At 53.8% G+C, this 115,343-nt stretch carries 90 protein-coding genes, 1 tRNA gene and 1 riboswitch (2 of these 92 cut by a window edge); of the genes, 49 read left to right on the forward strand and 42 right to left on the reverse strand.

The annotated features are described in order from the left end of the window. The 3 genes from bioB to ACFPMF_RS10530 form a co-directional block, all read right to left on the reverse strand. A protein-coding gene (gene bioB / locus ACFPMF_RS10520; protein WP_379844170.1) for a biotin synthase BioB crosses the window boundary here: on the reverse strand, positions 1 to 628 show its 5' portion. 374 nt of this gene lie to the left of the window's left edge; 628 of the gene's 1,002 nt are visible here — the first part of the coding sequence; the start codon lies at positions 626 to 628; its stop codon lies beyond the left edge, outside the window. Between the two features lie 94 nt (positions 629 to 722). After that, positions 723 to 2,003 (reverse strand): hypothetical protein, encoded by a 1,281-nt coding sequence (locus ACFPMF_RS10525; RefSeq protein WP_379844172.1) that lies wholly within the window; start codon positions 2,001 to 2,003, stop codon positions 723 to 725. 12 nt (positions 2,004 to 2,015) lie between these two features. Then, on the reverse strand, positions 2,016 to 3,329 hold the full coding sequence (locus tag ACFPMF_RS10530) for a hypothetical protein (RefSeq protein ID WP_379844175.1): 1,314 nt from the start codon (positions 3,327 to 3,329) through the stop codon (positions 2,016 to 2,018). Positions 3,330 to 3,468: 139 nt separating this feature from the next. Next, positions 3,469 to 3,670: riboswitch (cobalamin riboswitch) on the forward strand. Between the two features lie 152 nt (positions 3,671 to 3,822). Between ACFPMF_RS10530 and metE the strand changes: the two genes are divergently transcribed. The 3 genes from metE to ACFPMF_RS10545 are packed head-to-tail and all read left to right on the forward strand — an operon-like array spanning position 3,823 to position 6,850. Beyond that, on the forward strand, positions 3,823 to 6,150 hold the full coding sequence (gene metE / locus ACFPMF_RS10535) for a 5-methyltetrahydropteroyltriglutamate--homocysteine S-methyltransferase (RefSeq protein ID WP_379844177.1): 2,328 nt from the start codon (positions 3,823 to 3,825) through the stop codon (positions 6,148 to 6,150). 47 nt (positions 6,151 to 6,197) lie between these two features. After that, entirely contained in the window at positions 6,198 to 6,443 is a 246-nt protein-coding gene (locus ACFPMF_RS10540) for a cysteine-rich CWC family protein (RefSeq protein ID WP_379844181.1), read from the forward strand. A gap of 20 nt (positions 6,444 to 6,463) precedes the next feature. Beyond that, positions 6,464 to 6,850, forward strand: a complete 387-nt coding sequence (locus tag ACFPMF_RS10545) for an acyl-CoA thioesterase (RefSeq protein ID WP_379844184.1) — start codon at positions 6,464 to 6,466, stop codon at positions 6,848 to 6,850. A gap of 342 nt (positions 6,851 to 7,192) precedes the next feature. Here the strand turns inward: ACFPMF_RS10545 and ACFPMF_RS10550 are convergent, their stop codons facing one another. The 11 genes from ACFPMF_RS10550 to ACFPMF_RS10600 all read right to left on the reverse strand — a co-directional run bounded on the left by ACFPMF_RS10550 (position 7,193) and on the right by ACFPMF_RS10600 (position 20,162). Next, on the reverse strand, positions 7,193 to 9,127 hold the full coding sequence (locus tag ACFPMF_RS10550) for a pyrroloquinoline quinone-dependent dehydrogenase (RefSeq protein ID WP_379844187.1): 1,935 nt from the start codon (positions 9,125 to 9,127) through the stop codon (positions 7,193 to 7,195). 25 nt (positions 9,128 to 9,152) lie between these two features. After that, positions 9,153 to 10,343 (reverse strand): acyltransferase family protein, encoded by a 1,191-nt coding sequence (locus tag ACFPMF_RS10555; protein WP_379844190.1) that lies wholly within the window; start codon positions 10,341 to 10,343, stop codon positions 9,153 to 9,155. Between the two features lie 75 nt (positions 10,344 to 10,418). Then, on the reverse strand, positions 10,419 to 11,609 hold the full coding sequence (locus ACFPMF_RS10560) for a helix-turn-helix transcriptional regulator (protein WP_379844192.1): 1,191 nt from the start codon (positions 11,607 to 11,609) through the stop codon (positions 10,419 to 10,421). A gap of 91 nt (positions 11,610 to 11,700) precedes the next feature. Next, positions 11,701 to 13,464, reverse strand: coding sequence for a signal peptide peptidase SppA (sppA, locus tag ACFPMF_RS10565; protein ID WP_379844195.1), 1,764 nt, complete (start codon positions 13,462 to 13,464; stop codon positions 11,701 to 11,703). A 232-nt stretch (positions 13,465 to 13,696) separates the two neighbouring features. Beyond that, on the reverse strand, positions 13,697 to 14,317 hold the full coding sequence (locus ACFPMF_RS10570) for an inorganic pyrophosphatase (RefSeq protein ID WP_379844198.1): 621 nt from the start codon (positions 14,315 to 14,317) through the stop codon (positions 13,697 to 13,699). Positions 14,318 to 14,455: 138 nt separating this feature from the next. After that, positions 14,456 to 15,424, reverse strand: a complete 969-nt coding sequence (locus tag ACFPMF_RS10575; protein ID WP_379844201.1) for a glycosyltransferase family 2 protein — start codon at positions 15,422 to 15,424, stop codon at positions 14,456 to 14,458. An 82-nt stretch (positions 15,425 to 15,506) separates the two neighbouring features. Further along, positions 15,507 to 16,205 (reverse strand): tRNA1(Val) (adenine(37)-N6)-methyltransferase, encoded by a 699-nt coding sequence (locus ACFPMF_RS10580; protein WP_379844204.1) that lies wholly within the window; start codon positions 16,203 to 16,205, stop codon positions 15,507 to 15,509. A gap of 104 nt (positions 16,206 to 16,309) precedes the next feature. Continuing rightward, entirely contained in the window at positions 16,310 to 16,942 is a 633-nt protein-coding gene (locus ACFPMF_RS10585) for a ribonuclease H1 domain-containing protein (RefSeq protein ID WP_379844207.1), read from the reverse strand. Positions 16,943 to 17,547: 605 nt separating this feature from the next. Next, positions 17,548 to 17,739 (reverse strand): hypothetical protein, encoded by a 192-nt coding sequence (locus ACFPMF_RS10590; protein WP_379844210.1) that lies wholly within the window; start codon positions 17,737 to 17,739, stop codon positions 17,548 to 17,550. 243 nt (positions 17,740 to 17,982) lie between these two features. Further along, a complete protein-coding gene (murA, locus tag ACFPMF_RS10595) occupies positions 17,983 to 19,290 on the reverse strand; it encodes a UDP-N-acetylglucosamine 1-carboxyvinyltransferase (protein WP_379844213.1) in 1,308 nt (435 codons plus the stop codon). An 89-nt stretch (positions 19,291 to 19,379) separates the two neighbouring features. Further along, positions 19,380 to 20,162 carry a DUF4290 domain-containing protein gene (locus ACFPMF_RS10600; RefSeq protein WP_379844216.1) on the reverse strand — a complete coding sequence of 261 codons (783 nt, stop codon included), beginning with the start codon at positions 20,160 to 20,162 and terminating at the stop codon, positions 19,380 to 19,382. A gap of 118 nt (positions 20,163 to 20,280) precedes the next feature. Between ACFPMF_RS10600 and ACFPMF_RS10605 the strand changes: the two genes are divergently transcribed. Together ACFPMF_RS10605 and ACFPMF_RS10610 are read left to right on the forward strand one after the other, a co-directional pair. Continuing rightward, the gene (locus ACFPMF_RS10605) at positions 20,281 to 21,657 is read left to right on the forward strand and encodes an MATE family efflux transporter (protein WP_379844219.1); all 1,377 of its coding nucleotides are present in this window, start codon (positions 20,281 to 20,283) and stop codon (positions 21,655 to 21,657) included. A gap of 18 nt (positions 21,658 to 21,675) precedes the next feature. Continuing rightward, a complete protein-coding gene (locus tag ACFPMF_RS10610) occupies positions 21,676 to 22,161 on the forward strand; it encodes a DUF1648 domain-containing protein (protein ID WP_379844222.1) in 486 nt (161 codons plus the stop codon). An 8-nt stretch (positions 22,162 to 22,169) separates the two neighbouring features. On the opposite strand, the gene ACFPMF_RS10615 is transcribed toward ACFPMF_RS10610, so the two are convergent. Continuing rightward, a complete protein-coding gene (locus tag ACFPMF_RS10615; RefSeq protein WP_379844224.1) occupies positions 22,170 to 22,352 on the reverse strand; it encodes a hypothetical protein in 183 nt (60 codons plus the stop codon). 163 nt (positions 22,353 to 22,515) lie between these two features. Here ACFPMF_RS10615 and ACFPMF_RS10620 point away from each other — a divergent pair, with 163 nt between their 5' ends. Continuing rightward, a complete protein-coding gene (locus ACFPMF_RS10620; protein ID WP_379844226.1) occupies positions 22,516 to 25,608 on the forward strand; it encodes an FAD-binding and (Fe-S)-binding domain-containing protein in 3,093 nt (1,030 codons plus the stop codon). 14 nt (positions 25,609 to 25,622) lie between these two features. On the opposite strand, the gene ACFPMF_RS10625 is transcribed toward ACFPMF_RS10620, so the two are convergent. Beyond that, positions 25,623 to 26,504 (reverse strand): hypothetical protein, encoded by an 882-nt coding sequence (locus ACFPMF_RS10625; RefSeq protein WP_379844229.1) that lies wholly within the window; start codon positions 26,502 to 26,504, stop codon positions 25,623 to 25,625. 81 nt (positions 26,505 to 26,585) lie between these two features. Here ACFPMF_RS10625 and ACFPMF_RS10630 point away from each other — a divergent pair, with 81 nt between their 5' ends. Together ACFPMF_RS10630 and ACFPMF_RS10635 are read left to right on the forward strand one after the other, a co-directional pair. Beyond that, entirely contained in the window at positions 26,586 to 28,175 is a 1,590-nt protein-coding gene (locus tag ACFPMF_RS10630; protein ID WP_379844231.1) for an McrB family protein, read from the forward strand. A gap of 40 nt (positions 28,176 to 28,215) precedes the next feature. After that, the gene (locus ACFPMF_RS10635) at positions 28,216 to 29,247 is read left to right on the forward strand and encodes a galactitol-1-phosphate 5-dehydrogenase (RefSeq protein WP_379844233.1); all 1,032 of its coding nucleotides are present in this window, start codon (positions 28,216 to 28,218) and stop codon (positions 29,245 to 29,247) included. An 81-nt stretch (positions 29,248 to 29,328) separates the two neighbouring features. On the opposite strand, the gene ACFPMF_RS10640 is transcribed toward ACFPMF_RS10635, so the two are convergent. From ACFPMF_RS10640 to ACFPMF_RS10650, 3 genes are read right to left on the reverse strand one after another with little or no spacing between them, the layout of a single operon-like run. Continuing rightward, positions 29,329 to 29,745, reverse strand: coding sequence for a hypothetical protein (locus ACFPMF_RS10640; RefSeq protein ID WP_379844235.1), 417 nt, complete (start codon positions 29,743 to 29,745; stop codon positions 29,329 to 29,331). Positions 29,746 to 29,776: 31 nt separating this feature from the next. Then, on the reverse strand, positions 29,777 to 30,199 hold the full coding sequence (locus ACFPMF_RS10645) for a hypothetical protein (protein WP_379844238.1): 423 nt from the start codon (positions 30,197 to 30,199) through the stop codon (positions 29,777 to 29,779). Positions 30,200 to 30,213: 14 nt separating this feature from the next. Next, complete coding sequence (locus ACFPMF_RS10650; RefSeq protein WP_379844241.1) at positions 30,214 to 30,642, reverse strand: hypothetical protein; 429 nt, start codon at positions 30,640 to 30,642, stop codon at positions 30,214 to 30,216. Positions 30,643 to 30,806: 164 nt separating this feature from the next. Between ACFPMF_RS10650 and ACFPMF_RS10655 the strand changes: the two genes are divergently transcribed. Together ACFPMF_RS10655 and ACFPMF_RS10660 are read left to right on the forward strand one after the other, a co-directional pair. After that, complete coding sequence (locus ACFPMF_RS10655) at positions 30,807 to 31,889, forward strand: Gfo/Idh/MocA family protein (RefSeq protein ID WP_379844243.1); 1,083 nt, start codon at positions 30,807 to 30,809, stop codon at positions 31,887 to 31,889. A 54-nt stretch (positions 31,890 to 31,943) separates the two neighbouring features. Beyond that, positions 31,944 to 32,825, forward strand: a complete 882-nt coding sequence (locus tag ACFPMF_RS10660; RefSeq protein ID WP_379844246.1) for an META domain-containing protein — start codon at positions 31,944 to 31,946, stop codon at positions 32,823 to 32,825. A gap of 167 nt (positions 32,826 to 32,992) precedes the next feature. Here the strand turns inward: ACFPMF_RS10660 and ACFPMF_RS10665 are convergent, their stop codons facing one another. Together ACFPMF_RS10665 and ACFPMF_RS10670 are read right to left on the reverse strand one after the other, a co-directional pair. Beyond that, positions 32,993 to 33,574 (reverse strand): hypothetical protein, encoded by a 582-nt coding sequence (locus ACFPMF_RS10665; protein WP_379844249.1) that lies wholly within the window; start codon positions 33,572 to 33,574, stop codon positions 32,993 to 32,995. A gap of 13 nt (positions 33,575 to 33,587) precedes the next feature. Beyond that, positions 33,588 to 34,583 (reverse strand): hypothetical protein, encoded by a 996-nt coding sequence (locus tag ACFPMF_RS10670; protein WP_379844251.1) that lies wholly within the window; start codon positions 34,581 to 34,583, stop codon positions 33,588 to 33,590. Between the two features lie 322 nt (positions 34,584 to 34,905). Between ACFPMF_RS10670 and ACFPMF_RS10675 the strand changes: the two genes are divergently transcribed. From ACFPMF_RS10675 to ACFPMF_RS10700, 6 genes are all read left to right on the forward strand, one after another. Then, positions 34,906 to 36,162 carry an McrC family protein gene (locus tag ACFPMF_RS10675; protein WP_379844254.1) on the forward strand — a complete coding sequence of 419 codons (1,257 nt, stop codon included), beginning with the start codon at positions 34,906 to 34,908 and terminating at the stop codon, positions 36,160 to 36,162. Positions 36,163 to 36,284: 122 nt separating this feature from the next. Further along, entirely contained in the window at positions 36,285 to 37,604 is a 1,320-nt protein-coding gene (locus ACFPMF_RS10680) for a gluconate:H+ symporter (protein ID WP_379844257.1), read from the forward strand. 229 nt (positions 37,605 to 37,833) lie between these two features. After that, positions 37,834 to 38,301 carry a RidA family protein gene (locus ACFPMF_RS10685; RefSeq protein ID WP_379844591.1) on the forward strand — a complete coding sequence of 156 codons (468 nt, stop codon included), beginning with the start codon at positions 37,834 to 37,836 and terminating at the stop codon, positions 38,299 to 38,301. 98 nt (positions 38,302 to 38,399) lie between these two features. Further along, entirely contained in the window at positions 38,400 to 39,509 is a 1,110-nt protein-coding gene (locus tag ACFPMF_RS10690; protein ID WP_379844260.1) for a D-TA family PLP-dependent enzyme, read from the forward strand. Between the two features lie 31 nt (positions 39,510 to 39,540). Then, positions 39,541 to 40,209 (forward strand): SGNH/GDSL hydrolase family protein, encoded by a 669-nt coding sequence (locus tag ACFPMF_RS10695; protein ID WP_379844263.1) that lies wholly within the window; start codon positions 39,541 to 39,543, stop codon positions 40,207 to 40,209. 94 nt (positions 40,210 to 40,303) lie between these two features. After that, the gene (locus ACFPMF_RS10700; RefSeq protein WP_379844266.1) at positions 40,304 to 40,705 is read left to right on the forward strand and encodes a hypothetical protein; all 402 of its coding nucleotides are present in this window, start codon (positions 40,304 to 40,306) and stop codon (positions 40,703 to 40,705) included. Between the two features lie 244 nt (positions 40,706 to 40,949). On the opposite strand, the gene ACFPMF_RS10705 is transcribed toward ACFPMF_RS10700, so the two are convergent. Then, entirely contained in the window at positions 40,950 to 41,312 is a 363-nt protein-coding gene (locus ACFPMF_RS10705; RefSeq protein ID WP_379844269.1) for a hypothetical protein, read from the reverse strand. 605 nt (positions 41,313 to 41,917) lie between these two features. On the opposite strand from ACFPMF_RS10705, the gene ACFPMF_RS10710 reads away from it, so the two are divergent. The 13 genes from ACFPMF_RS10710 to ACFPMF_RS10770 all read left to right on the forward strand — a co-directional run bounded on the left by ACFPMF_RS10710 (position 41,918) and on the right by ACFPMF_RS10770 (position 60,758). Next, positions 41,918 to 44,977, forward strand: a complete 3,060-nt coding sequence (locus ACFPMF_RS10710; protein WP_379844272.1) for a SusC/RagA family TonB-linked outer membrane protein — start codon at positions 41,918 to 41,920, stop codon at positions 44,975 to 44,977. A 23-nt stretch (positions 44,978 to 45,000) separates the two neighbouring features. Beyond that, the gene (locus ACFPMF_RS10715) at positions 45,001 to 46,470 is read left to right on the forward strand and encodes a RagB/SusD family nutrient uptake outer membrane protein (protein WP_379844275.1); all 1,470 of its coding nucleotides are present in this window, start codon (positions 45,001 to 45,003) and stop codon (positions 46,468 to 46,470) included. A gap of 150 nt (positions 46,471 to 46,620) precedes the next feature. Next, positions 46,621 to 47,469 carry an IclR family transcriptional regulator gene (locus ACFPMF_RS10720; protein ID WP_379844278.1) on the forward strand — a complete coding sequence of 283 codons (849 nt, stop codon included), beginning with the start codon at positions 46,621 to 46,623 and terminating at the stop codon, positions 47,467 to 47,469. Positions 47,470 to 47,484: 15 nt separating this feature from the next. Further along, a complete protein-coding gene (locus ACFPMF_RS10725) occupies positions 47,485 to 48,213 on the forward strand; it encodes an SDR family oxidoreductase (RefSeq protein ID WP_379844281.1) in 729 nt (242 codons plus the stop codon). Continuing rightward, positions 48,213 to 49,664: an FAD-dependent oxidoreductase gene (locus tag ACFPMF_RS10730; protein ID WP_379844284.1), complete on the forward strand. Its 1,452-nt coding sequence runs from the start codon at positions 48,213 to 48,215 to the stop codon at positions 49,662 to 49,664. Before ACFPMF_RS10725 ends, ACFPMF_RS10730 begins: the two co-directional genes overlap by 1 nt. Further along, positions 49,657 to 51,216 carry an SLC5 family protein gene (locus tag ACFPMF_RS10735; RefSeq protein WP_379844286.1) on the forward strand — a complete coding sequence of 520 codons (1,560 nt, stop codon included), beginning with the start codon at positions 49,657 to 49,659 and terminating at the stop codon, positions 51,214 to 51,216. The genes ACFPMF_RS10730 and ACFPMF_RS10735 overlap by 8 nt, the downstream gene beginning before the upstream one ends. Positions 51,217 to 51,290: 74 nt before the next feature. Beyond that, positions 51,291 to 52,091 (forward strand): sugar phosphate isomerase/epimerase family protein, encoded by an 801-nt coding sequence (locus tag ACFPMF_RS10740; RefSeq protein ID WP_379844289.1) that lies wholly within the window; start codon positions 51,291 to 51,293, stop codon positions 52,089 to 52,091. A 74-nt stretch (positions 52,092 to 52,165) separates the two neighbouring features. Further along, positions 52,166 to 53,917 carry a right-handed parallel beta-helix repeat-containing protein gene (locus ACFPMF_RS10745; protein WP_379844292.1) on the forward strand — a complete coding sequence of 584 codons (1,752 nt, stop codon included), beginning with the start codon at positions 52,166 to 52,168 and terminating at the stop codon, positions 53,915 to 53,917. Between the two features lie 69 nt (positions 53,918 to 53,986). Further along, a complete protein-coding gene (locus ACFPMF_RS10750) occupies positions 53,987 to 55,681 on the forward strand; it encodes a glycerol-3-phosphate dehydrogenase/oxidase (RefSeq protein WP_379844294.1) in 1,695 nt (564 codons plus the stop codon). Position 55,682: 1 nt separating this feature from the next. Continuing rightward, positions 55,683 to 56,543 carry a class I fructose-bisphosphate aldolase gene (locus ACFPMF_RS10755; RefSeq protein WP_379844297.1) on the forward strand — a complete coding sequence of 287 codons (861 nt, stop codon included), beginning with the start codon at positions 55,683 to 55,685 and terminating at the stop codon, positions 56,541 to 56,543. Continuing rightward, on the forward strand, positions 56,540 to 58,030 hold the full coding sequence (locus tag ACFPMF_RS10760) for a CoA-acylating methylmalonate-semialdehyde dehydrogenase (RefSeq protein ID WP_379844300.1): 1,491 nt from the start codon (positions 56,540 to 56,542) through the stop codon (positions 58,028 to 58,030). The genes ACFPMF_RS10755 and ACFPMF_RS10760 overlap by 4 nt, the downstream gene beginning before the upstream one ends. Before the next feature lie 2 nt (positions 58,031 to 58,032). Next, complete coding sequence (locus tag ACFPMF_RS10765; protein ID WP_379844304.1) at positions 58,033 to 59,193, forward strand: iron-containing alcohol dehydrogenase; 1,161 nt, start codon at positions 58,033 to 58,035, stop codon at positions 59,191 to 59,193. Positions 59,194 to 59,219: 26 nt separating this feature from the next. Then, positions 59,220 to 60,758, forward strand: a complete 1,539-nt coding sequence (locus tag ACFPMF_RS10770; RefSeq protein ID WP_379844307.1) for an FGGY-family carbohydrate kinase — start codon at positions 59,220 to 59,222, stop codon at positions 60,756 to 60,758. A gap of 45 nt (positions 60,759 to 60,803) precedes the next feature. Here the strand turns inward: ACFPMF_RS10770 and ACFPMF_RS10775 are convergent, their stop codons facing one another. Then, complete coding sequence (locus ACFPMF_RS10775) at positions 60,804 to 61,697, reverse strand: diacylglycerol/lipid kinase family protein (RefSeq protein WP_379844309.1); 894 nt, start codon at positions 61,695 to 61,697, stop codon at positions 60,804 to 60,806. A 151-nt stretch (positions 61,698 to 61,848) separates the two neighbouring features. Between ACFPMF_RS10775 and ACFPMF_RS10780 the strand changes: the two genes are divergently transcribed. Further along, the gene (locus ACFPMF_RS10780; RefSeq protein WP_379844311.1) at positions 61,849 to 62,910 is read left to right on the forward strand and encodes an App1 family protein; all 1,062 of its coding nucleotides are present in this window, start codon (positions 61,849 to 61,851) and stop codon (positions 62,908 to 62,910) included. Positions 62,911 to 62,962: 52 nt separating this feature from the next. On the opposite strand, the gene ACFPMF_RS10785 is transcribed toward ACFPMF_RS10780, so the two are convergent. Together ACFPMF_RS10785 and ACFPMF_RS10790 are read right to left on the reverse strand one after the other, a co-directional pair. Continuing rightward, entirely contained in the window at positions 62,963 to 64,996 is a 2,034-nt protein-coding gene (locus ACFPMF_RS10785; protein WP_379844314.1) for a PAS domain S-box protein, read from the reverse strand. Between the two features lie 431 nt (positions 64,997 to 65,427). After that, a tRNA-Asp gene (locus ACFPMF_RS10790) sits at positions 65,428 to 65,501 on the reverse strand. 96 nt (positions 65,502 to 65,597) lie between these two features. On the opposite strand from ACFPMF_RS10790, the gene ACFPMF_RS10795 reads away from it, so the two are divergent. From ACFPMF_RS10795 to ACFPMF_RS10810, 4 genes are all read left to right on the forward strand, one after another. Beyond that, positions 65,598 to 66,119, forward strand: coding sequence for a DinB family protein (locus tag ACFPMF_RS10795; protein ID WP_379844317.1), 522 nt, complete (start codon positions 65,598 to 65,600; stop codon positions 66,117 to 66,119). Positions 66,120 to 66,174: 55 nt separating this feature from the next. Then, positions 66,175 to 67,272, forward strand: a complete 1,098-nt coding sequence (locus ACFPMF_RS10800) for a Nif3-like dinuclear metal center hexameric protein (protein ID WP_379844320.1) — start codon at positions 66,175 to 66,177, stop codon at positions 67,270 to 67,272. A gap of 18 nt (positions 67,273 to 67,290) precedes the next feature. Next, positions 67,291 to 68,040: a zinc ribbon domain-containing protein gene (locus ACFPMF_RS10805; RefSeq protein WP_379844323.1), complete on the forward strand. Its 750-nt coding sequence runs from the start codon at positions 67,291 to 67,293 to the stop codon at positions 68,038 to 68,040. Positions 68,041 to 68,130: 90 nt separating this feature from the next. Beyond that, positions 68,131 to 69,624 carry a tetratricopeptide repeat protein gene (locus tag ACFPMF_RS10810; RefSeq protein WP_379844325.1) on the forward strand — a complete coding sequence of 498 codons (1,494 nt, stop codon included), beginning with the start codon at positions 68,131 to 68,133 and terminating at the stop codon, positions 69,622 to 69,624. Here ACFPMF_RS10810 and ACFPMF_RS10815 read toward each other — a convergent pair. The 3 genes from ACFPMF_RS10815 to ACFPMF_RS10825 all read right to left on the reverse strand — a co-directional run bounded on the left by ACFPMF_RS10815 (position 69,602) and on the right by ACFPMF_RS10825 (position 72,319). Continuing rightward, positions 69,602 to 70,333: a LytR/AlgR family response regulator transcription factor gene (locus ACFPMF_RS10815; protein WP_379844328.1), complete on the reverse strand. Its 732-nt coding sequence runs from the start codon at positions 70,331 to 70,333 to the stop codon at positions 69,602 to 69,604. The genes ACFPMF_RS10810 and ACFPMF_RS10815 overlap by 23 nt on opposite strands. A gap of 112 nt (positions 70,334 to 70,445) precedes the next feature. Continuing rightward, complete coding sequence (locus tag ACFPMF_RS10820; protein WP_379844331.1) at positions 70,446 to 71,513, reverse strand: sensor histidine kinase; 1,068 nt, start codon at positions 71,511 to 71,513, stop codon at positions 70,446 to 70,448. Between the two features lie 167 nt (positions 71,514 to 71,680). Beyond that, positions 71,681 to 72,319: a histidine phosphatase family protein gene (locus ACFPMF_RS10825; RefSeq protein WP_379844334.1), complete on the reverse strand. Its 639-nt coding sequence runs from the start codon at positions 72,317 to 72,319 to the stop codon at positions 71,681 to 71,683. Between the two features lie 161 nt (positions 72,320 to 72,480). Between ACFPMF_RS10825 and ACFPMF_RS10830 the strand changes: the two genes are divergently transcribed. Both ACFPMF_RS10830 and ACFPMF_RS10835 read left to right on the forward strand, forming a co-directional pair. Then, a complete protein-coding gene (locus ACFPMF_RS10830) occupies positions 72,481 to 72,900 on the forward strand; it encodes a hotdog fold thioesterase (protein ID WP_379844337.1) in 420 nt (139 codons plus the stop codon). A gap of 146 nt (positions 72,901 to 73,046) precedes the next feature. Beyond that, on the forward strand, positions 73,047 to 73,514 hold the full coding sequence (locus ACFPMF_RS10835) for a response regulator (protein WP_379844340.1): 468 nt from the start codon (positions 73,047 to 73,049) through the stop codon (positions 73,512 to 73,514). Positions 73,515 to 73,664: 150 nt separating this feature from the next. Here the strand turns inward: ACFPMF_RS10835 and ACFPMF_RS10840 are convergent, their stop codons facing one another. The 3 genes from ACFPMF_RS10840 to ACFPMF_RS10850 all read right to left on the reverse strand — a co-directional run bounded on the left by ACFPMF_RS10840 (position 73,665) and on the right by ACFPMF_RS10850 (position 76,641). Then, positions 73,665 to 74,543 carry a DUF808 domain-containing protein gene (locus ACFPMF_RS10840; RefSeq protein WP_379844343.1) on the reverse strand — a complete coding sequence of 293 codons (879 nt, stop codon included), beginning with the start codon at positions 74,541 to 74,543 and terminating at the stop codon, positions 73,665 to 73,667. 285 nt (positions 74,544 to 74,828) lie between these two features. Then, a complete protein-coding gene (locus ACFPMF_RS10845) occupies positions 74,829 to 75,872 on the reverse strand; it encodes a sensor histidine kinase (RefSeq protein WP_379844346.1) in 1,044 nt (347 codons plus the stop codon). 1 nt (position 75,873) lies between these two features. Beyond that, a complete protein-coding gene (locus ACFPMF_RS10850; protein ID WP_379844349.1) occupies positions 75,874 to 76,641 on the reverse strand; it encodes a LytR/AlgR family response regulator transcription factor in 768 nt (255 codons plus the stop codon). Positions 76,642 to 76,897: 256 nt separating this feature from the next. Between ACFPMF_RS10850 and ACFPMF_RS10855 the strand changes: the two genes are divergently transcribed. Beyond that, a complete protein-coding gene (locus ACFPMF_RS10855; protein WP_379844352.1) occupies positions 76,898 to 78,112 on the forward strand; it encodes an isochorismate synthase in 1,215 nt (404 codons plus the stop codon). Between the two features lie 55 nt (positions 78,113 to 78,167). On the opposite strand, the gene ACFPMF_RS10860 is transcribed toward ACFPMF_RS10855, so the two are convergent. From ACFPMF_RS10860 to ACFPMF_RS10880, 5 genes are all read right to left on the reverse strand, one after another. After that, entirely contained in the window at positions 78,168 to 78,320 is a 153-nt protein-coding gene (locus ACFPMF_RS10860; RefSeq protein ID WP_379844355.1) for a hypothetical protein, read from the reverse strand. Between the two features lie 62 nt (positions 78,321 to 78,382). After that, positions 78,383 to 78,604 (reverse strand): hypothetical protein, encoded by a 222-nt coding sequence (locus ACFPMF_RS10865; RefSeq protein ID WP_379844358.1) that lies wholly within the window; start codon positions 78,602 to 78,604, stop codon positions 78,383 to 78,385. Between the two features lie 393 nt (positions 78,605 to 78,997). Further along, positions 78,998 to 80,395, reverse strand: coding sequence for an efflux transporter outer membrane subunit (locus ACFPMF_RS10870; RefSeq protein ID WP_379844360.1), 1,398 nt, complete (start codon positions 80,393 to 80,395; stop codon positions 78,998 to 79,000). 165 nt (positions 80,396 to 80,560) lie between these two features. Further along, positions 80,561 to 80,770, reverse strand: coding sequence for a hypothetical protein (locus ACFPMF_RS10875; protein ID WP_379844362.1), 210 nt, complete (start codon positions 80,768 to 80,770; stop codon positions 80,561 to 80,563). Positions 80,771 to 80,945: 175 nt separating this feature from the next. Beyond that, positions 80,946 to 85,592, reverse strand: coding sequence for a translocation/assembly module TamB domain-containing protein (locus tag ACFPMF_RS10880; RefSeq protein WP_379844364.1), 4,647 nt, complete (start codon positions 85,590 to 85,592; stop codon positions 80,946 to 80,948). 150 nt (positions 85,593 to 85,742) lie between these two features. On the opposite strand from ACFPMF_RS10880, the gene tsaD reads away from it, so the two are divergent. The 8 genes from tsaD to ACFPMF_RS10920 all read left to right on the forward strand — a co-directional run bounded on the left by tsaD (position 85,743) and on the right by ACFPMF_RS10920 (position 97,861). After that, on the forward strand, positions 85,743 to 86,738 hold the full coding sequence (tsaD, locus tag ACFPMF_RS10885; RefSeq protein WP_379844366.1) for a tRNA (adenosine(37)-N6)-threonylcarbamoyltransferase complex transferase subunit TsaD: 996 nt from the start codon (positions 85,743 to 85,745) through the stop codon (positions 86,736 to 86,738). A gap of 42 nt (positions 86,739 to 86,780) precedes the next feature. Then, complete coding sequence (locus ACFPMF_RS10890) at positions 86,781 to 87,617, forward strand: MOSC domain-containing protein (RefSeq protein WP_379844369.1); 837 nt, start codon at positions 86,781 to 86,783, stop codon at positions 87,615 to 87,617. A 214-nt stretch (positions 87,618 to 87,831) separates the two neighbouring features. Further along, entirely contained in the window at positions 87,832 to 88,512 is a 681-nt protein-coding gene (locus tag ACFPMF_RS10895; RefSeq protein ID WP_379844371.1) for an RNA polymerase sigma-70 factor, read from the forward strand. Between the two features lie 18 nt (positions 88,513 to 88,530). Beyond that, on the forward strand, positions 88,531 to 89,553 hold the full coding sequence (locus ACFPMF_RS10900) for a FecR family protein (RefSeq protein ID WP_379844374.1): 1,023 nt from the start codon (positions 88,531 to 88,533) through the stop codon (positions 89,551 to 89,553). Beyond that, entirely contained in the window at positions 89,550 to 93,029 is a 3,480-nt protein-coding gene (locus tag ACFPMF_RS10905; protein WP_379844377.1) for a SusC/RagA family TonB-linked outer membrane protein, read from the forward strand. Before ACFPMF_RS10900 ends, ACFPMF_RS10905 begins: the two co-directional genes overlap by 4 nt. Before the next feature lie 86 nt (positions 93,030 to 93,115). Continuing rightward, positions 93,116 to 94,546, forward strand: coding sequence for a RagB/SusD family nutrient uptake outer membrane protein (locus tag ACFPMF_RS10910; RefSeq protein WP_379844380.1), 1,431 nt, complete (start codon positions 93,116 to 93,118; stop codon positions 94,544 to 94,546). A gap of 251 nt (positions 94,547 to 94,797) precedes the next feature. Beyond that, positions 94,798 to 96,504, forward strand: coding sequence for an FAD-dependent oxidoreductase (locus tag ACFPMF_RS10915; RefSeq protein ID WP_379844383.1), 1,707 nt, complete (start codon positions 94,798 to 94,800; stop codon positions 96,502 to 96,504). A gap of 64 nt (positions 96,505 to 96,568) precedes the next feature. Beyond that, positions 96,569 to 97,861, forward strand: a complete 1,293-nt coding sequence (locus ACFPMF_RS10920) for a hypothetical protein (protein ID WP_379844386.1) — start codon at positions 96,569 to 96,571, stop codon at positions 97,859 to 97,861. A gap of 57 nt (positions 97,862 to 97,918) precedes the next feature. On the opposite strand, the gene ACFPMF_RS10925 is transcribed toward ACFPMF_RS10920, so the two are convergent. From ACFPMF_RS10925 to ACFPMF_RS10945, 5 genes are all read right to left on the reverse strand, one after another. Continuing rightward, positions 97,919 to 98,731, reverse strand: coding sequence for an endonuclease/exonuclease/phosphatase family protein (locus ACFPMF_RS10925; RefSeq protein WP_379844389.1), 813 nt, complete (start codon positions 98,729 to 98,731; stop codon positions 97,919 to 97,921). Positions 98,732 to 98,844: 113 nt separating this feature from the next. Continuing rightward, on the reverse strand, positions 98,845 to 100,575 hold the full coding sequence (locus ACFPMF_RS10930; RefSeq protein ID WP_379844392.1) for a RagB/SusD family nutrient uptake outer membrane protein: 1,731 nt from the start codon (positions 100,573 to 100,575) through the stop codon (positions 98,845 to 98,847). A 23-nt stretch (positions 100,576 to 100,598) separates the two neighbouring features. Then, positions 100,599 to 104,201, reverse strand: coding sequence for a TonB-dependent receptor (locus tag ACFPMF_RS10935; protein WP_379844394.1), 3,603 nt, complete (start codon positions 104,199 to 104,201; stop codon positions 100,599 to 100,601). Between the two features lie 192 nt (positions 104,202 to 104,393). Then, the gene (locus ACFPMF_RS10940) at positions 104,394 to 105,431 is read right to left on the reverse strand and encodes a FecR family protein (protein WP_379844397.1); all 1,038 of its coding nucleotides are present in this window, start codon (positions 105,429 to 105,431) and stop codon (positions 104,394 to 104,396) included. A gap of 135 nt (positions 105,432 to 105,566) precedes the next feature. Beyond that, positions 105,567 to 106,151, reverse strand: a complete 585-nt coding sequence (locus ACFPMF_RS10945; RefSeq protein ID WP_379844400.1) for an RNA polymerase sigma-70 factor — start codon at positions 106,149 to 106,151, stop codon at positions 105,567 to 105,569. A gap of 382 nt (positions 106,152 to 106,533) precedes the next feature. Between ACFPMF_RS10945 and ACFPMF_RS10950 the strand changes: the two genes are divergently transcribed. The 4 genes from ACFPMF_RS10950 to ACFPMF_RS10965 all read left to right on the forward strand — a co-directional run bounded on the left by ACFPMF_RS10950 (position 106,534) and on the right by ACFPMF_RS10965 (position 114,514). Next, a complete protein-coding gene (locus ACFPMF_RS10950; protein ID WP_379844403.1) occupies positions 106,534 to 107,388 on the forward strand; it encodes a hypothetical protein in 855 nt (284 codons plus the stop codon). Positions 107,389 to 107,491: 103 nt separating this feature from the next. Further along, a complete protein-coding gene (locus tag ACFPMF_RS10955; RefSeq protein ID WP_379844406.1) occupies positions 107,492 to 109,249 on the forward strand; it encodes a phospho-sugar mutase in 1,758 nt (585 codons plus the stop codon). A gap of 216 nt (positions 109,250 to 109,465) precedes the next feature. After that, positions 109,466 to 112,699 carry a SusC/RagA family TonB-linked outer membrane protein gene (locus ACFPMF_RS10960; RefSeq protein WP_379844409.1) on the forward strand — a complete coding sequence of 1,078 codons (3,234 nt, stop codon included), beginning with the start codon at positions 109,466 to 109,468 and terminating at the stop codon, positions 112,697 to 112,699. A 90-nt stretch (positions 112,700 to 112,789) separates the two neighbouring features. After that, positions 112,790 to 114,514 carry a RagB/SusD family nutrient uptake outer membrane protein gene (locus tag ACFPMF_RS10965; RefSeq protein WP_379844412.1) on the forward strand — a complete coding sequence of 575 codons (1,725 nt, stop codon included), beginning with the start codon at positions 112,790 to 112,792 and terminating at the stop codon, positions 114,512 to 114,514. Between the two features lie 111 nt (positions 114,515 to 114,625). Here the strand turns inward: ACFPMF_RS10965 and ACFPMF_RS10970 are convergent, their stop codons facing one another. After that, a protein-coding gene (locus ACFPMF_RS10970; RefSeq protein WP_379844415.1) for an oxidoreductase crosses the window boundary here: on the reverse strand, positions 114,626 to 115,343 show its 3' portion. The gene runs 314 nt beyond the window's last position; only the last 718 of its 1,032 coding nucleotides appear in the window; its start codon lies off the right edge, out of view — the gene reads right to left on this strand; its stop codon occupies positions 114,626 to 114,628.

The following is a 115,343-nucleotide window of genomic DNA, read 5'->3' on the forward strand; positions in this document are numbered from 1 at the left end:
TGTGCAGCATCCCGATCCGGTCCTGGTGCGATTCGCCCATGCCGATAATGCCGCCGGAACAAACCGAAATACCGGCCTGCCGAACGTTACCGAGCGTATCCAGCCGGTCGTCGTAGGTACGGGTCGAAATAATGTCGCCGTAGTATTCCTCGCTAGTGTCGAGGTTATGGTTATAGGCGTACAAACCGGCCTCTTTCAGCTTTTCGGCCTGGCTTTCGGTCAGCATTCCCAGTGTACAGCAAACTTCCATGCCCAGTTGGTTGACGCCTTTCACCATTTCCAGCACCTTGTCGAAATCGCGGTTGTCGCGCACTTCGCGCCAGGCGGCTCCCATGCAAAACCGGGTGCTGCCTGATTCTTTGGCCCGGTGAGCCGCCGTCAGAACCTCGCTAACCTCCATCAATTTGTGCACCTTCACGTTGGTGTGATACCGGGCGGCCTGCGGGCAATACGCACAGTCTTCGGGACAGCCTCCGGTTTTGACCGAGAGCAGCGTGCAAACCTGCACTTCCTGCGGGTCGTGGTGCTGGCGGTGAACAGTGGCCGCGCGGTAAATAAGATCCAGAACGGGGGAGTTATAAATGTCAGCGATTTCGGCGCGAGTCCAGTCAGTGCGAACGTCAGTCATATCAGTCGATCTATAGCGTAAATTCAGCGTAATAACGTCAAAGATAGGGCGCGAAGCAGATTGGCGCAAACACAAAACCGCATCCGCGCAAGTTTTACGGAACGGAATCCGTCCGTTGGGTTTGCCACGCAGCCGGTGCTTTGAGTTGTTTCTGCGCCTGTACGACCAGATACAGCAAATACCCCACAATGAAAATCTCCACGCTGTATTCGAGTAGGTAAACCGGCTGGCTCAGGATTTCGCCGGGCGTTTTGTAGTACGGCTGTCCGATTCGCCACCAGAGCGAGGGGTGAACGGAAGCCGCGATATTGAACAACAGGAGCCCGAAGATGGCTTTCGGGTTTCGGAAATCCACCATCTGAAAGACGAGCGGGAGCATGAATAAATAGGCATAATTGGCGATAGCGTTTTTCTGAACCACCGTCATGATGCTGAAGGTTGCGGTGTAGAACAGCGGAAAATACGTCCGGTAATCGTGTGGCCCGCGCAGCCTCAGCGCCTGAAAACCGACGAGCAGGCAGATCACCAGGCCCACGTACGTCCAGATCGGCCAGTTGGGATCGATGAACCCGGACGTCCAGGGGTGCAGCAGCGACGCCCAGTTGGGCGCTTTCAGGTATTGCCCCTCATCCATCGGTTGTTGAATAAACAGAAACCCGGTTTTGACATACAGAAAGATAAGCGCCGGAACACCCGGGGTGGCCAGCCCGGCCAGAAACCGGAGGGGCTGCCGGATCAGCAGGAAAAACGGAAGAATGATCAGGATAAAAACCGCCTTGGTCGACAGAATTCCGAGGGCCAGCCACAAACCGCAACGGTAGTCGCTGCCGTCGTCTTTCAGGGCCATGATGGCCAGCAGCGCAAAAATCCAGAGGGCCACGTCTTCCTGTCCGCTCAAAACCGCCATCACAAACGGCAACGGGAGAAGGTAGTACAGCAAGGCTCTGAGCAGCCGTTCTTCCCGGGAAAACCGGCTCTGGTAGGCCCGGCACGTCAGCCAGACCGCCAGCAGTTCCACCAGTGTCAGGAAGAGAACAAGGGCTTTGGTACTGTTCCACACCAACAGCGGAATGGCCATCCAGAAACCGTACAGCGGTGCATACGGGTTGTATACATCCCGGTAAGGAATGCCCGGCATCTTGGCGGAAACACCGATGGGGTAGTAATAGTTGGCGACGTCGGACTGGGGTAAAAAATTGAAAATGAGATAGATGGAAACAAAAGGGATAAGTCGCAGGAGTGTCCAGAAAATCAGGAGCCAGGGCCAGTTGTGCTGCGCCAGCAACGATTCGGCCGTCCGGCGGTTTCGCCAGCACAGAATAAATAAAAGGCTGAAGACGAAGGCTATCGCAGTTTTGGAATAAACGATGAACATAACGCCCCCGAATCAGGATAAGGAAGAACGGCCTGTTGACAACGTAGACGCATAGGAACGGCTGGTGGCCCGGTCCATCGTTTTGATATGGGTGAACGTCTTCCAGACCAGCGCCAGCAACAAACCTACTTCCACCACCTGCACGAGATAATCCAGTAGAGAGACACCGGAAGCAAAGACACTGTGCCAGTCGTCGTAATTTTTCATATCCAGGTAGATGACCCAGATAATCGGCTGAACAACCAGCAGGAAATTGAGCGCAATGAGTTGCAAGGCAAAGGACCGGTCACGAACCTGCAACAGTTCGAACAAGACCACGATCATGTAAATGTACAGGTAAAAACCGGGGGCGCTGGGTTGCAGCAGCATGAAAATGCCGAAGGTCAGGATGAAAAGCGAGGGGAAAAGCCGCTCGTAGCCCAGGTGTTTGTACCGAATGGCCGCAACGGAAGCCAGCGCCATCGTCATGAGCAGACTGATCGAATTCAACTGCGTCAGTGTCACCAGGTTGTAAATGCCGCTCAGGAAAGGGCGGGTCACGCTGACGATATTGGGCGTCATGTGGTAACCCGAGTGTTGCAGCGGCATCAGAAACGCGTCGCCCATCAGCAGGTACAGAATCACGATGGTAGGGATGCCGACCAGGGCCAGCCCCAGTACGTATTTGACTTTGTTGTCGACCAGAAAGAAAACCGGAATCAGAATCACGATAATCATGCTTTTGATGACGACCATCGACAGCCCCCAGATCACCCCAATCCACAGGCTGCCCTGCGTGCGTTTGGCGTAGGCAAACGTAATCAGCCCGACGCCCCAGAACCAGACGTCTTCTTCGCTGCTCAGGACCATCGCGACAAACGTCATCGGCAGCAGGAAATACAGAACCGCCATCAGCAGGGCGTCCGGATGTTTGGATTGGTAATACCGCCAGGTGGCCCAGACGATGGCCAGTTCGAAAATCGCCATGAAGGGAATCAGCACCCGGGCGTTGTTCCAGAGGTAGAGGGGCAAACTGATCAGGTAGCCAAAGAGCGGAGCGTGATAGGACAGAAAATCCCGGTAAACCATGCCACCGTTAAAGGCGCCCAGGGCTTTCTTATAGAAAAACTCGGTATCGCTGCGGGGGTCAAAATCCATGATCAGGTAAACGATAATGAACGGGATGATCCGCAGCGCGATGAAAGAACCCCACAACGCCAGCCCGGGCCGGGGATTGAATAGTTTTCGGAACGGTTCGGGGAAGCGGATCAGGAGCCAGCAGGCGAGGGAGAGGAGCAGCGAAATGGCTACCTTGACAATGGAAACACTATCCTCAAAAAATAGCATGTACGTGGTGGATGTTATAAGTTGAGGTAAAGTTCGTGAATACCGCTTTAGCTACCAAATTTACCGAATGCCTGCCGGACTCAAAAGACTTTTGCTTTTCCCACCGGTTTGCCGTTAGTTTGCACCGTTGTTCTTTGTTTTCCGTCAAATACGCTAACGGTTTCCTCAGGAGTGCTGGGGAATGAAAAAGGAATCGTGTGAGAATCACGAGCAGACGTTGCTACTGTCAGTGACCAACGAAAAGGGTTTGCCCTCGATGTCCATTGGTCCGCGAAAGCGGGCTGAGAAGGACGGCAGATACCGTCACAAGCCAGGAGACTTGCCTTAGCGAATTGATCAGGCCCACACGCATCCGGGTTCCATCAAACTTGACTTCCTCTTTTTCCGGCCTTTGGAAAGGCCGGGTGTGGTGGGTCATGGGGTTGGTTTTCGCTGCGTGCGGGTACAGGGAGTTCGGCAAAGAATTCTGTACCATTATTAACCAACTCACAAAATGGTCGCACACAATCTTGGCTATCCACGAATCGGTAGCTACCGCGAACTCAAAAAGGCCAGTGAATCATACTGGGCCGGAAAAATTTCTCATGATGACTTGCTGGAAGCCGGTCAGCGCATCCGACGCGACAATTGGCTCACCCAGCAACAAGCCGGAATCGAGTTGATTCCGTGCAACGATTTCTCGTTTTACGACCAGATGCTCGACTGGTCGCTGACGGTCGATGCCATTCCGGAGCGGTTTCGGCCGCTGGCGGAAACACTGCCTGCCACCGAACTGGATCTGTATTTTGCCATGGCGCGGGGCTACCAGAAAGATGGTCTGGACCTCATTGCGATGGAGATGACCAAGTGGTTCGACACCAACTACCACTACATCGTGCCGGAGTTTCGCAAAAATCAGTCGTTTTCGCTCCGCTCCGAAAAACTCTTCGCGGAATTTGACGAAGCCAAAGCCGTCCTGGGCGCAATCCCCAAACCGGTTTTGCCCGGGCCGGTTACCTACCTGCTGCTGGGCAAGGAAAAGGAAGCCGGTTTCCACCGGCTGGAGTTACTCGATCGGTTATTACCGGTATACGAACAGATTCTGAGCCGGTTGCAGAAGCAGGGTGCCGAATGGATTCAACTGGACGAACCGGGTCTGGTGTTGAATGCCGACGAACGCGAACAGGTGGCCTACGCGACGGCCTACCGGTTTTTGCGCGAGCGGTTTCCGAAGCTGAAGTTTCTGGTGGCGTCGTATTTCGAATGTTTCGGCGAAAATCTTCCGCTGGCAGTGCAATTGCCGGTGGATGCGCTACACATCGATCTGGTACGCTGCCCGAATCAACTGGACGACCTCCTGAAAACGGATTTTGTCCACCGCAAAACCGTGTTGTCGCTGGGCGTGGTCGATGGCCGAAATGTCTGGATCAACGACCTGAACCGTTCGCTGGGTCTTATTCAGAAAGCAACCGCTGCGCTGGGCGAAAACCGGGTGTGGGTCGCTCCCTCGTGTTCGCTGCTGCACACGCCCTGCGATCTGGATGCGGAAACGACCACCAGCGGTTTAACGCCCGGCATCAAACAATGGCTGGCGTTTGCCAAACAAAAACTGGCCGAGGTTATCAAACTAGTGACAATAGCGGCTCAGCCCACTAGCGATCAGGCGCAATCCTGGCTGTGCGAAAACGAAACCCGGCTGACCGCCCGCCGGCAATCGGCCTTGATCAATCGCCCGGAGGTTCAAAACCGGGTGCGCCAATTGACCGACAGGGATACATACCGAAATAGTGCTTTCGCCCAGCGTCAGGCGTTGCAACATCAGCGCCTGACGCTGCCGCTTTTTCCGACAACCACGATCGGTTCGTTTCCGCAAACGGAAGACGTTCGGATCAACCGGGCGAAGTTCAGAAAAGGGGAGAAGACGCTGGCGCAGTACGAAGCCTTTATTCAGAAAGAAACCGAAAAAGCCATTCGCTGGCAGGAAGGAATCGGGCTGGATGTGCTCGTTCACGGCGAATTTGAGCGTAACGACATGGTCGAATATTTCGGCGAACTGCTTGGCGGTTTTGCGTTCAGCCAGAACGGCTGGGTACAAAGCTACGGCTCGCGCTGTGTCAAACCACCCATTATTTACGGCGACATCTACCGGCCCAAAGCCATGACCGTTCGCTGGGCAGAGTATGCGCAATCGCTGACCCAAAAACCGGTGAAGGGCATGCTGACCGGCCCGGTGACGATTCTGCAATGGTCGTTCGTTCGCGATGACCAGTCGCGCCGGGATACCTGTCTACAAATTGCACTTGCCATTCGGGACGAAGTGGTTGATCTGGAAAAAGCCGGGATTGGCATCATTCAGATCGACGAACCGGCCCTTCGGGAAGGTCTGCCGCTGCGCCGTGAAAACCGGCCCGCGTACCTGGATTGGGCGGTAAAAGCGTTCCGGGTATCGGCCTCGGGCGTGCGCGACGAGACGCAGATTCACACCCACATGTGTTATTCGGAATTCAACGATATTATTCAGCCCATTGCTGACCTGGACGCCGACGTGATCACGATCGAGACCTCCCGTTCGCAGATGGAATTGCTGGATGCTTTTGGGCAATTCAATTATCCGAACGAAATTGGCCCCGGCGTCTACGACATTCACAGCCCGCGCGTGCCCACTTCTGCGGAAATGGTGGCCTTGTTGAACAAAGCCGCCGATGTGTTGCCGGTTCGGAACCTTTGGGTCAATCCCGACTGCGGTTTGAAAACCCGGCATTGGCTCGAGACCGAACAGGCGCTGAAAAACATGGTGCAGGCGGCCCAAACCGCCCGGCATCAGGTGGTTGAGAACGTATAAGTGGTCATTCCGGCCGGCTTCGGCTGGCCGGAATTTGTTATTGCGGTATGGAAACACAAGCTTCTAAACACGAAACCGTCGGTTGTCCGCGCTGCGGAGTGGTTTTTGAATGCAAGGTTGGCAGCATCAACCTCTGCCAGTGCGTGGCGGTTCCGCTGACCGACGAGCAGCGGAATTACGTCCGTTCGCAGTTCAGTACCTGCCTGTGTACCCGGTGTTTGCAGGAAATCCGAACGGAATACAACCGGAAAGAGCACGAAAAAAAGCTGGACACTTTCCGGAATGCCCATTGAAAGTCTCTTAACGTCAGCGCATGAATTCACTCGAAGAAAAGATCAAACAGGCCGAAACCCGCGTTTTCAAGGCGGTTTTTCCGAATACGACCAATCATTACGACACCCTGTTCGGCGGAACGGCCATGCAGTTCATGGACGAAATCGCGTTCATCACCGCCACCCGGTTTACCCGCAAACGGGTGGTAACGGTTTCGTCGGATACAATCAATTTCAACAAACCCATTCCGTCCGGATCCATCATCGAACTGGTGGGTAGCGTGGTGCATATTGGCAACACGAGTCTCAAAATTGACGTTGAAATTTACGTGGAAGAAATGTACCGCGACCACCGCGAGCGGGCCGTGCACGGGTCGTTTACTTTCGTCGCCATCGACGAGCACAAAAACCCGGTGAAGGTGCTCTGACTACCGCCCGGTGCCCGAACCTTTCCCTACACCAAAACCGTCCCTTCTTAAACCTGCAAAAACAAGCAGGCAGCAGAAAACCGGGCCAGCTACCCATTCGGTTTTCGGGATTTTCAGGAAGGTACTCCCGAAAAACAGAACACCCGGCCATTCCGATACAAATCGAAACAACCGGGCGTGTTCTAGCAGAACCTCATGACGCGAGCCGGTAACATCAGCGGTTCCCCTGGCGCTTCGTTATCATAGGTAGGTCGAGCCAAAGGCTTCTGTGACAGATATACGAACGAGCGGGTCAAATGGTTGCGTAAGGAGGGAAAATTTTTACCAAGGCCGTTAAAGCCCTCAGGGTAGTTCATACGCCACCACATAATCACCCAGTTTGGTGCCTAATTTACCGTGTCCCCCGGCGGAAATAACGACGTACTGTTTGCCCTTCACCTGGTAGGTCATGGGTGTGGCCTGCCCCCCGGCCGGCAGCGGTACTTCCCACTGCAAACTGCCGTCACCGGTTTTGAACGCCCGAAAATGACCATCGACCGAACCCGCCACGAAAACCAGTCCGCCCGCCGTGGCAATAGCCCCCCCGAGGTTCAGGGCGCCCCACTGCCGGGCTTGCGGATACTTCCCCGGATCGTACATGAAGCCCAGCGGGACCTCCCACGCCAGCGTCCCTTTTTTCAGATCGATGGCGGCCAGCGTTCCCCAGGGCGGGGGTGTCTGCATGCTGATTCCCTGTTCGTTTTTGGTAAACAGATAACTCCGTTTGAGCACATAGGGCGTTCCGGCCTGAAAACCGGTTTCCGACCGCAGCAATTCCTGGTCGTCTTTAACCGCCACCGCCAGTCCTTCGCGGGGCAGTAACCGGATCACCGCAGCAATTCGGTTGACATTGGCAATGAGAAAGCCCGACTCGGGATCGTAACACATCCCGCTCCAGTTCATGCCGCCGACGTTGCTCGGCGCGATGATCGACCCCTGCAAGGACGGTGGCGTAAAAATTCCGTTGTACTGCAGGCCCGAAATCCGCTTCTGGGCACTGGCTTTTTCTTCAGTCGTAGCACCCCAGGCTTCCACCTTGTGTAAGCCCAGCGCCGGGAGCGAAACCGGAAACGGTTGGGTCGGATACGCTTCTTCGCCCGGTACGTTTGAGGCCGGTACCCGACGCTCTTCTACCGGCAGCAACGGGACGCCGGTTTCGCGGTGGAGAATGAAAACGTGTCCCATTTTGGTGCCCACCGCCACCGCCGGAACCGGTTTTCCGTTTTGGTTGAACATGAACAACAGCGGCTGCGCGGCATTGTCATAATCCCACAAATCGTGGTGGACCGTCTGAAAACTCCAGACGACTTTGCCCGTAGATGCCCGGATGGCAACGATAGAACTGGCGTAGAGATTCTGGCCCAGGCGTTCACCGCCGTAGTAATCGGGACTGGGCGAGGTGGTGGGAATAAAAACCAGATCGCGTTCGGCGTCGGCCGACAGGACCGACCAGGCGTTGGCGGCCCCGGTTTGGGTGGCACTGGAACCTTTCCAGGTGTTGGCCCCCGGATCTTTTTCGGAACGCGGAATCGGGTCCCAACTCCAGCGCAGTTTTCCGGTCAGGGCATCGTATGCCCGAACGACGCCCCGATCGTAATTGAACCGCTGGTTGTCGCCCATCGACGACCCGACCACGACGGTGTTGCCGATGATGGCGGGCGGGGACGTCACGCTGATGTTACCGACGCCCTGCCGCAGATCGACCATGCCCGCTTTTCCGAAGGAAGCAATCGGTTGGCCGGTTTTGGCATCCAGGGCAATCAGCCGGCCGTCGAGCGTGGGAACAAAAACCCGTTTGGGCGTATTGGCGTTGGTTTTATCGGTGGGAGCGGGCCAGATGGAAACACCCCGCGAGGTAACTTCCGACAAATCCTGCCGGAGATAGACCTCGGGATTATAGTCCCACTTTTTTGTGCCGGTGGCGGCATCGATGGCAAAAACCCGGGTCGTCGGAGTGGTGAAAAAAAGCGTGCCATCGACCATCAGCGGAGTGGCTTCGAAGGCGGCTTTTTCGGCGGCATCGGTGCCCTTGTAGTGTTCGAGTTCGCCGGTGCGAAACGTCCAGGCAACGCGCAGTTGTTTAACGTTTTCGGCGTTGATTTGCTTCAGGGGCGAAAATCGCATGCCACCGGCGTCGTTGCCGTAGGCCGGCCATTCCTGAGGTTGGGTGGTCTGGGCCGGGGCCATTACCGGGCAAAAACAGAGTAAAACCGTAATCCAGGATACGAGGTATTTCATAGTTGCTGAGGTTGAATGATTCCGTTTATTTTAAGCCAAATAAAAACCGGGTTATGTTGAAAGGACGAATCAGAAACCAGTAGATCGTCGCGCAAACCGCCAGCGCGGAGAGACTAATCAACGCAAAGCCGTCGTAGATTCCGAATCGATTGGATTGCAGCACATAGAAGCCAATGACAATAAGGGCCGTCTGGTGCAGAATGTAGAAGGGATAAACGGCTTCGGTCAGGTAGGGCAGAATCGGGCGATTGATATTCAGATACCGAAAACCGTAGGCAACCGACGTCAGGACCGAAAACCAGGTCAGGCAGTCGGCGTTGAGGTGAAACGGAACGGTCCACACTCCCTGGTTTTCCAGTTCGGGATGACGGTTCAGGTAGGCACGGGAGCCGTACAGAAAAAGGGTGCAAAGCAGGGTTCCAAACAGAAAAATTCGGCGTTGATCGGTCAGAAGCTGCGCAAACCGGGGGCGGCTGACCAGCACGTAACCAAACCAGAACAAAAGCAGGTTAAAGACGAAATACGCCCAGTCGTTTACCAGCGCGTGGGTGTCGTTCGGGAAAAAAGGACGCAGGAGCAACTGGCTGAGAATGATGAGACCAACGAGCGTCATGGCCCCGCCCGGTTGGGTAATCAGGCGTTCCAGCCGATCGGCCAGCCGCTGGCCTGCGGGTGATTTGAGAAAGCGAAAAACCGGGATACTCAGCAGCGAGTACAGGAACAAATACAGTACAAACCACAGGTGGTGCCAGCTGAACGCGCCCCCTTTGCCGCCATCCTGATAAGGTTCAAAGCTCCAAACGTTGGGATAAAACGCCACGTAACTTCCCGAAAACCGCCCCCGGAACAGCCATTCGAAGTAAATCTGGGGGGGCACGATCACAAACATACCAAACACGAGGGGTACAAAAAGCCGTTTGAACCGTTCCTTCGCGTAGTCACCGGTTGTTTTTCGGCGCAGGGCATAAAACGTTCCGGCCCCGGAGATGAAAAAAAGGAGTGGCATCCGCCAGCGGTGCAGCCAGCGCATGATATCTTCAAACAGCGGGCTGGTTGCCTGACTCTGAATGTGCCAGCCCCAACTGACGTAAATCATGCCGGTATGATAAAACAACAGGATGAGGATGGCAAAAACCCGCAGCCAGTCGAGGTCGTAGCGACGAGTTGCCGTATGGGTTTGCGAAGTAAATGCCGTTGGTACCGGAATGGGTTGCATGGCGTTTTCGTTTGGGATGGGACAAAGATGGCTGCCCAGGGCGTTGAAAAAGCCATTTTCCGATCATCAAGAAGTTCACGCCGAACGGGACGAAGTCGCCGTGGCCCGGAATTGGGCCGGAGTTTGCCTCGTCAGTCGCTTAAATGCCGTGTGGAACGCCGAACTCGAATTGTAGCCGACCCGTTCGGCAATCTCGTCGATTTTCAGGTTGGCCGTGGCCGAGTCCTGCAAGAGTTGCTGGGCTTCCCGTACGCGGTAGGTTGCCAGTAAATCGAAAAAACTTTGCTCCAGCCGGTCGTTCAGGAGCTGGGAGAGGTGGTGGGGGGACGTGTTAAGCCGCTGGGCGAGTTTGGGTAAGGAAAGATCGCTTTCGAGGTACGGTTTTTCTTCCGCCAGAAGCCGGTTTAATTTGGTGAGCAGATTTTCCTCAATTTCCTCTGATAAGGAAGACCGTTCGTACTTTTTTCGGGTATCGACCGGAGGTTCCGGTTGCGGTTCGGGTTTTTCCCCGAAAAAGTCAGAACCGCGCATGACCAGGAAGCTGGTCGTGTAAATGGTCACGGTAATGTAGCAGGCAAGAATGTAATCGCCTAAATCTTCGTAGAACTGCGTTTTAACAAGGGTCCCAAAAACCGGGAAGGCCAGATTTAACAGAACCAGGTTGCGAACCTGTTGCAGATCCGGTCTGGCCTTTCCCCAAAACGAATGGTGCTGTTGGCGGAACGTTTGGCGGATGGCAATGAACGCTAAAACCGCATACGCCAGGCAACTCAGCAGCGTCATTTCACTGACCAGACCGCGCAAACTGGTAAAATCGTCTTCGATATAATTGACCTTGGGAACAAGGTCCAGTTCCGGATGATACGCACTGATGTAAGAATTGTATTTAAACTCGGCAGACTGGTATAACCAGGTAAACGAGTTGATCAGCCAGACCAGGGCGGGTAGCAGGTGCCATCGCCAGTGGGTTGGGAGTCGTTTGTGCAAGCGGGCAAAAACGAAAAAATAGAAAAGCGGCCCCAGGGTAAAGTTAATCGGCTCGGAAAGGTCGACCAGCCAGAGCACCTGAAACATGTAATTCGTATAACACAGGAAAATCTCACCAATGATGGCCGAGAGTCCCAGCATAAACCAGCCGAGGCATCGATTGGTCAGGTTACGTCCTCTCGATCCGGTCAGGAAAAAAATGCCCAGAAACAGACCCTGAGCAATTCCCAGCAGAATGATCAGGGCAAACAGATCGAGATGAACGGGCAGTGTTTTCATAAACCGCATGAATGCGTGGCTAAGATACAAAAAGACCTGCAAGGTTTTGAAATCCTGCAGGTCTCGTACGCACGGGCCGACCGTGGGGTTGTTATTTGATGTCCAGCCCGAACGGCAGACGGGCCTGAGCACCTTCCATGTGTTTCAGCATTTTAAGGTATTTGACGTAGGGAGCCAGATCACCCAGTTTAGCCTGAAGCTGTTCTTCTTCATTGCCGGTAAACGATTTGAACAGTTCTTCAACCGCGTTTTTCTTCTCCGGCGTATACCGCACCCGGTAATCACCCGGTTTCAGGTTGGCGGCTTTAGCGGCCAGTTCAACGGCTTTGTCCAAACCGCCCAGTTCATCGACCAGCCCGTTGGCTTTGGCCTGCACACCCGACCAGACGCGGCCCGACGCCAGGGCTTTCAGGCTGTCGATCGGAATTTTACGACCCTGTGCCGCTTTGGAGGTGAAAATTTCGTAGCCCCGGTTCACGCTCTGCTGAAGCACATTCTTTTCGAAAGGCGTCATTTCACGCGTGAACGACGGAAAATCGGCGTGGGTGTTGGTCACCACGCGGTCGTAGGTAATGCCCAGTTTGTCTTTGAAGAACCCTTCGGTGTTGAACAACATGCCGAAAATCCCGATCGAACCCGTGATGGTGTTGGGTTCGGCCACAATTTTGCGGGCCCCCATCGCCAGGTAATAACCGCCCGAAGCCGCGTAGTCCGACATAGACGCCACCACCGGTTTGACTTTGTTGGCCAGCACCACTTCGCGCCACATCACATCCGACGCCAGCGCACTGCCCCCCGGCGAATTGACCCGGATCACGATGGCCTTCACTTTCTCGTCCAGCCGGGCTTTGCGGATTTGCTCGGCCACGCGGTCCGACGCAATGTTGTCATCGTCTTTGCCGGAAACAATTTCACCGTCGGTGACAATGACGGCCACCCGGTTTTTGATGTTCCCTTCTTCGACGTATTTCTTGGCGTTTTCGTACTTGCCGAGGGTAATAAAGTCGATTTTTTTCTTCTCGTCAATTTTCAACGACTTCCGGATATCGGCTTCGACTTCATCGTAATAAGCGGCTTTGGTAACCAGTTTGGCCTTGACCGCATCGTTAGCGGTTTGGATGGTCAGGTCATCGGCCAGTTTTTTCAGTTCCGGAACCGACAGGCCCCGGCTTTGCGCCACATTGGCCAGAAAGTGATTATTCAGGGAATTCAGGAAGGAGGTCGTCTGGACTTTGTTAGCCTCGCTCATGTCTTCCCGGATAAACGGTTCGACGGCGCTTTTAAATTCGCCCACCCGGAAAATTTCGGGCTTGATGCCCAGCTTGTCGAAGGTGCCTTTGAAGAACGTATATTCGGCATCCAGCCCGTTCCACTCCAGCGCCCCGGCGGGGTTCAGGTAAATCGTGTTGGCAACCGACGCAATGTAATAGCCTTTCTCGGTCATCACTTCGCCGTAGGCAACCACGAATTTCTTCGATTTCTTAAAGTCGATCAAGGCGTTGCGGATTTCTTCCAGGGAGGCCCAGCCGGTTTGCGGATATTCGGTCTGGATGTAAACGCCTTTGATGTTCGGATCGAGTTTGGCGTTGGCGAGCGCCTGTTTGAGGTCGATCAAGCCAATCACGTCGCCGGAGGAATTGAACGGACCAAAACCGCCGAAGGGGTTGTCGACGCCAATTTCCCGGATAGGACTGTTTAAATTGAGTTTCAGGACCGATTTTTCTTTCACCGAAACTTCGTCACCGGATGCGGCTGAAAACGCGGAACCAATGGCCAGCATCAGCAAAAAAGCGACGAACGTGAAAGCGAATAACCCGACGATGGTGGCAAAAACGTATTTAAAAAACTGACGCATGTTTGGTGTCGGCAAGCGACGGTTGACAAATGAAAATGAAAGTTGGGGTAAGGCGAATGAAAGTTACAAATTCATACAGTACTATGAACAAAAATAAAAAGGAGACGGCTCCCCATCTCCCGGTTTTGTGTTGAATGTGTGTATTTGAGGAGGAGTGGAAAAAAGCGAGGAAGGGAGGAGCGGATTCGGTGCCTGCCTACGCGTCTCCGCTCCTTTGTGTCTCCTCCGAAAGTTACTTGGCCCAGTTCCGAACGAGCATCCAGTAGTCTTCTACCGAACGCCGGATGACTTCGTGGGCCTCCTCCCGACCGTAGACGTTGACGATTTCGCAGGTCATCGGTTCGCCCGGTAAGTTTTTGTACGTCAGGAAGTAGTGTTTGAGCCGCTGAACCACGCTATCGGGCAGCTGGCTGAGGTCTTCGTAGCCTTTATACATGCCATCGCCTTTCAGAACGGCAATAATTTTGTCGTCGGCTTCGCCTTTGTCGAGCAGTCGAAAACCGCCGATGGGAATGGCCTGCAGGATGATGTTTCCGTGCGTAATGGCGTGTTCGCTCAGCACGCAGATATCGATGGGGTCACCGTCGCCTTTTTCGATTTCCCGGCCTGACCGTTCGCGGGCCAGCGACGCAACCTGCTCGTCGCAATACGTCATCGGAATAAAACCGTACAGGGCCGGAACGATGTTGGAATATTTCTGAGGCCGGTCAATTTTCAGGTACCCGGTGTCTTTGTCCACTTCATATTTCACCGTATCGGTGGGTACAATTTCAATGAAAGCCGTCACCTGCTGCGGTGCGTTTTCGCCAATGGGAATCCCGTGCCAGGGATGTGCTTTAAACTGATTGTTCATACTTAATTCGGGTAAATCGGTTGGTCGCTGAATGGATTTGATGATTGAAAGGGTAGTCGTTAAATGGTTGGATGATTGAAACGGTTCAATGGGTAAGGATTATACGTGACATGGATCTTGTTGTATGATCAGTGGTTTCTAAAACCCGGTTTTTTCAGCGATGAGGTAATCACCATTTTTCTGACTCGATTGCCGGACAAGCATTTCGCCCAAAAAACCGGCCAAAAATAACTGAACGCCCAGAATAATAGCGACTAAAGCCAGAAAAAACAGCGGGTTGTCGGTTACGTTCCGGTACCGCAACTGGTTGGCAATGTTGTACAGTTTCTCGCCGATGAGGTACATGGTGATCAGGGTTCCGACGAAGAACGAGAGCGTGCCAAAGGTGCCAAAAAGGTGCATCGGTCGCCGGCTGAATTTCTGGACAAAAGCAATCACCAGCAAATCCAGAAACCCGTTGATAAACCGGTCGAGCCCGAATTTTGTACTGCCGTACTTGCGGGCCTGGTGCTTCACCACTTTTTCACCAATCCTGGTAAAACCGTTCCATTTAGCCACAATCGGCAGATTCCGGTGCATTTCGCCGTACAGATGCATCGACTTGACCACGGGCTGGCGGTAGGCTTTAATGCCCGAATTGAAGTCATGCAGCTGAACGCCCGATACCCAGCGCGATACCGCATTGAAAAGCTTGGTCGGCAGGGTTTTCGTCAGGGGGTCGTAGCGTTTCTGCTTCCAGCCCGACACCAGATCGTATCCTTCGGCGGTAATCAGGCGGTAAAGTTCCGGGATTTCGTCCGGGCTGTCCTGCAAATCCGCGTCCAGCGTAATGACGACCGCACCGCGCGCGGCCTGAAACCCGGTTTGCAGAGCTGCCGTTTTGCCGTAATTCCGGGTAAACCGGACGCCCCGCACGTTCGGATTTCTTTCGGCCAGTCGGGTAATGACCGACCAAGACTGGTCGGTACTGCCGTCGTCGATGAACAATAGTTCGTACGTATACCCCTGTTCCGTCATCACGCGCACGAGCCAGTCGTGCAATTCGGGCAATGACTCGTCTTCGTTATAAAGCGGGATGACGACGGAAAGTTGAAGTTTATCAGTCATGTAGATAGCCTCCGTTGAGACAGACTTTGTGGCGTATCAACAAGGTTGCTTCACAAAGAATAGTGCAAAGGTCGGAAGGATTTTAGAAAATCAGATAAAAAGCTTGCAATAACTGACGGAATGCCTCGGTGTACGTCTTTCCGTCCAATTCAAAAATGGATAATTCATGCGTTTCGACGGCCTCCGGCACCCTGCGTACAAAGCCGGTCAGGGTCCGAAAAACCGGTTTTCGGTCGTGATGCCGCAGCTCGAGCTGATGATACGGATGCAGGCCCTGCTGTTTGGCAATTCCGGTCAGTCGATTCATTTCAAAGGGTGGTAACAAAGCCCAGAACCAACCCTCGGGTTTCAGCAGACGCCGGACACTTTCCAGCAAGTCGTCAAACGGCAGGGCGTCGTTATGCAGCGCCCGGTTTACCGCCGAATCGGGCGACCGCAGGTGGTTCGTATAAAACGGCGGATTGGAAAGAATCCCATCGTACGGTTCTGCCGCGTAAGCCTGAATGGGCGTATGAAAAACCCGGATCCGATTCGCAAACGGACTATCGTTCACATTTTCAACGGCTTGCCGAAAAGCCTCTTCGTCAATTTCCACCGCATCGACCCGGGCCGTCGGATTTCGCTGGGCGGCCATGAGGGCAAGCAGGCCCGTTCCGGTACCGATGTCCAGCATGCGCCCGCCCGAACCGACTTCCGCATAGGCACCCAGAACGCATGAATCCGTGCAGACCTTCATGGCGGTCCGGTTTTGCTGAATCGTAAATTGCTTGAAGCGAAACATAGGGAATGAAAAGTGAAAAATTAAAAGTTAAAAATCGGGTTAAGGTTGTCTGTCTGAATGGTAGAAAGACCGACTACTTTTAATTCTTAACTTTTAATTTTTAATTACTTCCGTCCGAAGTCGGCGGGGTTTTCGCCCCAGTGTTCGGTTTCCCATTTCAGGATTTTATTGTAGTAGGTGTTGGTTTTCAGCCAGTTCTCGGCCCGGTCGATGAGTTCGAACAACTGGGCGTTGCGTGGTGTTTCTGCCAGTTTGGTGTTGGCGGTTTTTTTCTGGACCCAGCTAATGGCTGTTCGCGAATCGGAATAAATGGGCAGATCGCTATTGCGTTGTTTCAGCCAGGCCAGCGCGTGCACAATGGCCAGAAACTCCCCGATGTTGTTGGTGCCATCGGGAAATGGCCCCTGGCAGAACAGCAATTGTTTGGTGGAGGCATGAACGCCTTGGTATTCCATGTCACCGGTGGCTGTGTTCCAGGCGGCATCGACCGCAATGCTGTCTGCAATCGGTTTTCCCACGAACAATTTCGGCCCTTTGCCGGCTGGTTCCTGCCCTTTGCCCTGCAAATGAATGTGCGGTTTTTCGCCCAGTGCCTTTTCGGCAACGGTACGGCTTTCAAAGGATTTGTACAAAGCACCGGGAAAATTCTGGATCTGCTCCTGGCAGGCTTCCCAGGTGTCGTAGACCCCTTTTTGCCGCCCTTTCCAGACTACATAATATTTAGGCGTTTTTGCCATTATAACACGCTTCTATTCAGGGCAAAGATACTTGAGAAAGAGCGCGAACGACGACTTTTTGCGGGAAAATTGCAGCAGGAGAGCTGTAAAGCCGTAAAAATTTCATGAATTAGAAAGATAGTTATAGTATGATTTTCAATTAGTTTGGCAAAAAATAAAGTTTTTTTCAACAATCACGCAACCAAATTTGTAAACAAAACGTATCTCTAGGAGTTTTGTGGTAGGGTAACCCACACCAACTAAGGAAATTGATGACCGTTCTTCTTTATTTAATCATTGGTCTGGCCGTAATTTATCTGCTGGTCTTACTTGGAATAGTACTAAATACCCAAAAAAGCTGCGTCTGCCATCATTGCCGAACCGCCATGCATTTGGAACGGACCAATCGACCGTTCTACGTCCGTCGTCTTTACAATTATCTACCCCTCAAGTTTTTTCGCTGCCGCCGTTGTTTTCGTAGGTTTTATTTGCACAAAGACACGCCCGATTCCGAACCGGAAACGATGAAGGGCGCTGAACCGAAACCCAAGATTTCCTACACCTGAAGGCAACACCGACCCGGTCGCCGTTGAGCGGGCAATTTCACAAACCGTAAAAAAAGCCGGTTATAAAATTGGATTTTCGGCCAGCTGGCCCCGAATCAACCGAAGTTTGCGGTTTAGCTCACGCAATTCGCGCTGATACTTCTGGTACGTAACCGGATCGCTGGTTTTAAGCGCGTCGTTATGGCTGTAATGCAGCAGGAGAGCGTTCCGGCGGGCGCTCAGCCGTTCATAGAGTTCAGTGGTAAGATTCATCGATCTGTTGTTTAGGGAATAAGTGGAAAAGGATATGCCGCGTATCCTTTTAGTAACTAAAACGCTCGTTTTTGTAAAAATTATCTGCCGCTCATCAAAAAAATAGGGCGTTTATCAAAAAATAAAACCCCAAATGGGTGATAAACAGGAACTACGCGGTTTTTGAATGCGCTGTCTGACAATAAAAAACCGCTCGCAACGGGAGCGGTTTTTGGTAAAATATACTGCGTTTTCGGTTACCCCCTACAAACGTTCAATTTTGGCGCCAATAGCGTTCAGCCGGCCGTCGATATTCTGGTAGCCCCGGTCAATTTGTTCGATGTTGTCGATGATGCTGTCGCCTTTGGCCGAAAGCGCGGCAATCAGCAGGGCCACCCCGGCCCGAATATCCGGTGACGACATCCGAATGCCCCGCAGTTGCTGCTGGCGATTAAGCCCGATGACCGTGGCCCGGTGCGGATCGCACAGGATCATCTGAGCACCCATTTCGATCAGTTTGTCGACGAAAAACAACCGGCTTTCAAACATCTTCTGGTGGACGAGCAGCGTTCCCTGCGCCTGAATGGCCGTCACCAGAACGATGCTGAGCAAGTCCGGGGTAAAACCGGGCCAGGGCGCATCGGCGACGGTCATCATACCGCCATCCATAAACGCTTCGATCTGGTAGTGTTCCTGCGCCGGAACGTAAATGTCGTCTCCGCGAAACTCCATCTGGATGCCGAGCCGCCTGAAGATGTCGGGAATGATGCCCAACTGCGGAATCTGGCAGTCTTTAATCGTAATTTCCGACTGGGTCATGGCCGCCAGACCAATGAACGACCCGATTTCAATCATGTCGGGCAACATGGTGTGTTCGGTTCCGCCCAGTTTTTCGACGCCTTCGATGGTGAGCAGGTTCGACGCAATACCGCTGATTTTGGCACCCATACGGTTGAGCATGGCGCAGAGCTGCTGCAAATAGGGTTCGCAGGCGGCATTGTAAATGGTGGTTTTGCCTTCCGCCAGCACGGCGGCCATCACGATGTTGGCGGTTCCGGTAACGGACGCTTCGTCGAGCAGCATGTAGGTGCCTTTCAGGTGGCTCGCATCGACATTGTACATCCCGCTTTTGTTCGCATCGTAATTGAACGTAGCGCCCAGTTTTTCGAAACCCAGAAAGTGGGTATCCATCCGGCGACGGCCAATTTTGTCACCGCCGGGCTGCGGAATCCGGCCGGTTTTGAAACGGCCCAGCATCGGCCCGAGCAACATGACTGACCCCCGGAGAGCCGCCGCTTTTTCGCGGTATTCGGGCGTGTCGAGCACCTCAATATGGACCTGATCCGCCTGAAAACGGTAGGAGGATTCGGATAAACGTTCGACGTTAACACCCAGATCGGCCAGTAATTCAATGAGTTTATTGACGTCGCGGATGTTTGGAATGTTGTGGATAGTTACGGGTTGGTCCGTCAGTAAAACCGCACAAAGAATCTGAAGCGCTTCGTTTTTTGCGCCTTGCGGACGGATTTCACCTTTCAAATGCTGATCACCGGCAATTCGGAATGAAGCCATAAATGGAGTTAAAAGTTAAGAGGTAAGAGTTAAGACGGGTCAACCAACGAATGCGTTGGCCAACTCTTCATTCTTCACTCTTAACTCTGTTAACGTCGTTTGCGATTGTTGGGATTATTGCCGCGGAAGCGATCGTTGCGGTGTCCATCGCGGTTGTCGCGACCCGATCCGCCGTCGCGGTGGCCGCGCGATCCCTGATTTTGGTAGAAATTATTATTCTGGCGATTGCCGGAAGTTTCGTTGCGGCTGTACGAGGGACCGTCGTGCCGACCATACGAAGGGCCTTCGTTGCGGCTGTGGGATTGGTTGCCGGGATTGCGACGGGGGGGCTGGTCACCCGTCCGTTCGCGGGGAGTTGCCTCAACAAAACCGTTAGTCCGAATCGAGTCGATGTCGGCCCGGAGTTTGCCGTTCGCCATCTCATCCAGGTTTTGCAGAATCGTCTCGTCTTCCACGGCTTCCTTGTTCCAGGTGGAGTAGAAGGTCTTCATCAGCCGCGCCATATACGACACGAACGCCAGCCGTTCTTCCGGGTCTTCCAGCGAGATAGCTTTGGCAATCAGTAAGTTAATATTCTGGCCGTAGTGTTTGTAGCGCAAACCGTGGGTATTATACGGTACGGGTTGCGGTTTTTTACCCAGGACCTCGGCTGTCGGGGGCGGATACGGGCTGTCCACGTCCAGCTTAAATTCCGACATAATATACAGGTCGTCCCAGAGTTTATTGTAATAGTCCTGATTATCCCGCATGTTGGGATGGATTTGCCGCATCAGTTCTACCAGAATGTGCGCGTAGCGGGTGCGCTTTTCGCGGTCGTCGATAGTCTGTAGATGTTCGACTAATTTTTGGATGTTGCTGCCGTACTCTTTCAATCGATTGGGCGTCTATAAGGTGTTTTGACAAAAGTAACAAAAAAGTCTTGCACTCGCATGAATCCTTGACGGACCGATTTACCGGAACAAGCTGTAAAAAGTTGCTGTTGGGAACGATATGAAGAAGTGGTACCAGATTTATAAACCGGAGTTGAGCGATACGCTCCGGCTGAGTATTCCGATTGTGATTGCCCAACTGGGCGTGGTATTGATGGGCGTTACGGACAACCTGTTCGTCGGGCGATTGCTGGGCGCGGTTCCGCTGGCGGGGGCCGGTTTGTCGGTTTCGCTGGCGTTTCTGGTTTCGAGCATTGGAGTCGGAGGGCTGTCGGTGGGGGCCGCGCTGGTGTCGCAGGCCCGGGGCCGAAACGATGCCGCCGAAGTAAACCGCCTGTTTCGGGCCGGTTTGTACGTGGCCCTGCTGCTGGGCCTGGTCATTGCGTTGGCAGGCGTGGTGGTGGCGTATTTTTTTGGCCTTTTCGGGCAAACGGCGGAGGTGACGGAAATCGGCCGGAATTTTATGATCTTTCTGAGCGTTTCCAACATTCCGCTTTTTCTGTTTGTAGCCGCCCGGCAGTTGTGCGATGGCCTTTCGTTCCCGCGCGTCGCCATGTCGATTACTTTATCGGCCCTGCTGCTGAACGCCCTGTTTAATTACCTGCTGATCAAAGGGGTTGGTCCATTCCCCGAAATGGGTGTCTATGGGTCGGCGATGGCAACCCTGCTGTCGCGGATTTTCATGGCGGCTACCCTGATCATTTATATTCTGAATTCGGAGCGCTTCCGGCCCTATTTTCAGCCGGCTTTCCGATCGCTGGCGGTCGGCCAGCACGTTCGCCGGATTTTACGGCTGGGGTTACCGGGCGGTTTTACATTTTTCTTTGAAGTGGCGACGTTTTCGCTGGCCGCGATGATGGCCGGATGGCTGGGAGCGGACCAACTGGCGGCTCACCAGATTGCCATCAATCTGGCCTCCACCACCTACATGATGGCCACGGGCATTTCGGCTGCGGGCGCGATCCGGGTCGGCAATGCGTTCGGACGGTCGAGCCAGCGGGCGGTGCGTCGGGCGGGCGTGGCGGCTTTGGTGCTGGTCACGGTTTTTATGGGTTTGTGCGCAATTGTTTTCCTGACGGCCAACGACTGGCTGGTGAGTCTGTATCTGCGCGATAATCCCGATGTTTCGGCACTGGCGGCATCCCTGGTGATCATGGGCGGCATTTTTCAGCTCTCCGACGGGGTTCAGGTGGTGGGTGTTGGCGTATTGCGAGGCTTGTCCGACGTCAATGTTCCCAGCATCATTACGTTATTTGCGTACTGGATTGTTGGCCTGCCGATCAGCTATCTGCTTGGTTTCTGGCTTGGATTCGACGTTATTGGCATCTGGTTCGGGTTGCTCGGGGGGTTGACGATGGCTGCCGTCCTCCTGCCCATCCGGTTTTTCCGGCTGGTTCGGCGCTTGAAACCGGATGCGGTTGAAAAAGCCGCGACTTAATCCTAAACGTTTGTCACCATGAGAACGCTTCTGGCGAACACGGAACGACTTGTAACCCTCCTGACCGGGCTGTTGCTGATCAGCCAGTTTCTGCTCATTATTGGGTATTATGCGCACTTGCCCGAGGTCATTCCGGTTCATTTCGGTCTGAACGGAAAACCGGATCGCTGGGGGAGCCGGGCTACTCTGTTTGTCGTGCCGACGATTTCGACTTTTCTATGCCTGATATTCTGGGGAGTTCGCCAGATTTCGCCCGATTTTTACAACATGCCCGCTCCGCTTACGCCCGAAAACCGGGAGCGCCAGGTGCGCAATACGCACGAAATGATGGCCATGACGGCGTTTGTGATCATGGTTTTTATGCTCTGGACGCTGTGGGACTGGGCCCGTTCCGCGGCCAATACCGACCTGGTCAGGAGCAAACTAGTCCCCATGATTTTTTTGGGAGTCTCCCTGGCGGGTACCTTTATTTACTATGTCCGACGGGCCTACGCCCTGAAGTGAAAGACGGGTTACGTGGCATCTTTGGTGCTGCGGATAAGGCTGATGCCGGAAAAGAAGAAAATGCCGCCCATCAACAGATAAACCCACGAAGCCCGGGCTACTCCACCGCTGGTGAGGTCCATCCCGCCGTAGATCAGGCCGACCAGGCCAACCAGGGTTAACAAAATACCGAAAATGCTTTTTACGCTCATTGGTGTGCTTGGAATTGGTTTCTACGGTAGTAAACTATTTTCCGCCGAAAAGGATATAAGCCCGGGCTGTTTCTTGATGAAACGGCAATTCTGCTACCCATTTTTGTTTTTTTTCGGTAAATTAGCTTCTAATTTTGCCGGTTTCCAGATCGGCTAACCCTGTATGTTTCGATTTCCTACCCCCACGTTTTCACCACTCGCGCAGTCGTTCGAGGGTGAAATCTTCTTTGATGAGTCCCCCGAACACGAAGCCATGCGCCTGCTCTACGCCACCGATGCGTCGGTGTACCAGGAAAAACCGCTGGCGGTTGCCATTCCCAAAACCGTTGAAGACATTAAACGGCTGGTGCGGTTTGCGCGTCAGAATCGCACGTCGCTGATTCCGAGGGCGGCCGGAACGTCGCTGGCTGGTCAGGTGGTGGGTAGCGGTATCGTAGTCGATTGTTCCCGGTATTTTTCGAAGCTGCTGGAAGTCAACGAGCAGGAGCACTGGGTGCGGGTGCAGCCGGGCGTGATCCGGGATGACCTGAACGCGGCTCTGAAACCGCACGGCCTGATGTTTGGTCCCGAAACCTCGACGGCCAGCCGGGCCATGGTTGGGGGCATGATTGGCAACAACTCCTGCGGTTTGCACTCGATTGTCTGGGGCGACACCCGGCGTCATTTGCTGGAAGTCAAGGCCATCCTGAGCGATGGGGCCGAGGTGACGTTTAAAACATTGACCCGGGACGAATTCGAGCAAAAATGCCGGGGCGAAAATGTGGTGAGCCCCCTGGAACAGCAATTGTACCAGCAACTCAACCGGATGCTGGGCAACCCCGCCAACCAGCGGCAGATTCGGGACGGTTTTCCCAAACCCACCATCACCCGGCGAAATACCGCTTATGCGCTCGATGCCCTGGTGCCGTTTTTTGAAAAGTCGACTGCGACAAGTCCTGCCGCTGATCGGGATTTGCAATCCCGATCAAAACCGGTTGCGGATTCGAAATCCGCTACAGACACGATCGAGATTGCAAATCCCGATCAGCAAATTCAGTCCTTCAACTTCTGTAACCTGATCGCGGGGTCGGAAGGGACGCTCTGTTTTGTGACCGAAGCGAAGCTGAATCTGCTGCCGGTTCCGCCCAAAAACAGTGCGCTGGTGTGTGCCCATTTTCCGACGATTCGCCAGTCGCTGGAAGCGAATCTGGTGGCCCTGGCACACCATTGCTCGGCTTCCGAACTGGTCGATGATTATATCCTGCAACTCACTAAAGGCAATATTGAACAGGCCAAAAACCGGGATTTTGTGGAGGGCGACCCCAAGGCCGTGTTGATGGTGGAGTTTTTTGCCGATACGGTGGACGCCGTCACCCAGAAAGCCGCCCGGTTTATCGAAGACCTGCAGCAACGCGAACTGGGTTATGCTTTTCCGGTTTTATTCGGGATCGAAGCCACCAAAGCCTGGAATTTGCGGAAGGCGGGTTTGAGCATTATGTATAACATTCCGGGCGATCAGAAACCGGCAAACGTCATCGAAGACTGCGCCGTCGATGTTCGCGATTTGCCGGATTATATCGACGAGCTAGACCGGATGGCCGCCGAAAAACACGGGTTAACGCTGGAGTATTCGGCCCATGCCGGCGCGGGGGAACTGCACGTGCTGCCCCTGATCAACCTCAAATCGACCGAAGGGCGCCGGCAGTTTCGGGCCTTGCTGGCCGATACGGCAGCCCTGGTCAAGAAATACGGCGGTTCGCTGTCGGGCGAGCACGGCGACGGGCGGCTGCGGGGCGAGTTCATTCCGTTTATGATTGGCGAGTCGAATTTCCGGCTGGTGCAACAAATCAAGCAAATCTGGGATCCTCAGGGTATTTTTAATCCGGGCAAAATCGTCGATACCCCGGCGATGAACGAGTTCCTGCGGTATGAACCGGATCAGAAACCGGCGACGATCGAGACGATTTTCGACTTTTCCGCCGAAGAGGGAATTCTAAATCTGGCCGAAAAATGCAGCGGTTCGGGCGATTGCCGCAAAACCGCCGTGACGGGGGGGACGATGTGCCCGAGTTACATGGCCACGCGCCGGGAACGGGACACCACCCGCGCCCGCGCCAACATTCTGCGGCAGTTTCTGACCCATTCCAATAAGCCCAATCACTTTGATCATGAGGAGATTAAGGAAGTGATGGATTTATGCCTGTCGTGCAAAGGCTGCAAGTCGGAATGCCCCTCGAGTGTGGACATCAGCCGGATGAAAGCGGAATTCCTGCAGCACTATTACGACGCCAACGGCACTCCTTTGCGTTCGCGGCTGGTTGGTAATTTTACCAAACTCATGTCGCTGGCGAGTCTGGCCCCCTGGGCCTACAAGGCCGTGTACGAAACGCCCATGCTCCGACGGATGGCGAACCGGATGGCCGGTTTTCACCCGGAACGAACCATGCCGGAATTGCATTCGATAACGTTAAGAAAATGGTTTGAAAAAAACCGGGCTGGCGGTCGGAAGGGGGAAAAACAGGAAGGAGCGATGGACACTCCTGGCACCCGGACCGTTTACCTGTTCTGCGACGAGTTTACGAATTATAACGACGTGGAGGTCGGCATTAAAACCGTTCAACTGCTGGAGAAACTGGGGTATGATGTTGTGATCCCGGATCATCTGGAAAGCGGACGAACGTATTTATCGAAAGGGCTGGTGCGGGATGCGCAGAAGATTGTGACCGAGAATGTGATCCGGTTGAAAGACCTGATTACGGCCGAAACGCCCCTGGTCGGGATTGAGCCTTCTGCCATTCTCGGATTTCGGGATGAATACGCGGACCTGGTGCCGGCTTCGCTGAAAGCCGATGCCCAGCATCTGGCTAAGCATGCGCTTTTACTCGATGAATTCATCGCCCGGGAAATAGACAGCGGACGGATCACAAAAACCGCCTTTACAACGGAAAAACGATTGATCAAGCTCCACGGGCATTGCCACCAGAAGGCGCTGGCGTCGCTGGTGCCGACGAAAAAAATGCTATCGTTGCCCGAAAATTACGAGGTGCAGTTGATTCCGTCCGGCTGTTGCGGGATGGCGGGCTCGTTTGGTTATGAGAAAGAGCACTACGAATTGTCGATGCAGGTGGGCGAACTGGTATTGTTTCCGACGGTCCGGCGGCAACCCGACGAGGTGTTGATTGCGGCCCCCGGTACGAGTTGTCGTCACCAGATCAAAGACGGAACGGGGCGGATTGCGAAGCATCCGGCAGAAATTCTGTTTGAGGCTCTGCGCTAAACCGGTCGGTAATGTTACTCAACACAGTTGTAGAGGAACGTTTGCAGGTATTGACGGTCGGCCGGAACCGTGTCGGCCGGAACGGTTATCCGGGAAAACTGGTTCACTAAAACCGGGTTGTAACTATTGTCGAACTGGGTGGTAAACTGGCTGGTTTCGCTCAGCGATACGTTGCCATCTGCGTCAACTGACTGATGCTGAATGGATTTGCAGTCGAATCGCTGGAGGTAACGTCCCACGTCCGATTCGGTATGGTTCGTTAACGCGAGCAACGCCAGCACCACGGCTTGACCGGAATCGTAAAAGGGGGAATGGTTGTCCACCTGTTGTTCGAAGGTAAATTCTTCTTCCGACCGGGAACCGTCTTTGTACGCGTTCTGAACCGTCTGGAAAACCAGGTCTTCGGCCGTTTCCGAAATTTTCCGGTAGGAAAACTGGAAGGTCCGGCTGGCAATGAACGAATGGGTGGGCAGCATCACCCGGGTTTCGACCAGCTTGGCCAGCCGGGCCAACCGATCGTTGGAGGCATAATACAGCGAAAACACCGTGCATTCTTTGTCGTTTACGATATACGACGCTTTTTCAATTCGTTCGAGCGAGTCGTAGTCGAGACTAAGCCGGATGCTTTTGTCGGGGGTGTAAGCCAAGGCTACTTTCCCGCCGATGTACTGGAATTTGAAGGATACCGAATAGTTGGGGGCCTTTTCGCTGTAATCGGTTAATTTGCCGTTCTCGTAGCCAAATTGTTGTCGGCTAATTTCCTGATGATCAGAACCCTGCTGCGCGTACCGCACGATTTCAGTTACCAGACAGACCTGATCGGCAGGACTCGGATCGCGGAGCGAGCAGGCCATCAGCACCAGGGCCAGCCAGCCGTAACCAAACCATTTTTTCATGCGCGTGACACCCATAATAGCAACAGAACTGCCAAAATACGAACATTTGCCCAAATATGGTAGTTTCGATCGCCAAACAACATGATGATTCTGAACCCGCAGCGACAGCAGTTACTGGAAAAATTACGAACGATTGATCAGCCGGAAGCGATCCGGAAATATTTCGGTCTGCTTAAGGACCTGATCGACATGGTGAATCTGCCCAACGGTGATGCCCGGCTGGCGTTTGTAGTCCATCGTGATCAGAAAGCAATTTCGGCCCATATCAACTATTTTCAGGCCCTAAAACTCTTCCGGCCCCGGCAGGGCGAAATCGAGTTCTGGCTGACCGTGAAAAAGGGATGCCGGGAACGGATCGAGTCGATCGGGGGCGTTGATATCATTCCGTTGACGGAAAAGTCCGATTATATTTCCATAATTATCGGACAGTCATCGGATCATTTGCTGAATCATCCGGTATTGCGAAGCTGCTGGGAAGATTGCCTGATGGAGTTGCTGGTGACCACCAAACGGGGGCCGCATACCGCCAGCCACAATCCGGTTTTGTATCAGGCTGCCGACGATGAAGCCTTCCGGGGGGAAATCATGACCGCGATTTTCCGCCCCGAACACCCGGAAGGGTCGGGCAACCGCGTTGAGGAAGAACCGGTTGTCTACGAAAAATCCGAACCGCAACGACCGGCTATTCCGCCGAATCTGATTCTGTATGGGCCGCCCGGTACCGGTAAGTCGTACGAAGCCAAACAGGTGAGCAAGCCCTTTAGAAGCGACTGGATTACGTTTCATCCGTCGTTTGGGTATGAAGAGTTTGTGGAGGGGATTCGGCCCGAAAGTCGTGGCAATCAGGTGAGTTACAAAGTGGCAAAGGGGTTTTTTTATAAAGCCTGCGTAGACGCTCTGCAAAAAGCCGGTTACGCCACCTTTGCCGATTGCCTGGACGATTCGGCCGAAAACCGCCAGCTCAAAATGGCGCGGGCCGATGCCCAGTTGCTGATTATTGACGAAATCAACCGGGCCAATATCTCCAAGGTTTTTGGGGAGTTGATCACCCTGATCGAACCGGATAAGCGGTTGGGAGCCGAGAACGAACTCTGGCTCACACTGCCGTATTCGCAGGAGCGTTTTGGGGTGCCGGCGAACCTCTATATCCTGGCGACGATGAACACGGCCGATCGCTCGATCGCATTGCTGGACATTGCCTTACGACGCCGTTTTTATTTTCGGGAAGTATTACCAGACAGCGGTTTGCTCTCCGTTATGGACGGGGTCGATCTGGGCGCATTATTGCGCACATTGAACGAACGAATTGAGTACCTTTACGATCGCGATCACCTGCTGGGACACGCGTACCTGCTGGACGTTCACTCGCACGAAGAACTGTGTGACGCCTTTGCGGACCGGATTATTCCGCTTCTGCAGGAGTATTTTTACCACGACTGGCGTAAAATGCAGTTTGTACTGGGTGACAATGCCGCCTGGGGGAAAGCGCCCGACCAGAAGTTGATCCGGGTGAAAAAGCAGTACCGGCCCTCGTTAACCAAGGAGCTTTTTGGGGAAGAACCGGATGATCTGACGGAGGTCACCACGTTCGAAATCAACCCCCATCTGCTCCGGCGGGAATACGAACACGTGCCGAAAGAAGCCTTTATTTCAATTTATCACAAACCTTAACCCATACACTTACGGCCTTGTCCGTAGGAGTTCAATTGTTATGAAAGCCCTCGTTTTAACTGCTTATAACCAGTTTGAATTGCAAGATTTACCCCGGCCACAACCGGGTCCTACGGATGTATTGGTCAAAGTACAGGCTGTTGGCATTTGTGGCAGCGATGTCCACGGAATGGACGGCAGCAGTGGCCGGCGGATTCCGCCCATAGTGATGGGGCACGAAGCCTCGGGCATCGTGGTCGAAACCGGCGAAAAAGTAACGAACTGGCATGTTGGCGACCGGGTGACGTTCGATTCAACGGTTTACGCCCTAGATGACTGGTACAGCCGCAAGGGGATGTACAACCTCAGTGATGGCCGCGAAGTGCTGGGCGTTTCGACCCCGGATTTTCGGCGGCAGGGTGCCTTTGCCGAGTTCATCGTGGTGCCGCAGCACATTCTTTACCTGATTCCCGATAATGTCAGTTTCACCCAGGCGGCTCTGGTCGAGCCGGTGGCGGTGGCCCTGCACGCGTTGAGTCTGACGCCTATTCAACTCAATGATACGGCCGTTGTGGTAGGTTCCGGCATGATCGGGCTGTTCGTCATTCAGGCGCTGAAACTGGCGGGTTGTGGTACCATTATTGCCGTCGATCTGGATGACGACCGGCTGGCTTTGGCCCGCAAACTCGGCGCTTCGGTGACCCTCAATGCCGGAACGGAGGACGTTACGGCCGAAGTCCAGGCCTTAACCCACGGACGTGGCGCCGACGTTTCCTTTGAAGTGGTGGGCATCGGACCGGCTGTAAAAACCGCCATCGATTGCGTTCGGAAAGGGGCTACCGTGACGCTGGTGGGTAATTTGTCGAAATCCGTTGATGTCTCATTGCAGGCCATCGTGACCCGGCAGTTACGGTTGCAGGGCTCCTGTGCGATCAACGGCGAATACGAAGCCGCGCTGGCACTGATTTCATCCGGAAAAATGGACGTCGAAGCGATTTTAAGCGCCGAAGTTCCACTGGAAGAGGGGGCAAGCTGGTTTCAGCGGCTTTATGAGAAAGAAAAAGGCTTGATCAAAGTGGTGTTGAAGCCATAGGCGGTAAACAGGGATACGGTTTTCGGTCACAGGCGCTTCGTTCGATTGAGGCTGAAAACCGTATACGCACGACAACTATCCTTATGGAATGGCTTCAAAATGAATTGAGTAGATGGAGTCGTCGCCATACCGGTAGTCCAGCGCAAGTGCAGTCTCCGTGAGTAATAAAATGTAGAGTTCGGTAAGGGCTACACAACTCACCTGGGCACAATACGCGCCGTTTCTATGGCCCGTTTCGAGGATAGTCAAAATCGACCCTTTTCGCTGCACTTTCACGGGCGCACAACAAAGGGACTCACGCTTCTCGTACCGAATCGTGCCGTCGGGCAGAAACTCGATGATGTCCGGATTTGTAACAGCCTGCCATTTTCCAGACTGGCCGATTTTTACCGATTTCCAGCGTTTATAAAGTTTGTCGGACGGCGAAATATCCCGCCCGGATTGATTACAGGCCAGCGTTACGAAGACCAGCAGTAAAACGGAAAAAATGGTTTTCATACGAGAAGGAGGGCTTATATCTTACACGGATTCAGTTCCTGAATTTCATCAGGCCGCCACTCACCGGATTCGTTGAGCCGTAAAAACTTTCCAGGATCAATTCGCTGTCGGTCAGCGACAAAATGGTATAGACGGAAGGCGAAGCGCAATAAACCGTTTCGCAACCGGCTCCGAGGTAGATTTCGGTCAGTTTCAGCCGCTGTCCCTGGCGATCAAAACGAACCGGCCAACAACAGGGCACTTGCGGTACCAGATACTGAATTGTGCCCGCGGGTAAAAATTTTATCGTTCGTTCGTAGGAAACGGTTTTCCAGTCGCCGGTTGGGTTTTGGGTCTCGGTCAATTTCCAGGTTCTGTAAAGTGGGTCGGAAGGGAGCGGTTCCGGCTCCCGGTTTGATTTCTTGCAGCCCACCACAATCAATGCCATCAGGAGTATATAAACAGCGGTTTTCATAGGCACGGGCGGGGTTATTTTGAAGGCTTATATTTCATGGCATATTGATTGGCCGCCCCCGGATAGGGAGCACCCTGTACGTTCTCCAGGATCAGTTCGTCTGCCGTCAGCGACACAATGTTGTATGCGGTTGGGGGAGCGCAATCGACGTAGATGCAATCTCCGCCACTGTAGAAGTCGGTCAGCTTCAACGTCTGTGGCTGGCGTTCAAATCGGATGGGGGCACAGCAGGCCGGTTCGGGCTTTTGATAGTGGATCGTGCCATCGGCCCGAAATTCCATCAGCGACCCGTCAGCAACGGTTTCCCAGGAGCCGATGCCGGTTTTTGTCGCCACCAGCTTCCAGTGCTGGAACAACGGGTCCGGAGAGGAGGCTTCCTGATCGGACTTCTTGCAGGCCACCGCAGTGACCAAAACCAGCACAAACAGAATCAGTTGTTTCATGACTTTCCTACATTTGTAGGTAAGAGCCGTTTTTCGGGTCAAGGGTTGGAGTCATTTCCGGCCTGCGCACTGTTTATTGCTATTTTGACACACTGACTTTCCACGGGAAGGTTTTCTCAGGCGGATTACGGTTCGGAACGGATTGAAATTAATTGAAAAGAAGCATGCCCAAAACCCTCAACATCGCCCTCATTGGTCCGGGCAAAGTGGCTCATAACCACGCCCGGGCCGTTCTGGAAACACCGGACACCCAACTCGTCGCCGTTTACGGCCGGAACCATAACCGGGCCGAAGAATTTGCCAACCAGTACGGCATTGCGGCCTATTCCGACATTTATGACATGGTTGACCGCGAAAATGTGGACGTCTGCATCGTCTGCACGCCCCACCCCGCCCACCGGGACGTGACCGTGGCCGCTTTCGAAGCCGGGGCGAATGTGCTGGTGGAAAAACCGCTGGCGTCGTCGCTGGCCGATTGTGATGCCATGATCGAGGCCGCCCGGAAAGCCAACCGGCAACTCGCGACCGTTAGCCAGCGCCGGTTTTACGAACCCTGTATGCGGATGCGGGAGGCCATCAACGCGGGTAAAATTGGAAAGCCGGTGCTCGGGCTGGCGCAATTGTTCGGCTGGCGGAGCGAGGAGTATTACCGCAGTGATCCTTGGCGCGGTTCGTGGGAGCACGAAGGGGGAGGAGTGCTGGTCAACCAGGCACCGCACCAGCTGGATCTGCTGTTGTGGTATATGGGCGAAATGGAAGAGGTATACGGGATTTGGAAAAACCTGAATCACCCGTACATCGAGGTGGACGACACGGCCGTGGCGGTGATTCGGTTTAAGAACGGCGGCATCGGCAACGTCATTGTCAGCAACTCCCAAAAACCCGGTATTTACGGAAAAGTCCACATTCACGGCGAAAATGGAGCGTCGATTGGTGTGCAGACCGACGGCGGTTCGATGTTCATTGCGGGCATGACCTCGATTCAGGATGCGCCGTACAACGACATCTGGTCGGTGCCGGGGGAGGCCGAACTGCAAAGCGTCTGGAAAGCCGAAGACGACAGGGTTTTTAACAGCGTCGATTCGTCGAGCCATTATTTTGCGCGGCAACTGGCGGATTTCTGTAGTGCCATCCGCGAAGGTCGCCAGCCGGTGGTGACCGGGGAGGAAGGCCGGAAGGTGGTGGCCCTGTTTGACGCGATTTACGAATCGACGCGGACCGGTCAGCCCGTTCGATTGAGTTCCTAGGCGGTTTTCAACAAAATCCGGTGGGGATACGTTTTGGAGGTAACGCATCGGACTATGAAGAGACTGACACGACTTTTTTGCCTCATCGGCTGGCTGGTGCTGGCCGATGGGTGCCGGAAAACACCCGTTGGCAGCAACCGTTCGGCGGAATTGGGGGAAAGTAGCGCAACGGATTCTGGCACCAAACGCCGACTGGGGATTGATTTTACGGCGCAGGGAACTGCACCCGGCTGGCAACTGGACATCGATTTTGCCAAAGTGATTCGGTTCCAGGCCCCGAACGGGTTGTTGCTGACCGCTGCTGTTCCCAAGTCGCAACGGGCTCCGGGCGAGAACGGGATTCTGTTCGACGCGCCTTTGATGGCCGAACCGCCGGGGACAGAAAACCGCCCGAACCGCCGAACTGTTTCCGCCCCACCCCGGCGCGAGGGTCGGTTGAAGGTGATCATTAGCCCCGTTGCGTGCCGTGACAGCCGCACGGGAAACGTCCTCGCCTACGGGGTAACGGTGGAGTCGAACGGTCAGCGGTACAGCGGTTGCGGCAGTTTTCTCAACGGCATGGCCCGGCTGAACAGCCAGTGGGTGCTGGAAACGTACCGGGGCCAGCGGCTCCACGCCGAACAGTTTGTCAACCGGCAGATGCCCACGCTGGATATTGATCTGAAAGCGAGTCGATTGCAGGGTTTTACGGGCTGTAATATGATGCAGGGGCAGGTCAAAGCCGATGGCGATAACCTCCGGTTCGAGAGCCTTTCGACCACCAAACGGGCCTGTCCGTATAATTTTGAAACCGGTTTTCTGGCCGCTTTACAAAGTGTAACTCTCTACCGCATCAGCAACAACCGCCTGACGTTGCTGGCCGATGGGAAATACGTGATGACCTTTCGGAAAACCGCCAAAAAAGAAACCGGCCTGGGCAATTCAACGGGACGCTGATTTGGCTAAATTGTATGGTATCTCAACCAGCCAACAAATGCCGCCCACCTCATTCCTTCGTGATCAGGATATTGCTGATGTGAAATACGTTCTTCTCACTTACATAGAACCTCAGATGATTGAAACGCATATCAGCTGGAAAAGCCTTCTCACATTCATATACTTTGCTATTGTTGCACAGCACCGTCACACTCTCCCCTTTGCGCTGGATGGTAATCGTGGCTTTGTTCACCGGCTTGCTGCCCGTTAACGGTGGCAGCGAATAATAATTGCTTAAAATAGCCCTGGGGCATCACGTTCCCGATCATCAGCCAGCCGGCGGCATCGTTACGGTTCATATCTCCCGGTGAAACATCAATACTAAAGCGATATCTACTGTTCACACTCGTTTCTGAACTGCTGCTGTTCGGCTGACCTTCCGTATAGAATTGCAACTGCATACCCGGCGTACCCCAGGGCACATCGCCCTTCTGCACCAGTACATCATAGGTCAAGGTGAAATCTCCGCTGAGGGGCTGTGTGAAATTGGTGGGGTAAGCATGCTTCTTCAACCGCAGCCATTTGCCCGGAGCACCACTCACTTCCACCACGGTGGGTTTATTCCCATCATCACCTTTTACAAGGAACCAATTTGCGGGGATACCACCGGCTGCCGTCGTGGAAAGGTCATCAAAAAAGAGCACCTTCTTATCGGAAGTATATCGTTTCGTTGCTTCCGATGCCGTTGCAACCGGTTTTGATGCGTTCACTTCATCCGAGCTGTTATGCTCGATGGCCCTTAGGGCACTGTCGCTTTATCCTTCCCAAAAAAATAATTATCCACGTAGTTGTAATCGTATTGGTTAACAAAATGATCCAGCTAATGTCTGTGGTGGAGCTATACAGGTACACCGGATCGTTCATATTGTTTTTGAATTGCTCGTTCATCACGGCGATCCCATTCTTCATTTTTTCCAGGATGTTCTGGGTGGTGCCGCTATTGTTATAATAGATCTTTTCCATCGCGGGCAAACGCTCTTCCAGTCTTTTGACCAGTTGAGCTACGGTCACCTGCTCAAAAGGCAGCGGTTTATTATCCCTGGACAGGATGACCACATAGGTATCGGCATCATTTGATATCGACTTGGCGGGTATCAGGTAATGATCGAATTTCTGAAGGGCCGGACTCTTCGTGAAGTCCCGGTAGTGGGCTGCTTTCTCTCGCCACTCCGCCCCGAATTCCCCTGTCATCCCCGGGCTGTAACGGGGTTGGGTACAGTAATAGTCATCCGGGCCGGAGAGGTAGATCTGCTGCCGGCTGATAAGCTCTACATTGTTCACCATACCATACCAGTTGTGATAACAAAAATTGCCCGGCATTGGCCAGAACTCACGGGCAGCAGTTTTCACCAGGCATTGGTGAAGCCTGGCGTAAAAACCGTAGGTGTTCGGCAAGGCCTTGCGGTTGTACTTCTCCGCTTCGTTAGCGCCAAAGTATTTTGTGTCGGGCCCAAACGCTTCTTTGTTCGCCAGGAACGATTGCTTCATTTCCCCAAGCAGTCCGGTGGGCGTATAGGTCTGCTGCAACCAGCCGGTCAATTTCTGAGAAACTTCCACCTCTTTTGACGAATAACTCCATCTATCCTTGGCATACGGTTTGGCAGGCGTCAGGAATTTGAGCATGTTTATCCAGCCGATCTTCCTGTTTTCGATTTTACTAATATCATCATACCAACCTTTGGCATTGGTTAGTTGTGCGGTGACCTGCTTTGAAGACATCACGATCAGTAGGAGAACAAGGAGCCTGTTTTACATATCAACTGTTTTATCCATAAAATCAAAGAAGACTTACCTCATCACCATAAACCAAAATTTGCGAAATTGGGAAAGGTGATGATTCACTGGAAGGCCGTAAAGGCTTGAAGTGACCTAGTTTACGGCGCGGTAATATCGTAAAAACCAAGGGTTTGAACTAGGGGAAATAGCAAAAGTAGGTGTTCGGGATGTCGCCGGTCCGCCGAGTAAAAAAAGATAGGGCTTCATGGAAACAAGTAACCATTAATTTGATTTATCCCGACCTTTAGGGCGGAAATTTTCACCCATGACGCACTCTATCACCGAATATGGCCTGATCCGACGGCGCCGGGATTTTCCGGACGGCGTCGATTCGCTGACGGAGCTGTATCTGCCGGATGAGCCGTTTGACGCCCTGCGGAACTTCGTGACTGAAAACGAAACCGATGCGGTCATGCAGTTTTTCCTGCAAAAAGGCCGGGAAACGATGCGGGTGAAAAACTATGTCGGCTTGCTCGAAACCCGGGAGGGAATGCTGCTGGAGATCCTGCCCAAAGCCACCGACGCCGGCACGGCCCGCGCGATCCTGCTGCGGATGCTGCGCCATCTGCGTGGCAATCCCTACCGCTGGGTCGATTCTGCCTGGCAGGGGGCCAACCGGTTGCCGTTATGGGAAATTTTTATCACCCTGTTTCTGGACGAACTGGTGCCCCTGGGGACGAAGGGATTACAGAAAGCGTATGTCCCGCAAACGGAAAATCGCCCGGTTCTGCGGGGGAAACTGAACCTGACCGAACAGATTCGCCAGAATAGCTTCCATGCCGAACGGATGGTCACTACGTTTGACGAACAAACCACCGATCTGCCGCCCAACCGCCTGCTGAAGTCGGCGCTGGAATTTGTGCAAAAGCGCGCCCGATCCATTGCCAACCAAAGCCGCATCCGGCAATTGCTGTTTGCGATGGATGAGGTACCTGCGTCCGAACGGCTGGCGGATGATTGGCGGAAGGTGAGCGCCAGTAACCGCCTTTTTGCGCATTATCAGCCGGCCTTGCGGTGGGCAGAGGCTTTTTTAGGCGGCCGGTCGTTTGGGCTAATGCCGGGGCGGCACCTGACGCTGGCCCTGCTGTTTCCGATGGAACGGGTTTTTGAGGATTATGTGGCCGCCGGTTTTAAACGCTACGTGACCGATGGCGACGTGATTATTCAGGAAGCTACCCAACACCTGATCGACAACCATAGCGGCACGCGCAAATTCAGACTTCGCCCGGATATTCTGCTGCGCCGGAACGCCATCACTACGGTGCTGGATACCAAATGGAAACGAATTGACCCTTCCAACGTGGCCGGAAATTACGGCATCGACCAAGCGGATTTGTACCAGTTGTACGCGTACGGTAAAAAGTACGGTGCGGCCGAATTGGTGCTGCTCTACCCCGCCACCGAGCAGTTTCAGCAACCGCTCGACCTGTTTGGGTACGACGAAACCATGCACCTCCGCGTCGTGCCGTTCGATCTCACCCTTCCTCTGGAAGAAGCGGTCCGGACCAGCATGATGAAGTAGGGCGTAGCCGCCCCACGCGTGGAAGGACGATCCCCGATTTCGACTCTTTTTCAATTCATCGTTTATCATTCGTAATTCATCCTTATCTTACAGCCCTCTTAACCCTGAAACTTGCTTCCTAAATGCCGCTGTTACTTACTTTCCTGGGCATTCTGGCCCTCGTTGTTCTGATTGCGTTTGTCAAGATCGATACCTTCATTTCGTTTGTCCTGGTGGCGCTGGCCATCGGCCTGGCGTCGGGTATGGAGGTAGGTGCCGTGGGGAAATCCATTCAAACCGGGATCGGCGGCACGCTGGGCGAACTCGTGCTGATTGTCGGTTTTGGCGCCATGCTGGGCCGGCTGGTCGCCGAAAGCGGAGCGGCCATGCGGATCACCAACGTCCTGATCAAGGTATTTGGCGTCAAAAACCTGCGGTGGGGCCTGGCCCTGGCCGGTTTTATCATCGGCATTCCATTATTCTACAATGCCGGTTTCATTATCGTTTTTCCCTTAATTGTGACCATCACGGCCTCATCGGGATTGCCGATGATGACCGTCGCCGTTCCCATGCTGGCGGCTTTGTCGGTGGCCCACGGCTACCTGCCTCCGCACCCGTCGCCCGCAGCGATTGCCGGGCAACTGGGCGCCAACATGGGCCGGACGCTGATTTACGGAATCCTGGTTTCGATTCCGGCCATCGTCATCGCCGGGCCTATTTTCGGCAGGACACTGAGCAAATACCGTCCGCAGATCGATCGTGATCTTTTTAAAGTCCGCCAGATTCCGGAAGAAGAATTGCCGGGGGCGGGCATCAGCTTTTTTGTGGCGTTGCTGCCGGTTTTGCTCCTGACCCTGACCGGGCCGCTGAAGTCGGTTTTGCCGGCGGGTACGATTGGCAATCAACTGGTAACCCTGCTGGCCGAACCGTATATTGGCATGCTGCTGTCGGTGCTGGTGGCGGTATACTTCCTGGGAATCAAGCGCGGACAGACTACGAAAGCGGTCATGAAAGACCTTGAAGAAGCCATCAAAGCCGCGTCGCCGGTTTTGCTGGTCATTGCCGGGGCTGGTGCGTTGAAGCAGATTTTCATTGACAGCGGAACGAGTAAATACATTGGGGAGCAGCTGACGGGCGTTGACATCTCGCCCTTAATACTCGGCTGGGGAATTGCGGCCGTCATCCGGGTGTGCGTGGGGTCGGCTACGGTGGCGGGGTTGACGACGGTTGGCATTGTGCTGCCCCTGATTCAGCAGCAAACGAATGTGAAGCCCGAACTGATGGTGCTGGCCATTGGGTCGGGGAGCCTGATGATGTCGCACCTGAACGATGGCGGTTTCTGGCTGTTCAAGGAATATTTCAATTTAAGTATCAAGGAAACCCTGCAAACCTGGACGGTGATGGAAACAATTGTTTCGATTATCGGTCTGTTCGGCGTTTTAGCGTTAAATTTGGTGGTTTAATAACAGCATGCGGTTTTCCGTTTATCGTATGGGGCAGCCACCCGGTCGCGGGAAGGGATGCACGAAAACCGTAAATCGCATACCGAAAACCATAAATCAGTCAACGACAATGGAATACATGGCGCATCACTACCTGAATACCGGGTTTGAGCCGGATGAAAATCTGAAATTCAACCTGGAACCCGAAACGGAATCTCTTTCCGAAACTGACTCTTCTTCTGATACAGCGATGATGACTCCTGACGAAAAATTTGCCCAGCTCGGGCTGACGCTGCCGCCCGCGCCGAAACCAATGGGCGTTTACAAACCGTGTTTGGTGGTTGACAAATTTGCGTACGTTTCGGGCCACGGGCCGGTGAAAAACGACGGCAGCCGGATCATTGGCCGTGTCGGGGCCGACATGACCATCGACGAAGGCAAACAGGCTGCCCAGCAGGTGGGCCTGACCATTCTGGCAACCCTGAAAGCAAAATTTGGCTCCCTGAACAAAATCAAGCGGGTGGTGAAAACGCTCGGCATGGTCAACGCAACCTCCGATTTTGAGCGGCATCCGTACGTCATCAACGGCTGTAGCGAGCTGTTTATGGCGATCTGGGGTGAAGAAAATGGGGTAGGCGTTCGGTCGGCCGTTGGTATGGGCACCCTGCCGGAAAACATCCCGGTCGAAATCGAAGTCATGTTCGAACTGGAAGCCTGAAACCCTTTGGGCGGTTTTCGCCCGTAACTCACATAATCACACTTTTTCGAAAGAATCCCTGGCTTCGGCAATTTGTCGGGTCAGGGTTCCTGTTTTTCATGGACGAATACCTGGTTCAAAACGTTCAGTTGGTCGATTCGCCAGCGCTGCTGCTGTATCCGGATCGCATTGCTCACAACATTCAGATCATGCTGGACATGGTCGATGGAGAGGTCGAAAAGCTGATTCCGCACGTTAAAACCCACAAAATGGCCGAAGTGGCCCGGATGCAGGTTGAAGCGGGAATCACCAAATTCAAATGCGCCACGGTGGCCGAAGCCGAAATGCTGGCCGATACCGGGGCGCTTCATGTGCTGATTGCCTACCAACTGACCGGCCCGAAACTCCGGCGGTTTTGCGAGCTGGTGCAGGCCTATAACTGGGTGGAATGGGCTTCGCTGGTAGACAACCGGGCGTCGGCAGAAGAACTGGCGGCTGAATTTGAGAAGACGAGTTACAAACCGGTCATCTACATCGACGTGAACACTGGCATGAACCGGACGGGGCACGCGGTGAATGAAGAACTGGAAGCTCTCTACCGTCAATTGAAAGCCGACGAACGGCTGGATCTGCGCGGTTTTCACGCGTACGACGGCCATATCCGCAACCCCGACGTAGCGCTTCGGCAGCTGGAAGCGGATGCGGCTATCAGTCCGCTGGAAAAACTGGCCGATAATCTGGAGCAGGAGGGCGAAGGGCGGCCGGTCATCATTGCGGGCGGAACACCCACTTTTTCGAACCATGCCCACCGGCCGAACGTCTGGTGCAGCCCCGGAACCTGCCTGTTGTGGGATTGGGGGTACCGGGATTCGGTGCCCGAACAGCCGTTTGAATGGGCCGCGTTGTTGCTGACCCGCGTGATTTCAAAACCGGCCCCGGGGGTTATTACGACCGATCTGGGTCACAAGGCCGTGGCGGCTGAAAACCCGCTGAACAAACGGGTCAAGTTTCTGAATCTGGCGGAGTACGAAATTACGGGCCAGAGTGAAGAACACCTGGTCGTACGGGTCCCGAACTGGGATGCTATTCAGATCGGCGACGTGCTGTACGGGGTTCCCTACCACATTTGCCCGACCGTGGCCCTGCACGATGAGGCCCAGGTAATTCGCGAAGGCGAATTCACGGAGCGCTGGGCAATCGACGCCCGGAAACGCCGGATAACGTATTAATGACTGTCACTCAAATTCCTAAACCTTTTGTATGCGTACCTTTCCTATTCTTCTGCTCACGTTCATGTGGCTGGCGCTGACCCCCTCCAAACCCACCCGGGTCGTTTTTTTCGGTGATTCCATTACCCAGGCTGGCGTTCGACCGGGTGGCTATATTACCCGAATCGGTGACATGCTGAAGAAAAATAACCTCGCCAATGACTACGAACTGATTGGGGCGGGTATTGGTGGAAACAAGATTTACGACCTCTTTCTGCGTATGGACGAGGATGTGATTGCCAAACAGCCCACTATTACGTTCGTGTATGTAGGGGTCAATGACGTCTGGCACAAGCGGTCGCATGGCACCGGCACCGATCCGGACAAGTTTGTGAAGTTTTACGACGCGGTGATCAAGAAATTGCAGGCGGCCGGCAGCAAGGTAATTCTGTGTACGCCCGCCGTGATTGGCGAAAAAACCGACTACTCCAACGATCAGGACGGGGATCTGCAACAGTATTCCAAACTGATTCGTGACCTGGCGGCCAAACACAACCTGCCGTTATGCGATCTGCGGAAAGCCTTCCTGGATTATAACCTGAAAAACAACCCGAAAAACGAGGAAAAAGGCATCCTGACCACGGACCGCGTTCACCTGAACGATGCCGGAAATCAACTGGTGGCCGATGAAATGTATAAGTTGATGGTGAGCGCGAAGTAACCCCCCTTTACCTTTGTAGCCAAGGACGGGGTGCGTTGGCCAACCGCCCAGTTTATCAATCCCTGAAAACCGTATTTGGATGGTCAGCAAGCGAATGAAATACATCCTGTTGGGGCTCGTTGTCCTGCTGGTCGGTTATATGCTGTATGATGCGGGTTCGGAACCGGGTATCGACGATTTGCAGGGAACGTACCGGGAAGTGGCGATATACCGGAACGAGAACAATACCGGGCCAATTGTCCGGATTTACGCCGTGACGGTCAGCGATACGACGCACTGGGACGAGATGAAGCAGTACGGCGATCTGATGCTGTATACCAAATACGGAACGACGCGCGTGTATTTTTTCCCGGAAGGAAAACCGGTGCCTGCGACGCTGTCGCCCGTCCGACCCAATTTTGATTCAAAATACGAACCCTATTGCCTGGCGATGTACGAAAAAGATGCGATGAGTCAGGTCATTTTTCGGAAACGACCGTTTCGGGTAGTTCAGTAAACGACCGGGAAAAGAATGGCGTTGATCGTTGGGGCAACGCAATAAAACGGAGCGATAATACGCGCGGTTATGAAGAAACCGGTTGAGCGCCATCGGGAACTCAACCGGTTTTTGTTTGTCAAATCGTGTGGATATAGCGGTTTCAAACGGGTTCGTTTTTCGGGTCAGAGGAGGTACACAAGCGCATAACGAACCGCGTTTGCGGTAAATCAGTTGGCGCCTGTCAGCCCGCCCTGCCTCGGTTTTATACTTCAAACGGTAGGTCGTATTCTTTGATAACCGGTTTTGAGGACCGGGTTTTTACCTCGACACGAGCTTTGAGCGGAAACCCCAGGATCAGCGAATTTTTGATGTATTGATCTTCGTGCACCATCCAGGAATAATTTTCCAGCAGGTACTCACTGACACCCGCTTTGTAGGCCTGATACGCCAGGCGTTCCACAAACAGGGGCTCGTAATTGATGATGTTTCCCATGTACAGCACCTGAAGGCCGGGCCGGGATTCGTTGCCTAGTTCCGTACAGCTGAGTACGGCAATTTTCAGGGAAGAACCGTCTTCGAGATCTTTCACCGCCCATTCATCAATTGTGGTTTTTACATTAGCCATTGTTGCGTTGCTTACCCGTTAAACAATGCCCAAAGGTAGCCGCATCGGGCCGGGGAATCCAGCCGGATTTAATAACTGGTAGCTTTTGCCCAATAACTGACAGGAATCGCCAGCATCGATTCAGTGCTCGCTGCAAAGTGGGCTATTGGGGAATAGCACGCGCAGTCTCCCCGGCAATGGCGTAACGTCTCTAGGTTAATCCTGTCCCTTCTTCCTGCGTTTTTCCGACTGAAAATTACTGCAAAGCACCAGGTCCCGGTGGGGCATTTCCGGGCGCACTTTCCTTCATGGCAACCCGGAGCGTATAAGCACCTGCTATGCCCGCCCACTGGTGCGGCAGCCAGGTAGATGGCACTTAGAAATGGCATAAAACGGTTTGGATCTAGTACTATTCTTATGGTTTTCATCGCAATCGGGATATCCTTGACAATCAGGGGATTTTGATTAGGGTACCTGCGTTGCGCGGCCAGAAAAGCACAGATATGATGTAATAATTATAATTAAGTTGTGAATATTTAAATACAAATTCTATATTTGGGAGATAAATCTAAATATGGTATATGGAAAAAAGAATTACTCTCTCAAAACCATGGCTGTGGTTGCTTGTGAGTATACTCAGCGTGACTAGCCTGGCGCATGCTCAAACTGTCCGGACAGTTCAGGGGCAAGTGATTGACCGATCGACGAATGAGCCATTACCTGGCGTAAACGTACTCATCAAAGGAACCGTATCAGGGGCTTCGACCGATGCCGCCGGGAAGTATTCGCTTCAGGTGAAAGAGGATAATGCCGTCCTGGTCTTTAGCTACGTAGGCTACGAGAAAGCTGAAGCCGTCGTCGGTAACCAGTCGATCCTCAATATGAGTTTGCAGCCCGACCTGAAATCGCTGGAAGAAGTGGTGGTGGTGGGCTACGGAACCCAGAAGAAATCCGACCTGACGGGGGCTGTTGCGACGGTGAGTACCAAGGAAATTACGCAGTTGCCGGTTGACCGGGTCGAACAAGGCTTGCAGGGCCGGGTTGCGGGGGTGCAGGTAACCCAGACCAGTGGAGCTCCGGGGGGAACCCTGCGGGTACGGATTCGGGGAAGTAACTCGATTCAGTACGGAAATGATCCGTTGTACGTCATTGATGGCTTTCCGGTTGGCGGTTCCAGCGTATTTGTGAACCCCAATGATGTGGAGTCCATGACGGTGTTGAAAGATGCCTCGGCAACGGCGATTTATGGAGCGCGCGGAGCCAACGGGGTTATTATTATTACCACGAAAAAGGGAAGTTCGGGTAAAACCCAGGTGGATTACGACGCCTATTATGGGGTCCAGCAGGTGACCAAAAAACTGGATCTGCTGAATGCTCAGGACTGGGCCACGCTGGATCGGCAGTTCTGGCAGGTATTCCGGAACGGAAGTTTGCTGAGCCGGGCTTACACGCCCGAGCAAATTAGCCAGATGGGCAAAGGGACGGACTGGCAGGATGCCATTTTCCGGTCGGCGCCGATTCAAAGCCATAATATTTCGATTCGGGGCGGTAATGAGAAAACCAAGTTTTCGGTTTCGGGGAATTACTTCAACCAGGACGGGATTGTCATCAACTCCAACTTTACCAAAGGAAACATCGGTTTCAATCTGGAACACAAGGCCAACGACCGGTTTCAGTTTGGAAGCAGTCTGCAGTTGAATTATAACCGGGATCGTCCCATCCCGCACAGCACGACGGGTCACGATAACTCGGGCGTAATTTATGCCGCACTGCATTCGGTACCGACTTTGCCGGTTCGTAATCCGGATGGTTCGTATTCGTCCCAGGATAAGTTATGGACGCAACAGGGGATTTATGCCAACCCTTCGATTCAGAACCCGGTTGAAATGGCTGAGCGTTCGGAATACAAAAACACGAATAGCCGCATTTTAGGAAACATCTACGCACAGTACAAACTGGCCGAAGGGTTAGTGGCCAAGGTGAGCGCGGGTGGTTATATTTCGAATGGTCGGGGGCGGAGCTATATTCCGTCGGACTTCATTGTCTCCAGGACCACCGGCGGAACGGCGAGTATTAACAGTACTGAAATTATCAACTGGATCAACGAAAATACCCTGACCTACCAGAAGGTATTTAACACCAAACACCGGATTGAGGCATTGGGCGGATTCAGCTTGCAGCGGGAACGAACCGAAAGTCTGGTGGCCGGCACGCAGAATTTCTTCACGAACGTAACGGGATACAACAACCTGGTGTTGGGACAAAACCCGCAATTCCCGGAATCCAATGTGTCGCAGTGGTCGCTGGCTTCGTTCCTGGGCCGCGTCAATTATGATTACGATAACAAGTATTTGTTGACGGTTTCGGCCCGGTATGATGGTTCAAGCCGTTTCGGTAAAAACAACCGTTTTGGGTTTTTCCCGTCGGCAGCGGTTGCGTGGCGCGTAGCGGAGGAAGACTTCCTGAAGGATGTTTCATGGCTGAGCGATTTGAAGGTTCGGGCGAGCATCGGGGTAACGGGTAACCAGTCCATTCCGCTTTACCAGAACTTGCAGACGTTTGGGCAGGGGAGTCCCTACGCCATTGGCAATACGTTTGTACCCACCGTTGTACCGGGTGCCCTGGTCAATGAGAACATGAAGTGGGAAAGTACCCGTCAGATTGATGCCGGGATTGATATCGGTCTGTTTAACAACCGGTTGACCATTGTGGCCGATTATTACAACAAAACAACCCGCGACCTGCTGTTTGGCGTGGCTATTCCCCGCCAGGGCGGTTATACCTCCACCTTAATGAACATCGGTAGTGTCCGCAACAAAGGGTTTGAATTTGGCCTCAATGCGGTTATTGTGGACAAAGCGGTCAAGTGGAATTTCTCCGGGAATATCGCTTTCAACCGCAACAAGGTGTTAAAACTGGCGGATGCCGATCGTTTCTTTGGCTCATCCATCAGCGGTTATATGATCCAGCGTAACGGTGGAGCGGGTTCTGTGATCATGACGGGCCAGCCCATCGGAATGTTCTGGGGGAATATTTTTGACGGCTTGTGGCAGACCCAGGAGGAATACAACGCGGGCCATATGAAAACGAATCGAAATACCGGACCCGGTTTTGAAAACTACCGCGATATTGATGGCAACGGTATCTTCGAAGAAGGGCTGGATGAAACCATCATTGGTAATCCCCACCCAGATTATGAATTTGGCATCAATAACACGTTGACTTACAAAGGGTTTGATCTGAGCGTTTTTATGAATGGGGTTCAGGGAAATGATATTCTTAATCTGAACCTGATCGACCTCACCACCCAGGTGAACGGGATGAATGGTCTGGCAATTTACAAAAATGCCTGGACCGGACCCGGAACCAGCAACACGATTGCCAAGGTTGATCGGCCCGATGGCCGCCAGGGTACGTTCCCGAACCGGGCGAGCTCCAATTATATCGAAGATGGGTCGTTTGTCCGGCTGCGCAACCTCACCCTGGGCTATACGCTGCCTCTGAAAGGGATGATTTCCAAACCACGGATTTATATCGCGGGCGAAAACCTGCTGACCTTTACCAACTACAGTGGCTATAACCCGGAGGTGAATTCAATGGGTAATAACAATACCGTCATGGGAGTGGATATGAATGCCTACCCGTTGGCCAGGACATACCGTTTGGGTTTACAGGTTAGATTTTAGCACGGTTCTAAACTCGTCATAGAATGAAACGAATACTCTCAACTATATGCGTAGGGTTGTTGCTGGGATCGACAGCCTGCGAGAATTTTCTGAAAGAAGAGCCGGTTTCGGCCATCAGTAGCGAAAACTTTTACAAGACCCCAGCCGATGCACAGGCCGGCGTCAATGCAGTCTATACGGCCTTGAGTGGCTATTATGGCAGCAACGCCTGGTATTTTGGCGATGTTACGACCGAAATCGCCAACCGGGGCGAGCTGACGGGTGGGTTGGATGTGCTGGATTATACCCCCGCCGATCCGGTTTTTCGTGACTTCTGGACTGTCATGTACCGGGGGATTAATTACGCCAACGTCGCGATCAAATTAGTGCCCGGTATCTCCATGGAGGAGACCTTGCGGAAGCGGTATGTGGCCGAAGCTCGCTTTTTAAGAGGACTGTTCTATTTCGATCTGGTCCGGGCCTTCGGGCCGGTACCCAAGATTAGTGAGCCGACGATGGATGATTCCAATAACCGGTTGCCCCGGGCCAGTGTCGAGGAAATTTACGCCCTGATTCTGGAAGACCTGAAGGCCGCCGAAACCGATCTGCCGGCGACCTACGCCAGTGCCGATGTCGGCCGGGCCACCAAGGGGGCTGCCCAGGCCCTACTGGCGAAAGTCTATCTAACGAAAGGCGATTGGAAAAACGCCCGGGATAAAGCGCAGGAAGTCATCGCGTCGAACCGGTACAGCCTGTTTCCCAACTTCCGTGATGTGTTTAAAGTCCAGAACGAAAACGGCCGTGAACATATCTTCTCCGTGCAATTCAAATCGGGCAACAACCGGGGTGGGGGGAGTTCATTCACATCCCAGTTCGCTTCGCGGAACCCCAATATTCTGCTGAACGGCGCCATCGCCGGAACTTCCATTGCCGCCGAACGCCCCTTCTACGCTTCGTTCCCGAATCACTACCGGAAGCAGATTTCGATGGTGGAAACCTTCCCGAGTACCTACTATCCTGAAATTACTGCCCGGGGCATCGCCCAAGCCGGACCAGCCTGCATGAAGTACTGGGATCCGGCCTTCGGACTCACCCAGGGTGGCGATGCCAACTGGATGGTGCTGCGGTATGCCGACGTGCTCCTGATGTTTGCCGAAGCCGAAAATGAACTGAGCGGGCCCACGGCAGCCGCCTACGAAGCCATCAACCAGGTTCGGAAACGGGCGCGTGATGAAAATGCCAATGGCGTTAGCGAACCGGCTGAAACCGCTCTGTTGCCGGATTTAACCGGGCTGACAAAAGACACGTTCCGGCTGGCAGTCTGGGAGGAACGTCGCATGGAGCTTTGTTTCGAGGGGCACCATCGCTGGGATTTGCTGCGGACGGGGCGGTTTATTGATGCGCTAAAAGCGAGTGGCCGGACGGCTGAGCAGAAGCACCTGCTGTTCCCGATTCCGGATCTGGAAATCAGTGCGAATCCGGCATTGACCCAAAACGCGGGGTATCCGCAATAGCGGTCGTTTTCAGAAGAGCCGGGGAGGCCGTGGCCCATTAGGCCCCGAAACCGCCGGCGCCCGGCTCTTCTGAAAACCTGGATCAATATAAGATGAACAGATGTAGGGGAATGGTTAACTTCGGGGGTTTTTTCTTAAAACCAGAACTTGATGAAAAAGAAAGCGGAGAAACCAGCTGATAGTGAGAAAGAAGAAGGAAGCAAATACCACGTTCCGAACCTGGAACGTGCCCTGCAACTGCTCGAATTACTCGCTAAGTATCCCGGGGGCCTGGGGTTGACCGAAATTAGTACCCTGCTATCCTTTCCCAACAACAGCACATTCCGAATTGCGATGACACTTCTTGATTTTGGATATCTCATTCGTGACGAGGCTTCCAAGCAATTTACCCTCTCGGGGAAGTTGCTGTCGCTGGGGTATGCCGCCGTGAGCGACCACAATTTGATTGAAAAATCGCTGGATGTGATGCGAACCCTCCGGGATCAGGTCAGGGAAACCGTCCTGATCGGCGTCATTAATCAGGACGAGGGAATTGTTCTGGAGCAGGTTCCGGGTTCCCATCCGGTTAAATTCCTGGTCGATCCGGGTCACCGTTTCGGTCTGCACGTAGCGGCTCCGGCCAAAGCAATCCTCGCTTTTTTGCCAGTTCCAGCTTTTCATCAAATTGCGCAGAGTATTGTATTTAAGCCCTTTACCGAGCGGACGATCACCACTATGGAGGAATTCAGGGGGGTGATTAACCAGGTCAGGATAAACGGTTACGCTGTTGATCATGGTGAAGAACTGGAGAGTCTGCACTGTATTGCGGCTCCTATTTTTAATCGGCACGGTTATCCGGTAGCGGCTATCTGGACGACGGGTCCGGCGGAACGGATGCCGTATAAGGATTTTCCGGAACTAGGTCGATTGGTTATTAAACAGGCCCAGCGGATTTCGCAACGGCTGGGTTATTTCTCCGCACAACCGGCCGTTCCCTCATTATCCGATGGAACGGCATAACTTAATAATGGACTAATGTCTCTATTGCAAAACAAAGTAGCACTGGTAACCGGAGCGTCAACGGGCTTCGGGGTAGGAATTGCACGTCATCTGATTCAGGCCGGCGCAACGGTGTACATCACCGCTCGTCAGGAAGCCAAATTACAGGCCGTTGCGGCCGAAATGGGGGCGACAGCCCTCGTCGCAGATGTTACCGTACCTTCGGATTGGGATGCGGTTTTTCAAACCATTCACCAACAACACGGTCGACTGGATATTCTGGTCAACAACGCGGGTGCGGGGGGAAATATCGCTGAAGTCGCGGATCAGTCGGACGAAGCCATTGAAAAAACGATCGCCCTGAATCTGACCGGTGCCATTTGGGGCAGCAAGCGGGCCGCTCAATGGATGCGGGCGCAGCGCGATGGCCTTATTATCAATATTTCTTCCATCTGTTCGGTAGAAGCCTGGGCGGGCTGGGGAATATACGGGGCCGCCAAAGCCGGGCTGGACCATTTTACACGTCACCTGTACGTGGAAATGCGTCCCTTTGGCGTCCGCGTTACGTCATTGATTCCGTCCTGGGGGGATACCAATTTTAAAGAAGCCGCCAACCAGGGCGAATTTGATCCGGAAACCGCGGCTAAAGTAATTCACCCGGATGATATTGGCAAAGTGGTGGCCGACATCTGTTCGTTGCCGGCTCATTTGGTGATTCCCGAAATGCGTTTACTGCCCCTGGTTCAGGAAATTCAGCCCTATTAATGATACACGTTGATCTACTTGTTGTTGGTGCGGGGAGTGGCGGAATTGGGGCCGCGCTCGCAGCGGCCCGGCTAGGGGCTACCGTAGTTCTGGTGGAACAGGCCAGCCAGTTGGGCGGAAACGCTGCGGTCAGCGGGGTGTCGGTTTGGGAAATGGGCGTCGGCGGAACCGGTATTCCGTTCGATATCTACAAACGCATGAAGCGCTTTCCGGGAGGGGTTGGCATTTACCGGTTCAACAAGCACCGGAAATGGCAGCTCCTGGCTGGCGAAACCCCCGTTCATCCCGGCGCTGAAATACTCGTCGATCCAACGTTAACCTACCGGGATACGCTGCGCCGGTATGGCTCCGTGACGGGCATTGAAAATGAGTCGTTTGTTCGTCAGTACTGGCACGGCGTTCCGTTCGAACCGGCGGTTTACCAGCAGGTAGTGGAAGAAATGCTGGCCGAAACGGGCCGCTGTCAGGTGTTGAAAAATACTTCCTTCAAACAGGTCAATTACCGGCAGGGACATATAGAATCCATTGAACTGACGAATGGACAGACGTATTCGGCTTTAACCTATATCGATAGTACGGATAGCGGGGTTTTGTGCCAGGCGGCAGGCTGCACGCGGCTTTCCGGACAGGAATCCGCTGAGGTGTTCGGGGAGCCCAGCGCACCGGCCGTGGCTACCCAGAAGCGGAATGGCGTGACCCTGATTTATCGGGTAACTCCTAAAGAAACCGCATCGGTTGACCCGCTGCCCGACGATATTCCCGAAGCGTGCTGGTGGGCCGATGCGTTTCCGGTGGCCAGTGTCGTCCAATACCCCAATGGCGATTTGAACGTCAATATGCTGCCCACCATGGAAGGAGTGGAGTGGGCTGAGTACCCCGACCGGCTTAGCGCTTACGCAGAGTGCCGGCGCCGGGTTTTCGCTCACTGGCATCATATTCAGTCTACGTATAGTGGTTATCGTTCGTATCAGCTTTCCTGGATGGCGCCCGCATTAGGTGTCCGGGAAAGCAGTCGCATTCTGGGCGAATATGTGCTGACGGAGCAGCGTATCCGGGCCGGCTTATCGGGTCAGGATGAGCCGGATCTGATCACCATCGCCGATCACGCCCTGGACACCCACGGGAAAAGTACGGGCCGGGCGGGCTGTGCCGAGCTCGATGAACCCTACGGGGTTCCGTTTCGGTGCCTGATTCCCAAGGGGTTTGATAACCTCCTGATTGCGTCCCGCGCGGCTAGTTTCAGTTCGCTGGCGGCTTCCAGCTGCCGACTGTCACGGACCATGATGCAACTCGGTCAGGCCGCCGGAACCGCGGCCTGGCTGGCCCAAAAAAAACAGATTCCCGTGGTGGAAGTACCCTATACCGAATTAAGAGGCTTGTTGCAGGAGCAGCATGTGCAACTCACCGAGCCGATGCCGAATGAACTCCTAACCCACCTGGCAAATGAATAACCTGGATATTGCGGTCATTGTCGCGTATATGATTGCCCTGATCGGACTCGGATTCTGGATCAGTTTTACCAACCGACAGAAGAAGTCCGCCGATTTATTTCTGGCCGGCCGGTCGCTGGGCTGGCAAACCATTGGGCTTTCGATTTTCGGAACGAATATTAGTCCGCTCAATATCATCAGTGCCTGCGGACTGGCGTATTCGTACGGGATGGTGGCGTGTAATTTCCAGTGGTTTGCCTGGCTGTACTTACTGTTGCTCAGTGTGGTTTTTCTGCCCTATTACCTGCGGCACGACATTCAGACCATGCCCCAGTTCATGCTGCGTCGGTACAATGAGTCGTGCCGGAATGTGTTATCCTGGATCGTGTTTTTTCAGGTATCCATCGGGGCCGGGTCGGTGTTATACGCCGGGTCTTTGCTCACCAGTCAGCTGTTATCGCTTCCGGTTTGGCAGTGTGTGGCCATCATGACCGTGATTTCGGTCAGCTTTACCATTTTAGGCGGTTTAAAAGCCGTCGTGGTCACCGACTCATTTCAATCGATTGTCATGATCCTTGTTTGCAGCCTGATCGGTGTTATTGCCCTCGGCCAACTTCCTGACTGGTCGGTGTTTAGCGAAAAACTGTCAGCTGATTACTGGCAACTGCTGCGTTCGGGCGACGACCCGAATTACCCGTGGCAGGCCATCATTGTCGGTTATCCGATCATGTCCATCTGGTACTGGTGCGCCAACCAGAATATTGTACAGAGTACGCTGGGGGCAAAAAATCTGGACGAAGGGAAGAAGGGCGTTCTGTTTCTGAGTTACCTGAAACTGCTCGTTCCCATCCTCTTTATTCTACCCGGTATTATTGCCCGGGTGGTTTTTCCGGACATGGACAAACCCGATGAGTCATTTCTGGCAATGGTCTATCAGTATTTGCCCCACGGGCTGATCGGGCTGGCGATCTCGGTATTAACGGCCGCGTTGGTGAGCACCGTAACGGCGATGTTCAACTCGGGAAGTACCATTTTTACCCTCGACATTCTGCCCACGTTTCGGAAGAGCCAGCAACCGCCCAGCATTGGGCAGGGGCGGCTGGTGATTGCCGGTTTGGCCTTGATTGCGTCGGGCATTGCCCTGGCGCTGGATCAGGTGCAGGGTTTTAACCTGTTCGAAAAAATCAACTCCATTTTTTCATTCCTCTGTCCGTCGCTGGTGGCGGTTTTTGTCTGGGGTGTTTTCTGGAAACGGATCTCCTCCCGGGCCGCTTTTTACACCCTGATCGCTGGAAACATTCCCTGTGTGCTGCTCAGTATTGGGTATCTGTCGCAGTATCCGAGCAAAGAGTTCTATCCGAATTTCTTTCTGATTTCCTTCTACCTCTTCGTGGGGCTGAGCGTGTTGTTGATAATTCTGTCGTATGTCTTCCCCGATCGGGACGGGCGCGAACGGCCGATCTTCAACTGGAGCGAATACAACCAGCAACAGCAGTGGTTATCTCCCTCGTTGCGGTGGGGTTGGGGAGTCCTGACCGTCATCATGGTCAGTTTGTACGTCATTTTTAGTTGATCCAATCAGTTATGCCTACCACACAGAAACGAATAAAAATTGGTTGCGGAGAATGGGGATTCCGTGAAATGCCGATGGAAGAACATTTTCGCATCGCGCAGGAGCTCGGTTTTAAAACGCTGGAGTTCGGAATCGGCGGGGGGCAGAAAGGTCGCCTGTCCGATGAGCTGACGGAAACCGAACGGCGGGCGTTCCTCGCGTTAAAACAGGATTATGGTATTATAACGCCATTCTGCTGCCTTGAAAATGATTTTACGTTGCCCGATGCCGAAGCGCATCAGCAGATGGTTGCCTACGTTCGTCGATTGTTACCCGTTGCCAAAGAACTGGGAGCTACCCACGTTCGGCTGTTTGCCGGTTTTACGCCTTCCGACGAAATGACCGAGGAAATCTGGCAGCGCCTGTTTTCGGCTTTTGCGCAGTGCCAGGCGGATAGCGACCAACTGGGCATTCAGCTTGCTATCGAAACCCACGGTCAACTGGAATGGGTCGATGGGGTAGCTGTGCACCGCCATACGGTTAGTACCCATCCGGCGGATGTGCAGCGGTTATTGGCCGGATTACCGGCGGCTGTGGGCTTCAATTTCGATCCCGGAAATCTGAAAGCCGTTGCTCCCAATGATCGGAGTTTTTTACTCCGGCAGCTCCGTCAGCGAATTAATTACTGCCACCTGAAAGACTGGAAGCGGGAAAAAGGGGGGTGGCTGGCCTGCGCCATTGGGGATGATGATCTGGATTATAAACCGGTCTTTGAGTCGTTGGGATATGAGGGGGTTTGTCTGATCGAATACGAACCGCTGGATGATGTCCCCGCGGGGATTCGTCGGAGTCTGGAGTACCTCGATCGACTGGGCGTATCTTATCAACTGGTTTAACGAGGCCAGCGGGTTGCCTGCTGGGGCATTGATTTTTCTATAGTACGGATGATTTAATCCTAAACCCTGTGATAATGAATCAATTAATTATAATGGTCGGACTGGCGTTGTTGCCTTTTTCAGCGGCTTGGAGCCAGTCCTCCAAACAGGTCTTCTATGTTTCGCCGACGGGGAGCGATCGCAATGCGGGTACCCTTAGTCGCCCGTTTGCTTCCCTCGAAAAAGCCCTGGATGCGGCCGGGGCTTCTACCAAACCCACTGAAATTATTCTGCGGGAGGGTACCCACCTGGTTCATAAATCCTTGACAATTACCCGGAGTAACCTTCACATCAAGGCCCATCCGAATGAGCACCCGGTTATTAGCGGAGGAAAAACGATTCAGTCGAACTGGGAAAAGGTGGAAGGCACGCGCTGGAAAACACAGGTTCCTGACTATTTCCGGCAACTGTTCGTGAACGACTCCCGGGCCATTCGCGCCCGTTTTCCGAATGCCGGGAAATGGGCATCGCAGTGGTATCAACCCGATACCGTTCAGGTCAAGCAAAAACGGCTGGTGTTGAACCGACCGCTGCCTGCTCATTTTGCGGATTTGAAGGGAGTCGAGATGCACGCTACGGCCTATTGGCACTGGTTACGGCAAAAAGTGGAACGCTTCGATCCGGCCCAAAACGCGGTTATTACGGTGACCGAACCCAGCCCGGAATGCAGCAGTACCAAAATGGGTACGATGGATCGCATCTATTTTGAAAACCACCTGGCCTTTCTGGATGCCGATACTGAATGGTTCCTGGACTCGCTCAGCCGGACGCTTTATTACCAGTCGGCTCGGAAACCAGACAAGCAAACGTTTGTGTATCCGGTAATTGAAACCATCTTTTTCGTCCGGGGCACCGAGCAAAAACCGGTGACAAATTTCCGGCTGGAGGGCGTTACCATTGCGCATACCGAATGGTCGATGCCGGGTATTGAACGGAAAGGAATACAGGCAGGCTATTGGGGAACCGAACGGGGAAAGCCGGTTTTTGCTCCTCCCGCGGCTGTGATGATGAACTGGGTGACCGAGGGCGAAATTACCAACTGCTTTTTTAACCAACTTGGCGAAGGAGCCATTGTATTGGGCGACGGTTGCCATAAAAACCGCGTGCAGGACAATCGGTTCGAAGATGTGGGGGCGAATGTCATTCAGGTGGGCCGCCGGACGAATTACGTAGGTGAGGGCCATCCCTTGCATTATGTGCCGAAGAACCTGGCCGCCGTTCCATCTGCGAACGTCATTCATAACAATCACCTTAAAACCTTTGCGACCACCGACCTGGGTTCGGTCGGGATTTGCATTACTTATGCCCACCATAATCAGGTGACGCATAATCTGCTGGAAGACTTCCCCTATACGGGCATCAGCATGGGCTGGCGATGGGACACCCTGGAAAATCATACCTATGAGAATCTGATTGAGTGGAACGAAACCCGAAACGGGATGCAATACCTCAGCGATGGCGGAGGGATTTATACGGCGGGTCGTCAGGCCGGTTCAAAAATCCTGAATAACTGGATTCATGGCATGGGCGGAGGGCCGCTCATGAGCGAAGGCATGTACAACGACGAAGGGGGCAGCTATTTTGAATTGGGGAATAACCACGTGGAGCGTGTCAAACACTCGTCGTACAAGTTCCACCAGAATATCCTGAAAACCGTCGATATCCACGATAACAACGGACAGCGCGGCAAAAATGAACTGAAGTTCATTAACCGGAATGTGTCTTTACTGGAACTTCGGGATAGCCATCCGGCAAACCCCAAACAGTATGGACTACTAAAAAAATAGACCAATCGAATTCGATTAACCTTACAACCGGGTAGTCTGGATTAGACTACCCCTGATTTGGAATTGCGTATGACTCGAAGGGAACGGCTTTCACAACTTCGGACAAAAAATACCGTGCCGGTTCTCATCATTGGTGCGGGCATCAATGGTGCGGGCTTGTTGCGGGAATTAAGCCTTCAGGGAATCGATGCGGTATTGATCGACAAAGGTGATTTCATGTCCGGGGCCAGTGCGGCCCCTTCGCGGATGATTCATGGCGGACTCCGTTACCTGGAAAACCGCGAAACCCGGCTGGTGAAGGAAAGCCTTGCGGAGCGCAACCGCCTGCTTCGGAACGCTCCGCATTATGTGAAACCGCTTCCGACGGTGATTCCGGTTTACCACTGGCTGTCGGGTATCGGGAACGGCATTCGGAAGTTTCTGGGCCTGAAGGCCTCGAACACGCCCCGCGGAGCCATTATTGTAAAACTAGGTCTGACCTTTTACGACCTGTATACCCGGGCGCAGCGGATGATGCCCACCCACCGGTTTTCGAGCCGGGAAAAATCGTTGCAGGAACGGCCTTTGCTGAATCCGGACATCGTTTGCACGGCCCTGTTTTATGATGCCTGGATCTCGTTTCCCGAACGGCTTGGGCTGGAACTGATTCAGGATGCGGAAGCGATCCATCCAGCGGTCTGCGCGCTGAACTATGTTTCGGCCGTTGGTTTGGAAGGGGAGGCCGTGCGGCTGCGCGATGAACTAACCGGGGAGGAGTTTCCCATTCGTCCGCAAGTTGTGGTCAACGCGACGGGGGCCTGGATTGATTTCACGAACCAGCGGCTTGGTCAGTCCACCCGGTTTATCGGCGGAACGAAAGGATCACACCTGATGATCGACAATCCGGCATTGATGGAGGCTACCCGTGGGGAGATGATTTATTACGAAACGAGCGAAGGTCGTATTTGTATTCTTTTTCCGCTGCATGGAAAGGTGATGATCGGTTCGACGGACATCAAAGTGGAGAATCCGGAAGAGGTGGTTTGCACCGACGACGAAGCGGATTATATGCTGGCTGCGGTGCGGGACGTGTTCCCCGGTTTGGCGCTTGACCGGAGCCAGATTGTGTTTCGCTATTCGGGGGTACGGCCCTTGCCGCGGGGACAGGAAGGTGTCAATAACGGGCAGATTAGCCGCGACCATTCGATTCAGGTCGTGGAAGCGACACCCCAACAGCCGTTTCCGGTTCTGAACCTGATCGGCGGAAAGTGGACCACTTTTCGGGCCTTTGGGGAGCAAACCGCCGATAAAATCCTGCCATTGCTGAATCAGCCCCGTCGAGCCAACAGCCAGGATTTGCCCATTGGGGGAGGACGAAATTTTCCGAAAACCGAAACCGAACGCCAGCGTTGGGTAGAGCGGGTAACGCAGCAGAGCGGCTTGCCAGGCGAGCGGCTCCGAACGCTGCTGGATCGGTACGGCATGACGGCCGAAGCCGTAGTGGCTTATCTCCAGCAAGCCCCCGATACGCTTCTGGAGCACCATGCCGGGTACAGCCGTCGGGAAATCAGGTACATGATCGAGCACGAATATGTGCAGCACCTGGATGATCTGGTGCTGCGACGCACGGTGCTGGCCCTGTCCGGCGAACTGACTTATCCGCTTTTGCTCGAACTCACCCGGATTCTGGCCGAATGTCTGGGATATTCCGCGGCTGAAGAGCAAGCTGAGATTGATCGAACCCTGAATATTTTAAGCAAAAAGCATCAACTAAATTTAGTCTAGTATGTACCAAACTGCCAAAGTCCGGTTTAACCGGATGTTCAACGAATCAGGCCGGTGCCTGGATGTTGCCATTGATCATGGTATTTTTAATGAATATAGTTTTCTGGATGGATTGGAAAATGTCGAGCAGGTAATCGGTCAGCTGGTGGCTGCGGGTCCCGACGCTATTCAGACGAATTATGGTCAAAGCGATATTCTGCAACGCATTCCGGGGAAAAACAAACCGGCGCTGGTGATGCGGGTGGATATGGGAAATCCCTATAATGCCGAAACCCACCGCGTCATGTTCAGCGCGTTGCAGAATGAGAATGAACCGCTGCTGGAAGCCCTGCGCATGGATGCTTCCTGCGTCGTTTGTAACCTGCTGCTGTTACCTAATGAGCCCGATCTGCACCGCCAGAGTCTGCGTAACCTGGCCCGGATTCGTTCGGAATGTGATAAATATGGAATTCCGCTGATGATCGAGCCCCTGGTGATGGCGCCCAACGATAAGCGGGGCGGCTATCAGGTGGATGGGAATAAAAAGCTCATTGTTCCGCTGGTTCGTCAGGCCCGCGAAATCGGGGCTGATATCATTAAAGCCGACCCTACCGAGCACGTGGAAGATTACCACGAGGTGGTGGAAGCGGCCCGTTGCCCGGTGCTGGTTCGGGGTGGTGGCAAGGAAAGTCTGGAATCCATTTTCGAGAAAAGTTATCAGTTTTTACAGCAAGGTACCAAGGGGCTGGTCTACGGCCGGAACATTTACCAGCATCCGAATCCAACCCAGATCGTAAAAGCATTCATGGCCATGATTCACCAGAATGCAACGCCTGCCGAAGCGTTGGCGATTTATCACCAAAACGAACAGTCAGGCCAATGAGCAATTCAGTTGAGACAAGTCAGATCGTTCCCCAGCTGATCGGTGGCACGTGGAGCGTGCCGTCGGTAGCGACGTATACCAACGTCTATAATCCCTCAACGGGGGCGGTGATTGCCCATACGCCCATGGCCGGTGCCGATACCGTCGATGCGGCCGTACAGGCGGCTAGCCGGGCTTTTGAAAGCTGGTCAAAACTGCCGGTTCCGAAGCGGGCGGACATCCTGTTCCGCTACCGGACGCTGCTGGAAGCTAACAGCGAAGCGTTGGCCCGGCTGATCACGCGGGAAAATGGGAAAACCCTCGAAGAAGCCCGGGGCGACGTTCGCCGGGGGTTCGAAGTGGTTGAATTTGCCTGCGGTATTGCACACCTGAGCAAAGGCGAAAGTCTGGCGCAGGTAGCTCCGCACATCGATGGTCAAACGCTCCGTGAACCGCTGGGGGTTTGTGCGGGGATCAGTCCGTATAACTTTCCGGCGATGGTGCCCATGTGGATGTTTCCGCTCGCCATAGCCTGTGGCAATACCTTCATTCTGAAACCCAGTGAAAAAGTCCCACTCACGGCGGTGCGACTGGCGGAATTGTTTCAGGAAGCGGGTTTACCCGACGGGGTCTTCAACGTGATTCATGGTGGTCGGGAAGTGGTCGATGCCCTGTGTGTCCATCCGGGCATCAAGGCCATTAGTTTCGTTGGCTCTTCTACGGTTGCCAAACATGTCTACGCGCTCGGATCGGCCCACGGAAAACGGGTTCAGGCCGGGGGCGGAGCCAAAAATGCCCTGGTGGTGATGCCGGACGCGGATCCGGATTCCACGCTGCGGGCCATCATGGGGTCGGCGTTTGGCTGCGCGGGTCAGCGTTGTATGGCGGGTTCCTTATTGATGGGCGTTGGATCGGTCAACAAGGCGTTGCACGAACGACTCAATGCCACACTCGATGCCATTCGAATTGGCGATACCAGTGCCGACGATACGGTTGATATGGGACCGGTCATTGATGATCTGGCGCAAAACCGGCTGGATAACGTCATTTTACAGGCCGAGCAGAAAGGTATCCACATTGCACGCGATGGTCGAAAAAACCGCCCGGAGCAGGGCTTTTTCGTGGGCCCTACGCTGTTTGATGGGATTACTCCTGACGCGCACCTGTTTCAGGAAGAGTTGTTCGGTCCATTGTTGTCAATGGTTCATCCCAAAACACTGGATGAAGCGATTGGCTGGCTAAACCGTCTGAATTTCGGGAATGGAGCCGTCATTTTTACCTCTAGCGGAGCTGCCGCCCGGCAATTTAGCCAGGAGATCAACTGTGGGATGGTAGGGGTCAATGTCGGGGTGCCAGCGCCCATGTCGTTATTCCCCTTTGCGGGCTGGAATGATTCCTTCTACGGCGATCTGCACATGCAGGGTACCGAAGGTGTCCAGTTTTATACCCGTCAGCGGGTCGTGCTTTCGCGTTGGGATAGTTCGTATCACCGACAAATGGGATGGTAGCCATGACGTATCAGTTTAACACGCCCCAAACCATCATCCACGGTGCTGGCGCTAGCCGCGAACTGCTGCCCCAACTGATCCGGCTGGGGGCCAACCGGGTTTTTTTCGTGACCGATGCATTCATCGAACAGTCGGGCCTCGTTCAAAGGCTGGCCGAACCCTTGCGGGAGGCTGGTCTGGCGGTGGCGGTTTTTAGCGGAGTACAACCCGATCCAACGGTTCAGAATGTTCTCGAAGGGTTGGCGGAACTGACAAACCACGGGGCCGATGTTGTGGTGGCCGTGGGGGGAGGAAGTCCCATCGATGCTGCCAAAGCGATGGCTATCCTGCGAACCAACGAGGAGCCCTTACAGCAGTATATGGGCTACCATAAAATTCCGAAAGCCGGATTGCCCCTGATTGCCATTCCAACCACCGCCGGAACCGGGAGCGAAGCCACCAAAGTAACCGTCATTACGGATGCCGAGCAGCAGGTGAAAATGATGATTTTCGATGCGCATCTGATGCCGACGTTGGCGCTGGTGGATTATGAACTTACGCTGTCCATGCCCGCAGCCCTCACCGCCCATGTTGGGGTTGATACGCTGACGCACGGTATAGAGGCCTATGTCTCGCGGAAAGCCAACGGTCTGAGCGATCCGATTGCCTTGTCCTGTATTCGTCTGGTATCCACTCATTTGTTGGCAGCCTGGCAGGAGCCTTCCAACCGGGTGGCCCGCGAAGGCATGGCCCTGGCGGCTTGCCAGGGAGGCATGGCATTTACGAACAGCAGTGTCTGTCTGGTTCACGGAATGAGCCGACCCTTGGGCATTCAGTTCCATCTGGCCCACGGGTTAAGCAATGCCATTTTACTACCGGCGGTGACGCGGTTTTCGGTGTCGGGGGCGGTGGAACGGTACGCGACGGTGGCCCGCACGATGGGAGTCGTTCCCGAGGGAGATTCCGACGAAGCGGCCGGGGCTGCTCTGGTAGCGGGTTTGGAACAGTTGAATCAATCGCTCCAGATTCCCCGGTTGCGTGATTGTTGTGGCATTGAAAAACCGGCTTTTCACCGGGTGCTGGAAAAAATGGCCGCCGATGCCCTGGCATCGGGTAGTCCCCAGAACAATCCGGTGGTGCCCACTGCCGATGAAATTATACGCTTGTACGAGCAGGCCTGGTAGCATCCACATACTTTCTTTACTCATCCATGAGCCACTACTTGCTGGGTTTAGACAATGGCAATACGGTTTGTAAAGCCGTTTTATTTGACCTGACGGGTCGGGAGGTTCACGTTGCTTCCCGCAAAATTGCGACTCGCTATCCTCATCCCGGCTGGAGCGAGCGGGATATGGACGAGCTTTGGCAAGCCACGGTCCAATCCATTCGTGAGGTGATTCAACGGGCCGGTGTCCGGTCGGAGCAGATTCTGGCGGTTGGGAATACGGGGCACGGAAATGGGGCTTACCTGCTCGATCGGAGTGGAAAATCGCTGCGGGGTATCCAGTCGCTGGATTGCCGGGCCGCCGGTATTTGCGCCGAATGGGCCGCTTCCGGTTTGAACGAGCAGGTATATCCGTATACTCTCCAGGCGCTTTGGGCCGCCCAGATGAACACGCTGCTGGTGTGGTTGAAACGCCATGAGCCGCACGTCTACGCGCAGATTGGTACGGCCATGCTCTGTAAGGACTATATTAACTACTGCCTGACCGGGCGTGTTGCGACTGATTATTCGGACATGAGTGCCACCAATCTGGTCGATGTTCGCCAGCGACGGTATAGCCCTGAACTTTTGACCTTATATGGCCTGGAGGAGATGGGCGATGCGTTGCCGGAAATGCACCAGAGCTTTGAGCAGATTGGCGGTGTTACGCCCGCCGTAGCCCGGCAAACCGGACTGTTGCCGGGTACACCCGTTGTGGCGGGACTGCTCGATGTCGATGCCTGCCTGATTGGAAGTGGGGTGGTGGGCGAAGGGCAGGCTAGCCTGGTGGCAGGTTCCTGGAGTGTAAATAGCGTGTTGACGCGGGTGCCCTTGCTGAACCCCGATCTGGCCATGAGCGCGATTGCTTCCGTTCCGGATCATTGGCTCTGTCTGGAAGCCAGTGCCACCTCGGTGACCAATCTGGAGTGGTTTATTACGCAATTCTGCGCGGAAGAGCGATTGGAAGCCGCCCGGCGGGGCGTATCCGTGCATACGGTTTGTGATGAACAGGTTATGGCGGCTTTTTCCCACGTTCAGTCGCCCCTGATCTATCATCCGTTTCTGCACGGAACCAATGTCCAGGCTACGGCTCGTGCCGGGTTTTATGGGCTGGCGGGCTGGCACACCCGGGCGGATGCTCTCCGGGCGGTTTACGAAGGAGTAGTCTTCAGTCATTTTAGCCACGTTGAAAAGCTGCGGCAAGGGGGAGTATGCGCGTTCAATTCCGTTCGGTTAACGGGCGGGGGCGCGCGTAGCCGGGTTCTGTGTCAACTGTTTGCCGATATACTCGGGGTACGTGTCGATGTGCCCGATTGTCAGGAGACAGGGGCATTGGGAGCAGCCCTGTCGGCCGGTATTGGCGTTGGGGGCTGGACGGATTATGCGGAGGCTATCCAACACACCATCCGTGTCAGCCGCAGCTACGAGCCGGATCCTGAGCGGTTTCAGTACTACCAACGCCACTATCAGTTGTATCAGGAACTGATTCAATCCATGGAGCAGCCGTGGCAACAGATGGAACGACACCAGGCGACGACCACCTGATTGGGATTTCACCCGGCAACAACTGCTGTATTTAGGTATAAAATGTTATTCAGGCAGGTGCGGTAACATTACGCGCAATTTCCCCGGCCAGATTTCGGCCGTGATTTCCCGGATTTTCCCCCGGTATTCGCCGTCGATCTGGAAATAAGCTTTCCGTTTGGTGACAATGTGCACCGAGGTGGCCGGGAAAATTTCGATATGCTTCGGATCGAACGGCCGAAAATGAATGAACATGCGTAGAATGGCCAAAAGTGAAAGTTGCCGAATCACCACGACTTCAAATTTGCCGTCGGCCACGTCGCCGTCGGGGTTGATGATTGCCCCCGTGCCGTACATCCGGGCGTTGGCCAGCACGACCATGAAACCCGACCGTAGGACTTCCTCGTTACCGGTTGAAATCCGCACCTTCAGCAGGCGTCTCCGCATCAGAACCCGCAAGGCGCCCCGGGCATAACCGAGTTTGCCCCGTATTTTGCCCTCATCAAAATACTTGACCAGTTGGGCGTTCATACCGATATCGCTCAGGTGCAGACAGTGCTCGGTACCGTTGATGCAAATCAGGTCGATCGGTTTTGCAAGACCGTTGACAACGATCTCCAGGCTTTCCTCCAGCGTGGCAGGAATATTCAGTTCTTTCGCCATGCCGTTGGCCGACCCCGCCGGTATAATCCCCAGTGGTAGATTTGCGTTTAGGGCGTGTTCGGCCACAAACTTGATGGTGCCGTCTCCGCCCACGGCCACCAGCCGGTCTGGCTGGTGCAATGCGATTTGTTTGGGGAGCTCTTCGTTATCGTTTTTGCCATCTAACAGGAATAACTCGACTGTATGGGGATGCTTTTCAAAGAAATTATGGATACCCACTTCCCATTCGGATTTATCCTGTCCGCCGGAAATCGGGTTGATAGCGAACAGAAATTTTAACTTTTTGGCTTCCGGCATAGTTTCTGAATTAATTTACAGGATACGGTTTTTTGGCTTTCGGTCGCTGACGGATTTACAGCTGATCATCAGTTACTTGGCGTTAATCTCTGCGGAGACCATACCGAAAATCGAATGCTGTAAACCGAATAGTACAACGTATAAACAAAGAATGGCGGCAAGTGGCGGCATAAAAAATAAATTCTTAACCTGGCTTCGCATCAGCAATAAGCCCGTGGTGAAAGTGTACCGGGGGTATGTTCAGCAGGAAAAGGCCGTACTTTTTGGCCATGTGCTCCGGTTGAGTCCGCTGCCGCGCAAAAAATACCGGAAGAATTTCTGGGTGAATACCTTTGCCTTACTTCGCCTGTTCATTACGCGCCCGGTTCAGGGAGCAACCGTCAAAGTGAAGGGGATTCAGCAGGATGTGCGGTACGTGACGGAGAAAGACGGTTTTTTTCGGCTGGAATGGACGCCCGAAAAACCGTTTCCGCCCGGTTGGCACCCGGTCGAAGTGGACCTGATCACCGACTATCTGGGACCGGACAAGCCGGTAGCCACGGGGGAAGGAGCCGTCTACCGCTCGCATCCGACGCAGTATGGACTGGTCTCCGATATCGACGATACGTTTCTGATTTCACATTCCGCCAATCTCCGGAAACGCCTGCGCGTGCTGTTGACCGAGAATGCGTACAGCCGCGATCCCTTTGAGGGCGTGGTCAGGCATTACCAGCTGCTGGCGCGGGCCGGAACGATGCCCGAAGCGCCCAACCCGTTCTTTTATGTATCGAGCAGTGAATGGAATCTCTACGACTACATTCTAACCTTCTGCGAGAAAAACCAGCTGCCGGACGGCGTTTACCTGCTGAGCCAGATCAAGCGGTTTCGCGAGATCTGGAAAACCGGGCAGAATAAACACGTCACCAAGTTTGCGCGAATTGTCCGGATTCTGGAGGCTTTTCCCGACATGAAATTTGTCCTGCTGGGCGACGATACGCAGGAAGACCCTAACATCTATACGTCGCTGGTGTCGCACTTTCCGCAGCAAATCCGGTGTGTCTATTTGCGCCGGGTGCATAAAAATAACGAAGCCCGAACCCAGGTATTTGTCGATCAAATCACGGCCGCCGGGGTACCCTGCTGCTACTTCACGCATAGCGCCGAAGCGATTCGGCATTCGGAACGCATTGGATTGGTGGAGGCAACCGGATCAAAAAATAGCGAATCGCGTTAAACAAAGACCGTTCCATTCGGCAAAACGAGACTGCGGAGCTTACTTTCTTCCACTAACGGGGCAGATAAACGCTGAAGGTGGCTCCCTCGTTGACCCGGCTACTGGCGGTGATGGCCCCCCCATGATTGGCGGCTACTTTTTCACAAATGGCCAGGCCAATGCCCGTACCCGGGTATTCACTTTTGCCGTGCAACCGTTGAAAAACCTGAAAAATCCGATCCCGGTACTTTTCGTCAAAACCGATGCCGTTGTCGGATACGTCAATGCGGTGGTATTCGGCCACCTGCCGAACGGGTTTCACCCCGGGTGGCAAGTCTGCCTGCCGGACGATGCCCGACCGGATCGAGATGTGAGAAGTGCCGTCACTTCGGCGAAATTTAAGCGCATTACTTAGCAGGTTCTGAAATAACTGACCTAACTGGGTCGTATCGCCCAACACGGTGGGAAGGGGCTCGACGTGCACCTTCGCCCCCGCATCCTGAATGGTCAGTTCCAGGGTCGTCAACACCTGGTGGACAAGCTCCTGAAGCGAAATGACCACACTGGGCGGCCGCAGTCTGGAGATACGGGAGTAATTGAGCAGGTCCTTGATCAGGTGCGACATGCGGTTGGCCGCCGTTTGCATTCGTTCCAGGTAATCGATTCCCGCCCCGAGGCCTTCCTGGTGGTGTTCCTTGAGCAAGTCGCCGAACTGCTGAATCTTACGCAGGGGTTCCTGCAAATCATGCGAAGCCACATACGCGAAGGTTTGCAGGTTCTCATTCGAACGAATCAGGAGTTCATTCGCTTCTTCCAGTTCTTCATTGAGGGATGCGTACTCCTCATTGTTTGCGGCCAGTTCTTCGTTCGTAGCGGCCAGTTCTTCATTGGTTTTTTTCAATTCCTCGGCCAGCATCCGGTAGCGATTGTGACTTTCCCGCAAGGCTTGTTCAGCCGCTTTTCGCTCCGTCAGATCCCGGGTCACCTTGGAGAAACCGATCAGGGTTCCTGCGGTATTGTGTACCGCTGTAATAACGATATTGGCCCAGAACCGGCTGCCATCTTTTCGGAGCCGCCACCCCTCTTCTTCGTACTTGCCGACTTCCCGGGCCACTTTTAGCTCCCGGGCGGGCTTGCCATTGAGAATATCTTCCTCCGGATAAAAAATCGTAAAGTGCTTTCCGATGATTTCTTTCTCCAGATACCCATTAATTCGTTTTGCCCCTTCATTCCAGCTCACAATGCGCCCTTTCTCATCCAGCATGAAAATGCCATAATCGATGACCTGTTCCACTAACGCGCGGTACTGCTCCTCACTTTGGCGCAGGGATTCCTCCATCTGTTTGCGTTCGGTCAGGTCGCGGGTGACTTTTGAAAATCCGATGAGTTGGTTTTGATCATTAAACAGGGCCGTAATGACCACATTGGCCCAGAAAACGGAACCATTCTTTTTAACCCGCCAGCCTTCTTCTTCGTACTTCCCGGTTTCCGTGGCAATCTTCAGTTCACGTTCGGGCTTTTTACTTTCGAGATCCTCCAGGGTGTAAAATTGGGAAAAGTGTTTGCCAAATATTTCATGGGAACTATATCCTTTAATTCGTTTGGCGCCTTCATTCCAGGTTTGAATATGGCCCGTGCTATCCAGTAGGAAAATGGCGTAATCCCGAATTCCTTCGACCATCAAACGGTAGCGCGCTTCACTTTCCCGCAAGGCCAGCACATGGTTTTTCTTTTCGGAGGAGTCCCGAAGCAGGCAGGTAAAACCGGCGAACTGATTGAATGCGTCGTATGCCGGTGCCAGCGTCATTTCTGCCCAAAACCGGGTGCCATCTTTTTTTACTTTCCAGCCTTCCGTGATCCATTTCCCAAGTTTTCGGGTCTGGCTCAGGTCGTACTCCATTTGAATGAAATCATTTTCGTTGGGGTAGAGAACGGCGAGTGAGAGATGGCATAAGTCGGTATCTGGATAGCCGGTTAAGACTGCTGCCGCCGGATTGAGATCGTCGACCTGCCCATCAATGTCCAGGATTAATAGGGCATCACTGATATTCTGAAGTAATAATTTGTACGTATTCAGCATGGTCACACCAGATTCTACAGCATCCATAGAACGGGGAATGAAGGTAGCTGAAATATAACTGGAATTTGCAATCCCTCGCTGAATCAGACCGTAATCCTTTTGTATGGCATCATGAACATCTATTTTCATCCGATTCAGGACCAGGACAGGTAAATCCGTAGTTCGCCCTACAGGAAGGGGCCTTGTTAAACAAGGTTCGAAAAAGGGGATGGATGTTCATTTTATTGAGGGTTGCACCGATACAGCCGTACGGAAACTGTCCGCAACTACCGGCTTCGGCAAGCAGACAACCGAATACGGCCTAAGGTTTGATAAGACGCTGGCAAGGAACTCAAATTTGGTTCAGCGCAAAAACTACTTTTTCACGCTCCAACTTTCCGACTGATCCCATCTAAGTGCCCTATAACGAAAAAACCGCCCTGAAAAGAGCGGTTTACGTTTCATTTGAAGCTATTTTGCGGTCTGGACGGGACTCGAACCCGCGACCCCCTGCGTGACAGGCAGGTATTCTAACCAACTGAACTACCAGACCATTTCGTTTTCAAATTGTTTCCCTGAAAACGTGGTGCAAAGGTAGGCGCTTTTCGAAAGAACGCAATAGCTTTACCAAAAAAATAACGAAAAATGTATGAAAAAACCGTCGACGAACGAGTATCCCGGCACCAGCCATTTTGCAAATTACATCAATCAGGTTGATACCGAGAATGTTATCGACCTCCTGCGGCAGCAAGCCGCTATGGTCGAAAGTTTATTTAAAAATTTGACGGTCATCCAGCAGAATTTCCGGTATGCCGAGGGTAAATGGTCTCCTAAGGAAATGTTGGGGCATATGATCGACACCGAGCGAATTTTCATGTACCGCGCCCTGTGCATCGCCCGGGGAGAAACGCAGTCGCTGCCGGGCTTCGACGAGAATGCGTATGCCGATATTGCGCAGTTCAGCCTGCAATCCCAGCAGCAATTGGTTAACCATTACGGTTTCGTACGTCAATCGACCCTGGCCCTGGCCGAAAGCCTGACCGACGAAGCGCAGGAGCGGATGGGAATTGCCAATGGGCTTGCCATTTCGTCGCGCGCCTTTTTCTCGGTGCTGGCTGGGCACGAACGGCATCACCTGAACATCCTGGCGGAACGGTATGGCATTCGGTAAAGGCCAATGATCGCAAGGGACGAACTCAAAATCTGATAAACCGCGTAGCTATTGAATGAAAATACAAGACATTACCGCCGACCTTGAAACTTGGGCTCCTCTGGCCTACCAGGAAAGTTACGACAATGCCGGTCTGCTGGTGGGCGATGCCCGAACCACCGTGACCGGAATTCTGGTGACGCTGGACATTACGGAAGCCGTGGTGGAGGAGGCTATTCAGAAGAAATGTAACCTCATTGTGGCCCATCACCCCATTGTGTTCCGGGGACTGAAAAAGCTGAATGGCCGGAATTATGTGGAACGGGTTGTCATCAAGGCCATCAAGCATGACATCGCCTTATATGCGGCCCATACCAATCTGGACAATATTGCGGGCGGAGTGAGTTTTAAAATCGCTGAAAAACTGAATCTTCAGCAGGTCCGTGTTCTGGCCCCCAAATCACAGGTACTGACAAAATTAGCGGTTTTTACGCCAGCAAAGGCCATACAAACGGTTCTTGCGGCCTTGTATGAAGCCGGAGCCGGACAGATAGGCGCCTACGAACATTGTTCCTTTCGGGTAGGAGGGACCGGAACGTTTAAGCCCCTGGCGGGGGCCAGTCCGGCGATCGGCCGGGTCGGGACGGAGGAAGCGGTGCAGGAAGAACGGATCGAAGTGATTTTTCCGACTTTTCTGGAAAACCGCCTGGTTACGGCCCTCAAGAAAGCGCATCCGTATGAAGTTCCGGCGTACGATCTGTACCCACTGGCTAATGAAAATCAGGAAGTTGGCGCGGGCGCCGTCGGGGAGCTACCGGAGGCAATGGCGGAAACGGATTTTCTGGCCTATCTTAAAAACCGGATGAATCTTTCGGTGATCCGGCATACGGGGCTGCGGCAACAACCGGTGCGTCGGGTAGCGGTCTGTGGGGGGGCAGGCGGTTTTTTGCTGAACGATGCCGTCCGGGCCGGAGCCGACGTGTTTATTACCGCCGACTACAAGTACCACGAATTTTTTGATGCCGATCAACGGACTATGATTGCCGATATTGGCCATTATGAAAGTGAAGTATTTACTAAAGACTTGATTCTACACTATTTGTTGAAAAAAAATCATACCTTTGCGGTAATTTTGTCCGAAATAGATACCAACCCGGTGTTCTACTACTCTTAGGCAGCAAAAACCGCACGAATGGAACTGACGATTGCGCAAAAACTCGAAGCACTTCTAAAACTTCAATCGATTGACTCTCAGCTTGATGAATTAAAAAAGATCCGCGGTGACCTGCCGGAAGAGGTGCGCGATCTGGAAGATGATATTGCCGGATTTGAGACCCGTATCGGTAAATTCAACACCGACATTCAGGGATTAGAAGAAGAAATCGACCGGAACAAGGCCGTCAAAAAAGACGCAGAACGGTTGATTGCACGCTACAAAGATCAGCAGATGAACGTCCGCAACAACCGCGAGTTCGACGCCATCTCGAAAGAAGTGGAACTGCAAACGCTGGAAATTGAATTGGCCGATAAGAAAATCAATGAGGCTTCATTCAAAATCCGGAACAAGCAGGAAGAAATCAAAGCAACGCAGTCGGCTTTGGATGAGCGCAAGGAGGATTTGAAAGTGAAGATGCTGGAACTCAATCAGATTACTTCGGAGAGCCAGGACGAGGAGAAAGCCTTGCTGGCTAATCGGGATGAGCAGGCTACGCATATTGAAGAGCGATTGCTGAAATCGTACAATAAAATCCGGGAAAACGCGCTGAACGGCCTGGCCGTTGTCATTGTGAAACGCGGTGCCTGTGGTGGTTGCTTCAACGTGGTGCCGCCCCAGCGCCAGGCCGATATCCGGGATAAAAAGAAAATCATCGTTTGCGAGCATTGTGGTCGCATTTTCGCCGATGTTGAAGGCGTTCCTGAGCCGGTTTCGTCGCGTCGATAACCCATTTCTTTTCCATTAAGAGGTCACCTGCTGGTGGCCTTTTTTTGTTCCCTGTGCTGGCAAACGGTTCGGAAACCGTATTTTCGCAGCATGCGAATTCTCTTGGTGCTGTGGGTTGCCGGGTGTGTCTCAACGGGTGCGCAGGCGGCCGATTTCGATTTTTCACCCAACCTGCAACGGGCATACGACGAGGTCCTGAAATTAAAAGTGCAGGAGGGCCGGCGGTTGCTGACGGATGAGGTTGCGCGTCGAAATGGGATTGCGGTTTATGTGGACGACTTTGCGGACATGATGACCCTGCTGGTTTCGGATAACCGGCAACTCTTCGAACAGTGGGAAGATCGGCAGGATGAGCGGCTGGATTTGCTCCGGGATCTGGACGAAAACTCGCCCTGGCAGCGGTTTGCCCAGGCCGAGATCCGGCTGCACTGGGCATTTGTCAAACTCAAATTCGGGCAGGAAGCGAGTGCCTGCTGGGACGTCATTCGGGCGTATAAGCTCCTGGAAGAAAACCGGAAGAAATTTCCCGGTTTTTTACCCACCTATAAATCGCTGGGCCTGCTGCACGTGATGATTGGGGCGGTTCCCGATACGTATACCTGGGTGACCCGCATCCTGGGATTGCGCGGTAACATCAGGCAGGGGTTACAGGAAATCCGGACCGTCGCGCAAAAGGATGCGGTTTTTCAAACCGAGGCCGAGTTGATCGAGGTACTGATTCGGGCGTATGTCCTGAAATTGACGCCGGGCGACGTTGCCCATCTGAAAAAACTGGTGCAAAGTAATCCGGATAATCTGCTGCTCCACTTTTTCGCTACTTCGGTTTTCATCAAGGAAGCCCGGAGCGAAGAGGCCCTCCGCTTTCTGAAAAACCGCCCGGTGGGGCCGGCCTACCTGCCGTTTCCGATTCTGGAAAACTTACGGGCCGACATCCTGCTGCAAAAGGCCGAATACCCGGAAGCCGCGTCGGCTTATCGCACGTTCCTGGGTCAGTATAAAGGTGTTAATTTCCTGAAAGACAGTTACTATAAACAGTTTTTGTGTTATTGGCTCGCCGACGAAGAGGCCAAAGCCGCCCCCTTGCTCCGGCAGGCGATGCAGGTGGGAGCCACAGTGGTCGAATCGGATAAGGCTGCCCAGAAGTTTGCGGAATTATACTTTAAAAAAGGGATTTCGCCCCGGCAGAAAATCCTGATGAAAGCCCGGCTGGCAACCGACGGCGGGTATTACGACACGGCCTGGCAAACGCTGCGCCCATTTACCGAAACGGCCTTTCCGCTGGCGAACGAAAAGGCCGAATTCAATTACCGGAAAGGCCGGATTTTGCAGCGCCGGGGCGATGAAGACGAGGCCGTGCCGTATTTTGAACGGGCCATCCTGTTAAGCGAAACCGAGCACTTTTCCTACGGAGCGACGTCTGCCCTGCAATTGGGATACCTTTATCAGCAGAAGCGCAATGTGCCCAAAGCGCGGCAGTATTTTCAGAAAGCCCTGAGTTTCAAAAAGCACGAATACAAAAACAGCATCGACAACAAGGCCCGGGCGGCCCTCAACGAACTGTCTACAGGCTCATCAACTCCTTAAACCGAATCGCCTGCCGACGGCTGATCTCAATTTTGTCGCCCCCTTTGAGCGTCACCAGCAAACCGCCACTGAACCAGGGCTCGATTTTGTCAATCCAGGGGAGGTTGATAATGTGTTTGCGGTTGGCCCGGAAGAAGGTGTTGGGGTCCAGCCGGTCCTCCAGACTGTTCAACGACTTCAGTACCAGCGGTTTCTGGTCATCGAAGTGGAGACGCACATAATTGCCCATCGATTCGAACAGCCGCACTTTCCCGAGTTTGACAAACCAGCATTTTTCGCCGTCTTTGACAAAGACCTGATCGTTTTCACCCAGAATCTTGTTGGCATCCCGGCGCGGGGCTTCCGTTTCGGGGTGGTGAGTGTTTTCTTCGACGCGGTTGATGGCCTCCGAAAGCCGGTTCAGTTCGATCGGTTTCAGCAGGTAATCCAGCGCGTTGTATTCAAAAGCCGTAATGGCGTATTCATCGTAAGCGGTCGTGAAAATGACTTCCGGCGCTTTGCCGTCGATGGCGGATAATAACTCAAAACCGTTTTTGCCGGGCATCTGGATATCCAGAAACAGCAACTCCGGCTGGAGTTCATCGATCATCTTCAGGGCTTCGTCGGCATTGGCTGCTTCGCCAATCACTTCTAGTTTGGGAAAATTATCCAGTAACCGGCGCAGTTCATTCCGGGCCAGGCGCTCGTCATCAACAATGAGTGTCTTCATTACATAGTTTAAGGTTTAAAAGTTTAAGGTTTAACGTGGATAGTTTAGGGCTGAAATTTAAACGGGATGGCCAGGCGTTAAACGTCAAATCACAAACTAATTACGATAAGCTTTAAACTCTTTTCAATTCTTCCATCCGTTTAAATACACCGACCGATTGCAAGGGAATGACAATATCCGCGCAAACGACCTCGGCAGATTCCTGCAAAATCCGGAAACTGGCTTCGGGGCCGTAGAGCAGTTCGAGCCGTTGCGAGGTGTTTTTCAGGCCAAAACCGCCCGACGCTTCCGTATTGCCCAGAACGCCGGTATTGCGAATCCGGATGTACAGTAAACGATCTTCGAGCCAGGTGGTCAGTTCGACAAAACCGCCGTTGATGGCTTTCTGGACTCCGTGTTTGATGGCGTTTTCGACCAGCGTCTGGAGCATCATCGGCGGCACCTGCAAATATTGGGTTTTGGGATCAATTTCCAGTTGGCAATGCAGACGATCTTCGTAGCGTACTTTTTCGAGAGCGAGGTAATCTTCGACGGTTTTGATTTCTTCCCGGAGTTCGACGGTTTTGCGCCGATCGGCCAGCAGCGAGTTGCGGAGGATGTTGGAGAGTTGGGTAATGCTTTGCTGGGCTTTGGTCGGATTTTCGAGCACCAGCGCGCGGATGCTATTGAGGGCGTTGAAGACAAAGTGTGGATTGAGCTGGGAGCGGAGTACTTTGGCTTCAGACTCGCGAATCGAGGTTTTTAGCAGAATTTTTTCGATTTCGGCGTTGCGGGATCGTTCGACATAATGGTAGGCGGTGTAACTCAGAACCCAGGCCAGCATGCATTTTCCCCAGTTCAGCAGGTACCCCAGCACAATGGATGGTTCGTCGGCCAGGTATTGGGGGAGGACCTGTTTATCGATCGGCAGGTTGATGATGGTCATGATCACGGCCAGCACAAAAACCGAGAGAACAACCCGCGGAACCAGTTGAAAGAACGGGAGCTGCACCCACCGCCATCGTTTAATCATCAGGCGGTACAGGTGAGTCAGTAAAATACAAAGGATAATGGTGGCAATGGCTTCGTAGAAGAAATCCGCTTTATAGCCTTCTGCAAAGGTAAAAATGGCGAACTCGGCCATAATGAGCATTGTCCACCCAACAATCTGGCAAAACCAATATATTCTATTCTTAGACATGCTTTCACATCAAAATCTACTTCAACGACACGGTACATGTAGCGAATATAGTATTTTGTAGATGAAGTGCGGTTTTTATTACAGGAGTGGTTATATAGGATTTTCAGGTGCGGATTTTCGGTTACATAACCAGACGGCCTCCCGTGATGGGGTCAGTGGAACCACGATTAATGATGCATAACCAGCGCCAGCAAGTGCGTGCTGTCGTTGGCTACTTCGATGGTGAACCTCCGGGTATCGTAATCGTATTGTAACTTATACAGACAGAGGTTACTGTGCTCATACATATCCATTGTCGCCAGCGATTCGTCCATCAGCCAGGATAGCAGGATGCGAATGGCCCGGCCGTGCATGCAGATCAGGATGGGGTTTTCGTCGGCCCGGGAAAGAAGGAGATCGATCACGGGTTTCTGGCGTTGGGCCACCTGATCGGGGCTTTCGCCGTCTTCCGTCGGGTAGTCGGTATGGCCGGCGGCCCAGTTTTTGATGAGCGTGCTGTAATACTCGTTGTCGAAATTGTTGGGCATTTTGCCTTCACGGGCTCCCCAGCTGATCTCGTTGAGTCCCTCGTAGCTTTCGTGCGGTATGCCGGCTTCGATGAAACACTGCACCGACTGCCGGGTACGCCGGAGTTTCGAGGTGTATACTTTCGAGAACGGAATGTGCTGATAGGCCTGATAAAACGCCAGCGCCTGGGCCTGTCCCATCGCATTCAAATCCGAATCCACACCACTGCCCTGGACAACGCCCTGGCGGTTATAATCGGTTTCGCCGTGGCGAATGAGATATATCGTTTTTTGTTTCAATCTCGCTTTTATAATATTGGAAAATGAATACTGAACGCGCGAATAATAAATAGAATAATGATTTGCCTTTAAATAATTCAATATCTACTATTCCAACCTATGGATTTGTGTCAACGAAGCGCTCGAAAACGCCTGCAAAATTACGAAAAAATGTTCATAAAATGAAGCCAGACTGGACATTAGAAACCCTGCAACAGTTCCACCACAACTCGATTGTTCACCATTTGGGCATTGAACTGACCGAACTCGGCGATGGCTACCTCATGGCCCGGATGCCCGTCGATCATCGGACGCGCCAGCCGTTCGGGATCCTGCACGGTGGCGCATCGGTTGTGCTTGCCGAAACGCTCGGAAGCATCGCATCCGTTATGCAACTCGACGATCCCAACCGGCAGCGGGCCGTCGGGCTCGAAATCAATGCCAACCACGTCCGGTCGGTCAGGGAAGGCTGGGTGTACGGGAAAGTAACACCGATTCACGTGGGCCGCACCACACACATCTGGGATATTCGGATTACCGATGAAGCCGGGAAACTGGTCTGTATCTGTCGCCTGACCGTGGCCGTGATTGAGGGGCACTGACCGGATGGAAAAACCGGGTTTTGACGGACGTTTAACCGGTTTTATACCATAAACTAACTAAGCAATTATCGGGTAAATTCTAGTCCGATAATTGCTGGGTGTGAAAAGGTTAGGTAGTTGCCTTTAAGTGCTTTCGCGGAAATATCATGGCTGATTCGGAATGCGGTAATTCACCGTCAATACCCTCGCGTCGGGTGGCGGTTTGCAGGAGTCCACTTCTTTATATTATTGAAGATAATGATGATAATCTTTTATTGTATGAATGGATCTTTACCCGTCACCTTCGCACTATAACCTTTCACCTCTTTTCCGACGGTACGTTCCTCCGCTCTCGCCTGGAAGCGGCCCGGCAAAAACCGGATCTTATTCTGCTGGACCTGAAAATGCCTTATATCAGCGGGCTTGAATTGCTGGTTCAGCTCAAGCAGGATCCGCACTGGAAGGATATTCCGGTCATTATCTATACCCATTCCACGTCCGAAAGGGAGAGGGAAGCCTGTTTCCAGGCCGGTGCCAGCGGTTTCATCCACAAAGAAATTTCCGTACACGGTATTCGGGCGCAACTCGAGGACGTTTGCCAGGTCTGGCTGAAAGCAAACCGGTTTACTGTGTAGATCTTATCGAATACGGTTGAGCTTTCGAAGGCAAAAGGAGCGATCCCACTAGCTGTCAATGCCTTGGGACCACTCCAGCGTGCATCCGCAAATGGAAACAAGGATATAAAATGATCAGAGTTAGCCGGCCCGCCAACGCGCCATAGTAAATCAAGATGCCGACGATGGAACCTTACGAAGCATCTTGATGAGGGCCATCAGGCCAGCAAGGACTAATCCGACCACTAACCCAAGCCCCAGCTCTTTGATCATAGATGGAAGGGCTGGAAACAACGAGTGCAGGGAATGGATGTTGTGCACAAAGATGCCGCCCGCCACTAATAACAGGGCAAACGTCCCCACTACGTTTAAGATCCGGATCACAACCGGTAAGGCCCCCACCAGCCCACGACCCAGCCTGGAAAGGAACCCGTTCCCGTTCGAGCGTTTGATGAGTCGATAGCCCGCATCGTCCATTCTCACAATCAGTGCCACGATGCCATATACACCCACCGTGGCCAGCAGAGCCACGGCCGACACCGTTACGATCTGGATTACGGTCTCCTGTTCCGTCACCGTTCCCAGGGCAATGATGACAATTTCGATCGAAAGGATAAAGTCGGTGGTGATGGCAGCTTTGATTTTAGCTTTTTCAGGATCGCCCCCGACCTGTTCCTGCTCGGTGTCGGTGTGGACCGGCGGTTTTCCGTGGCTGGTATGGGTTATGTATTCAATGATTTTTTCGGCCCCTTCGTAGGCCAGGTAACAACCGCCCAGTAGCAGGATGATGGTGATCGCGGCCGGAAAGAATCCATTCAGCAGAAGGGCAACGGGAACGATGATCAGTTTGTTAATCAAGGACCCTTTGGTAATGGCCCAAAGGATGGGCAATTCTCGTTCGGCCAGAAAGCCCGTCGCTTTTTCGGCGTTTACGGCCAGATCGTCCCCCAGAATCCCGGCGGTTTTCCGGGTGGCTACTTTAGTGGCCAGGGCCATATCATCCATTAAGGCGGCTATATCATCCAAGATGGCGAAAAAACCCGATGCCATTTCCGTTTTGCGTTTAGATCTGATTCAATACAACTTTTCAGGGCGGAAAGTTAGCGAGAATGAATCGAAAAGCACGAATCTGTGGCATATTCAGTGATGGAAAGGAGTCCAGACTGAGGGCCTTCCGGAAATTCTATCGTCTGGTAAACGGGAGAATAGGAGACCACTACGATAGCGTCGTGTAAAAAGTGTCTGACAAATCAAGGAGATTGCTGCCCAAGCGGTAGGCAAGTAGCGGGGGCGGTACCATCAGTTGGCTGGCTACCGTGTCTGGGATGGGGCGATTTACGATCTCACTACCTCCGCCGTAGGCGCCAGCAGCGGCACGCCCACCAGAAACTTCTGGTCGTCGTAGTGGATTGTGACGGGCGAGTGGGCGAGGAGTTTATACTTGATCATGATGTTCTGCAAACCGATCTGGTTGGAGGGCACGGCGACCTTCTTTTTCTGCATGTTGTTCTCCACGAACAAATGGCCGTCACTGGTATAAATCTTGATCGTTAACGGACGGCTGACGGCGATAATGTTGTGTTTGATGGCATTTTCGAACAAAATCTGCAGCGTCAGGGGCGGAATTACGTAGGTAAGATACACCGGTTCAATGTCGGTTTCCATGAAAATGCCGTCGCCGTACCGGGTTTTCAACAGGTGGAAATAAGCTTTGATGAATTGAATTTCGTCATTCAGGGGACACAAATCCCGGTTATTTTGCTGCAGCAGATACCGGTAAACCGACGAGAGTTCATCCACAAACAACTCGGCCTGTTCGGCATCGCTGGTGATCAGCGATGAAAGGGAGTTGAGGTTGTTGAACAGAAAATGCGGATTAATCTGGGTTTTCAGGGAATCGAGCTGGCTTTGCAGGTTTACCTTCTTCAATTCCTGGGCTTCCGTGTAGGTAACTTTCCAGCGCTGGTAGAGGTAAACCCCTTCGTAAAAAGCCGCAATCTGAATCGTGCCGACGACCGAAACGAGCGTATTGAAAAAATACGGTCTGAACAACAACGCATCTTCAATCGGCCATAGGCCAATGAGTTCATACACAAACGTTTGGGTGATGCGGATCAGGCTCGAAAAAAATACAAACCAGGTAAGCTGGTACAGAATGCGGTGCAGCGTCTGGTTAAGTTCCGGGTATTTCCGGCGGGACAGAATAATGCCCCAGCGGTTGGTTTCCCAAACGACAACGCTGCCCAGAATAAAGAAAAAAGGAATGCGCCAGTCGTCCGGGTACGGGACATTGGTGTAGCCGTACATCGCCCACTGACCCGTTAATGCCAGCAAAGGAACGCCAATCAGGCGCATCCATCTGTCGTTCAATTTCTGCATTCTATCGGCCGATCCACGCTTTGAAGTCTTTGATCCGGTCGCGGCTGACGACAATATCCTGCATGAGTCCGCCCGATTTCAGATCCAGCTTAAGTTGCCCGTTAAGGTAAGCATGAATTTGGGAAACCGCCCGGAGTTCCACTATAAACTGTTCATTTATCCGGAAAAAATGACGCGGTTCCAGAATCTGCTCCAGTTGGTCGAGCGGATAATCGATGGTATATCGGTTGTTGTCGCGGCCGTATAAATAGGTAATCCCTTCCTTGGTGTAAAAAAAACTGACCTCAGCCGCATCGATCGAGACAAGCCGTTGCTTGTAGCGGGCCAGAAACTGACTCCGAAATTCCGGTTTTCGCAGTTGTTTCCGAAGATCGTCCACCAGATAACCGATGTCGGACGACGAAACTTTAGCGGCCGTACTGGTCTGGTATTTCTGCAGAACCTGTTCAAGTTCCTCTTTTTTTATGGGCTTTAACAGATAATCGAAGCGGTTAAGCTGAAACGATCGAACGGCCGTTTCGTCGTACGAGGTTGTAAAGACAACCGGGCATTCGATGGCAACCTGATTGAAAATTTCAAAACTCTGCCCGTCGGACAATTCAATGTCCATCAGGATGAGGTCAGGAAGGGGGTTGGTAGTAAGCCAGTTAACGGTTGATTCGATGCCATCCGTCGTGCCCGCAATCCGTATTTCAGGATTGACCTGCCACAGGAGTTTCTTGAGTTTCTGAACGGCCAGCGGCTCGTCTTCAACGACCAGGATGTTCATTGTGCTGTACAAGTTAAAAAGGAGATTAAGTACGGCCTTATCGGAATTAAAACCAACCTTATTCGGGACGAAGCGTGCAAAATCGGCCATGAGTTGTTACTTTACCCCCATGAACCGTAAGCAGGAAAAAATCCGGTTGATGGTCTATTTTTTGCGATGTTTTCACTTTTTGCGCACAAAAAATAAGAACAATCTGTTATCCGATTAGAGCTAAATTTGCAGCGCTACTATTTCGATAATGCAATTTTTAACGCACTTGTCATCAACTGTACAAACGCGGCAGGATTTCCGGGCACTCTGGGAAGCCGCTATTCTGGCGGGTTATCCTGCTGCCCTCTGGCGACTTCCGAACCGGACCGACCGCGAATTGATAATCGATGCGTCGGGTACGGTTTCGACTGTGGGGTTGGATTTTGAAGAATTGCCGATGGGTTTTGCCGTCAGTCCGTTTATCAATCCGGACGCTGAAAATACCCTGTTTTTAAAAGCCGATTTTTACTGGCGTTTCGACGAGGAAGGCAACATCCTGGCGGTTCAGAACAAGTTCTCCGACGGCCACCCCGCGGTGGAAGCCCTGTATCGAAAGGGATCAAAAACCGCTCGGAAGGACGTACTTTCCAATCTTGAGGTGGTAGAACCGGTTGATTCCCAGCAGGACCCTTTCGAAAAGGCGGTCAGCCGGGCGATTCGACAGATCAAGCGTGGCAAATTTCGCAAGGTGGTGTTGTCTCGCACGAAAACCATTCGGTTCGACGCACAACCCGATATTCCGACGCTGTTTAACCGGCTTTGCAATGCATATCCGAACGCTTTTGTTTCAGCGGTTTATCTGCCGGATCGCAACCAGGTCTGGATTGGGGCTACTCCCGAACGACTGGTGAGCCTGGAGGCCAATGGGGTTTTTCGGACCGTGGCGCTGGCAGGAACGCAGTCGGCGTTTGATTCGGAAGGGCGAACCAAACGGGCGATGGATGCCCCCTGGACGCAGAAAGAAATCGAAGAACAGGCGCTGGTCGGGCGTTACATTATTGGCTGTTTCAAGAAAATCCGGATTCGGGAATACATCGAGGAAGGGCCGCGCACCGTCGTGGCCGGCAATCTGATGCACCTCCGTTCGGACTATTCCGTCGATACCCAGGCCGTGAATTTCCCGCAGCTGGGCACGGTGATGCTGCGGCTATTACACCCGACATCAGCCGTTTGCGGAATGCCGCGGGAAGAAGCGCAGGAGTTTATTTTGCAAAATGAAAGCCATCAGCGCGAATTATACAGCGGTTTTCTCGGGCCAGTCAACATTTTCCAGACGAAGGGGGCCGAATCGCACTTGTTTGTCAACCTGCGTTGCATGAAACTCGAAGGCCAGGACGGCACGCTCTATGCCGGGGCCGGTCTGACAGAAGACTCCTCACCCGCCAAAGAATGGCGTGAAACGGAGCTGAAATGCGATACACTGTTATCAATTTTGAGGTAGGCAAGAAGCGGTAAGAAGGACCTTAGGCAATTCTTACCGCTTCTTGCTTACCGCTTCATTCCCTCGGCCCTTCTGCCGGGTCATTCGGTGCCCGGTGTTCTTCCGTCATGCGGTTGGCCTGGGCGCTTTCGGCAGGTGGCTCTGAATCCTGATCGTGGTAGGTTTCCGCCGGTTCCTGATCGGATGGTTTGTTTTCTTTGGGTTCCATACCTGGCTGGAAATTAAGACTGTTTGCAAATAGACGGCGTCGTTGACGGGAGCGGCCGACGATTAAATATCGTCATCTTCGTCTTCTACTTCCTCGTCCGTCAACTCTTCATCCTCATCGTCTGTGATGGTCAGTTCTTCTTCATCGTACTCCTCATCATCTTCCTCGTTCGGATCGGGCATGGCCGAATAACCACCATAGCCGTTGCTGGTCATATTTTCAGGATACTTCGCGTTCGGCATGAGGGTATCCTCGGCGGTTGTCTGGTTGTCTGCGCGTGTCATTGATAGAAAGGTTTACGTGGAAATATCACTAAAACGCGGGCCCGGAAAGAAGGTTTGAAAGATTTGCGTGCTTTGATGGAATGGGAACAAAAGGGTGCAGTTCCGGCGGAGAGCCGACTTTTTGCCATAGGTACTACCATCCGATCGTTTGCCGGATGGCGTCAAGCCTTCTCCTGATTCGCTTCTTTTTCCTGGAAACCGGCTGGGGCCGACTGATGCGGAAAACCGCAAAGGGGGAGGACAGTTGAAGCACTCTTTCGGCGGCCTTATGATCTCACGCAGGGAAGTGGCAGCTGGCAGGCCGGTTTTGCCCTGCCAAACGAACCCACTAACCACCAAGGAGGCTGGAGGACGGGAAGGCAACTAAAAACCGGATTCCCTTCCTGCTGTTTCTTAAAAACTTCCGCCCAACGCTTTGAGCAGTGCAACGGTATACGATGCCCGCTGGCCTTGCAGAATGACGAGTTGACGTTCGGAATCGAGCACGGTGCGCTGGGCATCGAGTACTTCCAGGAAGGTTGTCAACCCTTTGCCATACAGCTCACGGTTCAGCCGTTCGGTGTAGCGGGCCGATTCGAGGGCGGTGTTCTGGGCGTCGATTTGCTGACGCGTGTTTTGCAGATTATCCAGAGCGGTTTCGGCTTCCCGCTGGGCGATCAGAACCCGTTGCTGATAAGCGGCATCGTTGGTTTGGTATTGCTGTTGCGCCAGCGCAATATTCTGTTGGTTGCGCTTCCCTTCGAAAATCGGAATGCTGGCGTTAATACCCAGCAGGTAGGTCATACTGGCGGGAACGAACAAACCTCCGATTCGGCCGGTCAGGGTTCCGCCCGAACCCAGCAGATTGATGCGCGGATACAGGGCCGACCGGTTTACCTGAATCTGTACGCTGGCGACCTGCATTTGCTGTTCGGCCTGCAATAGGTCGGGCCGACGGCGCAATTGATCGGCAGAAATGGCCGAAAACGGTAATTCGGGCAGCCCGCCCTCCAGCCGGCCCGGACTCAGGCTGAACGTTGCCGGATTCTGGCCACACAAATTCGATAACGCATTGACTACTTCGGTGCGGCTTCGTTCCAGACTGAGCAGCAAAACCCGGACGTTGGCAAGGTCGGTTTCGGCGCGTTTGGCGTCGATCTCGTTGGTCAATCCGGCCTGAAACCGGGCGCGGATAATGGAAATGGTCGAATCCCGCAGGCTAATATTCCGGCGAACTACGGCCTGTTCGCTATCGTTCGCCCGAATGAGGTAATACAGCCGGGCAATTTCGGAGGCCACAATCAGTTGCGTAATCTGCATATCGGATTCCGAAACCTGCCGTTGCAAATCCGTTACCCGTACGGTATTGCGGATTCGTTTAAACAAATCGACTTCATAACTGGCGTCGATCGGCAGAATCTGTAGCGTGTTGAGTTGCAACCGGGGCAGTCGCTCACTGGTTACCGGAACGGCCACGGGGCGGTATTCGGACAGGCTTTGGGTGTTGAGATTCAGGCTGCTACGAATCGATGGCGACAGGAATGATTCGGCGATCCGGACCCGAATCCGGGCTTCTTCGACCCGGCTGACGGCCACTCGAATGTCGGGGTTGTTGCTCAGGCCACTATCGATCAGCGAGTCGAGCGTCCTGTCGCGGAAAACCGCCCAACCGCTGCGAACCGGATTGGATTGAACACTAACCATCGGGCCGAAGCCGCCCGATGAACTTCCGGCCGAAGCCGCCGACTGCGCCAGGGAAACCGTAACGCTGAGAAGAAAAAACGCAACAGGGAAAGCAACTGATTTTCTCATACTTTTTGTTTTGTGGCCGAACGTTGGCCCTTGGAATCCGAACCGGCTGACCGTCATGTAACCGGTTCCTGCTCCTGCCAACCCGCGAATAAGACGCTGTTTCGGGGGCAACTCCGGCCCGGCGCTTCGGTGGTCCTCCGCAGTTGACTCATCCGGATTTTGGAATCACGATTGATTACCCGGCAGTTCTGACAAGCGGGTTTCCGGGAACGGCATAATTTTCCCCGGCCGCACCGGCGAACCGGTGTTTGACAAATGCGCCACCGGACAATCAGCCGGTGGCCGGATGAAGGCAACAACACCCATACTCAGAATCAGTACCCCCATTGCGACAATGGCGTACTTTTTCTCAAGGGCTAAACGGACAATCCACATGGCCGGTACGTTAAAAAAGAGGAATGCTGCGCGAACTGAAAATAGGACGTATCAAAGGAGAGATGGCGCAAAACTGCAATGTTTTGAAAACAGTTATCGCCTTGAAAAAGGTTTCGATAACTCTCTAGATTTATGTTATTTCTTCTAATTGCCAAAGAATCTATGGGGCTGACGGTTACAACAGAGGGTCATCCATATCCCGAAGCACGGAGGTTTCGGTGGGTGTAGAGATGGTGTTGGCCGGGCGTTCGATGGGCGTGGGCTGCGGACGAACACCGGGCCGGGGTGGTTCGGGCGCAATACCAAACAGCCGGTTGAACGATCGGGTGTACTGAATACTCATTCCGCCCCCGGTGGTGAGCGTTCCGTAGGTCGTCGTGCTCAAGGTGCCAAGCTGATTCTGGTTGCGGTTGTACATTTTCAGCCGGAGTTTCCCGTCTGGCGACAACCAGTATTCCAGCGTCCATTCGCCCAGCAGGCTGGCCACACTGGTCTGATTCTGGCCGTACGTAAAACCGCCATCCCGGCTGATGCGGAACCGGTCATTAAACCGGTAGGAAAGACGAACCTGGAGGTTGTTGACCAGGTTTTGATCCAGCCCGTTGAGCGAAACGCCCACATCCAGGTTTTTGTCCAGAGTCGAAGCCAGCCGGCTGATCTGGTTCGAGAGCAATTCGCTCAGGCTGTTCGTCAGCCCCGAGCCCACCACATTGTTGCTGGCCGCTGCCGGATCGATCAGGCCGAGGCCTTCGCCGGGGGCCAGCTGGCTGAACAACAGGATGCTGCTTACCTGGCGGCCCAGTTCCTGGTCATTGCTTTTCAGCCGGGATTCAAAAGCGGCCACCGCCTGGCGGAAATCCGGTTGTTGCGGGTATTCCTTCACTTTCAGATCGTAGGAAATATCCGGTTTCAGAAGCCGCCCGTTCAGGTTGATCAACAGATCGACCGGATACCGCCGGTTCCGGTCCGGATTGTTGGTCGTACTTGAGGCATAATATTGCAGAATCGGCGCCAGCGAGGCATATTGTGTATAGGCGGTTTTGACGTCCACCATGGCTTCGTAGGGATCTCCGGTCCAGGTAATGCGGCTGTTGGGCAGCATCTGAAACCGTTTGTTGATCACGTTTTCGAAGGTGAATGTATACTCGCCCTGCTGAATTTCGTACGAACCGGTCATCGTGAAGTCCCCTTTCGTATCGATCCGCATGGCCAACTGTCCGGTTCCATACGCTTTGATAATGTCACCGGTCTGGCGGTCGAGCTGGATTTCACAGTACGCGTCGGGCGTAATCGACAGGTTGAAATCCATCCGAATGCCGGACAGATCGACTTCCGGTTCTTTGGTCTTGCTGACACTATCCCGCTGGGCCGGGTTGACGTTGATAAACCGGATGACTTCCTCCTGCGAAACCGTCGTAGCCTGATCGAGCGGAATGAAAATGCGGGTTCCCTTATTGCTGGTGACGTTGGCCCGGATCGCCAGGTTGTCGAACGGACCTTCAATGCTGACCCGCCCACTGGCCACCGCCGTGCCGTAAAAATCTTCGTTATCCTTCAGGGTCGTGTTCATGATTTTGAAATTTTTCATGTCTACGACATTCAGGTCGACGGTGAAGTACTTAAAACCGTCGTGAAAAATTCCGCCCCGCAGGGTGGCACGGCCGCCATTCAGATCCGTCAAGACCATGTTGCGGGCCACAATTTCGTTCGACCCAAAATGAATTTTATCCGAAAAACCGATGTCGGCTTTCAGGTAATCGAGCGTCAGCCGACCGTTCGTTACGTCGATCGTACCGCCCAAAACCGGGCTGCCGGCCTGGCCCTTGATTGTCACGACACCGGTGGCCTTTCCGCCCACATTGGTCGCTATGCCCTTGACAAAGGGTTCCAGAATCCGCAGATCGGTTTCTTCCAGAACCGCCTTTAAATCCAGCGGGTTGGCTGCCGAGTTGCCAGGCGTATAGGTTCCGGTAATGGTCAGGATTTCCTGATCCAGCCGCCGGATCCGGGTGTCCAGATTGATTCGATTCGCCTGGTCGAGTGTGCTTCGGTTGACCAGGTTGCCGATCAGGAAATCGTTGTATTTCAGGGAATCGATGGTCAGGTTTCCGTCGAGCAGGGGCAAACCGTATACACCCCGAATGGCGGCTTTGCCATTGGCTAGCCCCGCTATTTTCGTGTTAAAAACCGGGTTTAGCGTTGCCAGCAGGAAGTTCTTCGTCTCGACCTGTAAGGCTTCGAGCGAATCCCTGGAAACCTTACCGCTGAGAGAAACCAGTTGGTTCTGGTTGGAAACCGATAAATTCCGGACGGTTACTTCCGGTCCGACAATCCGGATCAGGTTATCGGGCGAAATCGCCCAGGTACTGTCCAGCAATCGAAACCGGGAGTTCTGAAGTTCAATATCGATGGCGTCGCCCTTGAACGTCAGCGACCCGTTCAGATCGGCCCGGTTGGTGCTTGTCTGTTGCTGCAGGCTGGTCGTAAAGTCGATGTGATTGACATCCCAGGCTGCTTCGACCTGCAAATTTTCGGTAGCCGCCAGCGAACCGAATTGCTGCTGCCCCGAGTTGATCACCAGCGAAGCCAGCACGTCGGGCGAATGGACATACTTCGAGGTGTTCAGATCGACAGTGCTTTTGTAAAAGTTGTATTGGTCAAATTTCAGCGTGTCGATGACCCCATTGATGGTTAGCAGCGACGACTGATTGACCCCAAACCGTCCCTCCAGCCGGGCGTTGGGCGACACATAAAGCGACGGGTAAAGCAGCGCGAGCAGCGGCTGCGAGTTTTTCAGCAGGAATGAATAGTCGATGTTGTAGGGGATTACCAAAACCGGTTTCCGGAGTTTGTCCTGATAATAAGCGGCCATTCCGGCGGCATTTCCGGCAAAGTTCAGGCGGTATTCCTTCGCAATGCGGTTGAGGTCGTCGGCCACCTGGGTTAACTGGAAATTGCCCTTCAGGTCGGCGTCGAGGTAGTCCGAATGGAGAGCGATCGAACGCTCGTTGTCCGTTACCGACGAATTGATGAACAGGGAATCCAGCACCAGACTCCGTTTGCCATACGTCAGCGAAGTATTCAGCAACCGGGCATTGCCAACGAGTTCGTTGAGGGTATTACCCATTAACTGCACATCCAGGTCGCTGCGAACCAACAGGCTGTCATCCAGCAGGTTGGTGGCTAAAAAATCCGCCTTTTGTACGGTTCCCCGCACATCGAAGAGGTTTTTGGGGCCCCGCAGGTCGAATTCGCCCTTCAGACCAAACGCCAGATTTGTGTCCTGGACGCTCACTTCACCCCGGAAAAAGGACTTTTGGAGGTTGCCCTTAACGGTCATATTCCGGTAGTTATACTGGCGAAATCCGACGCGGCTGAACCGGGCATTGAGGTCGAGGGAACCGTCCTTGATCGTTAAGCCCCGTCCTTCGAATGTGCCCTGTCCGTCAACCTTTTGCAGCAGGTCGGGCTGGTTGATGAGGGCCCCGACATGAACATCCGTTACTTTCAGATTACCCCGGTAGGTTGTGGCCTGATCGCCGTTCAGGTGCAAAGCCAGATCGCCCGAAACGGCACCGATAGCGGTCTGGAACGTTCCGACGGTTTTGAAATCGATAAACCGGCCCGCGTAGGTTGCCGTAAAATTAACCGTGCCCAGCTTCCGGGCAATTTCGTTGAAGGCCGAATCGGAGTAATAGGGACGCAGATCCAGCATATTGACCTGCGACGGTTCGAACCGGAAATCGACAACCGTGTTAACGTCCGTATCCGGTAAGCCTTTGAAAGCCAGGTCGCCGACCAGCCGGCTTCGGCGGTTTTGCCCAAACCGGATATCGGCATTGTGCACCTTGAAATCCCGGATTCGCCCGACATAATCGCCCGACGCCTGAGCCACGTCAAAGTTCTGGTCAAAATACGAGGTGAACGGAGCCAGGTCCTGCGCCCGGACAACCGCGTTCCGCAGGTTGGCGCGCATGATCACCTCGTCGTTAAACTCATTGAAGGCCGAAAAGCTGTCGTACGAAAACACGAGCTGGTTGCGCACCGTCGATCCATTGATGTGCGCATACAGCCCATCGAGACGCATTTCCTTTGCGCAATAGAGAAACTTCGTGTCGAGCCGGTGGATCAGGAGATCAGCCTGTTTTTCAAGACCTTTCATGCGTTTGATATCGACCGCGATGGTGTCGCCCAGCAACAGAAAATCCTTCAGGTTGGCACTTAACCCGTTCACCACAAAGTGGTTATAATCGAACCGCCGGCCTTTCATAGCCGGTTTCCGCATGTCGTGGTACGTGAACTTTCCGTCGATCAGGGTAGCTTTGCCGATGGTGAACGGAATATTCTGGTTGGCCACCGACGGTTTGGTGGTATCGCGGGTCATTTCGTTGATCCGTTCCAGAAAATCATCCATGTTCAGATTGCCGGTTTTGGCATCTTTCACCAGGATCACATCGGGCTGGTACAGCAAAACCTCGTCGAGGTGAATATCCCGGTCCGCGTTGTTGATCAGTTGTTCGAGTTCGAGCGAAACTTCCAGCCGCCCGACGCTGATCATCGGTTTCAGGTCGCGGTTTCGGATGGTAACTTCTTCCAGCGTAAGGGAGTTAACCCACACCTTCGGAAAAGCGAAGTTGATGGCAATGCGCTGGATATCAACCGGAAAAAGGAGTTTTTCGGAGACGCGCTTGGCCGCATAGCGCACGACTTCCGTTTGAACGGCCGGGATTTGCAGGCTCACCATCACAATCCCGGCAACCAGCAGAATCACCAGAACGGTGTAGAGCAGGGTTTTGAGAAGTATGGTGAAAAAGGACCGCATCTAGGGTTTAATGAAGAATAAATACTGAATAGTGGGAAATGCTTTGTCTGCTCGGATGCCCTGATTTTGGGTAGAAATCAATCGAATCGGAAAAGATATTCAGTATTCATTGGTCATTATTCATTAATTTCGATATTCATTCGTTTAAAAATGACAATTCTGGCCATTGAATCTTCCTGCGACGAGACGTCGGCTGCCGTTTGTGTTAACGGAAAAATACAATCCAATGTTGTAGCAACGCAGTTAATCCACGAACAATATGGCGGAGTGGTGCCCGAACTGGCTTCACGCGTGCATCAGCAACGAATCGTACCGGTTGTGGAACAGGCGCTGCACAAAGCAAACATACAAAAAAATGCGCTAACTGCCGTTGCCTTTACGCGGGGGCCCGGTTTATTAGGCTCCTTGTTAGTGGGAACTTCCTTCGCCAAGGCGCTGGCGCTGGCGCTGGCTATTCCGCTGATTGAAGTCCACCACATGCAGGCGCATGTCCTGGCCCACTTCATCGATGAACACCGTCAGCCCCGGTTTCCGTTCCTGTGCCTGACCGTCAGCGGTGGACACACACAGATCGTGCTGGTTCGGGATTACCTGAACATGGAAATTATCGGACAGACCCAGGATGATGCCGTGGGGGAAGCGTTCGACAAAACCGCCAAACTGCTTGACTTGCCTTATCCGGGCGGTCCCCTTATCGATAAGTACGCTCAGCGGGGAAACCCGGACGCTTTTTCCTTTCCGGATGTTGAAATGCCGGGGCTGGATTATTCATTCAGCGGGATCAAAACCGCCTTTTTATATTTCCTGCAAAAACAGACGAAGGCCAACCCGGAGTTTATTGCTCAGCATTTGCCGGACATTTGTGCCAGTATCCAGCAGACCCTTATCCGGATCTTGCTAACCAAACTGCGAAAGGCCGCGCGCGAAACCGGTATTCGGGAAATTGCCCTGGCAGGGGGCGTTTCGGCCAATTCGGGTTTGCGGGCTACCCTGGGCGAGATGGGCGCAAAGGAGGGCTGGAACGTCTACATTCCCCGCTTTGAATACTGCACCGACAACGCGGCCATGATTGCGATGGCGGCCCACTTCAAGTACCTGAAAGGGGAGTTCACCGCGCAGGACGTGAGCCCGATGCCCCGCTGGTGAACTCGTTTGGCCTACCATCCCCCTGATTTGCTACTTTTGTGTATGAACACCCCTGTATTAAAGGAAATTTGGATTTATCCCATTAAATCGCTGGGCGGTATTTCCCTGACCGAAGCGGAAGTAGAACCAAAAGGATTCCGCTACGACCGCCGGTGGATGCTGGTGAAACCCGATGGGACGTTTTTGACGCAGCGCGAAAATCCCGTCATGGCACTGGTCAACGTGGAATTGACCGATCAGCAGTTGCGGGTTTACCACCGCGACCGCCCGGACGACCTCCTCGAAATCTCCCTGCATCCGGAAACCGGTGAAGCCCTGACGGCGTATGTCTGGGATCATCAGGCGGTGGATTCGCGGGTGGTGAGTCAGGAAGCTGATGACTGGTTCAGCCGACTGCTTGGTTTTCCGTGCCGCCTGGTGTATATGCCCGAAGATTCCCGGCGACCGGTCGATCCGAAATACGCCCGGCTCGACGATGTGGTGAGTTTTGCCGACGGTTTTCCGTACCTGGTCATTAGCGCGGATTCGCTGGATGAGCTGAATCGCCGGGTTGAAAAACCGCTGGGAATGAGCCGGTTTCGGCCCAATCTGGTGGTCCAGGGCGTCAAACCGCACGACGAGGATACCTGGTACCGGTTCCAGCTTGGGGCGCTGACCTTTTACGGCGTAAAACCCTGCGCCCGCTGCGTGCTGACGACGATTGATCCCCAAACCGCCCGGAAAGGGAAAGAACCCCTCAAAACCCTGGCTACCTACCGCCGACTGGACCAGAAAATTCTGTTCGGACAAAACGTGCTGGCCGAAACGACCGGAACCCTGCGCGTGGGCGACCCCGTCACAATTCTGGAACGACGCCCGGCCCGGCTGCCTTTTGAATAAACCCGGTTTGGGCTCGTCCGGATTTCTAACGACGCTGGTCCGGATTTGTAATCCGGATCCCCTGATTTTTGATTTGTAATCGGAACCGAGCCGTTGATCCTTAATTACTTATGGGACGGGATTAGTCCGGTTTTGGATTTTCTGATTAAAAAATAAAAATCAATTGGGGGATTTTGACGGCGAACTTGTCTTTCGGGTATAGACCCTGAACCCGATGGCTGACCACGCGTTTCCTTTTCGGCCCTTACCTGACCCGTTCCCGGCTGGCCCCAGCCCGCTGTCGCCGGGTGGCGCTAAAGCCTCCGATCCGCCAGGGACGGACAATGAACTGTTCATTCGCAATGCCTTTGCAACGGATCCGCGCGTCGGATGTGAACTCCTTTTCCGGCAGTATTTTTCGCCCCTTTGCAGCCACGCCATCCGGTTTGTATACGACCGGCAGGTCGCCGAGGATCTGGTGGCGGATTTGTTCTTCACGTTTTTCCAGAAACAACTCTACCGGCAGATCAACGGATCGTACCGGGCGTATCTCTACCAGGCCGTGCGAAACCGGGCTTACAACAGCTTGCGCTGGGAACTGAGTCGGCAGGAAACCCTGCCGGACGACCTCGACCAGCCCGATCTTGACGCAACGCAGCCCGACCGGCTGCTGCAACAGGACGAGCTCACCCGCGCCCTCGAGCGGGCCGTTCAGCAACTCTCACCCCAACGCCAGCGCGTGTTTTTGCTGAGCCGCTTCGAAGGCAAGTCGTACAAAGCGATTGCCAGCGAGTTGAAATTATCGCCCAAAACCGTCGAAAATCATTTGCTCCAGGCGGTTTCGACCATCCGACAAGTGCTCCGGCAACAAAAACTGATCAGTTGGGGCTGGCTGCTACTGGCGGTTTTCTCGTAATCCCAACGATTTCGCACCATGGAACCTACCAAAGAATTGCTATTTGCGTATTTTGCCGGTCAGGCGACGTCTGTTCAGCAGAAAGTGATCGGCGAATGGCTGACCCGCCCGACCAGCCGCGAACTCTATTTTCAGTGGCTGGATGAATGGGAGCGAAGCTTTCCGCAATATGCCCCGGATGTCGCGCGCCATTTCGACCAGTTCCGGCACCGGCTCGATGCGCCCGTTGCCGAATCGTCTCCCCTGATTCGCCCGGCCCCGGTAGAGCCGTCCCCGCCCTTGAGGGGGTCGGTCCGCTGGCTGGTAGCGGCCAGCGTAGCCCTGGCGCTGCTGGTGGGAGGCTGGTTCTTTCGGGAACCGCTGCTGTATAAAACCGTGACGACCGGGGCTTACCAGCTTCGTGCCATTCAACTGCCCGATGGCTCGACGGTCGCCCTGAACAGCAACTCGTCCCTGCAATTACCCCGGCTGGGCTACGGCTGGTTTTCGCGGCAGGTGGCGCTGACCGGCGATGCGGTTTTTGATGTCAGACACCTTTCAACGCACCAGCCTTTCATTGTGCAGGCTACCGATGGGTTAGCCGTGGAAGTACTGGGCACGGAGTTTTCCGTTCGCAGCCGGGCGCGGCAGGCCGAAGTCGTTCTGAAACGCGGCAAAGTGAATTTGCATTATGCTACGAAAAACCGCCCGGCGCAACACCTGTTGATGAAACCGGGCGATCGGGTTGAACTGGACGGAAAGGGAAGGCTGCGCCTGCAGGGTCAGACGGACACGACCCGCTTTGGCAATTGGCGTTACCGGCTCTTCAGTTTCAATCAGACACCTCTCCGGGAAGTCGTCCGCCAGATCCGGTATGTGTTTGGCGTGGAGGTGCAACTGGCCGACCCGGCTCTGGCCCGCCGGAAGCTAACGGGGACGATCCGCGCCGGTTCGTCCGATGAACTGGCCGAAGCGCTGGCCGAACTGCTCGATTTGCGGGTGAGCCACCGGGATCAAAACATTATTTTTTTAAAACCGACCGATAATCCTATTCCTCAATGAGAAAATCGTTACCCTACGCACTGTTGACCGGCTGGTTATTAAGTGCGGGTTATGGGCCAGCCGCAGCCCAAACCCTGGCTTTCGTCCGAACAACGCAGCAGGCGGATGGCCGGCAACCCGGCAAAACCAGCGTTGTAATGGGGGGAAATCAAACCCTGAAACAAACGTTGCTGCACCTCAAGGAGCACTATGGCGTCGATATTTTATTCGAAGAAGCGGTGATTGCCCGGCATGGCAGCCTGGTCGAACCCTTTGCGCTGGACACCCGGCTGGAACCCACGCTGAATGCTCTGTTGAAGCGGTACGGGTTACGGTACAAAAAACTACGTTCCGGAGCCTACCTGATTTTACCGCCCAAAACGAATGAAAGGGTCCTGATCAACCTGCCGGACCAAGCCGTAACGCCAACCGCCGGAACCGGACCGGTTTCACTGGAAGGCCTGACGAGCGTCTTGTCCGTGGTGACCCGTGAGCCGATTCGGGCCGACGTTCGGGTAAGTGGCCGGGTGACGAGTGAAACCGGGGAGGGCTTGCCCGGTGTGAGCGTGGTCGTGAAAGGGACAACCCGAGGCACCACCACCGATGCCCAGGGGATGTACCAGTTGAGTGTACCGAACGGCGAAATTACGCTGGTTTTCAGTTTTGTCGGCTACGTGACGCAGGAACAGGCCGTGGGCAACCGAACGGCAGTGGATGTGCAACTGGTGCCGGACACCAAGGCGCTAAACGAGGTGGTTGTCGTGGGGTACGGGCAGGTGAAAAAGAGCGATCTGACGGGCGCGGTGGCGACAGTACCCGTCGAGGAAATCCGGAAAGTGGCCGTTACCTCGCTCGATCAGGCGTTGCAGGGCCGGGCGGCTGGCGTACAGATTACCCAGAACTCTGGCGCACCCGGTGGTTCGACGAGCATCCGGATTCGGGGCGGTAACTCGATCCAGGGGGATAATGAACCGTTGTACGTGATCGATGGGATTCCGTTCAAAAATGACGGAGCCGGCAGCGGGTCGAGTTTTAACGTGCTCAGTACGCTGAATCCCAGCGATATTGAGTCCATTTCGGTGTTGAAAGATGCGTCGTCCACGGCCATCTACGGATCGCGGGGGGCGAATGGCGTGGTGATTATTACGACCAAACGGGGCAAGGCCGGGAAGTCGACCATCACCTTCGAGAGCTATTATGGCATTCAGAATGTGCGCCGAAAGTACCCGGTTTTGAACGGCCGGGAATACGCCCAGCTGGTCAATGAGGCCAATACTAACGAAGGACGTCCGGCGGTATATACGCAGGCTCAGGTCGATGCGTTCGGCGAGGGGACCGACTGGCAGGATGAGATTTTCCGGCAGGCGCCCATTGCCAATTACCAATTGTCGTTGAGCGGGGGCGATGACAAAACGCAGTACGCGATTTCGGGCGGTTATTTCAAACAGAACGGGATTGTTGTCAATTCCGACTTCGACCGGTATTCGTTTCGCGTCAATCTGGACCGGAAACTGACGAGCAAAATCAAAATCGGGAACAGCCTGACGGTAAACCGTACCCTGACCAATCAGTCGCGCTCGGATGGCGATCTGGGCAGTGCCGGACTGGTCACGATTGCGGCCCTTCAGTTTCCGCCCATTCTGCCGGTCCGATCGCCGAGCGGGGCTTATCTGATTACCGATCCGGCGCTGAATTTTACGGCCGATAACCCGGCGGCACTGGCCCGTGATAACAAAAACCGCAATACGGCCTATCGCATTTTCGGCAACGTTTTTGGGGATTACCAGATTATCGACGGCCTGAGCCTCCGCATTTCGCTGGGGATGGATGGGGTTCTGCAAAAGCAGGATTCATACCTGCCCCGGTCGGTATCGAGCGGTTTGGCGCAGGGGGGATCGGCTGCGATCTACAACTCCCAATCCATGACCTGGCTGAACGAAAACCTGCTGACCTATACCCGTACCTTCAACACGGTGCATTCCATCACGGCCCTGCTGGGTTATACGCAGCAGGCCAACCGCACCGAAACCAGCCGGGCGTCCGCGCGTAATTTTGTGAACGATAACCTGGGGTCGAGTAACCTGTCGTCGGGCTCAGTACCGCTGACCCCCGAATCGGGCGTTGGCACCTGGGGACTGCAATCCTACCTGGCCCGGGTCAACTACGGCTATAAAGACCGGTATTTGCTGACGGCCTCGTTCCGGACCGATGGTTCATCGCGGTTTGGGTCCAACAAGCGGTACGGTTATTTCCCGTCGGCGGCTCTGGCCTGGCGGGTGTCGGAAGAAGGCTTCCTGAAGACCAGCCGCGTGGTGAGTGATCTCAAACTCCGGCTGACCTACGGCGCCACCGGTAACCAGGATGGGGTCGGAAATTATCCGGCCTACTCCCTGCTGGGTACCCAGAATTATGTGTTTGGCAACACGGTTTCGACGGGTCTGGGACCCAACCAGATTGCCAACCCGGATTTGTCGTGGGAAACCACGACCCAGACCGACTTCGGGGTGGATCTTGGGCTGCTGAATAACCGCATCACGGTGACGGCGGATGCCTACCTGAAACGCACGAAAGATTTGCTGTTGAACGTGACGGTCCCGAGCACCTCCGGTTTTTCGAGCGCCATCAAAAACCTGGGGAAAGTGCAGAATAAAGGCATCGAACTCAGCATTTCGTCGGTCAACATCGACCGGGCCTTCCGGTGGAATACCGACCTGAATTTTGCCCTGAACCGCAACAAGGTGCTCGATATCGGTGGAGCTCCGCAAATCTTCGCGGGAAATGTTGCCAACGTCGGTCAGGGGCTCAACTCGGGCATCATCCGCGTGGGCGAACCGCTGGGATCGTTCTTTGGCTACATCACGGATGGGCTATACCAGACCACCGACGAACTGACGGCGCTCACCGATCCGCAGGCCCGTAAACCGGGGGATCGCAAGTACCTCGATCTGAACGGCGACAAAAAGATCGACGACAACGACCGGACTATCATTGGCCGGGCCCAGCCCAAATTTATCGGCGGTCTCAGCAATACATTCTCCTATAAAGGCTTCGAGTTAACGGCGTTCTTTCAGGGGGTTTACGGGAATAATATCCTGAACGCCAACCGGTTCGAACTGGAGTATCTCAACGCGACGACCAACCAGACCCGGGATATGCTCAACCGGTGGACCCCGACGAACACGAATACCGATATTCCGCGGGCTTCGACCACGCGCCCGGCCAACCGGATTTCGACCCGGCAGATCGAGGACGGTTCGTATCTGCGACTGAAAAATCTTCAGCTGGCCTATAACCTGCCGACGTCGGTGATTAACAGCCTGAAAATTCAGTCGGCCCGGGTGTATATGACGATGCAGAACTACCTGACCTGGACCAACTATTCGGGCTACGATCCGGAAGTCAACCGGTTTGGGCAGGACAGCCGCAGCCAGGGCTTCGATTACGCCAGCTACCCGGCCACAAAAACGATTCTGTTTGGACTAAACGTAGGATTTTAAACGAATGATGAAGGATTGACGAGCAACGATGCCGTTCGGGGCAACCCCGTCATCGTTCCGGCTCGTCGTTCATTCTCAAGACAGCCATGAAAAAGATACTTTCTCTTCTCAGCCTGATCGGCCTGCTGGCTTCCTGCGATGTGCTGGACCAGGTGCCGGAATCGAATTTTTCACCCACGAATTTTTACCGGAATGCCGATGATGCCAAAGCCGCCGTCAGTGCGGTATACGATCCGCTGAACACGGCGAACCTGTACGGACAGATTATGTGGATTTTGCAGGATCAGGCTACCGACGATGCCGAATGGGGGAACGGCCGTTCGACGGCCAACCAGCCCAAAAATGACCTCGACAAATACACCTTCACCCCGGCCACGCTTACGTTTCAGTCGATCTGGTCGACGGTCTATGCCGCCATCAACCGGGCCAACGCCGTGATTGCCCGCGTTCCCGGCATTCCGATGGACGACGACCTGAAAGCGCGCTACGTGGCCGAGGCCAAGTTCATGCGCGGTTTTTATTACTTCACGCTGGTCCGGCTGTTCGGCAGGGTGCCCCTGATGACGAGCGAAACCACGTCACTGAATGACCTGAGTGTCAGTCGGGCGTCGGTGGACGAGGTGTATCAGTTGATTATTCGGGATTTTACGGAAGCGGAAAGCATCCTGCCGACCACCTATACGGGCGCCGACCGGGGTCGGGCCACGAAGGGAGCCGCAAAAGCGTTTCTGGCGAAAGTCTACCTGACCCGGCAGGATTGGTCTAATGCCGCGACCAAAGCCAAGGAAGTGATTGACCTGGGTGTTTACGATCTGTGGGCCAACTTTGCGGATGCCTTCCTGATTGCCAATAAAAATGGCAAAGAAGCGGTGTTTGAGGTGCAGGCCCTGAGTGGCGGTTTTGGCGAGGGAAGCTGGATGCAGGGCTATATGCGGGCGACTTTCGATCGGGTCAATAACATTGCCGGTTTTGGGGATGATCCCCCGACCGAGAACCTGTACCGTTCGTACCGCTCGGATGACAAACGCCGGGATGTTACGCTGCGACTCTATTCGGCCACCACCAATCCGGCGGCACCCGCCAGCGTCCTGTTTCCCTGCTATGTGAACAAGTACCTGGACCCCACGGCAACCGGCAACGGCGATGGCGGCAACAACTACCCGATTATTCGCTACCCGGATGTCTTGCTGATGTACGCCGAGGCCCTGAACGAACAGGGAGCGAACAACCCGGTGGCCTATTCAACCTTCAACCGCATTCGAAACCGGGCCGGATTGCCGAACCTGACGCCGAATCTGAGTCAGGCCCAGTTCCGGGATAGTCTGCTGCTGGAACGGCGGCTGGAACTGGCCTTTGAAGGGCACCGCTGGTACGATCTGGCTCGGACCAAACGCCTGATCAGCGCGATGAAAGCCCAGAATCCGACGATTCCCGTGGCCGAACACCATTACCTGTTCCCGATTCCCCAGACGGAACGCGATGTAAACCCGAAACTGGAGCAGAATCCGGGGTATTGATTGGGCGGTTGACAGTTTTTGGTTGGCGGACGCATGTGTTCATCGGGCGTCCGCCAACCAAAAACTGTCAACCGAATACCAAAAAACTGTAAACCGGAATACCGTTCCGAAAAGTAGGTCTGGATACCTGGTTGCCTTTGCGGGATACACCCTATCGTTCCTTACGGCGACGGTCAGGGCGCAATTACCCGGCGTAGTTACAAAAACTGGTTTCGGCCTGACGGGCCGGTTTGTTCTCCTAAACTCGATTTATGAATTCGATCAAACACTTTCTCCCGGCATTTTTAGTCAAATGTAGCATAAACGGATCGGCCTTAAGCGGTTTGCTCGCCCTGCTGCTGGTGTTACCCGGCTACCGAACTTCGGTGGAGCCGAAGGCCCCAACCCGCAAAGCCGACGTGATTATTTACGGCGGAACCTCCGCAGCGGTGACGGCGGCTGTTCAGGTAAAAAAAATGGGCAAATCGGTCATCGTGGTATCGCCGGACAAGCACCTGGGCGGTCTGTCGGCGGGGGGATTGGGCTTTACCGATACGGGAAACAAGCAGGTGATCGGCGGTTTGTCGCGCGAATTCTACCATCGGCTCTACCAGCATTACCAGAAAGACGATTCCTGGACGTGGCAGAAACGGTCGGAGTACGGCAACAAAGGGCAGGGAACCCCCGCGCTCGACGGAGCCAACCGGACGATGTGGATTTTTGAGCCCCACGCGGCCGAACAGGTGTTCGAAGATTTTGTGAAGGAAAATAATCTGACGGTTTACCGCAACGAATGGCTGGACCGCTCGGCCAAAGGGGTTCAGAAACAGAAGGGAGCCATTCGCTCGTTCCGGACCCTGAGCGGGACGGTTTACGAGGGCAGCGTGTTTATCGACGCCACCTACGAAGGGGATTTGATGGCGGCTGCGGGTGTCAACTACCACGTGGGGCGGGAAGCCAACAGCGTCTATAACGAAACCCACAACGGCGTGCAGGTCGGCGTTTTCCAGCATGGGCATTATTTCAAAAAGGATGTCAGTCCGTACAAAGTGCCGGGCGATCCGAAAAGCGGTTTGCTGCCGGAAATATCGGCGGAAGAACCGGGGCCGAATGGCTCGGGCGACCACAAAATTCAGGCGTATTGCTTCCGGATGTGCCTGAGCAACCACCCCGAAAACCGCATTCCGTTCCCGAAACCGGAGGGCTACGACCCCGGCCGTTACGAGTTGCTGGCGCGCGTATTCGCGACGGGCTGGCGGGAGACGTTCGACAAGTACGATCCGATTCCGAACCGCAAAACCGATACGAACAACCACGGCCCGTTCAGCACGGACTATATCGGCAAAAATTACGACTACCCCGAAGCGACCTACGAACGCCGGAAGCAGATCATTCGGGAGCATGAGCTGTATCAAAAAGGGTTGATGTATTTCCTCCAGAATGACCCCAAAATCCCCGCCGATGTCCACGAAGCCATGCAGCAGTGGGGCCTGCCGAAGGATGAGTTCAAAGACAATGGCGGTTGGCCGCACCAGTTATACATCCGGGAAGCCCGGCGAATGATCGGTGAGTTTGTGATGAAAGAAGCCGATGCGCTGGGCAAAACCGTGGTGCCGAACCCGGTCGGGATGGGCTCGTACGCACTGGATGCGCACAATGCGCAGCGGTTTGTCAAGAAAGACGGTTTTGTGCAGAACGAGGGTGATATCGGCGTTCACCCGGACAAACCGTATTCCATTGCCTATGGCTCGATTGTGCCGAAAGAAGCCGAATGCACAAACCTGCTCGTGCCGGTTTGTGTGTCGAGTTCGCACATCGCCTACGGATCGATCCGGATGGAGCCGGTTTTCATGATTTTGGGCCAATCGGCGGCTACGGCGGCCGTGCTGGCGATCGAAGGGAAAACGGCGGTGCAGAAAGTGCCCTACGCCAAACTCCAGGAACGATTGCTCAAAGACGGGCAACGGCTGACGCTGTAACGGGCGGGGATGGGTAGTAAAAACCGGCTGCGATCTTTGGTTTTCATACCCGTCTGAAACCAGCATGAAAGCGAACCCCTCCCGTCGAACCTTTATCAAGTCGTCCCTGCTGACCGGCACCGTTCCGTTTCTGGCCCCCGGTTTTGGGCTGGGAGCGGAATCCGAAACGCCAACGCTACCGGGCCCGTTGGTCGATGAAACGAAGAGTATCATTGGTTCCTACGGGCCCTGGGCGATGTCGGCGCGGCCGCAGGGCCTGTTGTCTTTCCGGAATGACCGCTGGAAACCGGGGCAGTTGAACCGCTGGAAAAAAGAAGCGCTGCAAAAAACGCAGGAATTGGTGGCTGCTCCGCCGTTACCCGATATGCCGAGCGTAAAAACCGACCGGACGTACGAGTACGATGGGCTGCTGATCGAAGAACTGACCTGGCAGCTTCCCTACGGAAACCCCACGAAAGCGGTGGTACTGAAACCCAGGGGGGCCACCGGGCCGCTGCCCGCCATCCTGGCCCTGCACGACCACGGCGGGAAAAAATATTTTGGGTACCGCAAAATCGTAAAAACCGGTGACGACCAGCATCCGCTGCTCACCGACCACCAGCGTGACTACTACGAAGGCCGGGCCTGGGCCAACGAAATGGCTCGGAAAGGGTACGTGGTGATGGTTCATGATACGTTTGCGTTTGGCAGTCGCCGGGTCCTGTATCAGGAAGCGGAAGGGCTGCCCAACGGCGTGCTGACGACAACGAACAAAACGGATGAAGACCCGGAGAATCCCGAGCGGATCGGGGTCTACAACCAGTGGTCGTCGGAGCACGAACACGTGATGTCGAAGTCACTGTTCTGCGCGGGGACGACCTGGCCGGGCGTGGTGCTCATCGAGGACCAGGTGGCGCTGTCCATTCTCTGCGCCCGGCAAGATGTGGATGCCCGGCGGGTCGGTTGTGGCGGTTTGTCGGGTGGGGGCCTGCGCACCGTGTATCTGGCCGGTCTGGATCCGCGGATCCAGTGCTGTGTCTGCGTGGGTTTTATGACCACTTGGAAGAATCTGGCGCTGCACAAATCGTATACGCACACCTGGATGACGTATACTCCTTTGTTGCCCAATTACCTGGATTTTCCGGAGATTCTGGGGTTGCGGGTGCCACTACCCACGATGGTTCAGAGCAATCGGGAGGACCGACTCTTCACCCTGCCGGAAATGCAGGCCGCCGATCAGACACTGCAGGAAGTCTTTGCCAAGGCGGGGGCGATGGAGCGGTATGCCGGGCGGTTTTACGACGGCGACCACAAGTTTGACCACGCGATGCAGACCGATGCTTTTGCCTGGTTTGACCAATGGCTGAAAAAAGCATAAACCCAAAAACCGCCCCGGTCAAAGCTGGGGCGGTTTTTATAAGGCCAGAAATTCCACTCACTTTACCTGCAACTTCACCACCACTGGCAGGTGGTCGGACGCATACTGCTCGTCGATTACTTTCGTAGACAGCGTTTTAATCGTATCGCCCGGTTTGTACAGGATGAAGTCGATGGTACGGTTCGGCTTGTTGACCGGGATGGTCGGCGCACACGTCTGGCAGCTTCGGACGAAATGCTGGTCCAGGTACTGCATCACCCGGCTGTCGGGCAGGGCGTTGAAATCACCGCCCAGAATCAGGGGCAGGTTAGAGGTTTCGAAGTGTTTGACGATCAGCTCAGACTGGGTCAGGCGGTTCGGTTCTTTCAGATCGAGGTGGGTGCTGCCAAAAATGACCTTTTTCCCACGGCCGATTTCCGCCGTTACCCCCGCAAAGGTGCGGGGTTCACCGCCCAGAACCGGATCGACCGGCAACGCAAACCGGATCGAGTCCAGAATCGGAAACCGGGATAAAACCGCCACGCCGTAGTCACCGCCCTGGTGGTCGATGGCTTTGGAAAAAAAGAAATGCATGCCCGTGAGCCGGGCCAGTTCCTGGGCCTGATGCCGGCCTTTGCCCGACCGTTCGGTGTTGACATCCACTTCCTGCAGCGCCACGAAATCCGGTTTTTCTTTCGTAATCACGCGGGCGATGGCGTCCACATCGATTTTGGTACCGGCCGAGGGCGGGTTGCAGTGATGAATGTTGTAGGTCATCACCGTCAGGGTTTTGGCTTTCCTGTTCGGGCGGTTTTCCGGCAAATCCTCGCTTTTGCTGGCGAACGAAGGGACGGAAAGAATGATAAGAACCAGGGCAAGTAATTGTTTCATGCTGTTGGGTTTTCCCGCGACGGACGTGGGTTGGTGCGTCTTGGGGATTGGGTTCGAAAACGACGCAGAAGGACAGGGACCCGGTTTTTATCCGGGTTCCCATTCGGCCTTGATTACTCCCAGTTCGGATTTTGCGTCAGATTGGTGTTTAACAACCGTTCCTGTTTCGGAATGGGGTAGAGGTAATCGCGGTTTTCAACGAATTTTTTGGTAATGTGTCCGTTGACGACGATGTTGCCGCCTTTGCTGCCATTTTCCAACAGGATTTCACTGCCGAGTTTCAGCAACTGAGCACCGGAAACGGTCGGTTTGGTACCTTCGTAAATTACCAGATCGACTTTCCCGTTTTTGTCGAGGTCATAACTGCCCGGACCGGGGAAATACATGCCCTTGAACGTTTTGGTCAGCAACTGGCCTTCTTTCCAGCGGATCAGATCATCCCAGCGGAAGTAGTTTTCCATCACCAGTTCGATCCGCCGTTCGCGCCGGATTTCCAGCAGAACCCCGAGATTGTTGCCTTTCAGTTGGGTGTATTGCTGCGCCTGGTACGGATCGGGATTGGCGTTGGCAGCCGCCAGGTTGATGTTGGGCATCCCCACCCGGTCGCGGGTCAGTTTGGTCGAAATATCCAGATCGGCCTGCGTCAAGGTGCCGCGTTCGGCTTTCGCTTCGGCATAATTGAGCAGCACTTCGCCGTACCGGAAAATCGGCATGTCCGTAATGTCCTTCTGGTTGGTATCCCATTTGGGGGTCGAAACGAATTTGATCAACTGGTAACCGGTAACGGTTGCGCCGAATTCGGGAACCAGCGGGACGTTTTCGCCGATCCGCGTATACCCCGGCGTCCGGATGGTCTGCGCCAGACGCGGATCACGGTTCTGGACTTCGTCCGCAAACTGCATGGTTTCGTAGCCTTTGATATCGGTAAAGCGCGATCCATCGGCCATCAGGTAGCTGTTCACCAATTTCTTTTCCAGCCCCGGTTTTCCCTGGGAAGCCGTCATGGTGTAATAATTCAGGTTGTGGTACACCTGCAATTCATCGCTGAAATCCCGCGCCAGAATCACCTCGTCGGGAATGGCATTGTCGGACGAAAACAGTTTCAGGTAAGCCGTTGTGGGGGTCGCTTTGTAGATCGAGTAACCGCTGTTTTTCATCAACTCTTCCGAAGCAGAAATACAGGCGTCCAGAAACTTGTCGGCATTCGGCAGGCTGTATTCCGGATGATATTTCCGGAACGTTCCTTCGTAGAGCCCCATGCGGGATTTCAACGCCAGCGCCGTCCATTTGGTGATGGTGTTGAGCTGCCGCGAATTGTCCAGATTGGCAATGGCGTAGTCGATGTCGGCCATTACCGAATCCATCACCACCGCCCGCGGGTCACGCGCTTTGGTCAGCATTTCCTGATCCAGCACCTCGATGGTTTTGGAATACCAGGGCACATCGCCGAAGCGTTTCACCATGCCGAAGTAAAAATGCGCGCGGAAAAACCGGGCAAGCCCGTTGTACTTGGCCACGGCTTTTTTGTCCGGGCATTTTCCCGAATTGGCCAGAAAATAGTTGATGTTCCGAAGCGTTGTCCAGCTCCAGCCCCCTCCGCTGGTCGGCACCACGCGCGTGCCCTGCAACTCGTCGCGCAGGCTGTTTTTGACAATGTTATCCACATCTTCGAGATACACATCCTCGGCCGTAGGCAGGGCGTTGTAGAACGAGTTCGTGTACAGCAGCAGGTCGTTTTCGGTATTGAAAAAGGTTTCCGGCGAGATAGCGTCCTGCGGCACCAGGTCCAGGTCACACGAAACCAGACCGAGCGTAATGAAAAGGAGACTTATGATTTTTTTCATGGGAATGCGAATGTAAATCGGTTTTAGAACGTGACGTTTAGACCTGCCGAAAAGGTTTTGGACAGCGGATACGTCCGTCCGTTGGTGGCGTCACCATCAAATTGTTCCGGATCGATGTATTTGGTTCTCAGGGGCGTGAAAGTCAGAACGTTTTCGCCACTGACGTAAATCCGCGCCCGGGGAATCCGGATTTTTTTGGTCAGCGTTTCCGGCAAGGTGTAGCCGATTACCACGTTTTTCACCCGGAAATACCCTACATTCTGGATATACCGGTCATTGGGCGCGTTCAGGTCACCACCGCCGTTCAGCGCCGTATAACCGCGCAAAACCGGGAAATACGCATCCGGGTTTTCGGGCGTCCAGATGTCGTCGGCGAAGTTTTCGGGAATGAACGAATAGTACGGCCGGGAATAAGGCCCCCAGAATTTATCGGCGTTGTTGCCCGGATACCAGTTTTTCCGCAGAATGCCCTGCCCCATCACCGACAGGTCAAAACCGCTCCAGGAAGCGCCGAGGTTGATTCCGTACCGGTACCGCGCCCGGTTGTTTCCGATGATTTTCATATCGCCGTGATCGGCCAGCGTGTTGGCTCCCTGATCGATTTTTCCGTTGCCGTCGAGGTCGATGAACTTCAGATCCCCTGCCTGCAATTTGCTCCAGTCGCCGGGGGCGCTCAGCCGTTGCTTGTTGACAATGGTTTGATCCACTTTATAGGCCTGTGCTTCTTCGTTGGTTTTAAAGACGCCTTCGATCGAATAGCCCCAGATCTCGCCGATGGTCTGTCCTTCGTAATAGCTCGACAGAATCTTGTTCGGATTGTCGTATTTGGTAATTACCGATTTTGCATCGGAGAGCATGAACGAGGCATTGTAGGCGAATGGCTTGCCCGCTACCTTCACCTGGTCGCGCCAGGCCAAAGCCAGTTCAAATCCTTTGGTCTGCAAATTCCCGGCGTTTTTGGTGGGAACAGGCGCTCCATACACCGCAGCCAGCACCTGACCCGGCACCAGCATGTCCGTGGTGTTCCGGATGTAGGCGTCGAATGACAGATTCAGGCGGTTTTTCAGGAAATCCGCATCGATCCCCAGGTTGGAGGTGGTGGCTTTTTCCCAGGTCAGATCCGGCGAAATCGGGTTCGGACTGTTGACGTAATTCAGCTTCTGGCCGTTGCTGATCCAGCTCGACTGGGCCGTGGGCATGATCGAAATGTACGGGTAAAAGCTGGCCGAGTTGGAGTTTGACGGCAACTGATTGCCCAGCGTTCCGTACGAAGCCCGAAATTTCAGGTTGTTGACGACGTTGCGCAGCGGTTCGAAGAAGGATTCTTCGCTGATCCGCCAGCCCGCCGACACCGACGGGAAGAAACCGTACCGGCGGCCTTCGCCAAACCGGGAGGTTCCGTCATACCGTCCGTTGACTTCCAGCAGGTATTTGCCGACATAATCGTAATTGACCCGGAAGAAGGCCCCGAAGAGCGAATACTGGTAGGAATCACCACCCGAAAGCTGCTCGCCGGTTCCCAGGTTCAGATCGTTCAGACTTTCCGAAAGCAGGTTTTTCCGCGCCCCGAACAACCGCTGGTGTTTCTTCGATTCGTAGTTCATCCCCGCCATCGCCGACATATAATGTTTGCCAAACGTATGATTGTACGACGAGTACAGGTTGGTGACGTTCACCGGGTCGAACCACATGGTTTTCCGCAATTGATCGGTATTGTAGTTGGGCACCGTCGTCAAAATACCCGGCTGGATCGAATACTGCGCAACCGCCGAGCGGTACCAGTCGTCGGCGATATAGAACGAGTACGAGTGGTTGGCCACCAGATTCCAGGTTTTGGTAAAGTCGATGGTTACCGAGTTGATCGTGGTCAGCTCGTGCACGCCTTTCTTCCCGCCCGCAACGCCTTTCAGCAGGTTGGCAAACAAGCCGTCGCCGATGGAGTAGTTGTTTTTCAGGGTGTTATAGGTCGCCGTTCCGTCCGGGTTGCGCGGGGCGTAGGCCGGTAACGCGTGCACCGTGATGGCCACGAAGTTGGCGTTGGCACCCCCTTCCAGACCCGGATAGGTGTACTTGGAGTCGAAGTACTGCGTGTTGTTACTGACTTTCAGCCAGGGCGTCAGTTGGGCGTTGATCTTGCTGCGGAGTGTGTACGAGGTGAACTTATCCGTATTGATTTTCATGATTCCCTCTTTCTCGAAAATCGACCCCGACAGGAAATAATTCACTTTGTCGGTTCCGCCGGACAAATTCAGGTTGTGCTGGCGGGAGGGCTCTGTCATGTTGAACAGCGTGTTCCACCAGTCGTAGTTACCGTAGTAATTATAAATATCTTTCCCGTTGACGTTTTTAACGACGGTCCAGGGCCGGGCCGGGTTTTCGGTTTTATCGTACCGACGCGCTTCCAGTTCCTTGTAATCTTCTTCCGAATACCGGGTGTAGCTGTTGCCCGTTGCCCGAATAAACGCTTCGTCATTCATCTTGACGTAGTCGTAGCCGTTCGTCATGAATTTGGTGCTGACGGTCGGCGTCGACCAGCCGAAGTTGTTGCTGTACGAAATGTTGGTTTTGCCGTTTTTAGCGGTTTTGGTTGTTACCAACACCACCCCAAACGCGCCCCGCGCTCCGTAAATCGCCGAAGCGGCCGCATCTTTCAACACCGATACCGATTCCACGTCGCCCGGGTTGATGCGGTTAATGTCTCCCGGAATACCGTCGATCAACACCAGTGGGCCACCGCCATTGATGGAGGTTTCTCCGCGTACATTCAGGTTCCCACCCTGTCCCGGCTGCCCGGTGCTGAACGTAATGTTCAGGTTGGGAATCATCCCCTGCAAAATCTGGGTCATGTTGTTGAGGGGCCGGTTTTCGAGGTCTTTGGCCTGGACCTGCGAAACCGCACCGGTCAGGTTGACTTTCTTCTGGGTTCCGTAACCCACCACCACCAGTTCTTCCAGGCTTTTGCTGTCAGGGTCTAAGGTGACGTTGACGACCGTGCGGTTACCAACCGTGATTTCCTGCGAAGCGTACCCAACAAAGCTAAAAATCAACACCGCCGAAGCGTTCGGGACCGAAAGTTCGTAATTCCCGCTGCCGTCGGTGGTCGTCCCCCGCGTGGTTCCTTTCAGCACCACCGTTACCCCGGCCAGGGCTTCCTGCTGACCATCCGCAGCCCTTACTTTTCCCTTCAGGCGGATTTCCTGGCGCGACAGGTAGGTTTCCATTTTTGATTCGAGGTTGGGCAGCAAGGTCTCGAGTTTATTATTTTTCTCGCGGGCCAGCACAATCTGCTCATTGATCACCTTATACGTAATCCCGCGCGGCATCAGCAACTGGTCCAGGACCCGCGACAATTTCTGGTTCTGGACGTCAATGGAAACCGCTTCCCGGAGCGACACCCGACTGCTGTACACAAACTTCGTATTCGCTTTTTCCTGGATCTGATCGAGAGCCTCCTTGAGCGTAACATTCGAGAGATGGAGCGTCATATCCTTACTCAGGATCGACTGTGCCGCAATCTCCCGGGCGTAGCTGCTGCCGGTCAGGAGGAAGGCAAGTATCCATTGAAGTAATCCGATACGCATGATTTTTCGCCAGTCGACCGACTGGTTTAGGATAGAATTTTGCATAATTTTGATTGTCTGATAGTTAAGCGCTGTTGGATTAAAGTCCCTTTCTGTCGGTGGCACGATGCGAAAGGGAATGTCAGTTTGAACCGGTCGTGGTGGCACACGATCGGTTTTTTTGCTCAGGGGGGTAGTGAGTAGAAAAGGTTCATAGGAAACAGTTAGCGTTGGAAGTTATTCATTACTAAAGAATTACTAGGGTTCGCAGGGCAGTCCGTCCAGGGTAATGACCTTCCCGTTGAAGGTGTAGGTCGCATCCAGCGCAGTGCACAGCATTTCCATGATAATGGGCAGGGATTGCTGCTCAAAATCGGCATTGACGAGGCAGGCGGCAATTTTTGGATTGGAAAACCGGATCTGGATGTCGAACCGTTTCTCGAGTTTTTTCGCGACCTGGTCGAGCGGGGCATTCTCAAACACGATCGTCACCGGTTCGTAAATTTCTTTTTTGGCCTGCGCCGGAATGGTCGAGGACGTCAGGCGTCGGGATGCGGTTTCGAAAATAGCCTGCTGCTGCGGTTTCAGAATGACCTGCTGCTCGTTTTCGTCCGGATCGGGCGCACTCACCTGCACCTGGCCCGTTACGACCGAAATCTGGAAAACCGTTTGCGAAGCCGGCGCTTTTACGTTGAAACTGGTGCCCAGGACCTTGATCTGCATCTCCCCGCTTCTGATGAAAAAGGGACGGCTCTTATCCTTTTTGACATCGAAAAAGCCTTCCCCCGAGAACACCACCTGCCGTTTGTCGGCCCCAAATTCTTTCGGATACCAAATGGAAGCGCCGGAATGCATCCAGACCGTACTCTCATCGGGCAGTTTAAACTTCACCAGCCGGGGCTGGTGGTTGACAAACTGAGTCAGATTGACCGGATCTTTTTCTTTTAGCTGTCGGACAATGGAAACCGGAACCGGAACCGACTGATGCTGATTCGTAACATAGCGGTAGGTGAAATAGACGCCCAGCAGAATAGCCACCGAAGCCGCCAGTCCGGATACCCACCGCCAGCGAATCGGGCGGAGTCGCGGTTTGGGGACGGAATGAAGTTTAGTTTGAATCGTTTCAAAGGTTTCGCGCTGAAACTGGCGTTGTTGTGCTTCCGGTAGTGAATCCAGAAAATCCGGGCGGCCGTTCAGGGCGGCATACCAGGCTTCCACGAGTTCTTTTTCCTGATCGGTGCATTGATTCTGAAGGTACTTGTCTAATAAATGGGGAGAAATAGGGGGTGGTGGCATGGCTAGGAATGTTACAATTCCTAAGTCGCCTGCCGGGCGGGGAACCCTTAGTCGGTTTGAAAAAAAATTAAGAACGGTTGAAAAAAGAGCGACCTTCAACCCATTGGGGCCGGACAACCCGAGCCGGAAGACGGTTTAGAAAAGCTGGATCAGCAGAAAAATATGGACAAAATGCTCTTTCAGGTATACTTTCAACGTGCGGAGGGCTTTGGTCATGTGCTGCTCAACCGTTTTTTCGGAAATCTCCAGTTGCCGGGCAATTTCGCGGTTGGACTGCCCTTTCCGGCTGAGCAGAAACACTTCCCGGCATTTCGGCGGCAACAGGTGCAGGCCCTGCTCGTAGCGGTTCTGCAGGTCGGCGGTTAGCAAGGGCTGGTCGGTCAGCTCACTGGATTCCCGGGTTTGAATTTCCCACTGGTTGTAATGGTACTGGCGCGTAAATTCTTTGCGATAGTAGGAGATGATGAGGTTTTTGACGCTGCTGAACAAATACGAACGGCAGCACTGGATGGTGTTCCGGTGCCGTTGCTGCCACACGTTTACGAACAATTCCTGGATGATTTCCTGGGCCGCGAACTGATCGTTTACCTTGCCATAGGCATAATTGAACAAAAGCCGGAAATACCGATTATACAGTTCGGCAAATGCGAACTCATCGTCGGTTTCATGAATCGACCTCAGGATGCTTTCGTCGGAACAGGTGCTATACGTTGAATCCATACCTGAATGTCCTACGTCCAATTTACGGGGTTAAACCGGCTTTTTTTACAAAATTCGGGCTATTTTTATTTTAATCACTCACTTTCTCATTAAGGAACCGCACACTTTTTTGTTACATGATAACAAAAAGTTAATAGCCAATCCCGAAGATACGGATAAACTTTTGGCGATAGGCGGTTTTGGGTATTGGCAATCGTCTTTGGTTTATTCTCCGAAAGTTACCCAAAAATACACCATTTTTTAGGGGTTGCCAAGTCAATTTTATCCGGTAAAAAGTAGCTTTGCACCGCAGTTTACTCCGGCGGTTTCGCCAGCAGAACCAGCACCTAAAACGTTCACCATTCATTCTGTCCCGCCGAGGTGGGCTGGCCAGATTTTTTGTATGAAGTTCTTTCATTCGCTTAAACAGTACCTGCAAACGGCCCACTACCTCAGTCTGGATGTGGTGGTCGGGGCGGTTGTTTCGCACATCATGGCGGCCCGGTTGCCGGATGGGAATCGCCCGGTTGATTGGGCGACGACGGTTTTGCTCGGGATTTGTGTTTTTCTGATCTATGCGGCCGATCGGCTGTATGATATTCGGAAAGCGACGTTTTCGCAGGCTCCCCTGACCGCCCGGCACCGGTTTCACGCCGAAAACCGCCGGCTGCTGCTGCGCGTACTGATGGGCTTGGTGGCGGTTTGTGTCATTCTGATTTTCTGGCTGCCCAAAAGCGTCATCCTGTTCGGGAGTGCGCTGGCCCTGATTTCGGGGGCTTACCTCTGGATTGTTTCGCGGTTGCCGGTGGCCAATAAAAAACTGGCCTGGAAGGAACCCACGGTCACACTGCTGTATACGGTGGGGGTCTGGGGAAGTTCGTGGGCGCAAAAACCGACCCTTGGCTGGTCTGAAATCGGGCTGGGCCTGCTGTTTCTGCTGATTGTTTTCCAGAACCTGCTGCTGTTTTCGGTGATGGAAGCCTATGAATTTCCAGACAGCTCCTTTTCGCTGGCAACGATCTGGGGCTTCGATAAGAGTGATGCCGCGCTGCGGACGCTGGCGGTGGTCATTACGGTGCTGGCGCTGGTGATTTTCTTTCTGGCCGATGACCGGTTTGCTCAGCGGGCGGCCGTTATCGAGGGAGCCATGAGCGCCGTGTTGTACGCCATTCAGCGGTACCCGAACCAGTATCTGACCAACGAACGCTACCGGTGGATCGGTGACGGCATCTTTTGGCTGCCAGTTTTGATTCTTTAACCGGTTTTTTCAACCTCCTGCGGTTTTGAAAGCTTTTACCAAAAGGATTTGACTCCTTGCGTTAGAACCGTAAATTGGCAGCCGATTCTAACATTCCCTTGATATGACAACTGCACTTGATTCTGCAACCCAGGCTACCATCGACCAATGGCTTACCGGTAATTACGACGACGATACCAAAGCGGCCATCCGGAAATTAATAGACAACGGCGAGACGACAGAACTGACAGACTCTTTCTATAAAAACCTGGAATTTGGTACGGGCGGTTTGCGCGGAGTGATTGGCGTCGGGTCCAATCGAATGAACCGCTACACGGTTGGTGCGGCAACCCAGGGGTTGGCGAATTACCTGAATGCGGCTTTTCCGGATACGGCTATCAAAGTGGCGATTGCGCACGACAGCCGCCGGATGAGCCCGGAATTTGCCCGGCTTGTGGCGGATATTTTTTCGGCCAACGGCATCGAAGTATACCTGTTCAGCTCGCTGCGCCCGACGCCCGAACTGTCGTTTGCCATCCGGCAACTGGGTTGCCAGAGCGGGATTGTGGTGACGGCTTCGCACAACCCGCCAGAATACAACGGGTACAAGGCCTACTGGAATGATGGCGGCCAGGTGGTGGCTCCCCACGATAAAAATATCATTACGGAAGTCAATAAAATTACGTCGATCGACGACGTGAAATTTGAGGGCGTTGCCGAAAAAATTCACCTGATCGACGAGGAAATCGACAGCGTATACGTCGAACGGATCAAGTCCAACTCCATTAACCCGGACGTGATTGCGCGGCAGAAAGACCTGAACATCGTCTTTACACCCATTCACGGAACCGGAATTACCCTGGTGCCGCGCGTACTGGAAGCGCTTGGTTTTACGAACGTATCGATTGTGGAAGAACAGGCCCAACCGGACGGAGACTTTCCGACGGTGAAATCGCCGAACCCCGAGGAACGCGATGCGATGCGGCTGGCGCTGGAAAAAGCCGAGGCCCTCAACGCCGATTTGATTATGGCCACCGACCCCGACGCCGATCGCGTGGGTTCGGGGGCTCGCAACCACCACGGGGAGTTTGAGTTGCTGAACGGGAATCAGATGGCCAGCCTGATCATCTATTACCTGTTGCAGGCCTGGAAAGATGCCGGTAAACTGACGGGTAAGGAGTTCGTGGCCAAAACCATCGTGACCACCGACCTCATCGACAAGATGTGCGCGCAGTACGGCGTCGCGTGTTATAACACCCTGACCGGTTTTAAATACATCGCCCAGATCATTCGTGAACTCGAAGGCCAGCAGCATTTTATCGGTGGGGGTGAGGAAAGCTACGGGTACCTGATCGGTGATTTCGTCCGGGATAAAGATGCCATTGCCTCCTGCGCCATGATTGCCGAACTGACGGCTTATGCCAAAGACAAGGGCCTGAGTTTGTTCGACCTGCTGATGGAAATGTATCAGGAGTTCGGGTTCTATTACGAAGGACTGATTTCGCTGACGAAAAAGGGCAAAACCGGGGCCGAAGAAATTCAGCAGATGATGGCCGATTTTCGGGCCAATCCGCCGAAAGAAATTGCCGGGTCGCCGGTGGTTCGCGTCGATGACTACAAAAGCCTGGAGCGGACCGATTTGAAAACCGGTGCGAAAACCGCCATCGAAGCCGGAAAAATGGGCATCGAGGCCTCGAACGTCTTGCAGTTCTTCACCGAGAACGGCACCAAGGTGTCGGCCCGGCCGTCGGGAACCGAGCCAAAGATCAAATTCTACGTCAGCGTGAATGAGCCGCTGGCACGCAAGGAAGATTTTGATGCGGTTTATGCTAGCCTGAAACAGAAAGTACAGTCGGTCATGACGGATCTGAATCTTTCCTGAGTCGGATGCGTACAGCGTAAACCGTTTACCAAAAAGCCGGAACGACCTTCCGGCTTTTTTTATTGCCCTGCCCCATTTTCGGGTTTGAAAAAATTTCGTCCATTTGTGCTCAAAATTTGACTTTAGCGAATAAAAAAATTTACTTTGAGGAGCTTGTGCCCTGTTTAGTACAAGCCGAGTGATAATTATTACAAACCATTTACCATCTCTATTTTTATGAAACATTATTACCTGAAACCGATCCGATCGGTGGCAGTGCCAGTATTTCTATGCCTACTGACGATCGCTGCCTGGGCGCAGGATCGGAAAGTAAGTGGCAGTGTGATCGATGGCACCGACAAAAATCCTCTACCCGGTGTCAATGTCGTCGTAAAAGGTACCACCACCGGGGTATCAACCGATGCAAACGGGCGCTTTACGCTCAATGTTCCCACCAGTAATGATGTACTCACGGTTTCGGCCATCGGCTATGAATCCCAGGAAGTCACCATCGGCAATCGCTCCGAAATCACCATTTCCCTCAGCACGGACACCAAAACTCTGACGGAAGTCGTCGTAACCGGCTATGGTTCGCAACGCAAAAAGGACATTACCGGTGCTGTTACGGTGGTGAAGGGGACGGAACTGACGGCGGTTCCGGCGGCCAGTCTGACGCAGCAGTTGCAGGGCCGGGCGGCCGGTGTGACGGTCGGGAACGACAACTCACCCGGCGGGGGCACGATGGTGCGGATTCGCGGCTTTGGGACCATCAACAACAACTCTCCGCTGTACATTGTCGATGGGGTTCCGACGACGGGTTCGCTCAACAACATCAACCCCAACGACATTGAAAGCCTACAGGTCCTGAAAGATGCCTCCGCAGCGTCCATTTACGGGGCACGGGCGGCCAACGGCGTGGTAATCATTACGACCAAAAAAGGAAAAGCCGGGGAGCCCAAAATCACGTTTGATATGTATGCCGGGGTTCAGCGCAACGGCAAACTGCTGGAACTGACCAATTCGCAGGAATTGGGACAACTGTTGTGGGAACAGGCCAAGAACGTTGGCCAGGCCCCGAGCCACGGGCAATACGGCACCGGTGCCGAGCCCCGGATTCCGGATTATATCTATCCGTCGGGGGCGATGGAAGGCGACCCGCGGTTGGCAAAGGACGCCAACGGTAACTATCTGAATTACACGTATGATCTGACCGACCCGGCCTTGGGAAGTTCGAAATTCATGATTACCAAAGCCAACAAGGAAGGGACCAACTGGCAGGATGTGATCTTCAACCCGGCGCCGATCCAGAACTACCAGATTGGCGCCAGCGGAGGCACCGACAAGGGCGCATATTCCATTTCGTTCAACCACTTCAATCAGAAAGGGATTCTGGAATATACCAATTACAAACGGTACTCGATCCGGGCCAATACGGAATTTAAAGTGAAAAATCGCCTGAAAATCGGGGAGAACCTGACGGTCTCGTACGACGAGCGGGTCGGTTTTACGAACAACGACGAGTCCAACCCGATTGCCTTCGCGGTTCGGTCACACCCGCTGATTCCGGTCTATGACGTTGCCGGTAATTTTGCCGGTGCCAAAGGGTTGAACCTCGGGAACGCGCGGACGCCTTTGCAGGAATTGTACCGGGCGAAGGATAATAAAACCAAAGGGGTTCACCTGTTTGGGAATGCCTTTGGCGAAATCGACCTGTTCAAAGGATTGACGTTCCGGACCAGCTTCGGGGTCGAATACAACCTCTACAACTTTGACCAGTATACACCCCGTGACCCCGAATCGCCCGAAGCGCGGAATGCCAACAGCTTCCGGTCGGAAAACCGCTATGATAACTCCTGGACCTGGTATAACACGCTGACCTACAACCGGACCTTCGGCAATCACAGCATTAATGTGCTGGCCGGAACCGAGTCCATCGCAACGTATGACTTTATTTTTGATGCGACCCGGAGCAATTACGCCTTCGATGATTTGGATTACCGGTACCTGAACGCGGGGAGCCCGCTCGGTCTGCAAAACAGCGGTCGGGGGGCCAATCGGACCCGCCTGTTCTCGCTGTTTGGCAAGGTCAACTATTCGTACAAAGACTTCTTCCTGGCGGATTTCACGCTGCGTCGTGACGGTTCGTCGCGTTTCAGTGCCGCCAACCGCTACGCCGTTTTTCCGGCTGCCAGCGTGGGTTTCCGCCTGACCGAACTGGATTTCCTGAAGAGTGTCGATTTGCTCTCCGATCTGAAATTGCGGGTAGGGTGGGGTAAAACCGGTAACCAGAATGTTCCCAATATTTACAATGCCTATACGCTGTATGAATCACGGCCGGTTGAAAATCACTACGATATCAACGGAGCCAAGACATCGATCGTGCCGGGCTTCGATCTGGTGCAGTTTGGCAATCCGAACGGGAAATGGGAAACTACCACCTCGACCAACATTGGTTTGGATGCCAGCCTGCTGAATAACAAAATCGAAATTGTTTTCGACTGGTATATCAAGAAAACCACCGACATGTTGACCCAGATCGACATTCCGTACACCCAGGGCCAGGCTACAATTCCGTATACCAATATCGGGGATATGCAGAACAAAGGGATTGACCTGAGTATCAATTATAACGGAAAAGCAATGGGGGGTAACCTGCGGTACTCCATTGGGGGTAACTTCTCAACCTACCGGAACGAGGTGTTGAAAATCAACAACGATCCGAACTCGATCAAGTTTGGTTTTGCGACCCGCCTGCCGGCCATGAGCGCGACGAAAGTGGGCTTTCCGGTGGCTTCCTTCTACGGGTATTTCATCGACGGGATTTTCCAGACCGCTGAAGAGGCTAAAAACGCTCCGCAATTCGGTACCTATAACCGGGCCGGGTCCTTTATTTTCCGGGATACCAACGGCGATGGCGTCGTAACGACGGCCGACCGCGATATTATCGGTAACCCGCACCCGGATTTTACCTACGGCCTGAACCTCAGCGTGGGCTACAAAGCCTTCGACCTGACCGTATTTGGGCAGGGGGTTTACGGCAACGACATTTTCAACTACATGAAGTACTGGACCGATTTCAACACCTTCCAGGGAAACCGCAGCAAACGGATGTTGTATGACTCCTGGCGGCCCGGCAAGACCGATGCGATTCTGCCGGAACTGCGCTCGACGGATGCCACCAGCGCCCAGATTTCGACCTACTTTATCGAAAAAGGGTCCTACCTGCGGATGAAAAACATCCAGTTGGCCTACACGTTGCCGGCCGGTATTCAGCGGAAACTCGGACTCGGCCCCACCCAGATCTACGTTCAGGGCCAGAACCTGCTGACGTTGACCAAATACTCGGGTCTTGATCCGGAAATCAACCTGCGTCGTTCGGGGGATAACAACCAGGACACGCACCTGGGTGTCGATGAAGGAGCCTATCCGGTGGCCAAAACCATGCTGATCGGTTTGCGACTCAGCTTATAAGTGTAGGGAATGGCCGGATGGTTACACATGGTTATCGCCATGTTAACCTGCCCGCCAGCCGTAAAAACCATTAAATCATTGATCTCTCAAATGAAAAAGATACTCATGCTTACCTCGCTTCTGACGGCCGGTCTGGTTACGTCGTGCAGCGAGTCTTTTCTGGATGTGAAGCCGCAGGGGGTGGCTTCGCTGGACCAGCTTTCCAATAAAAACGGCGTTAATGCGCTGCTCATCGGAACGTATTCGTTGCTGGACGGCATTGGCTCGGGGACAACCGACTGGCACGCAGCGGTTTCCAACTGGGTGTACGGCGGGGTGGCTTCCGACGATGCCTACAAGGGAACGGACGCCAGTGACCAGCCGGAAATTACCGGTATCGAGCGCTACGAAGTGCAGCCGGGGTTTGTGCACATGCGGGGCAAGTGGCGGCATGTTTATGATGCCATTTCGCGGTGTAATGAAGTGATCCAAACCGTTGCATTGGCCAAAGACATGACCGAGGCCGAAAAAACACAGGTCATTGCGGAGTCGCGGTTCCTGCGCGGACACTATCACTTCGAAGCCAAGAAGATGTGGAACATGGTGCCCTACATCGATGATAAAACGTACAAAGCCACCGATCCGAATTCGACCAAAGTGCCGAACGACAAAGATATCTGGCCAAACATTGAAGCCGATTTCAAGTTTGCGGTGGATAATTTGCCGGAAAACCAAACCCAGAAGGGGCGGGCTACCAAATCGGCGGCCCGGGCTTTTCTGGCCAAAACCTATTTGTTCCAGCGAAAATACGCCGACGCCAAACCGTTGCTGGAAGCGATTGTCAGCAGCGGTAAATACCGGCTGGTCGATTACCTGGATAATTTCCGGGCCGCAACCAACAACAATGCGGAATCGATTTTCGAAGTGCAGTTTTCGGTCAACGACGGTACCAATGGAAACAACGGGAATGCCGGCGAAACCTTGAACTGGCCGTATTTCTCGGGGGCACCCGGCGGGGGCTGCTGCGGTTTTTACCAACCGTCGCTCAACCTGGTCAATGCGTATAAAAACGACGCGAACGGGCTGCCGTTGCTGGATACCTTCAACGATACCGACCTGAAAAATGATCAGGGCCTGAAAATCACCGATGCCTATGCTCCCGATACCCAAACACCCGTCGATCCCCGGCTGGATCATACGGTTGGTCGCCGGGGGGTTCCGTTCCTGGATTGGGGCCCCATGCCGGGCGTAACCTGGGTGCGGGATCAGGTGTATGCGGGTCCGTATACCGGCAAGAAGTGGATGTATTTCAAAGGCGAAGAAGGCACCAATACGCACTCGACCAACAAACGCCGGGTGGCCAACAATTACCGTATGATCCGGTATTCGCACGTGTTGCTGTGGCTGGCCGAAGTGGAAACCGAAATCGGGAGCCTGGAAAAAGCCCGCGAACTGGTGAACCAGATTCGGAAAAGGGCCAAAAACAGCGTGTTTGTTACCAATCCGGATGGTTCGCCGGCGGCCAACTATGTGATCAATGAATACCCGGCGGGTTCGCCGGCCTTTGCCAATAAAGAGTCGGCCTGGAAAGCCGTACGGCACGAAGAAAGGCTGGAGTTTGCCATGGAAGGGCACCGGTTTTTCGATCTGGTCCGGTGGGGCATTGCCGCCGAAACCATTAATAAATACCTGACGGTCGAATCAAAAAAACGGGCCTATCTAAACGGCGCGACCTTTACCAAAGGCAAGCATGAATATTTCCCGCTGCCGGTGGATGAGATCAATAACAGCTACCTCGACGGGAAGCCGACCCTGAAACAAAATCCGGGCTATTGATTTATAGAAGATAGAGAAAAGACAAGAGAGAAAAGACAAAACCAAACCGTCTTTTTTCTCTTGTCTTTTCTCTCTTGTCTTTTCTCTATTCTCCCTTGCCTTTTCTCACCACTAAAATTCCAGCACTTTCCGTGTTTTGCTGCTTTCAGCGGCCAGTTCGATAATCCGGATCACGGCGTACGCTTGTTCCGGGGTTACTTCCTGCGGAATTTCACCGATGATGGCCCGGTAGAGGTTATCGTAAAACAGGTGGTAATTGCCGGGCAGACTCGGAACCGTTGAACGGCCCTTGGGCGTGGTAAGCGTGCCGTACTGGTGTTCGGGTTCGGCCCCCCAGTCGGGCGTGTTGGGCAGGATGTTTTTGCGCTGGGTTTCTTCCTGAATGTCCAGGCCGTGTTTGATGAACGAACCTTTGGTGCCGTGAATCACGTAGCGCAGGCTGTTGTCGACCGCCAGCATCGACGATTTCAGAATAACCCGTTTATCGGAGTAGAATAACCGAACATCGAAATAATCGTCCAGAATACCGCCTTTCCGAATGACGCGAACATCGCCCGAAACCGCTTCGGGCGGACCAAACAGGGCAACCGCCTGATCGATCAGGTGCGGCCCCAGATTGAAAAGATTACCACCCCCTTCCGGTTCTTTTTCTTTCCAGCTATCGAGAATGTCGGGTCGAAACCGGTCGTAGTGGGATTCGTACTCGACAATATCGCCCAGTTGATTTTCCTCCAGTACCTGCCGGATGGTCCGGAAATCGGCATCGTAGCGCCGGTTTTGATAGGGAATCGCCACCAACCCTTTTTGTTGGGCCCGTTCAAGCAGCTCG

This window comes from Larkinella bovis, from assembly GCF_042655385.1.
GTDB lineage: Bacteria > Bacteroidota > Bacteroidia > Cytophagales > Spirosomataceae > Larkinella > Larkinella bovis.

What these genes read in the sequence shown, in the direction of transcription:
- ACFPMF_RS10780 (WP_379844311.1), top strand. Translation starts at nt 61,849, where the DNA reads ATGGCGGCAAGTGGCGGCATAAAAAATAAATTCTTAACCTGGCTTCGC.
- ACFPMF_RS10590 (WP_379844210.1), bottom strand. Translation starts at nt 17,739, where the DNA reads ATGAATCTTACCACTGAACTCTATGAACGGCTGAGCGCCCGCCGGAAC.
- tsaD (WP_379844366.1), top strand. Translation starts at nt 85,743, where the DNA reads ATGACAATTCTGGCCATTGAATCTTCCTGCGACGAGACGTCGGCTGCC.
- ACFPMF_RS10625 (WP_379844229.1), bottom strand. Translation starts at nt 26,504, where the DNA reads ATGAAAAAATGGTTTGGTTACGGCTGGCTGGCCCTGGTGCTGATGGCC.
- ACFPMF_RS10890 (WP_379844369.1), top strand. Translation starts at nt 86,781, where the DNA reads ATGAACACCCCTGTATTAAAGGAAATTTGGATTTATCCCATTAAATCG.
- ACFPMF_RS10570 (WP_379844198.1), bottom strand. Translation starts at nt 14,317, where the DNA reads ATGAACAATCAGTTTAAAGCACATCCCTGGCACGGGATTCCCATTGGC.
- ACFPMF_RS10835 (WP_379844340.1), top strand. Translation starts at nt 73,047, where the DNA reads ATGGCTGATTCGGAATGCGGTAATTCACCGTCAATACCCTCGCGTCGG.
- ACFPMF_RS10705 (WP_379844269.1), bottom strand. Translation starts at nt 41,312, where the DNA reads ATGGCTAATGTAAAAACCACAATTGATGAATGGGCGGTGAAAGATCTC.
- ACFPMF_RS10810 (WP_379844325.1), top strand. Translation starts at nt 68,131, where the DNA reads ATGCGAATTCTCTTGGTGCTGTGGGTTGCCGGGTGTGTCTCAACGGGT.
- ACFPMF_RS10610 (WP_379844222.1), top strand. Translation starts at nt 21,676, where the DNA reads ATGAGAACGCTTCTGGCGAACACGGAACGACTTGTAACCCTCCTGACC.
- ACFPMF_RS10875 (WP_379844362.1), bottom strand. Translation starts at nt 80,770, where the DNA reads ATGTGGATTGTCCGTTTAGCCCTTGAGAAAAAGTACGCCATTGTCGCA.
- ACFPMF_RS10680 (WP_379844257.1), top strand. Translation starts at nt 36,285, where the DNA reads ATGCCGCTGTTACTTACTTTCCTGGGCATTCTGGCCCTCGTTGTTCTG.
- sppA (WP_379844195.1), bottom strand. Translation starts at nt 13,464, where the DNA reads ATGCGTCAGTTTTTTAAATACGTTTTTGCCACCATCGTCGGGTTATTC.
- ACFPMF_RS10910 (WP_379844380.1), top strand. Translation starts at nt 93,116, where the DNA reads ATGAAAAAGATACTTTCTCTTCTCAGCCTGATCGGCCTGCTGGCTTCC.
- ACFPMF_RS10525 (WP_379844172.1), bottom strand. Translation starts at nt 2,003, where the DNA reads ATGTTCATCGTTTATTCCAAAACTGCGATAGCCTTCGTCTTCAGCCTT.
- ACFPMF_RS10845 (WP_379844346.1), bottom strand. Translation starts at nt 75,872, where the DNA reads ATGCAGAAATTGAACGACAGATGGATGCGCCTGATTGGCGTTCCTTTG.
- ACFPMF_RS10715 (WP_379844275.1), top strand. Translation starts at nt 45,001, where the DNA reads ATGAAACGAATACTCTCAACTATATGCGTAGGGTTGTTGCTGGGATCG.
- ACFPMF_RS10935 (WP_379844394.1), bottom strand. Translation starts at nt 104,201, where the DNA reads ATGCAAAATTCTATCCTAAACCAGTCGGTCGACTGGCGAAAAATCATG.
- ACFPMF_RS10585 (WP_379844207.1), bottom strand. Translation starts at nt 16,942, where the DNA reads ATGGCAAAAACGCCTAAATATTATGTAGTCTGGAAAGGGCGGCAAAAA.
- ACFPMF_RS10905 (WP_379844377.1), top strand. Translation starts at nt 89,550, where the DNA reads ATGAGAAAATCGTTACCCTACGCACTGTTGACCGGCTGGTTATTAAGT.
- ACFPMF_RS10760 (WP_379844300.1), top strand. Translation starts at nt 56,540, where the DNA reads ATGAGCAATTCAGTTGAGACAAGTCAGATCGTTCCCCAGCTGATCGGT.
- ACFPMF_RS10725 (WP_379844281.1), top strand. Translation starts at nt 47,485, where the DNA reads ATGTCTCTATTGCAAAACAAAGTAGCACTGGTAACCGGAGCGTCAACG.
- ACFPMF_RS10615 (WP_379844224.1), bottom strand. Translation starts at nt 22,352, where the DNA reads ATGAGCGTAAAAAGCATTTTCGGTATTTTGTTAACCCTGGTTGGCCTG.
- ACFPMF_RS10580 (WP_379844204.1), bottom strand. Translation starts at nt 16,205, where the DNA reads ATGTTTCGCTTCAAGCAATTTACGATTCAGCAAAACCGGACCGCCATG.
- ACFPMF_RS10700 (WP_379844266.1), top strand. Translation starts at nt 40,304, where the DNA reads ATGAAATACATCCTGTTGGGGCTCGTTGTCCTGCTGGTCGGTTATATG.
- ACFPMF_RS10820 (WP_379844331.1), bottom strand. Translation starts at nt 71,513, where the DNA reads ATGTCTAAGAATAGAATATATTGGTTTTGCCAGATTGTTGGGTGGACA.
- ACFPMF_RS10750 (WP_379844294.1), top strand. Translation starts at nt 53,987, where the DNA reads ATGACTCGAAGGGAACGGCTTTCACAACTTCGGACAAAAAATACCGTG.
- ACFPMF_RS10745 (WP_379844292.1), top strand. Translation starts at nt 52,166, where the DNA reads ATGAATCAATTAATTATAATGGTCGGACTGGCGTTGTTGCCTTTTTCA.
- ACFPMF_RS10765 (WP_379844304.1), top strand. Translation starts at nt 58,033, where the DNA reads ATGACGTATCAGTTTAACACGCCCCAAACCATCATCCACGGTGCTGGC.
- ACFPMF_RS10805 (WP_379844323.1), top strand. Translation starts at nt 67,291, where the DNA reads ATGGAACTGACGATTGCGCAAAAACTCGAAGCACTTCTAAAACTTCAA.
- ACFPMF_RS10895 (WP_379844371.1), top strand. Translation starts at nt 87,832, where the DNA reads ATGGCTGACCACGCGTTTCCTTTTCGGCCCTTACCTGACCCGTTCCCG.
- ACFPMF_RS10740 (WP_379844289.1), top strand. Translation starts at nt 51,291, where the DNA reads ATGGAAGAACATTTTCGCATCGCGCAGGAGCTCGGTTTTAAAACGCTG.
- ACFPMF_RS10555 (WP_379844190.1), bottom strand. Translation starts at nt 10,343, where the DNA reads ATGCAACCCATTCCGGTACCAACGGCATTTACTTCGCAAACCCATACG.
- ACFPMF_RS10925 (WP_379844389.1), bottom strand. Translation starts at nt 98,731, where the DNA reads ATGAAACAATTACTTGCCCTGGTTCTTATCATTCTTTCCGTCCCTTCG.
- ACFPMF_RS10860 (WP_379844355.1), bottom strand. Translation starts at nt 78,320, where the DNA reads ATGGAACCCAAAGAAAACAAACCATCCGATCAGGAACCGGCGGAAACC.
- ACFPMF_RS10800 (WP_379844320.1), top strand. Translation starts at nt 66,175, where the DNA reads ATGAAAATACAAGACATTACCGCCGACCTTGAAACTTGGGCTCCTCTG.
- ACFPMF_RS10650 (WP_379844241.1), bottom strand. Translation starts at nt 30,642, where the DNA reads ATGAAACAACTGATTCTGTTTGTGCTGGTTTTGGTCACTGCGGTGGCC.
- ACFPMF_RS10545 (WP_379844184.1), top strand. Translation starts at nt 6,464, where the DNA reads ATGAATTCACTCGAAGAAAAGATCAAACAGGCCGAAACCCGCGTTTTC.
- ACFPMF_RS10730 (WP_379844284.1), top strand. Translation starts at nt 48,213, where the DNA reads ATGATACACGTTGATCTACTTGTTGTTGGTGCGGGGAGTGGCGGAATT.
- ACFPMF_RS10965 (WP_379844412.1), top strand. Translation starts at nt 112,790, where the DNA reads ATGAAAAAGATACTCATGCTTACCTCGCTTCTGACGGCCGGTCTGGTT.
- ACFPMF_RS10865 (WP_379844358.1), bottom strand. Translation starts at nt 78,604, where the DNA reads ATGACACGCGCAGACAACCAGACAACCGCCGAGGATACCCTCATGCCG.
- ACFPMF_RS10735 (WP_379844286.1), top strand. Translation starts at nt 49,657, where the DNA reads ATGAATAACCTGGATATTGCGGTCATTGTCGCGTATATGATTGCCCTG.
- ACFPMF_RS10755 (WP_379844297.1), top strand. Translation starts at nt 55,683, where the DNA reads ATGTACCAAACTGCCAAAGTCCGGTTTAACCGGATGTTCAACGAATCA.
- ACFPMF_RS10775 (WP_379844309.1), bottom strand. Translation starts at nt 61,697, where the DNA reads ATGCCGGAAGCCAAAAAGTTAAAATTTCTGTTCGCTATCAACCCGATT.
- ACFPMF_RS10575 (WP_379844201.1), bottom strand. Translation starts at nt 15,424, where the DNA reads ATGACTGATAAACTTCAACTTTCCGTCGTCATCCCGCTTTATAACGAA.
- murA (WP_379844213.1), bottom strand. Translation starts at nt 19,290, where the DNA reads ATGGCTTCATTCCGAATTGCCGGTGATCAGCATTTGAAAGGTGAAATC.
- ACFPMF_RS10675 (WP_379844254.1), top strand. Translation starts at nt 34,906, where the DNA reads ATGACGCACTCTATCACCGAATATGGCCTGATCCGACGGCGCCGGGAT.
- ACFPMF_RS10850 (WP_379844349.1), bottom strand. Translation starts at nt 76,641, where the DNA reads ATGAACATCCTGGTCGTTGAAGACGAGCCGCTGGCCGTTCAGAAACTC.
- ACFPMF_RS10830 (WP_379844337.1), top strand. Translation starts at nt 72,481, where the DNA reads ATGAAGCCAGACTGGACATTAGAAACCCTGCAACAGTTCCACCACAAC.
- ACFPMF_RS10620 (WP_379844226.1), top strand. Translation starts at nt 22,516, where the DNA reads ATGTTTCGATTTCCTACCCCCACGTTTTCACCACTCGCGCAGTCGTTC.
- ACFPMF_RS10660 (WP_379844246.1), top strand. Translation starts at nt 31,944, where the DNA reads ATGAAGAGACTGACACGACTTTTTTGCCTCATCGGCTGGCTGGTGCTG.
- ACFPMF_RS10685 (WP_379844591.1), top strand. Translation starts at nt 37,834, where the DNA reads ATGATGACTCCTGACGAAAAATTTGCCCAGCTCGGGCTGACGCTGCCG.
- ACFPMF_RS10920 (WP_379844386.1), top strand. Translation starts at nt 96,569, where the DNA reads ATGAAAGCGAACCCCTCCCGTCGAACCTTTATCAAGTCGTCCCTGCTG.
- ACFPMF_RS10550 (WP_379844187.1), bottom strand. Translation starts at nt 9,127, where the DNA reads ATGAAATACCTCGTATCCTGGATTACGGTTTTACTCTGTTTTTGCCCG.
- ACFPMF_RS10785 (WP_379844314.1), bottom strand. Translation starts at nt 64,996, where the DNA reads ATGGATGCTGTAGAATCTGGTGTGACCATGCTGAATACGTACAAATTA.
- ACFPMF_RS10930 (WP_379844392.1), bottom strand. Translation starts at nt 100,575, where the DNA reads ATGAAAAAAATCATAAGTCTCCTTTTCATTACGCTCGGTCTGGTTTCG.
- ACFPMF_RS10870 (WP_379844360.1), bottom strand. Translation starts at nt 80,395, where the DNA reads ATGAGAAAATCAGTTGCTTTCCCTGTTGCGTTTTTTCTTCTCAGCGTT.
- ACFPMF_RS10795 (WP_379844317.1), top strand. Translation starts at nt 65,598, where the DNA reads ATGAAAAAACCGTCGACGAACGAGTATCCCGGCACCAGCCATTTTGCA.
- ACFPMF_RS10960 (WP_379844409.1), top strand. Translation starts at nt 109,466, where the DNA reads ATGAAACATTATTACCTGAAACCGATCCGATCGGTGGCAGTGCCAGTA.
- ACFPMF_RS10945 (WP_379844400.1), bottom strand. Translation starts at nt 106,151, where the DNA reads ATGGATTCAACGTATAGCACCTGTTCCGACGAAAGCATCCTGAGGTCG.
- ACFPMF_RS10530 (WP_379844175.1), bottom strand. Translation starts at nt 3,329, where the DNA reads ATGCTATTTTTTGAGGATAGTGTTTCCATTGTCAAGGTAGCCATTTCG.
- ACFPMF_RS10605 (WP_379844219.1), top strand. Translation starts at nt 20,281, where the DNA reads ATGAAGAAGTGGTACCAGATTTATAAACCGGAGTTGAGCGATACGCTC.
- ACFPMF_RS10690 (WP_379844260.1), top strand. Translation starts at nt 38,400, where the DNA reads ATGGACGAATACCTGGTTCAAAACGTTCAGTTGGTCGATTCGCCAGCG.
- ACFPMF_RS10815 (WP_379844328.1), bottom strand. Translation starts at nt 70,333, where the DNA reads ATGAAGACACTCATTGTTGATGACGAGCGCCTGGCCCGGAATGAACTG.
- ACFPMF_RS10695 (WP_379844263.1), top strand. Translation starts at nt 39,541, where the DNA reads ATGCGTACCTTTCCTATTCTTCTGCTCACGTTCATGTGGCTGGCGCTG.
- ACFPMF_RS10655 (WP_379844243.1), top strand. Translation starts at nt 30,807, where the DNA reads ATGCCCAAAACCCTCAACATCGCCCTCATTGGTCCGGGCAAAGTGGCT.
- ACFPMF_RS10645 (WP_379844238.1), bottom strand. Translation starts at nt 30,199, where the DNA reads ATGAAAACCGCTGTTTATATACTCCTGATGGCATTGATTGTGGTGGGC.
- metE (WP_379844177.1), top strand. Translation starts at nt 3,823, where the DNA reads ATGGTCGCACACAATCTTGGCTATCCACGAATCGGTAGCTACCGCGAA.
- ACFPMF_RS10560 (WP_379844192.1), bottom strand. Translation starts at nt 11,609, where the DNA reads ATGAAAACACTGCCCGTTCATCTCGATCTGTTTGCCCTGATCATTCTG.
- ACFPMF_RS10770 (WP_379844307.1), top strand. Translation starts at nt 59,220, where the DNA reads ATGAGCCACTACTTGCTGGGTTTAGACAATGGCAATACGGTTTGTAAA.
- ACFPMF_RS10950 (WP_379844403.1), top strand. Translation starts at nt 106,534, where the DNA reads ATGAAGTTCTTTCATTCGCTTAAACAGTACCTGCAAACGGCCCACTAC.
- ACFPMF_RS10630 (WP_379844231.1), top strand. Translation starts at nt 26,586, where the DNA reads ATGATGATTCTGAACCCGCAGCGACAGCAGTTACTGGAAAAATTACGA.
- ACFPMF_RS10880 (WP_379844364.1), bottom strand. Translation starts at nt 85,592, where the DNA reads ATGCGGTCCTTTTTCACCATACTTCTCAAAACCCTGCTCTACACCGTT.
- ACFPMF_RS10900 (WP_379844374.1), top strand. Translation starts at nt 88,531, where the DNA reads ATGGAACCTACCAAAGAATTGCTATTTGCGTATTTTGCCGGTCAGGCG.
- ACFPMF_RS10955 (WP_379844406.1), top strand. Translation starts at nt 107,492, where the DNA reads ATGACAACTGCACTTGATTCTGCAACCCAGGCTACCATCGACCAATGG.
- ACFPMF_RS10915 (WP_379844383.1), top strand. Translation starts at nt 94,798, where the DNA reads ATGAATTCGATCAAACACTTTCTCCCGGCATTTTTAGTCAAATGTAGC.
- ACFPMF_RS10670 (WP_379844251.1), bottom strand. Translation starts at nt 34,583, where the DNA reads ATGTCTTCAAAGCAGGTCACCGCACAACTAACCAATGCCAAAGGTTGG.
- ACFPMF_RS10640 (WP_379844235.1), bottom strand. Translation starts at nt 29,745, where the DNA reads ATGAAAACCATTTTTTCCGTTTTACTGCTGGTCTTCGTAACGCTGGCC.
- ACFPMF_RS10840 (WP_379844343.1), bottom strand. Translation starts at nt 74,543, where the DNA reads ATGGCATCGGGTTTTTTCGCCATCTTGGATGATATAGCCGCCTTAATG.
- ACFPMF_RS10635 (WP_379844233.1), top strand. Translation starts at nt 28,216, where the DNA reads ATGAAAGCCCTCGTTTTAACTGCTTATAACCAGTTTGAATTGCAAGAT.
- ACFPMF_RS10720 (WP_379844278.1), top strand. Translation starts at nt 46,621, where the DNA reads ATGAAAAAGAAAGCGGAGAAACCAGCTGATAGTGAGAAAGAAGAAGGA.
- ACFPMF_RS10940 (WP_379844397.1), bottom strand. Translation starts at nt 105,431, where the DNA reads ATGCCACCACCCCCTATTTCTCCCCATTTATTAGACAAGTACCTTCAG.
- ACFPMF_RS10540 (WP_379844181.1), top strand. Translation starts at nt 6,198, where the DNA reads ATGGAAACACAAGCTTCTAAACACGAAACCGTCGGTTGTCCGCGCTGC.